This window comes from Photobacterium sp. CCB-ST2H9, from assembly GCF_023151555.2.
GTDB lineage: Bacteria > Pseudomonadota > Gammaproteobacteria > Enterobacterales > Vibrionaceae > Photobacterium.
The window spans coordinates 1,209,735-1,325,077 of the sequence record NZ_CP100426.1 but is presented as its reverse complement, the minus strand read 5'-3'; the positions used below and the strand labels follow the sequence as shown (position 1 = coordinate 1,325,077).

Annotated in this window: 98 protein-coding genes (2 of these 98 cut by a window edge); 56 read left to right on the top strand and 42 right to left on the bottom strand. The window is 48.2% G+C overall.

From position 1 onward, the window contains the following. From L4174_RS22695 to L4174_RS22680, 4 genes are all read right to left on the bottom strand, one after another. Positions 1-933 carry the 5' portion of a LysR family transcriptional regulator gene (locus L4174_RS22695; RefSeq protein ID WP_248142988.1) on the bottom strand. 87 nt of this gene lie to the left of the window's left edge, so only the first 933 of its 1,020 coding nucleotides appear in the window; it begins with the start codon at positions 931-933; the stop codon falls past the left edge of the window. A 207-nt stretch (positions 934-1,140) separates the two neighbouring features. Then, positions 1,141-2,307 (bottom strand): serine hydrolase, encoded by a 1,167-nt coding sequence (locus L4174_RS22690; RefSeq protein ID WP_248142990.1) that lies wholly within the window; start codon positions 2,305-2,307, stop codon positions 1,141-1,143. A 464-nt stretch (positions 2,308-2,771) separates the two neighbouring features. Then, positions 2,772-3,125 carry a RidA family protein gene (locus tag L4174_RS22685; RefSeq protein ID WP_248143358.1) on the bottom strand — a complete coding sequence of 118 codons (354 nt, stop codon included), beginning with the start codon at positions 3,123-3,125 and terminating at the stop codon, positions 2,772-2,774. 33 nt (positions 3,126-3,158) lie between these two features. After that, on the bottom strand, positions 3,159-3,704 hold the full coding sequence (locus tag L4174_RS22680; protein ID WP_248142991.1) for a 3'-5' exonuclease: 546 nt from the start codon (positions 3,702-3,704) through the stop codon (positions 3,159-3,161). A 187-nt stretch (positions 3,705-3,891) separates the two neighbouring features. Between L4174_RS22680 and L4174_RS22675 the strand changes: the two genes are divergently transcribed. After that, the gene (locus tag L4174_RS22675) at positions 3,892-4,677 is read left to right on the top strand and encodes a helix-turn-helix transcriptional regulator (RefSeq protein ID WP_248142993.1); all 786 of its coding nucleotides are present in this window, start codon (positions 3,892-3,894) and stop codon (positions 4,675-4,677) included. 5 nt (positions 4,678-4,682) lie between these two features. Here the strand turns inward: L4174_RS22675 and L4174_RS22670 are convergent, their stop codons facing one another. From L4174_RS22670 to L4174_RS22595, 16 genes are all read right to left on the bottom strand, one after another. Then, positions 4,683-6,281 carry a bifunctional diguanylate cyclase/phosphodiesterase gene (locus L4174_RS22670; protein ID WP_248142995.1) on the bottom strand — a complete coding sequence of 533 codons (1,599 nt, stop codon included), beginning with the start codon at positions 6,279-6,281 and terminating at the stop codon, positions 4,683-4,685. 286 nt (positions 6,282-6,567) lie between these two features. Continuing rightward, positions 6,568-7,338: a PEP-CTERM sorting domain-containing protein gene (locus tag L4174_RS22665; RefSeq protein ID WP_248142997.1), complete on the bottom strand. Its 771-nt coding sequence runs from the start codon at positions 7,336-7,338 to the stop codon at positions 6,568-6,570. Positions 7,339-7,580: 242 nt separating this feature from the next. After that, entirely contained in the window at positions 7,581-8,111 is a 531-nt protein-coding gene (locus tag L4174_RS22660; RefSeq protein WP_248142999.1) for a copper resistance protein NlpE, read from the bottom strand. A gap of 379 nt (positions 8,112-8,490) precedes the next feature. Then, positions 8,491-10,263: a pilus assembly protein TadG-related protein gene (locus L4174_RS22655; protein WP_248143001.1), complete on the bottom strand. Its 1,773-nt coding sequence runs from the start codon at positions 10,261-10,263 to the stop codon at positions 8,491-8,493. Positions 10,264-10,325: 62 nt separating this feature from the next. Beyond that, positions 10,326-10,685 (bottom strand): DUF3613 domain-containing protein, encoded by a 360-nt coding sequence (locus L4174_RS22650; protein WP_248143002.1) that lies wholly within the window; start codon positions 10,683-10,685, stop codon positions 10,326-10,328. Between the two features lie 29 nt (positions 10,686-10,714). After that, complete coding sequence (locus L4174_RS22645) at positions 10,715-11,425, bottom strand: tetratricopeptide repeat protein (RefSeq protein ID WP_248143003.1); 711 nt, start codon at positions 11,423-11,425, stop codon at positions 10,715-10,717. Positions 11,426-11,483: 58 nt separating this feature from the next. Then, the gene (locus L4174_RS22640; RefSeq protein ID WP_248143004.1) at positions 11,484-12,386 is read right to left on the bottom strand and encodes a type II secretion system F family protein; all 903 of its coding nucleotides are present in this window, start codon (positions 12,384-12,386) and stop codon (positions 11,484-11,486) included. 115 nt (positions 12,387-12,501) lie between these two features. Continuing rightward, on the bottom strand, positions 12,502-13,368 hold the full coding sequence (locus tag L4174_RS22635) for a type II secretion system F family protein (RefSeq protein ID WP_248143005.1): 867 nt from the start codon (positions 13,366-13,368) through the stop codon (positions 12,502-12,504). Continuing rightward, positions 13,365-14,624 carry a CpaF family protein gene (locus tag L4174_RS22630; protein ID WP_248143006.1) on the bottom strand — a complete coding sequence of 420 codons (1,260 nt, stop codon included), beginning with the start codon at positions 14,622-14,624 and terminating at the stop codon, positions 13,365-13,367. The genes L4174_RS22635 and L4174_RS22630 overlap by 4 nt, the downstream gene beginning before the upstream one ends. Before the next feature lie 33 nt (positions 14,625-14,657). After that, the gene (locus L4174_RS22625; RefSeq protein WP_248143007.1) at positions 14,658-15,761 is read right to left on the bottom strand and encodes a hypothetical protein; all 1,104 of its coding nucleotides are present in this window, start codon (positions 15,759-15,761) and stop codon (positions 14,658-14,660) included. Position 15,762: 1 nt separating this feature from the next. Then, positions 15,763-16,920, bottom strand: a complete 1,158-nt coding sequence (locus L4174_RS22620; protein ID WP_248143009.1) for a type II and III secretion system protein family protein — start codon at positions 16,918-16,920, stop codon at positions 15,763-15,765. 14 nt (positions 16,921-16,934) lie between these two features. Then, positions 16,935-17,957 carry a Flp pilus assembly protein CpaB gene (cpaB, locus tag L4174_RS22615; RefSeq protein ID WP_248143011.1) on the bottom strand — a complete coding sequence of 341 codons (1,023 nt, stop codon included), beginning with the start codon at positions 17,955-17,957 and terminating at the stop codon, positions 16,935-16,937. 101 nt (positions 17,958-18,058) lie between these two features. Then, positions 18,059-18,568, bottom strand: coding sequence for a TadE/TadG family type IV pilus assembly protein (locus tag L4174_RS22610; RefSeq protein ID WP_248143013.1), 510 nt, complete (start codon positions 18,566-18,568; stop codon positions 18,059-18,061). Continuing rightward, positions 18,556-18,924, bottom strand: coding sequence for a prepilin peptidase (locus L4174_RS22605; protein WP_248143015.1), 369 nt, complete (start codon positions 18,922-18,924; stop codon positions 18,556-18,558). Before L4174_RS22605 ends, L4174_RS22610 begins: the two co-directional genes overlap by 13 nt. A gap of 76 nt (positions 18,925-19,000) precedes the next feature. After that, a complete protein-coding gene (locus tag L4174_RS22600; protein ID WP_248143016.1) occupies positions 19,001-19,201 on the bottom strand; it encodes a Flp family type IVb pilin in 201 nt (66 codons plus the stop codon). Between the two features lie 187 nt (positions 19,202-19,388). Further along, the gene (locus L4174_RS22595) at positions 19,389-20,663 is read right to left on the bottom strand and encodes a sensor domain-containing diguanylate cyclase (RefSeq protein ID WP_248143017.1); all 1,275 of its coding nucleotides are present in this window, start codon (positions 20,661-20,663) and stop codon (positions 19,389-19,391) included. A 395-nt stretch (positions 20,664-21,058) separates the two neighbouring features. Here L4174_RS22595 and ugpB point away from each other — a divergent pair, with 395 nt between their 5' ends. From ugpB to L4174_RS22570, 5 genes are all read left to right on the top strand, one after another. Continuing rightward, the gene (gene ugpB / locus L4174_RS22590) at positions 21,059-22,366 is read left to right on the top strand and encodes a sn-glycerol-3-phosphate ABC transporter substrate-binding protein UgpB (protein ID WP_248143018.1); all 1,308 of its coding nucleotides are present in this window, start codon (positions 21,059-21,061) and stop codon (positions 22,364-22,366) included. A 69-nt stretch (positions 22,367-22,435) separates the two neighbouring features. Beyond that, positions 22,436-23,317, top strand: coding sequence for an ABC transporter permease subunit (locus tag L4174_RS22585; RefSeq protein WP_248143019.1), 882 nt, complete (start codon positions 22,436-22,438; stop codon positions 23,315-23,317). Between the two features lie 116 nt (positions 23,318-23,433). Beyond that, complete coding sequence (gene ugpE / locus L4174_RS22580; RefSeq protein ID WP_371929450.1) at positions 23,434-24,231, top strand: sn-glycerol-3-phosphate ABC transporter permease UgpE; 798 nt, start codon at positions 23,434-23,436, stop codon at positions 24,229-24,231. An 87-nt stretch (positions 24,232-24,318) separates the two neighbouring features. Beyond that, the gene (ugpC, locus tag L4174_RS22575; protein WP_248143020.1) at positions 24,319-25,401 is read left to right on the top strand and encodes a sn-glycerol-3-phosphate ABC transporter ATP-binding protein UgpC; all 1,083 of its coding nucleotides are present in this window, start codon (positions 24,319-24,321) and stop codon (positions 25,399-25,401) included. Positions 25,402-25,443: 42 nt separating this feature from the next. Next, complete coding sequence (locus L4174_RS22570; protein ID WP_248143021.1) at positions 25,444-26,220, top strand: DeoR/GlpR family DNA-binding transcription regulator; 777 nt, start codon at positions 25,444-25,446, stop codon at positions 26,218-26,220. A gap of 36 nt (positions 26,221-26,256) precedes the next feature. Here the strand turns inward: L4174_RS22570 and L4174_RS22565 are convergent, their stop codons facing one another. Continuing rightward, on the bottom strand, positions 26,257-27,015 hold the full coding sequence (locus L4174_RS22565; protein WP_248143022.1) for a hypothetical protein: 759 nt from the start codon (positions 27,013-27,015) through the stop codon (positions 26,257-26,259). Between the two features lie 311 nt (positions 27,016-27,326). Here L4174_RS22565 and L4174_RS22560 point away from each other — a divergent pair, with 311 nt between their 5' ends. Continuing rightward, on the top strand, positions 27,327-28,382 hold the full coding sequence (locus L4174_RS22560) for a hypothetical protein (RefSeq protein WP_248143024.1): 1,056 nt from the start codon (positions 27,327-27,329) through the stop codon (positions 28,380-28,382). 47 nt (positions 28,383-28,429) lie between these two features. Here the strand turns inward: L4174_RS22560 and L4174_RS22555 are convergent, their stop codons facing one another. Further along, a complete protein-coding gene (locus L4174_RS22555) occupies positions 28,430-31,558 on the bottom strand; it encodes an efflux RND transporter permease subunit (protein WP_248143026.1) in 3,129 nt (1,042 codons plus the stop codon). Continuing rightward, positions 31,558-32,634 (bottom strand): efflux RND transporter periplasmic adaptor subunit, encoded by a 1,077-nt coding sequence (locus tag L4174_RS22550; protein ID WP_248143028.1) that lies wholly within the window; start codon positions 32,632-32,634, stop codon positions 31,558-31,560. Before L4174_RS22550 ends, L4174_RS22555 begins: the two co-directional genes overlap by 1 nt. Before the next feature lie 238 nt (positions 32,635-32,872). Here L4174_RS22550 and L4174_RS22545 point away from each other — a divergent pair, with 238 nt between their 5' ends. Further along, the gene (locus L4174_RS22545; RefSeq protein ID WP_248143030.1) at positions 32,873-33,202 is read left to right on the top strand and encodes a hypothetical protein; all 330 of its coding nucleotides are present in this window, start codon (positions 32,873-32,875) and stop codon (positions 33,200-33,202) included. 9 nt (positions 33,203-33,211) lie between these two features. On the opposite strand, the gene L4174_RS22540 is transcribed toward L4174_RS22545, so the two are convergent. Then, the gene (locus L4174_RS22540; protein ID WP_248143032.1) at positions 33,212-35,215 is read right to left on the bottom strand and encodes a replication initiator protein RctB domain-containing protein; all 2,004 of its coding nucleotides are present in this window, start codon (positions 35,213-35,215) and stop codon (positions 33,212-33,214) included. Positions 35,216-36,517: 1,302 nt separating this feature from the next. On the opposite strand from L4174_RS22540, the gene L4174_RS22535 reads away from it, so the two are divergent. The 5 genes from L4174_RS22535 to L4174_RS22515 all read left to right on the top strand — a co-directional run bounded on the left by L4174_RS22535 (position 36,518) and on the right by L4174_RS22515 (position 43,546). Beyond that, positions 36,518-37,735 (top strand): AAA family ATPase, encoded by a 1,218-nt coding sequence (locus L4174_RS22535; protein ID WP_248143034.1) that lies wholly within the window; start codon positions 36,518-36,520, stop codon positions 37,733-37,735. Positions 37,736-37,738: 3 nt separating this feature from the next. Then, positions 37,739-38,716: a ParB/RepB/Spo0J family partition protein gene (locus L4174_RS22530; protein WP_248143036.1), complete on the top strand. Its 978-nt coding sequence runs from the start codon at positions 37,739-37,741 to the stop codon at positions 38,714-38,716. 110 nt (positions 38,717-38,826) lie between these two features. Then, on the top strand, positions 38,827-40,920 hold the full coding sequence (locus L4174_RS22525; protein WP_248143037.1) for a tRNA(Met) cytidine acetyltransferase TmcA: 2,094 nt from the start codon (positions 38,827-38,829) through the stop codon (positions 40,918-40,920). A gap of 308 nt (positions 40,921-41,228) precedes the next feature. Continuing rightward, entirely contained in the window at positions 41,229-41,636 is a 408-nt protein-coding gene (locus L4174_RS22520; RefSeq protein ID WP_248143038.1) for a hypothetical protein, read from the top strand. Positions 41,637-41,869: 233 nt separating this feature from the next. Continuing rightward, entirely contained in the window at positions 41,870-43,546 is a 1,677-nt protein-coding gene (locus L4174_RS22515) for a DUF342 domain-containing protein (protein ID WP_248143039.1), read from the top strand. Positions 43,547-43,639: 93 nt separating this feature from the next. On the opposite strand, the gene L4174_RS22510 is transcribed toward L4174_RS22515, so the two are convergent. Further along, positions 43,640-44,935 (bottom strand): sigma-54 dependent transcriptional regulator, encoded by a 1,296-nt coding sequence (locus L4174_RS22510; protein WP_248143040.1) that lies wholly within the window; start codon positions 44,933-44,935, stop codon positions 43,640-43,642. Beyond that, positions 44,932-46,749 (bottom strand): ATP-binding protein, encoded by a 1,818-nt coding sequence (locus tag L4174_RS22505; protein ID WP_248143041.1) that lies wholly within the window; start codon positions 46,747-46,749, stop codon positions 44,932-44,934. Before L4174_RS22505 ends, L4174_RS22510 begins: the two co-directional genes overlap by 4 nt. A 243-nt stretch (positions 46,750-46,992) precedes the next feature. On the opposite strand from L4174_RS22505, the gene pdxH reads away from it, so the two are divergent. Continuing rightward, positions 46,993-47,628: a pyridoxamine 5'-phosphate oxidase gene (pdxH, locus tag L4174_RS22500; RefSeq protein ID WP_248143042.1), complete on the top strand. Its 636-nt coding sequence runs from the start codon at positions 46,993-46,995 to the stop codon at positions 47,626-47,628. A gap of 36 nt (positions 47,629-47,664) precedes the next feature. Here the strand turns inward: pdxH and L4174_RS22495 are convergent, their stop codons facing one another. From L4174_RS22495 to L4174_RS22485, 3 genes are all read right to left on the bottom strand, one after another. Continuing rightward, complete coding sequence (locus L4174_RS22495) at positions 47,665-48,342, bottom strand: PAS domain-containing protein (protein ID WP_248143362.1); 678 nt, start codon at positions 48,340-48,342, stop codon at positions 47,665-47,667. A 558-nt stretch (positions 48,343-48,900) separates the two neighbouring features. Further along, a complete protein-coding gene (locus L4174_RS22490; RefSeq protein ID WP_248143044.1) occupies positions 48,901-50,091 on the bottom strand; it encodes a putative manganese transporter in 1,191 nt (396 codons plus the stop codon). 85 nt (positions 50,092-50,176) lie between these two features. After that, positions 50,177-51,133, bottom strand: a complete 957-nt coding sequence (locus tag L4174_RS22485) for an AEC family transporter (protein WP_248143045.1) — start codon at positions 51,131-51,133, stop codon at positions 50,177-50,179. Positions 51,134-51,872: 739 nt separating this feature from the next. Here L4174_RS22485 and L4174_RS22480 point away from each other — a divergent pair. The 4 genes from L4174_RS22480 (at position 51,873) to putP (ending at position 58,578) form a co-directional block, all read left to right on the top strand. Continuing rightward, the gene (locus L4174_RS22480; protein WP_248143046.1) at positions 51,873-52,658 is read left to right on the top strand and encodes an AraC family transcriptional regulator; all 786 of its coding nucleotides are present in this window, start codon (positions 51,873-51,875) and stop codon (positions 52,656-52,658) included. A 363-nt stretch (positions 52,659-53,021) separates the two neighbouring features. Next, entirely contained in the window at positions 53,022-56,132 is a 3,111-nt protein-coding gene (putA, locus tag L4174_RS22475; protein WP_248143047.1) for a bifunctional proline dehydrogenase/L-glutamate gamma-semialdehyde dehydrogenase PutA, read from the top strand. A gap of 29 nt (positions 56,133-56,161) precedes the next feature. Continuing rightward, complete coding sequence (locus L4174_RS22470; RefSeq protein WP_248143048.1) at positions 56,162-56,863, top strand: aldehyde dehydrogenase family protein; 702 nt, start codon at positions 56,162-56,164, stop codon at positions 56,861-56,863. Between the two features lie 218 nt (positions 56,864-57,081). Beyond that, a complete protein-coding gene (gene putP, locus L4174_RS22465; protein WP_248143049.1) occupies positions 57,082-58,578 on the top strand; it encodes a sodium/proline symporter PutP in 1,497 nt (498 codons plus the stop codon). A gap of 95 nt (positions 58,579-58,673) precedes the next feature. Here putP and L4174_RS22460 read toward each other — a convergent pair whose 3' ends face one another. After that, positions 58,674-59,126: a MarR family winged helix-turn-helix transcriptional regulator gene (locus L4174_RS22460; RefSeq protein ID WP_248143050.1), complete on the bottom strand. Its 453-nt coding sequence runs from the start codon at positions 59,124-59,126 to the stop codon at positions 58,674-58,676. Positions 59,127-59,254: 128 nt separating this feature from the next. Here L4174_RS22460 and L4174_RS22455 point away from each other — a divergent pair, with 128 nt between their 5' ends. The 11 genes from L4174_RS22455 to L4174_RS22410 all read left to right on the top strand — a co-directional run bounded on the left by L4174_RS22455 (position 59,255) and on the right by L4174_RS22410 (position 77,258). Beyond that, complete coding sequence (locus L4174_RS22455; RefSeq protein WP_248143052.1) at positions 59,255-59,680, top strand: organic hydroperoxide resistance protein; 426 nt, start codon at positions 59,255-59,257, stop codon at positions 59,678-59,680. Positions 59,681-59,852: 172 nt separating this feature from the next. Beyond that, positions 59,853-61,034: a tetratricopeptide repeat protein gene (locus tag L4174_RS22450; RefSeq protein WP_248143053.1), complete on the top strand. Its 1,182-nt coding sequence runs from the start codon at positions 59,853-59,855 to the stop codon at positions 61,032-61,034. Positions 61,035-61,155: 121 nt separating this feature from the next. Next, positions 61,156-61,815, top strand: a complete 660-nt coding sequence (locus tag L4174_RS22445; protein WP_248143054.1) for a CatB-related O-acetyltransferase — start codon at positions 61,156-61,158, stop codon at positions 61,813-61,815. 295 nt (positions 61,816-62,110) lie between these two features. Continuing rightward, positions 62,111-63,304: an acetate/propionate family kinase gene (locus tag L4174_RS22440; protein WP_248143055.1), complete on the top strand. Its 1,194-nt coding sequence runs from the start codon at positions 62,111-62,113 to the stop codon at positions 63,302-63,304. A 334-nt stretch (positions 63,305-63,638) separates the two neighbouring features. Continuing rightward, a complete protein-coding gene (locus L4174_RS22435) occupies positions 63,639-65,339 on the top strand; it encodes a ShlB/FhaC/HecB family hemolysin secretion/activation protein (RefSeq protein WP_248143056.1) in 1,701 nt (566 codons plus the stop codon). A gap of 103 nt (positions 65,340-65,442) precedes the next feature. Continuing rightward, complete coding sequence (locus tag L4174_RS22430; protein WP_248143057.1) at positions 65,443-74,058, top strand: hemagglutinin repeat-containing protein; 8,616 nt, start codon at positions 65,443-65,445, stop codon at positions 74,056-74,058. Further along, positions 74,051-74,689 carry a hypothetical protein gene (locus L4174_RS22425; protein ID WP_248143058.1) on the top strand — a complete coding sequence of 213 codons (639 nt, stop codon included), beginning with the start codon at positions 74,051-74,053 and terminating at the stop codon, positions 74,687-74,689. Before L4174_RS22430 ends, L4174_RS22425 begins: the two co-directional genes overlap by 8 nt. Positions 74,690-74,933: 244 nt before the next feature. Further along, on the top strand, positions 74,934-75,089 hold the full coding sequence (locus L4174_RS24175; protein ID WP_371929449.1) for a polymorphic toxin type 15 domain-containing protein: 156 nt from the start codon (positions 74,934-74,936) through the stop codon (positions 75,087-75,089). Next, on the top strand, positions 75,086-75,718 hold the full coding sequence (locus tag L4174_RS22420; RefSeq protein WP_248143059.1) for a GAD-like domain-containing protein: 633 nt from the start codon (positions 75,086-75,088) through the stop codon (positions 75,716-75,718). Before L4174_RS24175 ends, L4174_RS22420 begins: the two co-directional genes overlap by 4 nt. A 252-nt stretch (positions 75,719-75,970) precedes the next feature. After that, entirely contained in the window at positions 75,971-76,534 is a 564-nt protein-coding gene (locus L4174_RS22415) for a hypothetical protein (RefSeq protein WP_248143061.1), read from the top strand. A 412-nt stretch (positions 76,535-76,946) separates the two neighbouring features. Continuing rightward, on the top strand, positions 76,947-77,258 hold the full coding sequence (locus tag L4174_RS22410; RefSeq protein WP_248143062.1) for a hypothetical protein: 312 nt from the start codon (positions 76,947-76,949) through the stop codon (positions 77,256-77,258). 425 nt (positions 77,259-77,683) lie between these two features. Here L4174_RS22410 and L4174_RS22405 read toward each other — a convergent pair whose 3' ends face one another. Beyond that, entirely contained in the window at positions 77,684-77,965 is a 282-nt protein-coding gene (locus L4174_RS22405; RefSeq protein ID WP_248143063.1) for a hypothetical protein, read from the bottom strand. Between the two features lie 83 nt (positions 77,966-78,048). Here L4174_RS22405 and L4174_RS22400 point away from each other — a divergent pair, with 83 nt between their 5' ends. Both L4174_RS22400 and L4174_RS22395 read left to right on the top strand, forming a co-directional pair. After that, positions 78,049-78,474 (top strand): YwqJ-related putative deaminase, encoded by a 426-nt coding sequence (locus L4174_RS22400; RefSeq protein ID WP_248143064.1) that lies wholly within the window; start codon positions 78,049-78,051, stop codon positions 78,472-78,474. A 1-nt stretch (position 78,475) separates the two neighbouring features. Then, positions 78,476-79,351 (top strand): hypothetical protein, encoded by an 876-nt coding sequence (locus L4174_RS22395; protein ID WP_248143065.1) that lies wholly within the window; start codon positions 78,476-78,478, stop codon positions 79,349-79,351. Here the strand turns inward: L4174_RS22395 and nfi are convergent. Beyond that, positions 79,348-80,028 (bottom strand): deoxyribonuclease V, encoded by a 681-nt coding sequence (gene nfi / locus L4174_RS22390; protein WP_248143066.1) that lies wholly within the window; start codon positions 80,026-80,028, stop codon positions 79,348-79,350. The genes L4174_RS22395 and nfi overlap by 4 nt on opposite strands. Positions 80,029-80,386: 358 nt before the next feature. Between nfi and L4174_RS22385 the strand changes: the two genes are divergently transcribed. The 8 genes from L4174_RS22385 to L4174_RS22350 all read left to right on the top strand — a co-directional run bounded on the left by L4174_RS22385 (position 80,387) and on the right by L4174_RS22350 (position 85,716). After that, the gene (locus L4174_RS22385) at positions 80,387-80,746 is read left to right on the top strand and encodes a hypothetical protein (RefSeq protein WP_248143067.1); all 360 of its coding nucleotides are present in this window, start codon (positions 80,387-80,389) and stop codon (positions 80,744-80,746) included. A 202-nt stretch (positions 80,747-80,948) separates the two neighbouring features. Then, a complete protein-coding gene (locus L4174_RS22380) occupies positions 80,949-81,503 on the top strand; it encodes a hypothetical protein (RefSeq protein WP_248143069.1) in 555 nt (184 codons plus the stop codon). 163 nt (positions 81,504-81,666) lie between these two features. Next, positions 81,667-82,023 (top strand): hypothetical protein, encoded by a 357-nt coding sequence (locus tag L4174_RS22375; RefSeq protein ID WP_248143071.1) that lies wholly within the window; start codon positions 81,667-81,669, stop codon positions 82,021-82,023. A gap of 860 nt (positions 82,024-82,883) precedes the next feature. After that, positions 82,884-83,501 carry a hypothetical protein gene (locus L4174_RS22370; RefSeq protein WP_248143073.1) on the top strand — a complete coding sequence of 206 codons (618 nt, stop codon included), beginning with the start codon at positions 82,884-82,886 and terminating at the stop codon, positions 83,499-83,501. Positions 83,502-83,688: 187 nt separating this feature from the next. Continuing rightward, positions 83,689-84,084 (top strand): hypothetical protein, encoded by a 396-nt coding sequence (locus tag L4174_RS22365; RefSeq protein ID WP_248143074.1) that lies wholly within the window; start codon positions 83,689-83,691, stop codon positions 84,082-84,084. Positions 84,085-84,459: 375 nt separating this feature from the next. Further along, complete coding sequence (locus L4174_RS22360; protein ID WP_248143076.1) at positions 84,460-84,750, top strand: hypothetical protein; 291 nt, start codon at positions 84,460-84,462, stop codon at positions 84,748-84,750. A gap of 269 nt (positions 84,751-85,019) precedes the next feature. Then, positions 85,020-85,370 (top strand): hypothetical protein, encoded by a 351-nt coding sequence (locus L4174_RS22355; protein ID WP_248143078.1) that lies wholly within the window; start codon positions 85,020-85,022, stop codon positions 85,368-85,370. Between the two features lie 103 nt (positions 85,371-85,473). Then, entirely contained in the window at positions 85,474-85,716 is a 243-nt protein-coding gene (locus tag L4174_RS22350; protein ID WP_248143079.1) for a hypothetical protein, read from the top strand. 317 nt (positions 85,717-86,033) lie between these two features. Here the strand turns inward: L4174_RS22350 and L4174_RS22345 are convergent, their stop codons facing one another. Further along, entirely contained in the window at positions 86,034-86,390 is a 357-nt protein-coding gene (locus L4174_RS22345) for a VOC family protein (protein ID WP_248143081.1), read from the bottom strand. A 380-nt stretch (positions 86,391-86,770) separates the two neighbouring features. Between L4174_RS22345 and L4174_RS22340 the strand changes: the two genes are divergently transcribed. From L4174_RS22340 to L4174_RS22325, 4 genes are all read left to right on the top strand, one after another. Then, a complete protein-coding gene (locus tag L4174_RS22340) occupies positions 86,771-87,724 on the top strand; it encodes an AraC family transcriptional regulator (protein ID WP_248143083.1) in 954 nt (317 codons plus the stop codon). 289 nt (positions 87,725-88,013) lie between these two features. Continuing rightward, positions 88,014-88,493: a hypothetical protein gene (locus L4174_RS22335; RefSeq protein WP_248143084.1), complete on the top strand. Its 480-nt coding sequence runs from the start codon at positions 88,014-88,016 to the stop codon at positions 88,491-88,493. Between the two features lie 171 nt (positions 88,494-88,664). Beyond that, a complete protein-coding gene (locus L4174_RS22330) occupies positions 88,665-89,333 on the top strand; it encodes a hypothetical protein (protein ID WP_248143086.1) in 669 nt (222 codons plus the stop codon). Positions 89,334-89,794: 461 nt separating this feature from the next. Further along, positions 89,795-90,217, top strand: coding sequence for a hypothetical protein (locus tag L4174_RS22325; RefSeq protein ID WP_248143088.1), 423 nt, complete (start codon positions 89,795-89,797; stop codon positions 90,215-90,217). A 96-nt stretch (positions 90,218-90,313) separates the two neighbouring features. Here the strand turns inward: L4174_RS22325 and L4174_RS22320 are convergent, their stop codons facing one another. Then, positions 90,314-91,876: a methyl-accepting chemotaxis protein gene (locus L4174_RS22320; protein WP_248143090.1), complete on the bottom strand. Its 1,563-nt coding sequence runs from the start codon at positions 91,874-91,876 to the stop codon at positions 90,314-90,316. 382 nt (positions 91,877-92,258) lie between these two features. Here L4174_RS22320 and L4174_RS22315 point away from each other — a divergent pair, with 382 nt between their 5' ends. After that, positions 92,259-93,413 (top strand): right-handed parallel beta-helix repeat-containing protein, encoded by a 1,155-nt coding sequence (locus tag L4174_RS22315; protein ID WP_248143092.1) that lies wholly within the window; start codon positions 92,259-92,261, stop codon positions 93,411-93,413. A 115-nt stretch (positions 93,414-93,528) separates the two neighbouring features. Here the strand turns inward: L4174_RS22315 and L4174_RS22310 are convergent, their stop codons facing one another. The 3 genes from L4174_RS22310 to L4174_RS22300 all read right to left on the bottom strand — a co-directional run bounded on the left by L4174_RS22310 (position 93,529) and on the right by L4174_RS22300 (position 95,178). Further along, complete coding sequence (locus tag L4174_RS22310) at positions 93,529-94,362, bottom strand: FTR1 family protein (RefSeq protein WP_248143094.1); 834 nt, start codon at positions 94,360-94,362, stop codon at positions 93,529-93,531. A gap of 13 nt (positions 94,363-94,375) precedes the next feature. Further along, complete coding sequence (locus L4174_RS22305; protein WP_248143096.1) at positions 94,376-94,708, bottom strand: cupredoxin domain-containing protein; 333 nt, start codon at positions 94,706-94,708, stop codon at positions 94,376-94,378. Between the two features lie 299 nt (positions 94,709-95,007). Continuing rightward, positions 95,008-95,178 (bottom strand): hypothetical protein, encoded by a 171-nt coding sequence (locus L4174_RS22300; RefSeq protein ID WP_248143098.1) that lies wholly within the window; start codon positions 95,176-95,178, stop codon positions 95,008-95,010. A 454-nt stretch (positions 95,179-95,632) separates the two neighbouring features. Between L4174_RS22300 and L4174_RS22295 the strand changes: the two genes are divergently transcribed. The 8 genes from L4174_RS22295 (at position 95,633) to L4174_RS22260 (ending at position 106,932) form a co-directional block, all read left to right on the top strand. Continuing rightward, complete coding sequence (locus L4174_RS22295; RefSeq protein ID WP_248143100.1) at positions 95,633-99,697, top strand: hypothetical protein; 4,065 nt, start codon at positions 95,633-95,635, stop codon at positions 99,695-99,697. 517 nt (positions 99,698-100,214) lie between these two features. Further along, a complete protein-coding gene (locus L4174_RS22290; protein ID WP_248143102.1) occupies positions 100,215-101,291 on the top strand; it encodes a toxic anion resistance protein in 1,077 nt (358 codons plus the stop codon). Continuing rightward, positions 101,281-102,450 carry a toxic anion resistance protein gene (locus L4174_RS22285; protein ID WP_248143104.1) on the top strand — a complete coding sequence of 390 codons (1,170 nt, stop codon included), beginning with the start codon at positions 101,281-101,283 and terminating at the stop codon, positions 102,448-102,450. Before L4174_RS22290 ends, L4174_RS22285 begins: the two co-directional genes overlap by 11 nt. 23 nt (positions 102,451-102,473) lie before the next feature. Beyond that, complete coding sequence (locus L4174_RS22280; RefSeq protein WP_248143105.1) at positions 102,474-103,049, top strand: TerD family protein; 576 nt, start codon at positions 102,474-102,476, stop codon at positions 103,047-103,049. A gap of 24 nt (positions 103,050-103,073) precedes the next feature. Continuing rightward, positions 103,074-103,652, top strand: a complete 579-nt coding sequence (locus tag L4174_RS22275) for a TerD family protein (protein WP_248143106.1) — start codon at positions 103,074-103,076, stop codon at positions 103,650-103,652. Positions 103,653-103,731: 79 nt separating this feature from the next. Continuing rightward, positions 103,732-104,139 (top strand): hypothetical protein, encoded by a 408-nt coding sequence (locus L4174_RS22270; RefSeq protein ID WP_248143107.1) that lies wholly within the window; start codon positions 103,732-103,734, stop codon positions 104,137-104,139. Between the two features lie 216 nt (positions 104,140-104,355). Next, positions 104,356-105,363 (top strand): HlyD family secretion protein, encoded by a 1,008-nt coding sequence (locus tag L4174_RS22265; RefSeq protein ID WP_248143364.1) that lies wholly within the window; start codon positions 104,356-104,358, stop codon positions 105,361-105,363. Positions 105,364-105,393: 30 nt separating this feature from the next. Then, positions 105,394-106,932, top strand: a complete 1,539-nt coding sequence (locus L4174_RS22260; RefSeq protein ID WP_248143108.1) for an MFS transporter — start codon at positions 105,394-105,396, stop codon at positions 106,930-106,932. Here L4174_RS22260 and L4174_RS22255 read toward each other — a convergent pair. Together L4174_RS22255 and L4174_RS22250 are read right to left on the bottom strand one after the other, a co-directional pair. Next, positions 106,914-107,864, bottom strand: a complete 951-nt coding sequence (locus L4174_RS22255) for a LysR family transcriptional regulator (protein ID WP_248143109.1) — start codon at positions 107,862-107,864, stop codon at positions 106,914-106,916. The two genes, L4174_RS22260 and L4174_RS22255, sit on opposite strands and share 19 nt — an antisense overlap. A 28-nt stretch (positions 107,865-107,892) precedes the next feature. Then, on the bottom strand, positions 107,893-108,507 hold the full coding sequence (locus L4174_RS22250) for a TetR/AcrR family transcriptional regulator (protein ID WP_248143110.1): 615 nt from the start codon (positions 108,505-108,507) through the stop codon (positions 107,893-107,895). A gap of 695 nt (positions 108,508-109,202) precedes the next feature. Here L4174_RS22250 and L4174_RS22245 point away from each other — a divergent pair. Both L4174_RS22245 and L4174_RS22240 read left to right on the top strand, forming a co-directional pair. Then, positions 109,203-110,735, top strand: a complete 1,533-nt coding sequence (locus L4174_RS22245; RefSeq protein ID WP_248143366.1) for a methyl-accepting chemotaxis protein — start codon at positions 109,203-109,205, stop codon at positions 110,733-110,735. 487 nt (positions 110,736-111,222) lie between these two features. Then, positions 111,223-111,885 carry a hypothetical protein gene (locus L4174_RS22240; RefSeq protein ID WP_248143111.1) on the top strand — a complete coding sequence of 221 codons (663 nt, stop codon included), beginning with the start codon at positions 111,223-111,225 and terminating at the stop codon, positions 111,883-111,885. A 537-nt stretch (positions 111,886-112,422) separates the two neighbouring features. On the opposite strand, the gene L4174_RS22235 is transcribed toward L4174_RS22240, so the two are convergent. After that, on the bottom strand, positions 112,423-113,298 hold the full coding sequence (locus L4174_RS22235; RefSeq protein ID WP_248143112.1) for a LysR substrate-binding domain-containing protein: 876 nt from the start codon (positions 113,296-113,298) through the stop codon (positions 112,423-112,425). Between the two features lie 236 nt (positions 113,299-113,534). Between L4174_RS22235 and L4174_RS22230 the strand changes: the two genes are divergently transcribed. Together L4174_RS22230 and L4174_RS22225 are read left to right on the top strand one after the other, a co-directional pair. Continuing rightward, entirely contained in the window at positions 113,535-113,756 is a 222-nt protein-coding gene (locus L4174_RS22230) for a carboxymuconolactone decarboxylase family protein (protein ID WP_248143368.1), read from the top strand. Then, positions 113,737-114,252, top strand: a complete 516-nt coding sequence (locus L4174_RS22225; protein ID WP_248143113.1) for a DUF4865 family protein — start codon at positions 113,737-113,739, stop codon at positions 114,250-114,252. The genes L4174_RS22230 and L4174_RS22225 overlap by 20 nt, the downstream gene beginning before the upstream one ends. 107 nt (positions 114,253-114,359) lie before the next feature. Here the strand turns inward: L4174_RS22225 and L4174_RS22220 are convergent, their stop codons facing one another. Together L4174_RS22220 and L4174_RS22215 are read right to left on the bottom strand one after the other, a co-directional pair. Beyond that, positions 114,360-114,788 carry a hypothetical protein gene (locus L4174_RS22220; RefSeq protein WP_248143115.1) on the bottom strand — a complete coding sequence of 143 codons (429 nt, stop codon included), beginning with the start codon at positions 114,786-114,788 and terminating at the stop codon, positions 114,360-114,362. Positions 114,789-114,888: 100 nt separating this feature from the next. Then, positions 114,889-115,343 carry the 3' portion of a LysR family transcriptional regulator gene (locus L4174_RS22215; protein ID WP_248143117.1) on the bottom strand. 424 nt of this gene lie beyond the right edge of the window, so 455 of the gene's 879 nt are visible here — the last part of the coding sequence; its start codon lies beyond the right edge, outside the window; the stop codon is at positions 114,889-114,891.

The window sequence follows — 115,343 nt, the reverse complement described above, 5'->3', positions numbered from 1 at the left end:
GTTTGCCAGAATCTGCGGCAGATTTCCTAACTCATGATGACGGCTGACCAGCGTCAGATTCCGAAAGAAAGGTTCATCGCCGGGCAACGGCAGACAGGTGAGTTTGTCGCGGATCGGCCCGCACTGAAACAGACAAAGTGGTGTGGTGATGGTCCAGCCCAGACCGGCAGCAACACTGGTGAGCACCGCAAAAGTATTATCCAGCTGCATCCTGACCGGCACATTTAAGTTCTGCCGCCGCAAATAGCGTTCAATCGTGACCCCAATCAGCGAATCGCTGGTGTAGCGGACAAAATCCAGTCGATTCACCACCTGATGCAACTGCTGAAACTGAGCCGTAAACAAGTTCGGGATTACCAGGACAAAGGGTTCACGCAGAATCCGGTGGCGACTGAGGTGTTCATGATTGTCCAGCGCATCATCAGAAATAATGATATCGACGCTGCGGGACAACAGCGACTGGGCATGCATATGGGATCGGCCCGTACTGATGCGCCAGTTCTCGGTATGACGTTTGATCACTTCAACCAGGGGTTGCCCGAGCGAGGTTGCCAGTGAATCAACCATGGCAATTCGCAGCAGATGCAACTTCTGAAAATTGCCCTGAGTCATCACCCCGTGGGTTTTCTCCGCTTCGGCCAGCAAATGGCAGGACTGATCGTAAAAATATCGCCCGGCAACCGTCAGCTCGACAGGCCGGACACTGCGATCCAGCAGAGCCACATTGAGATTCTGCTCTAAGGCTGAGAGTGTTTGCGACACTGAAGACTGGGTCAGCCCGAGCTGAGTCGCAGCCATCGTCATATTGCCGGTCTGGGCCGTGGCGACAAAGACTTCGAGTGAACGAAGATCAAATCCGAATCCTTTCAAATCAGCCATCCTTCTGAACTGCCGGAATGCGTCTAAGGTTCTGGTGGCATGACTTCCTGTCATGCGCCATTCCGTTTGTGGCATCTGTCTTGTGACATGCGCTCTTGTGACATACATGACTTCCTGCAAGGGGAACAGCATCAGCAGAAACATCACGCAAAGGTATAATTTACAAATAAAAATACCTAAATATCAAACTCATCAGTGATATTTGCGTGTTCAATGGCGTGAGTGGTTGTTCAGTCACTTACAAAGCGACCTGAACAGACTTCAGCGATTCGGAATGTACGCCACTTTTTCCATCCCGATTGCCGGTAAGATGTAGTCAGCCAGCAACTGTAATGGAAAATCTTCATCCTGATTGAAATAAGCGCCTGATGTCATGGCAAACACCAGATTCAACTCGGGCACTACAAACATCTCTTGCCCGCCGCTGCCGCGCATGGCTGCAACCGAGACCCGCTTTCCGTTTGACTGAATCAATGGCAGCCACCAGTTGTAGCCATATTCGATGGATTTCCACGACCAGAACTTCCCGCGCGGCATGAAACTTTGTTTCACCCATTGCGGAGACAAAAGCTGCTGCCCGTGCCACTCCCCAAGATTTAAATAAAGCTGTCCGAGCTTGGCTAAATCACGGGTTCTGAGATATAAGCCGGATGAACCTAAATACTGGCCTGTCACTTCATGTTCAAACCAGTCGTAATTTGTAATATGAAGCGGCCCGAACAAGGCTTTGTCGGCGTATTCGCGCAGATTCATGCCGGAAACGCGCTCAATAACACCACCCAGTAATACACTGACACCGCCCTGATAAATAAACTTCTCCCCGGGCCGGTATGCCATTTTTTTCTTCAGAATGTATGCGTAAGGATCCGGTGACTGCCACATGTACATGGCATCACTGTGCTGCTCACCCCATTCGGCCCAGTCCAGCCCGACATTGAACATCAGAGCATTTTCCAGCGTGACATCGGCTTTATGCGGCAAATCCGCAATCGCTTCGTTCTGGTAAAAACTGAACAACGACTGATTCAGGCTGGTGATTTCCCCCGATTGCAGCAGCGTTCCCAACAGAGTCGCGGTCACCGTTTTGGTCACGGAACGCATTTGATGGGCTGTATCCGGCCCGGGCGGGTAATGCGTGGGCATGGGCGTTCCCGTCGGTGTATTCGCCGCCGGATAATACTGTTCAAACACCAGTTGCCCGTCTTTGGCAATCAAAAGCGAATGAACATTTTTACGCTTACTTCTGCTCACGAACTGGTGCAGCTTGACCAGCTTCTCTTCATCAAACCCTGATGCATGCGGTTCATTCGTCGGCCAGTCGCTTTGCTGTGACGACTGAACCCAGCTGAAGTTACTCATATCAACATAGTTCAGCTGATAGAACGAAAACGCAATCAACCCCAGTCCAATCAATATCAATTTCTTCACGATCCCTCCCGATACGGATGATCACCGAGCCATCGCAACAGCCTGATACAAGCCAGCCTCAATATTGATCAGAAAAACGACGCCATCCCTGAAAGCTCATCTACTCTGAAAAGATGAGAAAACATCGCCTTATACAACCCCCTGCCATTCACCACCAGGATCTCAATGATTGAATTCACTATCTCATTCTGTTTTCTTTCATTAATTTAATTGATGTCACGTATTGGCGTTGAAACTGAAACAGACACGAAGACAACCAAATAAGCATTGAAATATCGGGTAACTCATCAAGATACTGATACTGAAAATCAATGAGGTAAATGGCGATTCAGCGAATGGTGAGGCTGAAAATGAATGCTCTGAAAATATGTATTTCGAACATCAGTGAAGTTAAGTGAAGTGAGCAGAAAAGAAAAACACAGAAAAACCTGCCACCGTCTGTCAGGCAATGGCAGGCAAAGAAATTACTGTCCGGCGGCCGCGACGAAGGCAATTTCGACCAGATAATCCGGGTCAGCCAGTTCGACTTTCACACAGGCGCGGCTTGGTGCGGCGCCTTCTGGTAACCAGGCATCCCAGGCGGCGTTGAAAGCGTCAAGATTTGCCCAGTCGGTGATGTAAATGGTCACAGACAGAATGCGGGATTTATCGCTGCCGACCGTCGCCAGCATTGCCTCAGCCTGTGCAAAGACCTGCTGCGCCTGGCCGATGATATCAGCGCTGGTGTCTGACTCCGGCACTTCCACAAAGTGGGCAATCCCGTTAAAAACGGTGACATCAGACCAACGCTGGGTCGGGTTAATACGCTGAATATTCATCATGTTTCCTTTTATCAATCCAAAACCACGCCGTTATTTTTCCGCCGGGCAAAGCATCACACGCGCCAGACGGGCCAGGTTATAAGCATCGACATAACCGGAGTGCTGGCGCCCTTCCCACTCCAGCCCGCTCATGTTCATAGCAGCGCGCAGCCCGATTCGCTTATTCTGCACATGCGGCTGCAGTTTGAATAAGGTTGCCAGGTTGAGGTATTCCCGGAAAGGCACATCCAACCCTTTGGCTTTGCACTCCGCACGCAGGATGGCGTCATCACGGCCCCACGCCGCATAGATTTTATGACGGCCGCCAAACTTCTGCTCCACCGCTTTCAGAATACTCGCCAGCGGCTTACCGTTCTGAGCCACCACTTCTGGCTTGATACCGGTCAGTTCAGTGCAAAAAGGCGAGATTTCATCAGATTCAGGCTGAACATAATATTGCGCCCGGCGGGAAATCGTGCCCTTTTCCAGATTCAGCTCAGCAACGCCGATCTCAATGATTTCGCCCGTACGGCCCATGCCGTCTTCATTCCAGCAACACATTTCAAGATCAAAACAAACGATGCGGTTGTAATTCATGTGGTTCCCAAATCCGTCATACCAAACTCAATCATTCGCACCTTAGGGGTGACTTACCAATACTGACGATGATTCAGTCTCAAACAAGGCGGCGAAGCATAGCATGTCTGGCGACGGTCTTCAGCCCCTTGCCAACAACAGCAGGTCGGATTTACTCTTGCGGATTACGATGACTCCGGAAGCCTGTATGAAAAACGTCTACCGCCCTCTGTTTGATGATCACAATCCGCCCGGCGAGGTGTTTTTCGGTCATCAGGCGTTTTTACCGCATACCACAACGCCCAGACACAAACACCCCTGGGGGCAGTTACAACTGATCAGTGGCGGGATATTAGAGCTGAACGCGGAAGGAAAACGGTTTTTATCGCCCTCGCAGTATGCCATCTGGATACCGCCCGGCATCGAACATGAAAGTTATATGCGCCGCAGTATGAATTACTGCTCGATGAATATCATCATGCCGCTGGCAGAACAGTTGCCGGATTTCCCCTGCCTGCTGGAAGTCACGCCAATCATTGAGGCCATCATCAATGAATTGCGTCACAGGCAGCTGCAGGTCGCGGAAACAGACGAAGATGAACGCCTCATTGCCGTGTTACTGGATCAATTGAAACAGACACGGATTCATGAACAATTTCTGCCCAGCAGTGAAGACAAGCTGCTTCAGCCGATTTTACGGTCACTGGAGAAAAACCCGACGGACAACACCACGCTGGCAGAATGGGCGAAGAAACTGCATACCACGGAGCGAACCCTGGCCCGACACTGCCAGGATAAGCTCGGCATGAGTTTCATTGAATGGCGGCAGCGAAGAAAATTTATCTACTCGCTGCACTTACTGAGGAAAGGTTTATCCGTGAAGGAGATTGCGCTGACACTGGGTTATCACCAGGCATCTCCTTTTATCAGCCTGTTTAAAAAGCACGCGCAATGTACCCCGGAGCAATACCGGCAAAAACAAAGCCGTCAGTGAGGGCTTCAGTGGCCCATCGCATCCGGCAGATTCACGAGCAGACGGCCTGCCGCATGGCGGCTGAGCGGATGGCCCAGCAGGAATCCCTGTCCCTGCTGACATCCCAGTGAAGACACCATCGCCAACTGAATTTCATCTTCAATCCCCACAACCGAAACCTGCATCCCCAGACTTTCACTCATTCCCACCACGGACTGAATCAGGGCTTTGTTGGTCTCAGAGCCCGGCAGCGTACCCACACAGGCGCGGGCAATCTTCACTTTATCGAACGGGAAGTCCCGCATGATCGTCAGACAGGCATTGCCGTTGCCAAAATCATCCAGTACCAGCCCGACACCAATGTGTTTCAGATCCTGCATGATCGCCAGAACCTGATGCGGGTCCTGCTGTACAGTCTGAGCCGTGAGCTCGATTTCCAGCCGGGAAGGTTCCAGTCCGGATTCTTTGAGCGCCTGAGAAACTGAATAGCAAAAGGTGTCGTGTTTAAGCTGCTGAACAGAGACATTCACCGAAACCGTGGTTTCTTCCGGCCAGTCCATGGCTGCAACACAGGCTTGTTTCAGAACCCAGTCACCCAGTACCTGAATCAGACCGGCATCTTCTGCCACAGGAATAAATTCTTTGGATGAAACCATGCCTTCTCGCTGATGGCGCCAGCGAAGCAGGGCTTCAAATCCCTGCAACTGACGGCTCTTCAGAGCAAACACCGGCTGGTAATAAGGTTCGAGCAAATCCTGAGCGATCGCTTTTCGCAAGTCGCGTTCCAGTAACTGGCGCTGTTTGAGTTGATCATCCATCCGGGTATCAAAGAAACAGAAGGTCGAGCCGCCGTCCATTTTGGCCCGGTACATCGCCGTATCTGCTGCCCGTAATAAATCGACCGGTTCAATATCATGGTTCGACATCGCAATCCCGATGCTGACGCCCGCCATGATCTGCTGTCCCCGAATGTGGTACGGCTCAGACATGGCTTTGATGATCCGCGATGCCAGTGCAGAAGCTTCATCCGGTTCCTGTCCGCCCACATGGATGAGCGCGAATTCATCTCCGCCCAGCCGGGCAATGGTATCGTGCATCCGCAGCAGATGTTTCAGGCGGCCCGCAGTCGCCACCAGCAGTTCATCGCCGACAATATGGCCATAGGCATCATTGATCTGTTTGAATTTGTTCAGGTCCATCATCAGGACCGCGACACAGGCGTCGTTGTCACCCGCGTGTTGTAATGCTTTTTGGAGCTGTTCTGAAAAATACAGCCGGTTTGGCAGCTCGGTCAGCGGATCATGCATTGCCAGTTTATACATGGCGGCTTTGTCGCGCTCACCCGCTTTCAGTTGGTGGCGCATTGAACGCAGGCGCTTCCAGCTCAGTGCGACCAATGCCACAGGAAGTACGAAAAGAAGCGAAATAATCGCGCCCAGCCCAAAGTTCTGATACTGCATCACCCATTGCGTGAATCGCTCGAAAAACTCGAACTGGGTAGCCAGTAGCACCCAAACAACGGCAAAAACAGACAGCTTGGCTAATGTTCTTTTCAGAAACAGTGAATGAAATAACGATAAGATACCAGCCTCACGACCAGCCCTACCCTGCGCAGATTGACTCATAAACGGATTACCTCGTCCCAAATATCACTGTCACGTGATCACTCATCGGAAATCTGTGATTGCTGTTCTCTTTTTGTTTTCCATGAAGAGATTTTTAGTTAACACGATCACATTAACGTGAAAATGACACTTTCATTTTAGGCAAATTTCCTCCTGATGTGGCACTTCTTTGTGAACAATTTCGTGATATCGCTGCAACTCCTTACAGCCATTCAATAAAAAAACCGGCGTGCATCTTGCTACGCCGGAATATATGAATCACTGAGGTTCATACGGATAGTTGTGTTCAGGCCATCATTGGCTCATTTTTTATGATGTGTTTACGGCGCTGGCGCCATCCCAGCATCCCAAGACCTGTGGTCAGTAACAGCAGACTGGCAGGTTCAGGAACAGGATTCGGATAGCAGGGACCGTCATGGCCATACGTATCGTTATAGTCGATACCGGCGATATAAAAATCAGACAGCAGTGTCGCAGAAATCACAAGATGGCTGACATTGTCTTCGTCATCTAAGTCCCAGTATGAGCCATCCCAGTTGAATGCGTTTGGCGTCAGCACATTCAGCAGGGAAGGCAGACCCAGCAGATTCACATTCATGCCAAGTTCTAACTCAGGAAAACCGTCATCAAACATAAGGGCTGTGCCGGATTCCAGCAGATTATAGTGATTCAGGTAAAGGCCGTTCAACGTCACAGGCTCAGCAAAACTCAGCACCACAAATTCCCAGGCGTCAATTTTGTCATCATCATCGAGCAGGGCTTCAGCAATCACTTCAATCGGGGTCGGGAGAGTATCCACACCAATCCCCTGTGTTGGCGTATGCGACAACTGGACCCGGTTTGGATTCCCAGTGACCAGAGAACCTTCAGAAAACAGCCCATCAGTATCCAGAAAATATCGCCAGGCAGAAAAAGTAATGTCGCCAACGGTTGCAGACTGATTTCCATCCAGCACAGAGTATGGGTTCCCGGTAAAATCAATCTGTGTCGCCGAGACACTCATTGAGCCCCCCAGCAAACCCAGGGCAAGCAGCCCGGTTTGAATTATCGTTTTCATGGTGTTGCTCCCTACCGTGTTGAAAATTGAAGTTGTGTTCGCAACAGGAAGGTGCATCTTGTATGCCAAGTCATACTTGACTGAAATGCAATGAGTTTTACAGACTGAGTTCACTCATTGTAAAAAAGGCCGACAAAATTCGGGATACTTCAGGCGGGCATGTAAAATTTACTGACGTCAAATCAGACAAACAGGCCGGAATTTTTGATTCACGGCCCGTTGATTCGATAAAACAGGGAGAATTATTGAGTACGCTGCTTACTCAGGACATACATATCGGCCAGTTCCCCGGTAATACGATGCCCCTCACGATCTAACCGGAACAACTGATTTTCACCCACGAAGAACTGAATATCATCACCACTGTCGTTGGTTAACGTGATGGTATTTCCGGCATCGTTCCAGGTGAAACTTCCCTGATGACTGAACTGGCCCTGATCATCGGCTCCCAGATAAGTCTCTGTCAGAGAGAAAGTACCATCCAGATTCAGCACCAGCACGGTTTCAATACCGGCACAGTCTGCACAAGGAATGGTGCCGGCATAAGTCCCGTTCCAGTCCAGCGAATTCCGGGCATTATGCTCTGTGTCTACATAAGCAAACTCGGGCTGCGTTTCATTCTGAGCCGAATCAGAAGCCACTTCTGTCACTGATTCCGGTTCCGATTTCATTTTCTGAGCCTGTTCACTTTCAGATGAGGTTTGTTCACACCCGACAAGAACCGCTGCCAGCCCCATACCCACAGCAAGAGTTAACAGTCGCTTCGTATTCATACTTTCTCCTGATCCTGACTCAAACGGCCTGAGAGCGATCCTGAGACACCCGGCCCTTTAAACCCGTCGAACATACTGAAAAACCAGACCGCTTAACCGGCCTGACTCGTGATGTGTGATTGGACTCGGAATGATTGAAAAAGTGCCCAAGAATTCATACCACAGTTCAACGGCATCATCATGCAACCAAAAGCGGTGAGCAAAAACAGGATTGTGGGTGTGCAATCGGTTTAATTGTTAAAAGGAAATCTTTCAATTCTTTATCAAAGGCAGTGTCTTTGGATCTGATCCACTCCAGCACTATCGCCGCGTTGGTTATTCCAGTCGACCGCTTCCTGCGTCTCCATCTGAGAAGTCATTGCACCATGCATGTACGGGGTTACTGAATTAAACCGCCACCATCAACATCAATTGATGAAACGAAAACATCTGCCGTGCCGACTTGAATCCCTAAAAGATTTAGTAGCGGGTCTAAAACTTGTTGGCTCACTAATAAAATCACAGGTGATAATAAATCAGATATCATCCCACTAATAGTAGTATTAACTAAATAATCTACTGCATCATCCAGACCTAGGCTACCCAAGCCAGATTTAATTTCAGTATCCACATGAATGATATTTTCGTTAGATAATAAACTATCTAAATTGTCTGAAACTTCTTCAGTTAATGAATAGACACTTGGTATATCACCATGAGCTGCATTAACAATCAGGGGGATTCCAGAACCATCTGTTTTTTCAACATTTGCACTGAGCTTAACATCTAAGCCAACCAATCCAGACAAAACTTCTGCAGATAATTTTGCGGGCTGGTCTACATCACTTCGACTTCCCAATTTCACCGAAGCTAACGCAGGCGTCACATCAAACATTAATTGGTAGCCATCTGAAGTACAATTCGTCATATCTAACAACTCGGCATTCGCTTTCGCTGCATCGACGGCTAACCCAAAAGAAAGATCAGTGTCTAAAATTCCGGGAAGGGAAAGAAGATTCAGCGGTAAATCTAATCCAACTTTCAACCGAACCTGAGCTGTTTCTACTTTTGTTCCAGGCTGTTCATCTGTAACCGGTAAAACCCCAACTGTAAATTTAGGTGGCTCTATAATTGTTGCATCAACAGTCACCCCCAGTTGCCCCAGCCCCAACAAACCCGTGTCTACATTTAAATCATCAATTTCTATCGCATGGTTTCCATTCGCCGCATAAATCGCCGCTGAAACCAAATCAAACAAAGTAATTTTACTGGCCAGCGCAGCACGGTGGATCTCATCATTCATGGCATCGTTTGAGCCTGCCGCCAGCTGAATAATGTCTGACAGGGTCAGCGACAGAGCGGAAACCTTCGCCAGACTATCCAACTGGGTGAGTGCAGGCAATACATCCGCATCCAGCACCGCATATTCACTCACCGCCTGAATATTGGCTTCAATGAACTGTGCAACCGTCAGATGTGTGTCTAAAATGCCCTCTACTGTACCGGCAGATACATCCACTGCCAGCAAGCCCATATCATTCATTGCGCTGAGCAGCCCGGCCAAACGTACCTGAGTGTCTGCCAGCCCCTGATAAGATCCCACTGACAGCTCGCCTCCGAGCGCAGCTCCCAGCACTGAATTGGTCAGGCCCACATCGATGGTTCGCGACCCCACACCGAACCCGACGGACATTCGCTTCATGACCGTTGCTGATGCCGAGAGTGTGACGCGCTCATCGGAAGTCATTTGAGTCAGGAGACTTGCCGGTACCGTCTTTGTCAGGGTAACTTTCCCGGCAGATTTCACAGAATTATCCGGATCAAACTCCCATCGGGAATCGGCCTGATTGATACTAGCGGCTCCAAACAACACCTCATACTCGTTAGCATCCGGGTCAAATCCATTATTCTTCAGATTCCCTTTCATCAGTGTAATCATCGCCTGCGCTTTATCTTCTGTACTGCCGTCAAGATAGCAGCCGCTTCTGCTGAGCGAGAGCGCCGCCAGATCGGCCTGTTTCTGTAACTGACGTTTTTCCATGTACAACCGGCCGGTATCAACCGCCAGTGACAAAAACAGCACCATGCTGATCATCAGTAAGATCAGCCCCGGCCCGACGGCACCGCGCTGACGAGCCATGGATGACCATTGATCACCGGATGCACGCAACATGATTTTGCTCCTTTCCCTGCGGGGGAATGACAGCCTGAATGAGTGTTTTTCCTGAATGTCAGTTAACTGCCGCTAAAGTCATCTTTAATGAATTTATCCGGAATCGGATGGCTGAAGCTCTGTTGCATCCGCAATTGCGTCGCCTTGGCTGCTTCCGGGGTCAGACTATCGGTCTCAGATGTCGCCATCTGACCGCGCGTCTGGATATTCAGCCAAAGCTGAGTCATGTTTTTACCTTGATGCCGGACAACAGGTTTCAACTGAGCCGTTGCTTTTTCCGGATATTCACTGATCTGACTTTGTGTCTTTTCTGTAAGGTCTTCATTCACCTTTTTCGGCGGGAAAGTTGCTGCATGCCCTGCGGCACTGCTCAGCAAGATGACACTCAGAAAAGCAATCGCAGCTGTGTTTGTCCCTTTCATCCCAGTACTCCTGTCTGTTGACTGTCCGGTTAAGATGGATCCAACTGTAACGGGTGGAAAACGGCGATGGCATCCATCATTTCTTTTTGCTCTGCTTCCCCCCATGCGAAACGGGAAGCCAGTGAGGCGGCAGCCTGTTTCTGGTTATTTTTCAGTAAAATAAACCATAAGTTTTTAGCCGCATTCGGATGATTCGGATTCAGCTCAAGGGCTGTCATCAGCTCATCTCTGGCTTTCTGATCCTGGCCGGTGACCAGCAGCAGAAATCCCAGATCATTGCGCACATCCGCCTCCACAGGGGCGGCCTTAGCTGCTTTTTCCATCCAGTCCATTGCTGCATTCATCTGCCCCTGATAGGAAGCAATCAAGCCCAGACCGTGATAAGCCTCTCCGGCAAGACAAGTGTCCGCCAAATTCCGGTATAGCCGGGCAGCTTCATCCCATTTGCCGAGTTTCCGGTAACTGTTGGCCCGCATAATCCGGACACTCAAGCCATCTTCCTTCAGCTCATCAAGCGCAGCCAGCGCCAGGTAATACTGCCCCTGCGCCATCTGCTGCTTCACCATCGCCAGCTTCATACCGTCTTTCGCAACCAGAGTTTCACCACAGGCACCGGACTGCACATCTTTGTTGGCCGTTTCATGTGCGCTCTCATCCTGCGGCGATACACTGCAACCAGTAAGCACCACCGCCAGCAAACCACTCACCCAAAAAGATCGTTCCTGTTTTCCGTTTTTCATGCATCCATCCCTGTTCATTTCCTGCTATCCACTTCCAGATCTGTTGTCCTGGCTGCTGTTAACTGCTGAGTGAGTTGAGCAGCGCCATAAACCCGGGACCGGCCAGCACAACAAACAAGGCCGGAAACAGAAATATCATCATCACCACAGACATCTTGCCCGACAGTTTGGTGACTTTTTCCTGTAACTGAGTTCGCCGTCTGTCTTGCAACAGCACCGACAACTGATTGAGTGATGCAGACATATTGCCACCGGTTTCAGAGACCTGAGCCAGCATCGTGAGTAAATCCTGCATCCCGGCAGACTCGTTCACTCTGGCGATCTGACTGAAAACGGAAGCCCGCTCCTGACCCGCTTCAATTTTGCTCAACGCCAGCCTGAGCTCTTTGTTCAGTTCCGGAGTCAGATCGGACAGTTCACGGGTTAACGTGCGTAACAGACTTTCCAGCGACAGACCCACATCCCACAGAATTTTCATTACCTGCAGGCCAATGATGAGTTCTTCATCAATGATACGGGTCCGTCTGGCTGCCTTTTTCTTCAGCCACTGAATCGCGAAATAAGCAGTCCCCATCGCGCTGACCAGCATCAGACTGATTTTATGATTCAGCGTTGCTTCCGCCTGAATCAGCTGACTGGCAAAGACCAGCTGGATGGCACACCACACCGCCGCCAGACGAAACACACAGAGCGTTTGCTCACGGTTCGTGATGTAACCGGCTTTACGCATCATCTCCAGAATTTCATTGAAGTAAGAAGAGGCATTGCTGCGTTTTGTTTTTCCCCACAACCACTGCCCGCGCCGGATGACCCGCTCCCCGGCTCGCGGCCTGCCCAGCGATTTCGCCAGATTCTCTTCCACATGACGCGCTTTTTGCAGTTTCAGAGACCAGTAAATCAGCCCTGCCCCGCTCACAGTGCACAACAGGCTCGCAATAATCAGATAAGCTGTGATTGTCATGGTGTTTCTCCTGCATATTCCTTCAACACCCATTCCTCATCTCGCGCAGGAATTACGCCAGAAGAAGATCATCTCCAAACAGACGGCGGCCACCGGACAAAAGATGCCCCCATATCTACAGTGACCGGATCATCCGCCAAAGTACCAGGCCGCCGAATAACTGCGCCCCAAGCCCTGCAATCAACGCCTGACGGCCCGTTTCATCGGCCCACATCGACAACAGCTGCTGCGGATTCGTCACCAGCATATAAATCGCCATCGCCGTGGGTGCCAGCCCCATAATCCAGGCCGTAATCCGGGTTTCCCCCGTCATTGATTTCAGCTCCCGCTGACTACGTTCCTGCTGATGCAGTAACTCGACAAGATTTGTGAGTGCTGCGGTCACACTGCCGCCGAACTGATGATTGACCTTGAACACAGAAGCGAGCAGCGCGAACTCTTTCACGCCGGTAATCCTTGCCTCTTTGTGAAAAGAATCGTACAGCTCCGTTCCCAGAGACATCCGCTGAACCGCGCGCTCCGCCACAGCGTGTAACGGGTCATTCATGGCCTGCAATACATGTTCAACCGCTTTATTGAGCGACATCCCCACATGAACCCGCCGGTTGATATGGTCGATAAAGCCTGGCAGCTGCTGGAGAATCTTCCGCCGTGTATTACTTTTTTTGATTTGTCCCAGCAACAGAATCAGACCCACCGAGCTGGCCAGTCCCATGCCCAGCCCGCTCACGCCTGTCATCCGCGCCAGTAAAAAAGGGCCAAATAAAATACAAGCGGCGTAAAACATCAGGCTGACCGGAGACGTACTCAGGCCCAGTCGCTGCCAGCCTTCCAGCATACGATCCCGGCTCCGTGCCTTTGGCTCACGCGGATCAACCAGATTCACTGGCTTCACGCCAGGGTTACTTTGGCGGGTAGCAATGATCATGAGCCCACAGCTGATCAGCAACAGCAGCATCGCAATCACGATCAGGCTGTTCATCTGTCTTCTCCCAGTTTCTTGCGCAGATGCACCGACATGGCATCAACTGTCATGAAATCATCCGTCTGCGGGTGATATCGATACAGCTCCTGAATCCGGATTTTTTCATCGGCAACATCCTGGACTTCAACAATGTGAGTGATGACCCGCTTCCCGTTTGGCAACCGGGAAACCTGAACAATCATGTCGATTGCCGTTGCAATAATCTGTTTGATTAAAGACTCCGTCGACGTAAAACCAGCCAGGGTCACCATCATTTCCAGCCGCACCAGAGCGTCGCGGGGGGAGTTGGCATGCAGAGTACTCATTGACCCCTGATGGCCGGTGTTCATGGCCTGAAGCACATCCAGCACTTCAGCCCCGCGGCTTTCCCCCAGAATGATCCGGTCCGGCCGCATCCTCAGCGCATTTTTGAGCAAGTCCCGCGCCGTTACTTCGCCTTTGCCCTCAGAATTTGGCGGGCGGGTTTCCAGCCGGACCACGTGTCCGTTGCGCAGCTGCAGTTCTGCCGCATCTTCAATCGTGACCACACGCTCGCCGCTGTTGATGTAATGGCTGAGAATATTCAGTAAGGTGGTTTTCCCCGAACCGGTTGAACCACTGATCAGGATATTAAAACGGGACTGGGCACATTTTTTCAGCAGCTGATGCATGGCAAGGCTCATCGCGCCGTTCTGGATCAAAGCGTCTGCGGTGAGGCCTTCTTTCTTGAATTTCCGGACCGACAGACATGGCCCGTCAATGGATAAAGGCGGGATCACCGCGTTGATCCGGCTGCCGTCCGGCAAGCGGGCGTCGACCATGGGATTCGACTCATCGATCCGGCGGCCAATAGGGGCGATCATGCGGCGAATCACCCGTAACACATGTTGATCATTCATAAACCGCAGAGGCACGCGGCTTAACTGACCACTGCGTTCAACATAAATCTGTTTCGGACCGTTGATGAGGATATCGTCGATTTGCGGGTCATCCAGCAAATTCTGCAACGGGCCAAATCCGACAATTTCATCCAGAAGCTCTGCCACCAGCGCCTGCATATTCTGACGCTGATTGAGTTCTTTATGCAGCTGAAAGTACTGGCGTACATAGTCATGAACATGGGGCTGCATTTCCTGCCGCTCCATTTCAAACATCAGCCCGTCTTCTTCCAGTTGCTCAATGATGTAGCGGTGTAATTCCGCTTTCAGCGCCAGTGATGATTCCTCATGCTGAATCATCACTTCCCGGCTTGGCCACAACATGTCATTTCCCATACTCACTCCTTCATTCGAGGGGATACAAACGGGCTACCAGCCAAATGAAAACTGCCAGCGGGATTTCTCCGTCGACAGCCAGAGCAACTTTTCCACGGCCTTGACGTACAGCTTGAACTCCCCGCTGGGGGGAAGCAGGGTGTTGGCATTAATATCCGTGATGATCGTCCGGGAACAAGGCAGTTCCCCCCGAACCGGGAACGGCAACTGCTTCTCGATCATCTCCCGATCCGGCATCACTTCCGTGGAAAACGGCGACAACACCAGATTCACACTCCCCGGCCGGATCCCCTGCTGGTAAAGCGCTTCTGCCAGTTCGCAGCTGCTTTTCAGGCTGACATTTTTCTGATCAGCAAGCAGCCAGTGCTGGTTGCAGCGGCTGAGCATGAAAAACAGCAAAGGACTGGGCGGCATACCGGTCAGATTGATCACGATATTGCAGTAGTGGTCTTCAAGCATCTCCATGACTTCAACCAAAGCTTCCATGGTCACGGCGCCGTAGTGATCGGAAGAAGGCATACCGATGACATGAATGCCGGGGGCAATATCCAGCGCCTGTTCTGCCAGCCATTCCGGGTTGAGATAGTCTCTCTTTTCCAGCAGCGCCAAAAAATCCAGCTCACAACTGCTTCCCAGATACTCGGGCACATCGCTGTAAGGCCGTCCCAAATCCAGCAGCAGAACATCCTGCTTATTCCGGTGCTGTAGCTGCCAGGCGGCGGCTATTGACAATAATGCGCCATCGCAATCATTTCGCGGCGACAGCAGCGCCAGACGAGATTCCGCATTCACGGATTCCATCTGTATCAGACGGTTAATCGCGTCGGTCAGCCCTTCGAGTTCACACCAGTGCAAATGCTCACGAATGGTCTGACTTTGCTGAATGCCGTGCCAGTGCGCTTCCGGTGTCAGATCCACCAGAATGACATGCCGGGGTGCAAAATGGTCCATCAAACTGTCAATGTCCGGCATCGGCCAGTCAGAAGCCACCAGAATCAGAATACGGGTCTGCTGCCACGCCAGATTGGAATTCAGATGCTCAGGGGTTTCGATCCAGGTGAGTGTACTTCCCTCCGGGATTGCTTCAGTCACATCCAGCTTCGCCTGATGATCTGCTGTATAAGCCATTAACTGCATCTTAACCCTCCCCGGCAAAGCCCATCTTCACAGGAAGATCTTTGGGTTCTGCATCCAGAAAAATCAGTTCAAAAAAGTTAGGGCGGAACTGGCGGTACATCTCGCCAGGCAGCGGCGGCAGGGGTGCGTTACTGGCGAAAGGCTTCACCAGATGCGGCGTGACCACCATCATGAGTTCTTTATCATTTTCATCGAGCCGGGTTGAACGGAAGAATGCCCCCAGAATCGGAATATCCCCCAATCCCGGAAACCGATTGGCATTCTTGACCGTATTTCTGCTGACTAATCCACTGATGACAAAACTTTCACCGTTCCCCAGCTGCACCGTGGTATCCGTTCGTCTCACCGTCAGACCCGGCACCACCACACCGGCGGCCTGCACACCTTGTGAGTAATTCAGTTCACTGACTTCAGGCGCCACTTTCAGCATAATGCGGTCACCCGACATGACCGTTGGCGTGAGATTCAGCCTGACCCCGAATTCCTTAAACTCAATGGTGACATCATCATCTTTGGTGCTTTTCGGATAAGGAAACTCACCTCCCGCCAGAAAAGTTGCGGTGTGCCCGGACATGGTCACCAGACTGGGTTCAGCCAGCGTATAAGCGAATCCGTTGCTGTCCAGCGCACTCACGGTTCCCAGAAAATGATCCGCAACATTACCGATTACCAGATTGAACGAATCCCCGCTGGACAGAAAACTGCCGCGAAACCCGTTGAAATTGGCGCTGGAGATTGCACTGGCATTCCCGATGCCCCAAAACGTACCGCCGGATCCCTGCTTACCGAAGAAGAACCCCGCTTCTTTGAGCGCACTTTTACTGACTTCGACCACTTTAATGTCAGTCTGAACCTGAACATTCGAGGTCGCGACTCCGCCCGGATTCACCGCAATCCGATGGCGGACCGGCTGATCCGACCCGCGTTCCCAGATCAGCAGTGACGTGGTGCCCGTTTTTTTTCCGGTGACCAGCAGCTCGGTCGTACTGAGCACCTTCACACCCGCAACAGCAGGCTCACCAATGGCCGCCCGCTGAATACGCTTACCCGCCTGCACGGTAACCTGCTGACCGACATCCATCTGAAAATCCCGGGCCTGGCCCGCTGAAACCACACACAAAGCAGCCAAAAAACAAATTCCTTTTGTAAAGCGCAGCATTCACTTTCTCCCTGTCAGTGACTGGTGCGAACCAGCGTTCGGTTTTCTCCCTGATAGATTTCTACCCGGGGAGCTGCATAACGGTATTTCACAGGCGCCGGTTTCTTGACTTCCACTTCAGCTTCCCGGTATCCGCCCAATGTTTTCAGCGAAATAACATAGCTGTCATCCGGTTTCCCGGTTTCAACTTCCCGGACTGTCGAATGGCTGGGCGCGGTGAATAGCGCAGTGGGAATCACGGGTGTGATACTGGCTGTTTTCTGAGAAGAGACACTGACTTTGGGTCCCAGCACAGGAACCGGGGAGTGTGCAATCTGGCTTTCAGAAGTTTCTGATGCCACGACAGGGATGGCCTGATCCTGGGTACCGACCACAGCAAGACGCAGCTGACCTGTATTTTCTGCCAGCAGTAACTGCGGTGTATCGCTAGCAGGGACGGCTAGAACGACAGTTCTGGCCTTATCATTCACGGAAGTTTTTTTGTCGGGCTTTTTCCCGTCAAAACTCAGCTCATCTCCGACTGCCAGCACTTCAACGTTGCTGAGGATCCGGCGTGCGGTACTGTTGATTCCGGACTCTTTATTCGCGCGCAGCAAAAAAATCACATCCACCCGGTAACCCGGATGAAGATGGCCGCCAACAGCAGTCAGCTCACTTGCCTGAATGGCAATCGCGCGATACCCCTGCGGCAGAGACTGGGCAACCGGCAGGTGCCCCTGCAATAAAGCTGACTGGAGACGGGCGCCTTGAACAACAGGCAGTTTCAGCTGCCGGCCGAGAAACGGGGTGATCTCACGAATGTCCAGTGCCGTTGCATCCGTCACCGCCGTTGCAACCAGCATGTCCTCGTGCAGGACTGCGTTCTGCGGAACATCCCGGGCAAAAGTCCACACCGTGACCGCAGGTTTGTCGACCTTCGTTACCGAAGCAGCGGTCTGGGTCGAAGAACGACCGCTCAGACTGACGCCATACCATCCAATGAGTAATGCCAGCACTAACAACACGGCGGCAGCAATTTTTAATGTGCGTCCTTGCATGTTTCCCTCACTGTAACTGACTGACATAACTGAATCCGAACTAAAACAACTGATTCCGAACTGAAACAACATTGGCGCCGAAATACAGCTTCCTTTCAGAATTACAGGCTCAGTGTTGCCGTTGATTTCAGCTCATCCGGAACTGGCAGGCCAAAAGACGGTAAGAAAGGATATTTTTTATAGTTATAGGTGATGGTGACTTTACAGCAAACATTTCCCGGCTCGGTTACATCCACATTGAATAATGAAACAGTCGTATCATTTTCAGCCCAGGTCGTATCCAGACTTTGACCAAATAATTGACCTAATCCAGAATCCGCATCGGTATAGCGTTGAACCACTTCTTTCGCAGACTGTTCTATTTGTGACTTCAGGGTTGCAGTATCACAGGACCCGCCGTAGTAGCAGTTTGAGTCGACATAAGAAATACTGCTTCTCAGTGATTCTTCCGCTGCGTAATTAAACATCTGAACCGAAACAAATATCAGGCTGTATTGTGCAATGGCATAAAGAATCATGAGGATTAAAGGTGTCAGCAGAATCGCTTCTAATGCTGCGGCACCTTGTTGATGTTGCTTTGTTTTTCTGGCTCTGTTCTTTACACAATCCATAGCGACACCACCACTCCAACCAATAAACTTGGTACAAAGGGGGCTTCTTTCTGGTCCCGTGCAAACAGCCACCAGAATACAGCGAAGCAGAGAAAACTATAAAGCAGGATGTTCAGCATAACATCAAACGAGCTGATCACGGATAAAGCCAGTAATATTTTCACATCTGCGGCACCGAACAGTCCTTTATAAAAGAAAGGAAAAGTCAGGAAGCACACGAAAAAAAATGAAACTAAGTTCGTTATTCTCCAATCTGCGAGTTGAATATCAACCTTGCTCAGTAAAAAAAACAAAACGCCAAAAATGAATAAAACAACCAAGAAATTATGAACACGATGCTCCTTTAAATCTTGCACTGAGCACAATATAAGTAAAATAACTAATATGCTTTGTAATATCAAACCACATACTCTAACGATAAATTAACCAGAACTACTGACTAGCACTACTCACAGTTGTAGATAATTTAGTACCGGCTTGAGATATTACCCCTGGTAAATCTAGTGCTATTATGGCCCCAGCAACCACCGCAGCAATTAATACATATTCGATTGCAGATGCCCCTTTTTCTTCATGAATCAGCCGATGAATAAAGTTACTGACATGAATCCAACCCAAAGTCATATATTTCATGTGAATTCCCTCTCTTCAATTCACCATTGCGTGGCCGCAATTTTTACGTCTCTCTGTCTCAAATTTTAGAATCTAAAAAAAAATCTGTGAAAAAAATATCTGTTTTGGTAGGACTTTTTTTTCATAAGTCGTGCTTTTTTATCATCCGGGGCACTTAAAACCATCAGATCGTCATCTTTTTGACGATTCATTTGAGTCCAACGGCCCGTTTCGCCTGCAGATCGACCACCAAGTTCAGTCTGTCTGCACTCTGACTGATCTCGTCCAACTGGGGATCATAATGGGCAAACTGGCGCTTTCCTTTACGTTTCGCCTGATACATCGCCGAATCGGCCAGCTTCAGTAAAGTCTGTGCATCTTTCGCGTTAAACGGATAACGGGCAATCCCGATACTGGCCGACACCCGACACTGGTTTTCTCCGAAGTTGAAGGGTTCTGTCAGCGTATGCAGCAGTTTCTCTGCAATGGCCTCCATCCGGTAAGTCAGCTCTTCATCGTGATCTCCCCAGGGGAGAATCAGGGGCGCCCGTCTGTCCGGCTCATCCTCAAAAATCTTCTCTTTGCTGATCTGATTGATTTTGACTGCGTACTCGCCCAGCGGCACCCAAACCACAAACTCATCACCGCCCAGCCGGAAGACTTCGTCTTCAACCCGCAAACAACCCCGCATTCGTTTTGACGCATGAAGCAGCAAGGCATCGCCCACATCGTGCCCCAGCGTGTCGTTGACCTGTTTGAAGCCATCGAGATCGATAAACATCAGGCCAAAAACTTTGTTGCTCATGTCCGGGGCAGAAAAAGCCGCTTTCAGCACCCGGTTCAGAGCACGAGTATTTGGTAAACCCGTCAGTTTATCCTGCAGCGCAGCCTGTTCCATTTTGCGCTGTCGTTCGATCACATCAGAAATATCGCGCTGCGTTCCGATTAAGCGGGATGCATCATTGATGAGTCCCTGTACCACCAGCTCCAGTACTCGGGGCTGACCGTCTATCGGATCGATCATATCAATGAGTAAAGTCTGCTGTTTATTTTTGCCGGCCAGCTGCTTGAGCCGGAAGACTTTCTCATCGTCGCCGTCTTTCAGCCGGATAATCCAGTCTTTCAGCGACAACCGGCTGCCGACACGAATGCCGTAAAGATCATAAAGATAGGGACTCCACTGAAGCGTGTCATTGCTGACATCCCACTCCCAGACGCCAATCCCGGCCACAGACGTCGCCAGACTCATTCTCTGGTTGGCACGCGCAAGCTCACGATGAATACGGGAACGACGGTATCTTTGTTTCCAGACGAGACTGATCACAGACAAGCCCAAAGACGCCAGAACCAGCACGGCCAGGACCAGCCAGATGACAGGGAATGATACGTGAAGTGAGAACACCTCCAGCCATGAATCCTTGAGGCCAGCAAGGCTGCCAACCTGATCAAAGAAGGATTCCAGATTCAACTTCAACAACTTCATGATCGTCGTACACTTCCATTTGTATCTGATGCTATTTCGCAGGGATCCAGACACATCACGCTTAATCGGCTCTTTCCGGCCGCTTTCACTCGATGGGCAATCAGATTTTCCTGCTGGCGGTAAATCTAACCTAGTTCAAGCTGTTGATGATTTCCAAAATAGCGTGATTAGAATTTCATTTATGCCAGATAGGTATCACTTTTCCGGAGGACAGGCAGACCGAGAAAACTTCGTCAATTCAAAAGCTTTTCACGCGTCATCAAACTGACATCTGCCATCAACATCTCTGCAATAAAGCTCACTCACTATACAGTCAACGAAAGCAACTGACTTTCGAACGAAACCCAGAGATACCCGAGTAAGCTTCCATTCACACTGATTAACAGGGAAACAGCATGAATAAGTTAAAGACTGTGCGCGCACTGGTCATGGCCGTTGCAGGTGCCAGTTTTGCCGGCTCAGCATGGGCAACGACCGAAATTACCTGGTGGCATGCCATGGGCGGAGAACTTGGCGAGACCGTGAACCATCTGGCGAAGGAGTACAATGCCTCACAGGATGAATACAAAATCGTACCGGTTTACAAAGGTACTTACGTTGAAACCCTGACTGCAGGGATCGCCGCCTTCCGCGCCGGAGAAGCGCCGAATATCCTGCAGGTCGCAGATGTGGGTGCCGCCACCATCATGAACGCGCCGGGCGTCGCCAAACCCGTCCAGGATATTCTTGTCAGTGCCGGATACGACTTTAACAGCAAGGATTACATCGCCGGGGTACGCAACTTTTACGCCGATAATCAGGGCAAGATGATTGGCATGCCTTTCAACAGCTCGACCCCGGTGCTGTACTACAACAAAGACATTCTGAATAAAGTCGGCGTTCAGCCGCCCAAGACCTATGAAGATCTGGAAAAGGTTGCTGCCAGGCTGAAAGACAAAGGCTATGCCGGTTTCTCTCAGTCGCTGACCCCCTGGATTATGTTTGAAAACTTCAAGTCCCGTCATAACCTGCCGCTGGCCGACAGAAACAACGGCTATGAAGGTCCGGCGACCAAGCTGATGTTCAACACGCCGGACATGCGCATGCATTTCCACAAACTCAAAGAGTGGGAAGACAAAGGCTATTACAAATATTACGGTTCAGACTGGGATGCTAACCAGACCCCGTTTGAGCGCCAGGAAGTGGCCATGTGGATGGGTTCTTCCGGTTCTTTCGGCGGCCTGCGTAACCGCGTGAAGTTCAACCTGGGAACTACCTATCTGCCCTACTGGGATTCCCTCAATCACAATGCCGGCCGTACTTTCATTGGCGGTGCCGCCCTGTTCGCCCTGAACGGACACAGCAAAGCGGAAGAAAAAGGCGTCGCCAGCTTCTTCCATTATCTGACCAAAGCCGACACTCAGGTGTTCTGGCACGAAGCGACAGGCTATGTACCGGTCACTGAAGCCGCTTACGAGCAGGCCAAAGCATCGGGCTATTACAAGAAGCAGCCGGATGCCGAAATCGGCGTGAAACAGCTCAGCCTGCCTGGTGGCGACTGGACCAGAGGCTACCGTTTAGGTTTCTACCCGCAGATTCAGCAAATCATGCACCGCGAGTTCGACAACATTTTCGCGGGCACCAGCACCGTCGAAGACAGTTTCGACAAAGTTGAAAAAGAAAGTCAGGTGCTGCTGAAACGTTTTGCCCGCACCGTGAAATAACGTGCCCTCCCCGCAGCGCGGTGACTGACCGCGCTGTGTACTGATTTCTTCACCTTCATCGAGACGACCGTGGAACGCCGACAACAATTCCATCACTCGGGTGTGCCGTATCTGATGCTGGCTCCCCAGATCATGATCATTACCATCTTCTTTTTCTATCCGGCTGCGCAGGCGGTATATCTGTCGTTCATGCTGGAAGATCCCTGGGGACTGTCCAGTACCTTCATCGGGTTCGAAAACTACCAGATGCTGTTCAGCTCATCGGAATACCTGAAATCCATCGGATTTACGCTGCTGTTTTCATTCACCGTTGCCCTGCTGTCACTGGCCCTGGCACTCTTGCTGGCCGTGAAAGCCAACAACATCCGACGCGGGCAGAGCGGTTACAAAGTGACACTGACCTGGGTTTACGCAGTCGCTCCCGCAGTCGCCGGTATCATGGGTAGTTTTCTGTTTAACCCGCACTTCGGCACCTTTACCGACATGTTCGCAATTTTTGGCTGGGATTTCAGTTACCAGACCAGTGCATTTGATGCCACCTTCGCCTTGATCATTGTTTCGGTCTGGAAGCAGGTATCCGTGAATTTCGTCTACTTTCTGGCGGGCCTGCAGTCAATCTCGCATTCCGTCCGCGAGGCTGCGGAGCTGGACTGCCCGTCCGACCGGCGCCGGTTCTGGACCATTACGTTCCCATTGCTGGCACCCACCGGTTTCTTCCTGCTGGTGATCAATCTGACTTATGCCTTCTTCGACACCTTCGGCATCATCGACACCATGACCTCAGGCGGCCCAGGTGGCAGTACCACCACCATGGTCTACAAAGTCTTTCAGGATGGTTTCATCGGCGCCGACTTAGGCGGCAGCTCAGCCCAGTCCGTCGTCCTGTTGCTGCTGGTGTTAGCACTGACTTACTTCCAGTTCCGTGTCATAGAACGAAAGGTACATTACTGATGCACACGACTCAGACAAGCCGGATTCCGGCAATTCCGACAAAGAAACAACACGAGAATCGTTCGGTTTCCCTGCACCGCAGTCAATGGCTGGATCACCTGATCCTGCTGGCCGGCATGGCGTTCATGCTGGTGCCGGTCTGGCTAATCTTCGCCAGTTCAACCCACGATCCGAACACCATCATCAGTGATGGTCTGCAATGGCTGCCGGGAGACCGCTTTCTCTCTGTCTATCAGGAAGCCTGGCAAAGCAGTATCGGATTCAGCCAGGACGTCAATGCCAGCACCATGATTATGAACTCCATGATCATGGGACTGGGGTTTGCCATCGGTAAAATTATCATCTCCATGCTGGCAGCCTACGCACTGGTTTTTTTCCGGCTGCCTTATGCCAGCCTCTGGTTCGGGCTGATCTTCATCACCCTGTTACTGCCGCTGGAAGTCCGGATTATTCCGTCTTATGAAGTGGTGGCGAACCTTGGCATACTGAACTCCTATACCGGACTGATTCTGCCGCTGATTGCTTCTGCAACCGCAACATTTTTCTTCCGTCAGTTTTTCAAAACAATCCCGGATGAACTGCTGGAAGCCGCCCAGCTCGACAATGCCGGTCCCTGGCGTTTTCTGGTAGACATTCTGCTGCCCCTGTCTAAAACCATGATGGCAGCCATTTTCATCATCATGTTTGTGGTGGGCTGGAACCAGTATCTGTGGCCGATCATGATCACCACGGATGAGGCCTACAACACCATCGTCATGGGGATCAAACAGATCCTGAGCAACATTACCGAGTCCCGCCAGCCGCGTTACGACTACGCCTTCGCCATGGCCATCCTTGCCATGCTGCCCCCGGTACTGGTGGTTGTCATTTTCCAGCGCTGGTTCGTCAAAGGGCTGGTGGAATCCGAGAAATAACCGGCGGGAGACAGTGTCTCCTGCCCTGCCAAATCACGAAAAACATGATCACAAGACATGTTCACAAGATATGAGCACGAGAAAAGCATGCTGAAACTGAATCAATTAATCAAAACTTACGAGAACGGCCATCAGGCAGTCAAAGGGATCAACCTGGATGTGAAGGCCGGTGAGTTTATCGTGCTGGTCGGGCCGTCCGGCTGCGGAAAATCCTCCATTCTGCGTTCCATTGCCGGGCTGGAAGCCATCACCAGCGGCAGTATTGAACTCGACGGTCGCCGGGTCGATCCGATCAAACCGGCCGCACGGGATATCGCGATGGTATTCCAGAACTATGCGCTCTATCCGCACATGACGGTTTACGACAATCTGGCCTACGGCCTGAAAAACCGGGGGGTCGAGAAAAGCCTGATTGACAGCAAAATCCGCCGCGTGGCAAACACGCTGAAAATTGAAGATTACCTCGACCGGAAACCCGCCAAACTGTCCGGCGGCCAGCGCCAGCGGGTGGCGATGGGACGTGCGATAGTTCGTGACCCCAAGCTGTTTCTGTTCGACGAACCGCTGTCGAATCTGGATGCCGCCCTGCGCGCCCATATGCGGCTGGAAATCAAGAAACTGCAGCGCGAACTCGGGGTCACCAGTGTATATGTCACCCATGATCAAGTCGAAGCCATGACCCTGGCGGATCGCATTGTGGTCTTAAATCAAGGCAACATCGAACAGGTGGGTACCCCTTCCGAAATCTACCACCAGCCACAAAGCGAATTTGTCGCCGGTTTTATCGGCAGCCCGGCCATCAACCTGTTACCGGCAACCCTTTCTGGCGGTCAGCTGGTTCTGACCAGCGGTCAGATTTACAGCCTGCCGGCGTATGCCCACCTGCCGGACCAAAGCATCAAAGTCGGGATCCGTCCGGAGCAGCTCAGTCTGGCAACCGATACACACCCGCTTCGGTTAGAGCTGGACGTTCAGGTTGTCGAACCGCTGGGTCCGAATCAGCTGGTCCACGGTCAGTTACTTGGCCAGATGTTCACGGCAGTGACACCGGAACAGCCGCTGGCCTTACATCAGTCGCTGGCAATTTATGTCGATCCGGACAAACTGCATCTGTTCGACAGTCAGGGGCAACGCCTGTTACCTGCAACACCACAAGCAATCGCCAGTTAAGTCAGCGTGTTGGCCAGCCATCAGGCTGGCCCTGGAGTTCAAGTGAAACTATCTTCCCGCCAGCAGGCAATTCTCGACCATCTGCAACAGCATCCGGGGGTGCTTTCCAGCAACACCCTGGTGGATCAATTTCAGGTCTCAGTTCAGACCCTGCGTAAAGATTTCAATGAACTTGATGCGTTAGGGCTGGTTCGTCGGGTCCACGGTGGCATTCTGCTGCCCGGCAGCCAGGATAATCTGTCATTTGCCAATCGTGACACCTTGCATTCCGGTGCCAAACAAGCCATTGCACGGCTGGTGGCCAGCTGCTTACCCGAAGGATGCAGCCTGTTTCTCGGCATTGGTACCACCCCCAAATATGTCGCGCAGGCCCTGCTCGACCATCCGGGCCTCACGCTGGTCACCAACAATATTCAGGCAGCCCTGACACTCAGCCTCAACCCTAACGCCACCATTCACCTGGCCGGAGGCATGCTCAGAGCGAAAGACAAAGATACGGTTGGTGAAGTGACCACTGACTTTTACCGCAGCTTTCAGATTCAGTACGGAATCTTTGGCGTTGGCGGGCTAGGACAACAAGGGGAACTGCTGGACTTCAGTCCGGAGGAAGCCGCGCTCTCCCGCGCCATCATCAGCCAGAGCGAGCAATGCTGGCTGGTTGCCGATACCAGCAAACTGGGTCGCTATGCGCCGGTGATCAGCGGCCAGCTTCATGAAATGGACGCCATGTTCATTGATCAGCCCGATGCGGCCATTGAAGCGCTCTGCAAACAGTATGAGGTTCATCTGTGGACGGCGGCAAACGGATTTACAGTGTAAAAGCAGCCCCTTTTACCGAAAGATACCAGATTCGTTTTATTGGACAGATCCCCCTGAAGGGCGCTTGAACTGCGCATATTCCCGTACGATTCGAGTTTGGATCGGTGCATCCGCCTGAATGTCTTGTAAGCTCATTTTGTATTCCATGCCATCACCACAAAATGCCGTAATGTTCCACCCTTCATATCTGGCCGCAGAGCGGACACTCGGGCATATTTTTCGGGCGACCAGACGCTCTGCGAATGTCTCAATCAGTTGCTGTTCAGCATCATCCATGGCCCTGATATTCTGAGACCTGATTCTTGCTTTCATATCCGGGAAGTCAGAGACAAGCTTCACATCAGATGCGGGGAGCGTATACACCTTGCTGTGGCCAGTACTTTTATCCACATAGATGTAGTCTCCGGCAAACGCGCTGTCTTCTCCGGCCAGATAAACTGCCGAATAAAAAGAAGGGGTGGTTGGCCAGGATACCGTCATCACATGATTGCCTACCTGTTTTGAACTTTGCTTCACTGATTTCTCTTCCCCAATGTACAAATAGGGGCGCTCACGAATCAAATCATAGTTTTTGAATACACGATCGATTTTTTCCAACCGGGCAGAATACTCTGCATCACTTTCCGGTTGGTGCACAATCTGAAAATCATTCTGATCAAGTGGCGTTGCGCTGATCAAGGGCGATTGATTCATCATAAAACGAGATAATTCCAGCTTGTCCCCCAAAAGGCTATCTATCCCATATAAGATGCAAAGACTCCCAATCAAGACCAACAAATTTTGATTGATTTTCACACATACTCTCCCAGACACAGTAAAACTGACATGCGCTCTATTACCCAATGGCATGGCGGCTTTCATGCGAAAAGATTAAATCTGATTCATATCCCCGCAACCATGCATCACTGCCTGCGGAATAAATGTGTCCGACATTACATCTCGCCCGTCCTCAGAAGCATTCATTCGACAAATTTATCTCGGAATAATCAGAAGCTCTGTTGAATGAAGCAAAAAAGCATTCCCAATCATGCTGACAAAGCATATGAATACAGATCCATACTTCTGTTTTTGAATACGAGCCACCCACATCTTTGAAAGGAATCCCGATGACTCATTTTAACCAACCGAAGCATCCGCGTATTCTCCGCTCAATCGTGAGTACCGCCTTCATCATTCTGATATCAACTGCTCAGGCGAACCCTGTTTTTGAGGATACCGTCTTCAGCTCTGAACAGAACCTGACCCAAACCGGAAAAGCCCTGAAGGAAAAAAAAGCCAAGAAACTGACCCTTGATTGCTCCAAAAGGCCCGAAGCCTTGAAACACATCATCGAAAACAAATTCTGGCCGATCGATCAGCTCAATCTCACCATCTCCGGCCAATGTCGTGGGCCATTGAAGATTGCTCAAACTCATCTCAGCATCTCCGGCGATGCCGTTCACGGAGCGTCGATTGTGGTGGATCAGCCGCAAGACACCAGTGCCATCGTGATTCAGTCGGCTGTTGTCACACTACGAAATGTCCATATCAACGTCCCGATTGACGTCCCGGCCTTACTGGTAAAAGCCAATAGTAATGTCGCTTTGGATCAGATCACCACCAATGCCATCAGCTCGACAGACACACCTTTGGAGCAGTTTACCGTCAGTGAAAACAGCACTCTCTATCTGACCAGAATGTCAGGCAGTCATATCCGGGTGTCGAAAAATTCATTTGCTGATTTTCAGCAAGAGAATCAGGATTTAACTTTGAATGTGACGGACACTTCTTCCGCCCAGTCCAGCACGCCAAACCAATTTACAGCGGTACAAGTCTCGGGCAACGGCTATTTTCTGGCGGATCAGGGCACACACATCCAAACCCTGATGATCTGGAGTAAGGCAGCCGTGGATATCAATCAACAAAGTTCAGTCGGACATTTAATGATGGGGGGACAGACGTATTTTGCAGCATTCAAAAATTCCTCAATCACAGGCCCGTATGATCTCTGGGGGAATGTGGTATTTGAATTAGAACACACCACGGCAGAGAACTGGAAAGCAGTGAATCAACCTCACTCAATTATTTCAGGCAACAATGCCACCGTGAATGGCATCCTTTATCCGGGGTGGTCCTGGACCGGGCAGGATGGCAACGAATCAGGTTCCCAGCCGGCTCAATAAGAAGACGTCAACCTGCAACAGTTCCTACTGTTGCAGGTTCACACCACTCACCCCCGTCGCTTTTTCCTGAGCAGTACCGTATTGTCCTCGGCCAGTTCTTTCTCCAGCTGGCGGGTCACAAATTCCGGACTATTGGTGTGACGCGCCAACAGGTGGTACACCACAGGGATGACCAGCAGGGTAAAACAGGTGGCCACCAGAATCCCGCACAAGACCACAATCCCGATCACCAGCCGGGTTTCTGCACCAGCACCAGTTGCGAGAATCAGCGGCACCGAACCGGCCGCTGTCGTGATCGCCGTCATCAGAATCGGGCGAAAACGGATACAGGCGGCGTCTATCACAGCCGCTTCATAAGCGATGCCCTGATCGCGCAGCTGATTGGCAAATTCCACAATCAAAATCCCGTTTTTTGCCGCCAGCCCGACCAGCATGATGATGCCGATTTCGGAGTAAATATTGAGGGTCTGCCCGGTAAAATACAGCCCCAGCAAGGCCCCAAAAGTCGCCAGCGGCACCGTCAGCATAATCACGAAGGGATGGATATAACTTTCAAACTGCGCGGCCAGCACCAGAAAGACCACAGCCAGCGCCAGCGCAAACACAAACAGAATCGAATGGCTGGCAGTCTGAAAATCCTGCGACGGACCTTTGTAGTTCACAACGGCATCCACGGGCAGATACTGTTTCACCAGCCCGTTCAGATAGGTCAACGCTTCGCCCAGTGTGTAATTGTCGGCAAGATTCGCCTCAATCGTGACCGCCCGGATCCGGTTAAACCGGTTCAGGGTCGGGGCATCGGCATATTCAGTCACCGTGACCAGATTGGACAGCGGGATCAATTCGCCATGGTGACGGGAGCGTACATAAAGGTTGCTCAGATCCTGTGGCGTATTCTGCCGCTCAGGCTGACCTTCAATCAGGACATCATATTCCTCACCCCGCCATTCGTACCGGGTCACCACACGGGAGCCGAGCATAGATTCCAGCGTCTGGCCGATTTCTGTCACTGAAACCCCCAGATCCCCGGCCCGCTCGATATTGATGTTTACTCCCAGCAACGGCTTGGTTTCCTTGTAATCATGATCCAGTCCTTCCAGGCCCGGATTCTGCGCCGCTTTTTCCATGATGATGTCCCGCCATTCGGCCAGCTGCGCATACGTACCGCCGCCAATCACAAATTGGACCGGCTTATTGACCCCGCGGCCGAACGGCTGTCGCATCACCGCAAAAGCAGTAACGCCAGCCAGATCATGAAGCCGCTGCTGAATATCCCGAATAATTACAAATGCATTGCGACGTTCCGCCCAGTCTTCCAGCACCACAATCGCGAATCCGTTGGAAAAATCTTCCAAAAGTCCCCAGCCCCGGGGGGCCCTGACCAGCAGCCGCATAATTTCACCGCTGTCCACCAGAGGCATCAGCCGGTGCTCAATTTCATTCATGTAGGGCTGCATGTATTCATAGCTGGCACCCTGCGGTCCGTTGATCAGAATAAACATCGCTCCCCGATCCTCTCGCGGCGCAAATTCACTCGGAATCCGGGTTGCCAGCCACACGCTGCCGGCCAGCATCAGTCCCAGCATGATGAGAGTCAGCGCAGGCCGTTTCAGACCCTGAATCAGGGTGGTGCGGTAAAATACGGTCACGGCCGCCAGCACGGCACTGACCTTTCGGACCAGCCAGGGTTCCCGGTCAACCGGCTGCATGATTTTCGACCCCATCATGGGCGTCAGGGTCAGTGCAACCAGCGAAGACAGCAAAACCGCGGTACTCATGGCTACTGAGAACTCCCGGAACAATTTGCCCAGATCGCCTTCGAGAAAACCGATCGGCAGAAAGACGGAAATCAGTACAACCGTCGTCGCAACGATAGCAAACCCGACCTGCCGGGCCCCGAGAAAGGCGGCCTTCAGCGGTGATTCTCCCAGCTCGATCCGGCGGTGAATGTTCTCCAGCATGACGATGGCATCATCGACCACAATCCCGATTGCCAGAATCAGTGCCAGCAGCGTCAGCAGGTTGATGGTGTAGCCCAGCGCATAGAGGATAATAAAGGTCCCGATCAGCGACACCGGCACGGTCAGCGCCGGAATCAGCATCGCCCGGACGCTGCCCAGAAACAGATAAATCGTGATGATCACCAGCAGCAGCGCAATAAAAAGGGTTTTGTAGACTTCATCAATTGAGGCCTGGATAAACACCGAGGAATCATAAGACTCCTTGATTTCCATCCCTTCCGGTAAGGTCGGATTCAGCTGAGCCACCAGCGCATTCACCGATCGCGCCACAGCCAGGGTATTGGCCGTCGACTGCCGGTTAATCCCCAGTCCAATCATGTCCTGCGTGTTACCGCGGAACATGATTTTCTCTTCCTCTGCAGCCAGTTCAACCCGGGCAACATCCCCCAGCCGGATCAGATAGCCGTCATCCCCGACGCCAATAACCAGCCGGGAAAAATCGTCCGGCGCCAGAAAACTGCGCTGCGTCCGAATCGAAAACTGTCGCTGCGCCGATTCAATCGAACCGGCCGGGAGCTCAACGTTATCGGCTCGGAGCGCATTCTCAACATCCGTCACGGTGAGCTGACGTGATGCCAGTTTCTGCCGGTCGATCCAGATCCGCATGGCATACTCTTTCCCGCCACCGATCCGGACAGCCGCTACGCCATCCAGCACCGAAAAGCGATCGACCAGATACCGGTTCGCGTAATCGGTCAGCTCAAGTGTATCCATCCGGTCGGAAACCAGATTGAGCCACATGATCACTTCCGAATTGCCTTCCGCTTTCTGGACTTCCGGCGGGTCGGCTTCATCAGGCAGGTTATTGAGAATCCCGGAAATCCGGTCGCGGACATCATTGGCCGCAGCATCAATGTCCCGGCCAATACTGAATTCCAGTGTGACATCAGAACGGCCGTCACTGCTGGTGGAACTGATGTTGCGGATCCCTTCAATGCCGGAAACCCGATCTTCCACAATCCGGGTGATCCGGCTTTCGACAATCGCTGCCGAAGCGCCCCGGTAATTGGTCGAGATCGTCACTATCGGCGGATCAATATCCGGATATTCACGCAGCGGCAACCGGTCGTACGCAACCAGACCAAAGGTGATCAGCAGTAAACTGATCACCGAACCAAAAACAGGACGCCGGACAGCCAGATCAGTCAGGAACATCAGCCCGCTCCCCGGTAAGTAAAATGCTCCTCAGACTGGGGGGTCACCTTCTGTCCCGGACGCACTTTCTCCATCCCCCGGGTAATCACCCGTTCACCTTCAGAGACTCCACTGAGGATCTCCACCGCACCACGACTGCGGATGCCCAGCTGAACCAGCCGCTGTTCCACCACGTTTTCGCCGTTCACAACCATCAGGAAATGATCGGCCTGACGCGGCACAATCGCTTCTTCCGGGACGACCAGCCCGTCGCGGGCTTCCACGGTCAGTGCCAGCGTCATCAGCATCCCGGGACGGAGCAATAATTGCGGATTATCCACTCTCGCCCGGATTTCAACAGCGCGGGTCTGCGGATCGACCCGGCTGTTAATCCCCGTCACCTTGCCGGAAAAGACCTGATCAGGAAACGCAGCGACCTGACCGTTAACCTGTGCACCGGGGCGGATCTGCCCCAGAAAACGTTCCGGGACCGAAAAGTCCAGTTTGACCGTATCCAGGGCATCCAGCGTCGTCACCACCATACCAGGTGTCACCAGCGCTCCCTGGCTGATCTGACGAAATCCCAATACGCCGGTAAAAGGCGCCACAATCGTGCGGGCATCCAGCTCGGCCTGATTCTGTGCCAGAATGGCTCTTGCGACCTCAATGCCGGTTCTGAGCTTATCCAGCTCCGAGCGGGCCATGGTATTTTGCCTTACCAGTCCCTCGATCCGGTGATACTCCCGTTGCTGCTCATTCAGATTGGCCTGCGCAGCCCGGACTTTGGCCTGCTGCTCACCGGAAGTCAGCGTCACCAGCAGAGCCCCGGCTTTCACCTGCTCACCATCTTCAAAATGGACCTGCTCAACTTTTTCAGTGACTTTCGCCGTGATTTGAACAGACTCCCGGGATTTCACAGTTCCCAGCGCTTCGACCTGGCGGGCGACATTTTGTCGCACAACCGGCTTTACCACGACATTGGGCGCGGGCCGCGACGACCTGATCTGGGTCTGTGCATTGCGTTGGTATTCGGTGTACCCGATTCCCAACACCAGCGCCAGCAAGAAAAGCATGCCAACGGCCAGGGTGACTTTCATCCATGTGCTCCTGTAAACCGAGCCAGAAGTGAAGAAAATAGGAACTTACGCCAATCTCAGTAAGTATAGCCAGCCGCTATTTATTGACGTCACGTCAATTGAGAACGGCCCACGGCTGTGCGATGGACAAGAAAATGAAAAACGCCAATCCGACGAGTTTACAGTGTAAACCGCACCGGCATCTTGAATTCGTCGGGCGACAGAGCGAAGAAAAACGGTGTTTCAGAAACAGGCTTCAATGAACAGCAACGGAAAGATGATCAAGGGGAAAAAGAGTGAATGGCTGATACAGGCTGGCGAAGAACTGGCAGTATCCAAAAGAGCGCAGGATGACACCTTCAGGGCACAGCAAAAAACAGGCAAAAAAAAGCGAGCCGGGACGGGCTCGCAACAAACTCACATATTGCATTTTCGAGAGACTCACAAGATAACTGACCCGCCATCCTTGCCAGGTGTTACCTTTCTCATCGAAAGGGACAAAGGTTATATCGAGGTTTATTTTGGCTTTTTTTCTGTTCCGAATGTCATCGCAATGTCAAAACTCTTTGATTTGACGGAAAATCTTTGATGTTTCTTCCTATCTGCCGTTCGCAATATCATCCAGTGCCGTCAGGACCTGATCATTGATGTGCCCCTCATGCACCAACTTGCACACTTTGCGCCGCACAGCCAACCCTGAAATCAGTCGTTCAATCGACAGATGGCGCTCATCATGTTGATTGTTAAACAACTCGACCATTTTACTCAGCGTCTCATAAGCCACGACTTCGCTGCCCACACGCAACCAGTCCAGCTTATCCAGATAGCCCTGACATTCTTCCGTGATCACGCTGGCCGCATGTCCAGACATGGCAGAAAGCGCCGTGATACTGCGTTGCAGGGCCTCCTGAGAGGTATATTTTGACAGGACAATGGTCAGCTCATCGGCATTAATCTCAACCAGATGCTTTCTGAGCTTCACACGACGCCCCAAACGGCCCTTCGGGCGCCCTTCCTTGCGTTGTATCGGCTCGAACTCACCGTCAATGATAGAAGACAGCTGTTCGAGCTCCTGACGCGGCAGGATTTCGTTTCGCAGCGGGTTGGGCATCGTGGGTGCCAGCGAGCGTTTGCCTTCGTTGTGCATCTTCGCACGAGAGAAACGAATGACCTCTTCGGCATCACACTTGATCTCAATCTGATAGTCCTGATAACGGGATGCTTTCCCTTCTGCCGGACTGATGGTCAGGTGATAGCCCCACAGGTTCACCGCAAACAACGACTCAGTCACCTTCCCTTCCGCGAGCTTTTTCAGTTCACGGATCAAATCAGTCGAAAAACGACGCCATTCGATGTTACGGGCCAGCTTCTGATTCAGTTCACTCAGGAGCATGCTGTCGTGCCCGCGCCGGGTCATCCGGCTCCGGAAGAAGGTATACAGCTGGAAGATCAACGTATGCTGACGGAGGATCTCCGGCGGGAACAGGAAGAAATAATCGCGTGTCAGCAGTTCTTCAAAAAACGAGGGTTCCCACACCAGAATATACAGATTCGGCTTGATCCGGATTTCACCGTCTTCGCCTTCCTGCGGTGCTTCTTCAGACGCGGTGATGGTACGGGCCAGAAAACGGAAGCGATCACTTTTGAAACCTTCCGGCATATTTTCACTCAGCCAGCGCCCTGTCAGCTCATGCAGCTGAAAGTCCGTAAACTCGATCCGGTCGATACTTTCACGGATTGAATCCCGGGCCGGACCGCTGTCCTTCTTCCCGCGCAGCGCGAGAATATCGGTGATATAGATGGGCGTTTTATTGCTCATGTGCCGCGATTGCAGCTCATATTCCGGCAAATGATGATCATGGTACTGCACGGTCAGAGTGAACAGGGCAAACAGGGTCATCATGTCGTCTACCGTCATGATCGCCTTCGAGGATCGTGTCTCAATGATCGCCCGGGTGCCGGAAATCGCAACCATCGATTTCTGATAGCTTTTCTTGGTTCGCGGCGGCGCCAGTGCCTGATCAATGATCCCGGCCCAGCTGGTCGGAGATACAACAATTTGATCGGCTTCATCCGGCATCATGGGTGGGGTTCCCAGTCCATGCTCATTCAGCAGTCGTTTATTCACGACATTCTGTGCCAGGGCCTTTGAGCGCTTCTGCTTTTCTTTTTCCTTGCTCTGATCTGACTGTAAACCGGCAGTGCCCAGCTGAGAGATCAGCAACGCCGGATTGATGAAGTGGTGCAGCATGGTTTTTCCGGCCAGCCCTTCCTCAAACCGCACAGGCTGCTGAATAAACAGTCCAATACTGACGGCAGCCCGCAGACGTTGCTGTATCGCGGCACGGGTTAACTGACCTTCTGTCGCTTCAACCAGTTCCGTTGTCGACACCATGCCGTCCTGGCTTGAAAGGCCTCGCAGGGAAATCAGATTCAGCAATTCAATGATGCTTTTAGTCACACCTTTAAAATGCTGATATTGGGGCAGCCAGTCGATCAAAGCCTGAGGAATTGAAAATAAATGCCCGTCCTTGTGGGATCGAGGTGCGGAGATCAGGATCTTTTCGTCGTATTTCTCATCACGTGTCGCGGAGGACTTCATCTGTCAAAGGCCGTAAATTGATCATCTTTCCGGAAAGAATAATAAAAAAATACTAAGAATGAAAGCTTTTTTTACTGTGGCTTTTTAATCATGATCTTTTTGATTTGAATGATCTATCTGATGAACTGATCTTATGATCCGGGCAAAAAAGTCAAGCTAAGCTCATGATAATTAAAAGCTAAATTTATCAGCGCACTGGAAGTATGATCAATGATGTTTCGGATCGGTGATCAACATCGTTCGGCAAGCATGATCATATTGTCTCCGGATTCATGATCAACAATGATTTGAAAGCATGATCATTATTGTGACAGAAACATGATCAATGAATTTTTACAGGTTATCCACAGAGTTGTTCATGGCGTTTTGATTTTCCCTGTACGGTTCAGGCTGAAAAAGCATCAGGATGGGGAAATGGATGTGTTTTTACAGTCAGAACGATGATCAAGTGAGTGCTATTTTGACTCTCTGGCGACCGTTTCATTGTATCCGCCGCTCCCGCTGATGTTTTTTTCGTCATTTTCAAAATGACACTTCCCGTAATTGCAGCGAGGTTTTATATGTGTCCGGTAAAGGAAAGATGATCAAGACAGGAACCGTGTCATTTCAATTGCCACCTATAGAGCCAAGGAGCCTGGATTTCTTCTCTTTCAGTCTGTTTTCTTTACTCTGGATTCAAGTACATCAAGCACTGACCGTAATTTAGTGGCTGATAAGGATGCTTCCGGTGGGATCCGAAACCAGATGAATGACAGGATCAAACCTTGATCATTGATCCGATCTTGTCTTTGTCATTTCAGCTGTTTTTTCGTTGAAGTCCTGTACAAATATTCCCTTGATCATCGTTTCGTTTTCCCTCGATCTGTTCCGAAGCATGATCAAGGTAAATACCGAATGGATGTTGGAGGGGACCGGATTGGGGTCTGCAGACGATTGCTAGGGCAGCTTCCGTACGGACGTTGCTGTCTTTCAGGTTGAAATCGGCAGCGAATTTAAGTTGAAACGACAATGCTCGTACTTTAGCCGTGATTGATCAGGCTTCCAGAGAATCAGACTTAAAATTGCTTTACATTGTAAATTTGTGACACTGTGACATTTTAAATCTCAGGCTGTTGAGTCATCTGGCTTCACATAAAGTTTAGGCTTATTTTGTATCGTTTTTGTCGAAAAATACGCCTTTTATCAAGTTTGACATAAATTTGACTTGAGGTGTTTGTCACAGTTATACGTTCAGCTTTTTGTTGTTTTTGTATATTTATGTTGTACAATTTTGCCAAACACACTGTAGGGTGAAAGAACAACATGAATCGGTTAGAAACAATTGAAAACTTGCTCAATATTGCAGAGCAGACCAAACAGGTCCAGGCGGACCGAATTGAGATTGTGTTGGAAGAACGCAGGGATGATCATTTCCCATCGATGTCGAAAGCTTTGATGGAAACCCGTTCCGGTCTGACCCGTCGTAAACTGGATGAAGCGATTGCCCGGATGGAAGAAGCCGGTCATCAGTTCACGAAAAATAATGCCAATCATTACTCGATCACCCTGAGTGAAGCGCACATGCTGATGGATGCCGCTGAGCGTCCGGCTTTCCATGAACGGCAAAATGGCAAACGTAAGCCCTGGGTTGTGAACGTGCAAAACCAGAAAGGCGGAACCGGTAAATCGATGACCGCAGTTCACCTGGCGGCCTGTTTGGCGCTAGATCTGGAAAAGCGTTACCGTATCTGCCTGATTGACCTGGATCCCCAAGGTTCTCTCCGTTTATTTCTGAACCCGCAAATCAGCATCGGTGATCAGGAAAATATTTACTCGGCAGTGGATGTGATGCTGGGGAATATTCCGGAAGAGCTGGCAACGGATAAAACCTTTCTGATGAATAACGTGGTGATGCCGACTCAGTATCCGAATCTGAAAACGATTGCCGCTTTTCCTGAAGATGCAATGTTCAATGCTGATGCGTGGCAGGATCTGGCGGTAAATCAGAATCTGGATATTGTCCGCCTGCTGAAAGAGCGTGTGATTGATCAGATCGAGGATGAATTCGACATCATTATGATTGATACCGGCCCGCACATCGATCCTTTGGTCTGGAACGCGATGTATGCATCCAATGCTTTGCTGATCCCTTGTGCGGCGAAGCGTCTGGACTGGGCATCTACGGTGAATTTCTTCCAGCATCTGCCTACGGTGTACGAAATGTTCCCGGAAGACTGGCACGGACTGGAGTTTATTCGCCTGGTCCCGACCATGTTTGAAGATGACAATAAAAAACAGGTTTCTGTTCTGACTGAAATGAACTATCTGCTTCAGGAGCAGGTGATGATGGCCACTGTGCCTCGCAGCCGTGCTTTTGAGACTTGCGCGGATACTTACAGTACCGTCTTCGATCTGACAACGTCAGATTTTGAAGGGGGTAAGAAAACCTTATCAACTGCCCAGGACGCGGTTCAGCGGGTTGGCCTTGAGCTGGAACGTGTCATGCACAGTCACTGGGCGAATTTGAACCAGGAGAAATAACAGGTGGCAATAAAAACGAATGATCTGAATGCCCGTCTGTTCGGTAAAGCCGATAAACGGCGCGCGACGACTGTTGCCGAAGTACAAAGTGCGGTCAAAGATAAAGCGGCTGTGATTGAGCTTGCCGTTGCGGGTGAAACGACGGTTGCTTTTGAGCTGGTCAAAGTCATTGCGGATGAAATTGGCACAAAAACTCAGGTATTTGCTCAGAATGCCCGTGAGCAGGCATTTCTCAATGAACATGCGTTGGCCGATATTCTGACGACCCTGAAAGATCGTGGCCAGCAGTATCCGGCGGTCGGACGCTGGATGGATGACGGCCGGATCGAAGTTCTGGATGGCAGCCGTCGCCGCATGGCGTGTTTGCTGGCGAAACAGGATTTTCTGATTTACGTTGCCAAGGGAATCAATAGCCACCACGCGAAATTCCTGTCTGATGTTGCAAACGCGCACAAGCCTTTGTCTCTGTATGAGCGGGGAAAAGAAATGCAGGCGCTGCTGGCTGGCGGTAAAGTGGCTGATCAGAAAGCCTTGGCCCGGTACTGTCAGTGCAGTGAAGCGCTGGTGAGTGGTGCGCTGAAAGCAGCCAGTCTGCCGATGGAACTCTTGATGGCTTATCCTAGTGTCGGGGAGCTTGGCCGCCCGACGATTGTCAAGCTGCACAAGCTCTATTCCTCGATGGATGATGAACAGCAGAAATCCTTTGTTGCCGCACTGTCTCAGCAGGAGCAGCCGGTATGGCAAAGCGTCGATGCCCAGGGAATTACCCGGATCACTCGCGAAGTGACCAGCCATATCGAGCAGTTGAGTGAGCAGGTACGTCCGAAAGCGCCGGTCGACAGTAAGCCTCAGGCAGTTGAGCTGGTTCGGGGCCAGGCGACTTATGTCCGTGATGGCGACAAACTTCAGCTGAAATTGAGTCAGCTTTCCGACCAGCAGGCAGATGAGATTCTTGCCTATCTGGCCGATTATCTGAAATAACATTTCAGGTGAATCATCTCAGCCACGTCAGACGACGTGGCTTTTTTTATTCCTCTTGATAGTATACAGGCCTGTTTCCCCATCTGTTTTCTGTGACTTCAGAGGCCTGTATGTCTGAACTGTCCCATTTTTTTTCTGCGCTTGCCCATCGTGCGCAAGCGAGCCGGCACCGAGATTTCGTATGTATTGAGAGTGATCAATCATGGGGAATTGAGGCCGCTCAATCGGCATTGCCTCTGTATTCCTCTTGCTTATGGCTCGGCGAACATGCGCCCGATGGCGTCCATGCACTTTTGCCCGGTCAGGCAAAATCCTGGCTGGGTCAGGATTGTGACTGCCTGGTCGTCGATTCGCATTGCGGATTCGATGTTGAAGCCCTCGCGGCGCTTGCGGGAACCATTCGCGGAGGCGGTCTGATGATTCTGCTGTTGCCGCGAGTACGCGCTGAGATCTGGCAAACGCCTTTTATGCAGCGCTTCCTGACCCGGTTACAAGCCCCTGAGGTGATGTTCCTGACCCGGCAAAGTGACGGACAAATCATGATTCCTGCATTGCCAAATGATGCGATTGTCCCGGTGACGCAACCTGTGCGTCCTTACGGATGTCTCAGTGAGGAGCAGGTTACGGCTGTTGAGGCTGTGCGTCGAGTGGTGACCGGTCATCGCAGACGCCCTTTGGTGATCACTGCAGACCGGGGACGGGGAAAGTCTTCTGCCCTTGGTATTGCCGCTGCCACACTGATGCAGGAGAAAGCAAGGCAGATTGTGGTGACCGCGCCGCGCCAGCGACATTGCCAGACCTTGTTTCATCATGCCGCACGAGTTTTAGGAGCTTCCGGTTTTCCCGGCTATCAGCTGGCCAGCGAACACAGCACACTCAGTTTCTGGGCGCCAGATCGTTTACTGGAAGCGCTGCCGGAGATGGATTTGCTGATTGTTGATGAAGCGGCAGCAATACCGGCGCCTTTGCTTCAGAAGATGTTGGCGTCTTACTCCCGAGTGGTGTTTGCCTCCACCGTCCATGGCTATGAAGGCACCGGACGTGGTTTCGCCATTAAGTTCAAAGCCGCTTTGGATGTGATGACGCCGAACTGGCGTGCACTGTCGATGAATCACCCCATTCGCTGGGCTGAGAATGATCCCTTAGAACAATGGCTTTTTCAGACCCTGTTGCTGGATGCCGAACCATCCGCCGTTGCTCTGCCTTTGCAAAGCGAGACACTTGAATATCGTCAGGTCTCACCGCAGTGGTTACTGGCACGGCCGGACAGGTTATCCAGTTTATTCGGGCTGTTGATTCACGCGCATTATCAGACGTCTCCGGCGGATCTCAGACAACTGTTAGATGATGAAGCGGTGTTTGTTTTTGTGGCCTTACAGCAGGACACGATTTGTGGTTGTGCCCTGGTTTCCCGGGAAGGCGGTTTTTCAGCGGAGCTGGCTGAAGCCGTTTGTCAGGGAAAGCGGCGTCCCAAAGGACATTTACTCGCTCAGTCAGTTGCGGCCCATCTTGGGCTGGCCGAGGCTGCCAGTCAGCATTGCGGGCGAGTCTTAAGAATTGCGGTTCATGACGATGCCCGTCAACTTGGTGTCGGTTCGGCTTTACTGGCATGTATTTACGATTGGGCGCGGCAACAAAAGCTGGACTATTTAGGGACCAGTTTTGCGGCCAGTGGAGAGCTGTTGCCATTTTGGCAAAAAGCCGGTTATCTGCCTGTTCGTTTGGGCGTTGCGAAAGATGCAGCGAGCGGCTGTCATTCGTTATTGAGTGTTCGCCCGCTTTCTGTGCAAACGACACATTGGTTTGAAACGGCACAAGTTTCGTTTTCCCTGAATTTTATGGCGCAGGCTTGTGAACAGTTTCAGTCGCTTGAAAGTGACGTGTTCATCCCCTTGTATCTCCATGCATTACGATTGTCATCAATCCCTGAACTCCTTGAAACAACAGAGCAGCAGTTACGAAATTTTTCTCAGGGTGGGCTCGGTTACGATTTGATCATTGGCCAACTGTCTCTATGGCTGCAACATCAGATGAAATCGGGTCGGTCGGAGAATAAGCACGGCCTCGAAGTGATGGTGGCGAAAATCATTCAGCGTCAATCCTGGTCATCGGTTCAGCAACAATTTAGCCTCAGTGGTCGTAAACAGGCTGAGCAGTTTCTGCGTGATTTTGTCGCCAAGACCCTCACATTACCCGCCGTTTAAGTGTTATTTACACTGTAAATTGCTCATCGGTCAGATTTACAGTGTAAATTTTCATATTTGATTCTTACCTTCATTCAACGCGTTGAGATTGGACGATTCGTTCCCTTTCTTTTCAGATGCTGCAAGGTAAGCGAATACTTACCCAAGTCAGTGGTCATGCTAAAAAAAGTACAAGGTACTACCACAAGAACAGCAAAACTAGACTAGAGTTATTTTACCTGATCGTAAGATTTGTACTGAAACTGAGCGGAACAGGCAAAACGTCTGGAAGCACAAAATAATAATCAGGAAGCGTTAAGGGGTGGGATATGAGTTTTGTAAAGGTAGAGAGCAAGGCAATGCGAACCTTGATTGAGCCGGGAGTGCGTTCAATTAAACCCAATATGACGTTCAGCCTTGTGTCCGGCGGCTTTGCCGCGCGCTTACTGAAGAAAGCTAACAGCAGTGTGGGCTCATTGTCTTCAAATGAATGTAATAATTTGGGATTGAAAGTCCGGCTGAACAAATTAAGCAAGAATTGCATCTATTTTATCGCGATGGTGCCACTGGATTTATCGGCCTCTTACCAGCTTCAGGTTCAGGGACTGAGACTCTTGGAAGGGTACCTGACTGCAGAATCCTCTGGGGATAATGACGTTCATTTGCCTTGCATTTACCAGTTCCATCCGGATGAATGGCTGACGGATGATGATTTGAACTGGCTGATTGCCGACTAATTGACTCACTGAGACACAAACAGGCGAGCGAGCATGGTTTTTCCTGCTCGCTTCTTTGTTATTCTTTTGAACCTGCTCCACGAAGTGTGACTGTCTTCTATGTCTACTCTGTTGAAACTTCTGTAAGATTTTAAAGCGTATTGAGATTAAGCACAGGTTTGTTTTCTTTGAAACTCATGGAGAGCCTATCACCCGATCTTATATCTCAATTGGGAAGGGTACAGGAGGAATCGATGAGGGAAGAGGAGACCGCCATGCTGGAAACACTGCTTACGTTAGAACCGCAAGGCGTCCATCTGAGCTTAATCATGAGCAAACCAGAAGACGGTGATTCGCAGGAAATTGATGTCGATGCGATTGATGCATTTTTGGCTGCGTCACCATTTCATGATTATTTGCGTCTGGATTCAGCAATTCAAGATGCCATTCAATACTGGAATAGCAAGGTCACCTTCGGCGAATCCGTCTTTGTTGTGGCAGAGCGCAAGGATGTTCAGATTGATATATCTCTTTCTGACGATCACATGTGTGCCTTTGTCGCTCTGACAGGTGCATTTGGCGGCGAAAAATTAACGGCTCAGATTCTGATCGAGGCATTGAAAGCTCAGGCCATTGTCCGTGGCGTGAGTAAAAAGCGGCTTCAGTATTTGTTGCAAAAAAGCTGGGAATTAGCGCCTGGTGAAACTTTCTCTTTGAAGGTTGCAGCTGGACGCCCTGCCGTACAGGGTCAGGATACGCAGTTCGAAGCCTTGGTTCCTGATGCGTCTGAACGCATTCTCGCACCTCAGGACAGTGATCACGGGAAAGTGGATATGCGTGACCTGGGGCAACTGATCACGGTCCAGGCTGGTCAGGCGCTGATGCGCCGCTTGCAGCCTACGAATGGTGAATCCGGATATGATGTGCATGGCCGGGTCGTTCATCCGACGCCAGGAAAAGAGATACCTTTCCAGGTTGGCGTTGGTACCCGTCTTTCCGATGATGACAGCAACGTGCTTGTAGCCGATAAAGACGGTATGCCACGTCACGGGAAGACCGGGATGGCCGTTGATGACATTCTCACCGTCGATAAAGTTGATGTGACAACCGGCCATGTTGATTTCAACGGGGCTGTGCTGGTTTACGGCGATGTCAGTTCTGGTATGAAAATTAAGGCTGCGGGTAATATTACCGTCACAGGTGTTGTGGAACTGGCTGAGCTGGAAGCCGGTGGCGATATTATTGTCGCAGGGGGGGTAATCGGAAGAATGCACGAAGGCAAGCTGGTTTACTGCGGTTTGAAATCGCAGGGAAAAGTGGCGGCCAAATTTGCGCAGTATGCTCAGATTGAATCCGGGGCTGATACAGAATTATACCTTCATCTGGCGCACAGCCTGGTTCATGCGAAGGGAGCTGTCCGGGTCTCGGATGCAGCGCAGCGTCATGGCAGCGTGACTGGTGGTGTGACCATTGCTGATGGCGGTGTTTATGCCCGGGTACTGGGCGCTGAGGCGGGTGTCGAGACTCAAATTCAGTTGATGGGACAGTTCCGGGAGCTGAAAGCTGAAATGGACTCCCTGAAATCGGAAATGAAAGAAGCGGAGGAGCGGATACACCAGTTGGTGGTGCTTCAGATAAAACTTTCAAAACAACCCAGAGACAAACGTTCGCCTGAACTGGTTGAGAAAGTGAATACTGGGAAAGCACATTTTATGTCTAGTCTTGCAGACATGAAAACCCGCCACCAGCTGCTTCGCGAACAGTATGACCTTCAGCTGGCGTCTGCGAGAGTTGAAATAAGTCATATGATTCATGCCGGCGTCCATGTTCGAATCGAAGAGAAAGAATTCATTGTCGAAGAAGACATGACGGCTTGTTTCATCTGTTGGAAAGATCAGATGATTGTTTGTCAGCCACTGAAGTCTCACTGAGTTGGTTTCTGGGGGATTATTTACAGTGTAAATCTGGTGACCGTCAATGGGGGCTGAAGTATTTACACTGTAAATTTTGTCAGAGGATTGCTCTCAGAAAGAGTCTTTAAAATCTTCCTTATCTAATCCGTGCTTTTTCATTTTGTCGTACAGCGTTTTTCTTGCTAATCCCAACTCGGCCTGCACATCCTTCAAGCGGCCGTGATGGCGGCGAAGCGCATCACTCAATAATGTGAATTCAAACTGATGTACTTTCTCAGCCAGAGTGGGCTGAGGACTGTCCATATTCAGAGGCTGTTGTTGATCAAATTGATCCCCTAGCAGCACTAAACGTTCGGCCAGATTTCTTAACTCACGGACGTTGCCGGGCCAGTGATGAGCGAGTAGCTTTTCCTTTTGTGCTGTACTCAGAACCGGGGCTTCAATGTTGTAGCGTGAAGCAACCGTGCGAATAAAGTTTTGAAAGAGCAATTCGATATCTTCTTGACGTGCCCGAAGGGGCGGTAAAACAAGAATGCAGTCCCGAATGATTTGATACAGTTCTTCGGTAAATTGGTTTTGCCCGGTCAGTTGCTTCAGGTCTGACTCACTGCTGGCAATCAGTCTGATCCGGTGAGCTGGTTCGGTTTGCATCGATTGTGTCTGCAAAGCCGTGACCAACAGTTGCTGCGCCGGGAGCGGCAACTGGTCAATGTTTTCCAGATACAAACTACTGCCTGAAGCGGATTGCCATTTCCCGCCCTGACAAGTGAGTTCGTCTTCAAATTGTTGCGCTGTGAGATCCTGACACTTCAAGGTGATCATAGGCCGATGCTGACGCGGGCTGTGATCGTGCAGAAACTGAGCCATCATCCGTTTTCCTGTCCCGGATTCTCCCTGCAGTAATACACTTTGAGTGTGATCTTTCAGCTGGTATAACCGTCGTCTGAGTTGCTTCATCGCGAGGTTGTTGCCCAAGATACGAGGGCCCGGACTGCTTTGAGATTCCAGCTCCCGCTTCAATTCCCTGTTCTCAAGGATCAGTTCCCGCTTGTCGCATGCACGTTTCACGACATCAAGCAGATGCTCGGTGGAAAAGGGTTTTTCCAGAAAATCGTACGCGCCTATTCTCATGGCATCCACAGCCGTAGAGATATCACCATGGCCGGTCAGCATAATTACGGGAAGCTCGTCATCAATACTGAGTGCCTGTTTGAGAAAAGTCATGCCATCCATACCCGGCATATTGATATCGGAGATGATGACGCCCGGAAATTGGTTGTCAAAGGCGCTGAGCGCTTGTCGGGCACTGGCAAACAACTGAACCTGATAATCTTCAAGTTCCAGGGTTTGTCCCAGTGAATCACGGACTGACTTTTCATCATCAATGAAGATGACTGGTGGTTTCATTCTTGTTCCTCTTTGCCCAATGGCAGACTGATTCGGAATTCAGCGCCCCCGCCTTCATGATCATGCACCGTCAGGCTCCCTGAAAATAAATCAAGAATACGCCGGCAGATGGTCAGGCCAAGTCCCAGACCGTCCTGCTTGGTGCTGAAAAACGGGGTAAAAATTCTTTGCTTTTGGGTGTTATCTAATCCGGGGCCATTATCCCAGATTGAAATGATCACACGCTGACGACCGGCCTGAACACTGATACCAATTATCCTGTCATGGACGGCATCTTGCGCCTGAATGGCATTCTGGATCAGGTTAATGATGATCTGTTCAAACTGGACCGCATCAATCTTTACCCGAACCTCTTCGTGAAGACTGAGCATCAGTTTGACCTGATGATTGGTCAGGGAAGCTTGCATCAGCTGAATGGCATTTCGGATTGAACCTGTGACATCCACAAAGCTTTCCTGCGGTGTCCCTTTGCGGGCAAAAACTTTGAATCGGGCAATGATATCTGCGATTCGCTGATTCAGATCATTCAGTTGTTCCAGGTTACTGGCGACGGCTTCATAGCGTTCTTTGTGCAGCAACTTGAGGCTGTTTTCGCAATAGGCGCGCATCGCAGCCAAAGGCTGATTGATTTCGTGATTAATACTGGCAGACAGTTCGCCCAGCATAGCCAGTTTCGCGGTCTGGATCAGCTCTGTCCGGGTTTCTTTTAATTCAGCCTGGGTCAGTTCATATTGCTCAATGGCATGCCAGAGTTGTTTGTTCGCCTGATGCAGGTGTTCCGTGCGGTCGGCAACCTGCTCTTCAAGGGTGTCATTTAATTTAGCCAGTGCTTCTTTGGCACTGAACGTCTGCCACCAGTAGATCAGCACCAGAACCAGCAGGATATAAAAAGCGACAAAGAGCAAAACACTTTCAAACACCTCACTGAGGATCTGATAGGTTGGCATGAAGCCGTAGATGACCCATCCTGCTGTATTCATCTCATGATGGGCGTACAGAAACGACTGACGTTTTTTCTGTTGCGGCAACAGAATCATGGCCTGACGACTGGCGTTGAGCTCGTTCAGGCTTGAAACTGCCGTCAGAGCAGTCAGCGGGGGATCGCCATATTGACGGCTCTCCAGCACACTTTGCTGCTGGGCATCAGTCAAGGGAACCAGGCTGTGATAAATCCAGCTGTCGATGGAGCTGTAAAACACCACACCGAAGGGATCGCTGATCACATACTCCAGCTCCTGGTACTGCCAGATTTCATCAACCAGATCCAAATCGATTTTTATCACGATCACACCTTGAACATGCTGGTCGAGACCGTAAACCGGAGCGGAGAAGAAGTAGCCGCGTTTCCCGGAACTGATACCTAAAGCAAAGAACTGCCCCGGGTGGCCTTTCATGGCGTCTTTGAAATAAGGGCGATAGGCATAGTTGGAGCCGACAAAACTGTCGCCGGCCTGCCAGTTACTTGCAGCCAGTGTATCTCCGGTTGCATTCAACAGGTAAATCGTGTCGGCAAGCAGGGTCTTGCTCCAGTAGGTCAGCAGCAGGTTGGTCTGCAACAATTTAGCCTGACGCTCTGTCTTCGGGGCTGCCTCGGCCATCAAAGAGTCCAGGAGCCTTGGATCATGGGCGAGCAGTTGTGGCAGCTGCTGGTAACGTTTCAGACGTTGATCGAGCTTTTCCCCCAGAGAGGAGATGTCATATTTGATCTGCCTGGATTTTTCATCAATAAAGTGCTGCTGCGTGATCAGGCCAATCATGATGGACAGGATTATTCCCAGCCCGGTCAGCAGTACGAGTGTTGTTTTTTTTGGCAAAGCGGCAGACCTGTCTCAGTGCATAGTGAAGAGGACAAATTATCACTTTTTTTCAGATGCCTCTAAAGCTTGTGTCCTTCAGATTGATCCCGATCTTTGTCTGTGTAGTTTATGGCAGGAAAAGACAGCGACTTTGCAGGAGATGCTTGTTTTTCAAGAGGCGACATTGGACAATTCAGGACAAGACTTATCCCTGCTCAGTGGCGCATTTCAGCACCCGGCAGAAAGAAAACGGAGAATACAATGGAGCTGTCTGATATTCGTCGCGAGTACACCAAAGGTGGTTTGCGCCGCCGAGATTTACCTGAGCAGCCGCTGGATTTGTTTAAGCACTGGTTGCAGCAGGCGATTGATGCCGGATTGACGGATCCGACTGCTATGACTGTCGCAACTGTTGATGCCACAGGTCAGCCATATCAGCGGATTGTCTTGCTGAAGCATTTTGATTCGCAGGGCTTTGTGTTCTACACCAATCTGGGCAGCCGCAAAGCCGCTCAACTTGCGGATAACAGTAAAATCAGTCTGCATTTTCCATGGCACCCGATTGAACGTCAGGTACATATCACAGGTGAAGCGGAAAAGCTGTCAACGATGGAAGTGATGAGATATTTTGCTTCCCGTCCGAAAGAAAGTCAGATCGCAGCCTGGGCCAGTAAACAAAGTGCCAGACTGACGGCTCGTCAGGCTCTGGAAGGGAAGTTCATGGAACTGAAAAAGAAATTTTCCGCAGGCGAAGTTCCGTTTCCGACGTTCTGGGGTGGGTACCGGGTGAAAGTTAAATCAATGGAATTCTGGCAAGGCGGTGAACATCGCTTACATGACCGCTTTCTGTATGAAAGAGAAGGTGAAGCGTGGCACATTGACCGCCTGGCACCCTGAACATCAAAAAGGCCACCTGAGCGGTGGCCTTTTATTTTACTCTTTCAGGATAATCGAGAGCTGACTGGTCAGCATGCTTTCGGGGATATGAGAACCAAATCCAAGATCGAGCGCTACATCCAGCAATTCGTTTTTAGAGTTGGCATTAAACTTTTCGCGAAGTTTGATCACATAGTTTTCAACTGTTTTCACTGAAACGTTGAGCACTTTAGCGATGTATTGTGGTTTTTTACCATATAACAACAGGAACAGTACTTCAGATTCGCGTGTATTCAGTTGCACCTTTTGACGATGAAGATCCAGGTTGAAGGAGGTTTGCTGATTGTTGTTCAGTCCGGCGGCCCGGCAGATCCAATGCCCGACTTCCAGAATGGCCGTATCTTTCAGTTCAATACCGGAAAAAATAGTGCCAACCACTTCGTTTTCTTCATTTCGCCACGGCATTTTCGTGAACATATGCGCACGCCAGTTTCCATCTGAATAGGGATGGATATCCAGTACGCGCATACGTTGTTCACTCACAATAACCTGATGGTCTTGGTCCCTGAATGTTTCGGCGCATTCGATTGTCGGACTGGGCATGTCAAAGTCCGTCCGACCGACACAGTCCAGGTGATGGTTGACCCCAATGATTTTTCCATATTCCTCATTGGCATAAACAAAAACCGAATCTTTATCTTTACAACCCCAACATCCAGGAAGCTGATTAAACATATGCAATAAATTGGGATCGAGTGTGTCTTTCACGCTTTAGCCAGATTTTATTATTTTGATGGGCGGGTTAGCTCTGAGTTTAATAGATGTGCGGAATGTTACAATACACGCTTGCTGAAAACTTAGACATTATTGAAATAAATTAGAAAAAAAAGCCGGCCAAACTGGCCGGCAAAGACAAGAGTTTGACTCCTAAGAGTACAATCCTGTACGACGTGTAGAAGAGGTATCCAATCAAGTTCATGACTTTGATATGAGGGTAAATATCAAAGCAACCTCATTGGCATGTATCCAGATTCGGATACTGCAGTCAGTGAAAGAGAGGGTTTCTATCACTGCCTACAGATGCAACTATAGTGAATGACGCTCATTAGGTTAAGGGGGGAAATCACCTATTGACAATGCTTTGAAAGTATGATTTTTAATTGATAGTAATTCTCAATATGCGATTAAGTGCTATTAAACTCTGAGAGTTGGCGTCTAAGATATTAAAAAATCGACCTCAGGTCGATTTTTTTTGCATATTTATTTTGACGATAATCCAGAACGGCGAGTTCATCATTCAAAAAGCCAGTAAAAACCATAAGAAATCAGAATTGCGGGGATACCGGAGTAGACTGTCGCCAGTAAGGCCGCTTTCGGCGCCAGCGCAATAGCCGGAAAGAGTGCGTCACCATCGTTGCTGATCGCGTTACCCAGCTGCGCAGACAGGGGGATCGCGCCCTGAATATACAGTGAGGTCACCAGAATTTGCGGTCCACAACCTGGAATGAGACCGATCATGACACCCAGCAGGGGCATGACGGGTGACCAGGTCGTGAAAAAGGTGGCTAAATCCCATCCCGTTATTCGCATCACGATTTCAAAACACAAAAATGCCCCGATGACCCAAGTTGTGACGAAATTGGTATCTTGCGCAACCCTCTGGAAGAGTTTGGCTGTGGCCGGTTTTGGATCTTCGGAGACGGCGTCCTGATAATTTTTGATGTCCCTGCTCAGTGACCAGAGCACCATAGCGGTCAAGGCAAAAATGGCCCCTAGCGTTGACGTGGATCCCTGAGGAAAATGGAAAACCGTATCAAGATCGATCTGGAATGAGCCGGAGACGGCAACGAAAGCGCTTGGAAGCAGCAGCCATTGCCAGAAATAGCCTTGCCAGCGAAGGGAAGTACTTTGAGTATCTGACTGGGGATGGTGATGCTCAGGAGCCAAAATTTCACTTTGAACCGGTTGCATAAATGTACCGCCGTGCAGGGTGTCTACCAGCCAGCCTGAAATCATTCCGACGGTTAGTCCGACGCCAACGGTGAATAATCCGGTGAGCGGCTTGGCTGCCAATAACAGAAAAGCAGCATCACCCATGGTCGCGGTCAGTACCGCCACGACAGAACCAAAGCTGAGTCGGCCCCGGACAAACTGGGTCATGACGATAATTGCTCCGCCGCAGCCGGGTAAGGCGCCCATGACGGCCGCAAAGATGACCTGAAATCGCTGGCTTCTCTGAAGATACGCGCTGATCTTGGTGTTGTAGCTCATTCTGGCTGAGACTGCATGATAAACGGTCAATGTTGCGGCGACATACGCAGCTACTTGCCAGAAAGCATCCGCAAGAACGGTGACGGTCATTTCTCTGGTTGCTGGGCTGACCAGCATCGCAAACAGAAAAACCGGAAAAAGAAACCGCTTGTTGGTCAATCGCCAGCGTTGTCTTGTTTCCCGGAGCTGCAAAGATTTTATCTGGGATACCATGGGCACTCTCTACTTATAAATAAGAACTATCCTCATTTAATATTAATTGAGAGTGATTATCAATTGTATTTGTGGCGCTGGATGCTCAGATGATATTCAGTGTCTTTAAAAGAGTCAGCCCCAGACTGCAGGTGAACATCGAGCCTACTGTCGTCATGGCAATGATATTTGCGGCTAGATTGGCATTTGCGCCCATTGCTCTTGCCATGACATAGCTTGCAGCCGCTGTTGGCGCGGCACTCATCAGAAAAATGATCCCTAATTCGTTGCCGCGAAAACCGTATATATAGCCGGCAAGCGTGATCAATCCCGGAGCGATGATCAAGCGTGCGATCGATGAAAGATTGGCATGGGATGATTCCTGTTTCAGCTGACGCAGATCCAGGCTGGCTCCGGTACAGAGCAATGCCAGTGGTAAGGTCATGTCGGCAAAGTATCGGCCCGATTGCATCAGAACTTCAGGGAGCCGGATTTCAAGGACAGTAAATGGCAGGGCACTGCAAATGCCGATGATCAAGGGGTTCTTCAGAATCGCTTTGAGGACGTAACGATGATCAAGGGAAGCGGAGGCTGCGCTGGAGCGACTGAGCGTGATCACGGCCATAATATTGTACAGCACAGTGATCACAGCAACATAGAGTGCTCCCACAGCGATACCGGCATCACCGTAAGCATTGGCAACATAAGCCAGCCCAATAATGCCGGTGTTCGCCCGAAATGCGCCCTGGACAACAACACCACGTTCATTCGGCTCCTTGATCATTTTTCCGGCCAGCGTTTCAAACAACAGAAAAATAATAACATTTGCGAGTGCGGCAAACAGATAAAGGGATCCATTGCCCAGCCGGTGAATGTCGGTATTGATCAGATTCAGAAAGAGAAGCGTGGGTAAAGTGACCGTGAATACCAGTTTTGATCCGCTTTGTATAAAGGCTTCATTGATAATTCCCCAGTGTTTCAGGGCGATACCAAGCGCCAGCATCAAAAAAATCGGGCCGGTGACCGTAAAAGAGAAAGAAAACTGTGTCAGAAACTCACCCATTGTATTTCCTTATCTCAATAGGTCTGGGGGGAGGCTGAAGTTCAGTGAATATTACTGATCCTGTTTTACCACAACGCCTGTAAAGTGGCAGTAACCAACCGATTTATTTGTCAATTTCGATGTTTTACCCGTGGCGGGTAGTCGCTGGTCTCTCTCAACCGGAAGATATCCGGCCAAATGCCATGCAACACATGATTTTTACTCTGGAAAAATGATCAAGCTGGGATAATTAACGGGCTGTGTCATTTGGACTGGAAAGATGATCAAGCTGGATCTTTATTGCAGGATCTGGTGTGAGCCAGACGGCGTCTCAGTAAGTGACAGAACAATGATCAAGGGAAGATCAAACGGCTTTTGGATCTTCCGGGAGCGTTGACAGGGATAACGTTCAACATGAACGGAACAATGATCAAGACAAATTGATTTAAGTTATTGATTTATCATTTGTTGCATCCGGGGTGATTCCCGGATGGATCTTTTCAGTCGATTGCCAATGCGGCTGACTGAAAATTCATCGGGATAAAATTGAAATGACACTGCCCGTAAAAAGTTGAGTCTTGATCACGCTTCCGAAGCCTCGTGATCGCTTTTTCCGGGGGATACAGGAAAGATGATCAAGGTTGAACTGATGCGAGCGAATAATTGAGACGTCTCTTTTCTTTGCTGATGCTTATCTATTATCATTCTGCATCCATTTCGCCTGATACAGGGCGACGTTTGAATAACGCAGGAAGAACAGATGAAGGATATGTCCCCTCTGTCAGGGTTCAAACCTGCGGAGATCATGAAACTGCCGGAGCATATGGATCACCACAATCATGGTTACAACCAGGTGGTGATTGCACTGGCAGGACAGACTGAATTTGATATTGAAGGATGCGGCAGTCTGGTGTGTCCCGGTCAGGGTTGTCTGGTGACGGCGGATTCAGAGCACGGTTTTTCCGGCATTGGTCATAATGAGATTTTGGTACTGAACGTGCCGGTTACGGAAACTGCACCTGACTATCCGGTCGAGCGGATGCACAGGCTGTTTGATCAGTCTTCGTATTTTCATCTGGATAATCAGGCGCAAACCCTGATTCGTGCACTGACGGCCGAAATGCAGGCCAATCCGGATGACTGGCTGCTCAGTAAAGCCTGCACAGATACATTAATGTGCGTCTTACAGCGACACTTTAAACCCCTGGCGTCTGAGCGGTATCTGCCAAGGTTAAATATGGATGCCATCGATCACTACATTCAGCAGCATCTGTCCCGTAAGATCACGGTGGCGCAGATGGCCGGACTGGTGTTTCTTGGAGAGAGCCAGTTCCACTTGGTGTTTAAAGAGCAAACCGGGATGACGCCGCACCAGTATGTGCTGCTGAAGCGTCTGGAGTTTGCACGCCAGCTGATGGAAGAGCCGAGGCTGAGTCTGGCGCAAATCGCACAGTCATCCGGTTTTGCCAGCCAGAGTAACTTTACACAGGCGTTCTCCCGTCACTTTGGGGTCTCACCAGCCAAATTTCGCCGTCAATGGATCTGACGGCCGCCAGCCCTGACTTTCTTTATTCTCCCAAAGCATAAACCGATTCGCTTTTATATTTCTCTGCCGCTATTTCTGCTGCTTTTCTCACAGGTCACTTTTCACTGAATTATCTTTTCAGGCACCCGGGTTGCTGTTTCTTACAGCAATTAAAAGTGAAAACAGCATTTTTTGCTAATTACTTGGGTCTAATTTTGTTATAAAGCGGACTTTTTCGACAAATGATCGGAGTTTTTGGTAAGACTCTGCGACAGGTACAAAATAAAATCCCCCGTTAAAGTAACACTGGTGTAACATTTATCCTGAATCACATGTCAAACTGTGTTGATGGTTATTCAGGTCCACTATATTGAGGGAATGACTATGTTCAATGCGGCAGATGCCCTTCAGCCATCTTTTATTGAGCAACCTTTAGATGCACTATGGCAGCAGATCTCACCGCTTTATTCGGTTGATGAATCTGCCTGGCTGGAACAACTGTTGCCTCTGGCTGAGCCTTCTGAACAAGAGCGTCAGTACACCACGGATAAGGCCACCAGCCTGATCGAACAGGTGCGTGCTGATCGCAGTGCAATCCAGATGATTGATGCCCTGTTGCTGGAATACAGCCTGGACACAAAAGAAGGCATTTTGCTGATGTGTCTGGCCGAAGCCCTGTTGCGGATTCCTGATGCAGCGACAGCAGATGCGCTGATCCGCGATAAGCTGAGCGTTGCGGACTGGAAGACTCACCTGAAAAACTCCGATTCCCTGTTTGTGAATGCATCCACCTGGGGTCTGATGCTGACCGGTAAAGTGATCAGCATGGACGCCAAGCAAGATGGCAGCCCTGCACGTGTGATCAACCGCCTGACGAATAAAATGTCTGAGCCGGTGATCCGTAAAGCGATGCATCAGGCCATGAAAATCATGGGCCACCAGTTCGTGCTGGGCCGTACCATTGGCGAAGCCATGAAAAATGGTCAGTCGAAGCGCGATAAAGGGTTCACCTATTCGTTCGATATGCTGGGTGAAGCGGCACTGACGCAGGACGATGCCAAGAAATACTTCAACGATTATATTGAAGCGATTGAAGCCGTTGGCCTGAACAACAAAAAGCATTCCAATTCACCTTGCCCGACCGTTTCGATCAAACTGTCTGCATTGCACCCGCGTTACGATGTTTCTAACGAAGACCGTGTCCTGACAGAAATGTTTGACACCGTGCTGGAACTGCTCAAACGCGCCCGCGAACTGAACGTTGGCATCACGATCGATGCGGAAGAAGCCGATCGTCTGGAACTGTCTCTGAAACTGTTTGAAAAACTGTACCGTTCAGAAGAAGTGAAAGGCTGGGGCCGTTTTGGTCTGGTCGTTCAGGCGTACTCGAAGCGTGCGCTACCTGTTCTGGCCTGGCTGGCAGCACTGAGTAAAGAACAGGGGGATGTGATCCCGCTGCGTCTGGTAAAAGGTGCGTACTGGGACAGCGAACTGAAACTGTGTCAGCAAAGCGGTTACCAGGGTTATCCGGTATATACCCGCAAGGAAGCGACAGATACGTCTTATCTGGCTTGTGCGCGCTTCCTGTTGTCGCCACACATTCGTGGCCTGATCTTCCCGCAGTTTGCAAGCCACAACGCTCACACGGTGACTGCAATTCTGGCAATGGCCAAGCACCGTGACTTTGAATTCCAGCGCCTGCACGGCATGGGTGATGCGCTGTATAACCACGTGATGGCGCTCTATGGCGTGAACGTCCGTATTTATGCGCCGGTCGGCAGCCATAAAGATCTGTTGCCGTATCTGGTTCGCCGTCTGCTGGAAAATGGTGCGAACAGCTCTTTCGTCCACCGTCTGGTTGATGCCCGTTGTCCGATTTCGGATCTGGTTCAGCATCCGGTCGATATGCTGCGTTCGCGTCCGACGCTGCATAACCATCTGATCCCGTTGCCAAACGATATCTTTGGTGCTGATCGCAAGAACTCTGCCGGTATCAATATTGATATCGCTTCTGAGTGGCAGCCATTCCGTGAATCCGTTGAAGCTTATGCGGAGCACCACTGGACTGCTGGCGCGATTGTGAACGGCGAAATGCAGAGCGGTGACATTTACAAAGTGACTGCACCTTATGACCGTCGTGAATCGGTCGGTGAGGTTGCCTTTGCCAGCAGCGAGCTGGTGGCGAAAGCAATTGATGTTGCCGCTGAAGCTTTCCCGGCATGGTCGGCGACTCCGGCTGCGGAGCGCGGTGCCTGCCTTCAGCGTCTGGCAGATCTGCTGGAAGCCAATACCGGTGAGCTGGTTGCGCTGTGTCATCGTGAAGCCGGTAAAACAATTCAGGACAGTATTGACGAGATCCGTGAAGCGGTGGACTTCCTGCGCTTCTATTCGCATCAGGCTGCCACTGAATTTGCGGCAGGGAAACCTGTGGTGGGCTTTGACGGACAGGAACGCACACTGACCTATCAGGGACGTGGCGTGTTCGCCTGTATCAGTCCATGGAACTTCCCGTTGGCCATTTTCCTCGGTCAGGTGTCTGCGGCACTGGCGGCAGGGAACACTGTGGTCTGTAAACCGGCAGAGCAAACATCTCTGATTGCATTCCGTGCCATCCAGATGATGCTGGAAGCCGGTGTTCCGGCGGGTGCGATTCAGTTTGTTCCGGGTCGCGGTGCAGAAGTGGGTTCAGTGCTGACTTCAGATGCCCGAATCGCCGGTGTTGCCTTTACCGGTTCTACAGAGACTGCACAGCGCATCAACCGCACACTGGCGGCGCGTGATTGCGATCCGGTGCCGTTTATCGCAGAAACCGGCGGCCAGAACGCCATGATCGTCGACAGTACCGCGTTGCCGGAGCAGGTCGTCCGTGATGTTGTTCGCTCTGCCTTTGCATCTGCCGGACAGCGTTGTTCAGCGCTGCGCGTTCTGTTTGTGCAGGAAGATGTTGCAGACCGCGTGGTCGGCCTGATCAAAGGAGCGATGGCGGAACTGAAGGTTGGCCGTCCTGAGCTGCACAGTACAGATGTTGGTCCGGTCATTGACGCAACTGCGAAACAGAAGCTGCTGACGCACATTGGCGCCCTGAAGAACCAGGCCAAAATGGTTGCGCAGGCATCGGCCAGCGCGGATTGCGCCCATGGTGACTTCGTACTGCCGACAGCGTTTGAAATTCGCGGTATCAATGTGCTGCAAAATGAGAACTTTGGTCCGATTCTGCATATCGTGCGCTTCAAGGCCAGTGAGCTGGATCAGGTGATTGATCAGATCAACCAGACCGGCTTTGGCCTGACGATGGGTGTTCACAGCCGTAACGAACGTACTTACAGCCATATTGAGCGTCGTGCCCGTGTCGGTAACTGCTATATCAACCGTGATCAGGTGGGTGCTGTGGTCGGTGTTCAGCCGTTCGGTGGACAGGGACTGTCTGGTACAGGCCCGAAAGCAGGTGGTCCGCACTACCTGTATCGTTTCACGAAAGATGTGTTCACTGCGTAATGGCTGCCGGAATTGGAAAGGAATTAAAGATGACAACAAGTATTCAAGCACTCGTCGATCAGAGCAATGCAGCCTGGGAAAACTGGAATAACCTGGGTTTTGAAAAACGGATCACTCAGCTGACTCAGTGGAGCAGCAAGCTGGAATCTGACGTGGCGGCGATGGTGGCATTTCAGTGCCGGAACGCCAATGCACATGTTGCTGAAACGGAACTGATGCCAGGACCCACGGGTGAAACCAATGAACTGTACTGTGCAGGCCGCGGCATTTTTGTGGTCACGGCAGATGCAGATACACCTTTGGTTGCGGTTGCCGGTCAGCTGACGGCAGCGCTGGTGACCGGGAATACGGTGTTGCTGTGCCTGCCGGAAGGCTTTGCGAAATCAGCGCAGCAAATGGTGTCTGAACTGGAGCAGGCTGAACTGCCGAAGGGCGTTGTGCTGCCGGTCAGTGCCGACAAACTTGATGACATTGTACGCCATACCGCTGTTGCCGGTGTGGTTTATGCAGGAAAACGCGAGACAGCGCTGTCGCTGTCCCGTGATTTGGCAGCCCGAGACGGGCTGCTGGGTCAGCTGATTGCTGAGTCTGACTTCGAGTCTTACCCGGTGATTGGCAGCCCGACTTATTCGCTGCGTTTTGTGACAGAAAGAACGCGAACCATCAATATCACGGCAGTTGGCGGTAACGCGACACTGCTGGAGTTGGGGAGCGGCGAAGAAGTACATTAAGTCGCTGAATACTGTTACCTGTAACTCGTGACCTAGACCGCGGGTCGGTTGACCGGCGGTTTTTTTAAACAGGATAAGGGTTTGCCGGCACACGGCAAATCTGAAGGTACGTTGTACGTGGTGGAGCAGTGGGCAGACGACCAAAAGGCTGAAAAGGATCAGCACCATTCAATAAGCTCCTGCTGTGACGGGAGCAACCAAAATGAGGGAACTCAATCATGATAGAAAATAGCTTTGCTATCACAGGTACGTTTATTGTGTATCTGATTGTAATGCTGGCAATCGGGTATTACGCCTATAAACGCACAGCAGATTCATCAGACTACTTCCTGGGCGGTCGTTCACTGGGCCCGTGGCCTGCGGCATTGTCTGCCGGTGCATCTGATATGAGTGGCTGGCTGCTGCTGGGTCTGCCCGGCTATGCTTTTGCTGCCGGTATGGAGTCGCTGTGGCTGGCTGGTGGCCTGCTGCTGGGTACATGGCTGAACTGGCTGATTTGTGCCAAGCGTCTGCGTACCTACACAATTACTGCCGATAATTCGATCACGATTCCTGAATATCTGTCGAATCGATTCAAGGATAACTCTAAGTTAATCCAGACAATTTCAGCCTTCTTCATTTTGATGTTCTTCCTTTTCTATACCAGTTCCGGCTTGGTCGCAGGCGGTAAACTGTTCGAAACCGTATTTGGTCTGGACTACAAAATTGCTGTGGTTGTCGGTACGCTTTGCGTCGTTTCCTATACGCTGTTTGGTGGCTTCCTGGCGGTATCCTGGACTGACCTTGTTCAGGGCCTGCTGATGAGTGCTGCACTGTTGATTGTACCTATCGCTGCAATGCAGGGCGGTTTCGGGGATCTGGCTGCTTCTCTGGAAGCGAAGAACCCGGATCTGATGACTATATTCAACGACGTGAAAGGTCAGCCGCTGACGGCAATCAGCATTATTTCTCTGGCGGCCTGGGGCCTGGGCTATTTTGGTCAGCCGCACATCCTGGCGCGTTTCAATGCGACCCGTTCCAACAAAGACATTGGTACGGCTCGCCGTATCGCCGTGACCTGGACTGCACTGTCCATGGCGGGGGCGATTCTGGTTGGTCTGGTCGGCATTTTGTATGTGGATAACCAGCTGGCCGGCGATCTGGCTGATGGCGAAAAAATCTTCATGCTGCTGGTGAACTCCATCTTCCACCCAGTGATGGCTGGTATTCTGCTGGCGGCTATTCTGGCGGCAATTATGAGTACGGCGGATTCTCAGCTGCTGGTTTCTTCGTCTGCACTGGCAGAAGATTTTTATAAGCAAGTGATCCGCAAAGATGCTTCAACTGAAGAGATCGTGATGGTCGGCCGTGTGGCTGTGATTGTACTGTCAGTGATTGCCCTGATTCTGGCGATGAATCCGGACAGCACGGTTCTGGGTCTGGTTTCTTATGCCTGGGCCGGATTCGGTGCGGCATTTGGTCCTGCGCTGCTGCTGAGCCTGTTCTGGAAAGATATGAACCGGAATGGTGCACTGGCAGGTATCATTGTGGGTGCACTGACTGTGGTGATCTGGAAACAGCTGACCGGCGGTATCTTTGATATGTACGAAATCGTTCCCGGATTTGTTTTCGCTCTGATTGCTATTGTGGCTGTCAGCAAGGCCACCGGCGGTGCGTCTTCAGACCTGCACGAACAGCATGCTACGTTCGAGAAAAACCTGAAAGCGTTCGATTAATTACTGCTTTTATTTGTCTGAACGAAATGCGCAGCCCAGGCTGCGCATTTTTTATTGTCATCCCTCAACCACCGCCTGTGGTAGTGATTATTGGGTTACTCCAGCCCGGACAGCGCCGCATACAGTGCATCGCAGGTGTCTTTCAGCGTTTTGAGTGATGTCAGCGGCATGTCGACTTTACACAGCAGCGACGCCGGGACTTGTGCGGCTTGCTGCTGCATTGCCTTTCCTTCGTCCGTCAGGCTGATTTCACGAACCCTTTCGTCCGTTTCGCTTCTCCGGCGAATGACCAGTCCTTTACTCTCCAGTCGTTTCAGTAAAGGCGTTAATGTGCCTGAATCCAGGTGGAGTTTTTCTCCCAGCGCTTTCACGCTGAGACATTTTCTTTCCCACATGACCAGCATGACCAGGTATTGCGGATAGGTCAGGTTCAGTGCATCCAGCATCGGCCGGTAGGCTCGGATCATGGCGTTTGAAGCACTGTAAAGGGAGAAACAGATCATGTCATCCAGCGTGATATTGGCTGGAATTTGCGGGGCATCAGACATGGTGGGTCACCTTGAATCGATCGCTTTCAATTAAATTGTGCACAATATACTTGCATTCAACATTTGGATCGATCTAATATTGCTCACAACTTAATTGTGTGCAATTTAATTAATCCGGGAGAAATACGATGAAAACAGTTTATACCACTTCAGCAAAAGCACTGGCGGGTCGCAATGGTCAGGTAGCAACCGATGACGGATTACTGAGTGTATCGCTGAGTTACCCGAAAGCACTGGGCGGAACCGGTGAAGCGACCAATCCTGAGCAGCTGTTCGCTGCAGGTTATTCGGCCTGTTTTTCGAATGCTGTGCTCCACATTGCCCGTCTGCAAAAGCTGGCTCTGAAAGAAGCACCCACGACGGCGCAGGTGCAGTTGCTGGCCAAAGAGGACGGTGGATTTGCTCTGGCCGTCGATCTTGAGGTGGAACTGGCGATGGAAAACGAGGCCGCGATTGCACTGGTGAAAGCCGCGCATCAGGTTTGTCCGTATTCCAATGCTGTCAGCGGCAACGTTGCCGTGGGCCTGAAAGTGAATGGTATTTCACTGAACTAAATACGGCTGGTGACCTTGCCATCTGTTCATATCCCGGTACGTTGAAACCGGGATATTCCCTCCTGTTTTCAATCGCTGATCTGACCAGATTCAAAATCAGAGAAAATTTAACTTTAGATTTCTCTCAAGATGCCGTTATTAAGAAGAAGAAAGAATTGTCTCAAGAGGGGTTATGTCACAACTCGGTTTAGGCGTCTGCCTTGGTATTGTATTGCTGATTGTGGCGGTTTCCCGGTATTTTGCTCTGATGAAAGAAGTCCGCGAGGCAGCCAGAGAGCAGGCTCGCAGGGACGAAAAATACCGCCAGGTATTAGAACAGGCAAAGGCTGTTGAACACGAAGAAAAAGTCAGAAAGGCTCAGTCAGGTCATATTCCAAGCATTCTGTCATTAGCGAAGGAAAATGAAATTGGCAATCTCCGTGAAGCAGTCAGTTGGTACCAGAAAGCCGCTGAGCTTGGTAACGAAATTGGACAGAATGCGCTGGCAAGATTATGCCGCCAGGATGTTGATGATCCGCATGGTGAGGCCAGGTCTCGCTATTGGACTTGTATTGTCAAAGCAAATCATAATGACCCGGAAGCCTTGTTTGAGCTGGGCCGTTATGAAATTCGGGGATACGGCACTGCCATCAATACCGCTTCGGGTGTCGGACATCTGATCCAGGCGGCAGAAATGGATTATGTGCCGGCGCAGCTGTTTCTCGGCGACTGGTATGTGGTGGAATCGAATCCGTCCCCATCACCCCGCAGTGCCTTCTTCTGGCGGCTGAAATCAGCCGTGAACAGAGATCCGAAGGGCTGTATTAAGGTGGCCTATTGTTATCAGACGGGAATTGGCGTAGCCAAAGATCGTCGCCGTGCAATTTACTGGCTGGAAAAAGCCACAGAGCTGGGCAGTGTGGAAGCACAATACCTGGCGGGTAAAATGCATCTGAACTATGACCAGCCTGTCACCAATGTGACGGATGCGGCTGTTGCTTATATCTGGTTCTCCGTTGCTTTTGCATCTGGCTATCAGGATGCCAAGAAAGAACGGGACATGGCGGTACAGCATGTCGGGATTGAATCCATTCTGAATGTGCAGAAAGTGGCGAAGCAGATTTATAAGCTGGTTCATAATCCGCCAGTTCCTGAACATGCCATTATGGACTTGCTGGATAAAGTGTATGACCGCTCTAAATATCGTCCGACCGACGCAGAGCTGGACGGCGCACTGGGCCGCATCAATGAAGATATAGATCAAGTGGATTATCAGACCGCTGCACCCGCTGCGCCTGCGCAGTCTGGGGGAACCGGTTCTGCTCCGACAAACTGGAGCGGAGACATGGTGACGACAGAATCCTTCACATCCTGACCCCGTTTTTTCCAGCCGCGCCAGAGGTCTGTCTTAGTTGATGGACAGTAAAGCGCGGCTGGCTCATTCCGCTACGTTATACTTATGCAGTACTTTGGCGCAAGATAGTCTAGAGGTAGCCATGGCAACTATCTTTCCCTCCTGGCTCGGCGGATACGAGCTCAATAAGAAAATTACAAACCCGAACATCATTGTCGGCGACTTTACTTATTATTCCGGTTATTACCACGATAAACATTTCGAGGATTATTGTGTCCGTTATCTGATGGGGGATCACTGCACCAAGGCCGTGTGGGATTCAGGTATCTTTGGGGATGTGGATAAGCTGATTATCGGCAAATTCTGCTCCATTGCATCTGGCGCTGTGTTTATGCTGGCGGGGAATCAGGGACACAGACATGACTGGATATCTTCTTACCCGTTTGATGTCAGCGAATTTGGCGATAAGGTGAAAACGGGCTTTGCCCGGGTCGGAGATACGGTCATTGGCAATGATGTCTGGATCGGCTCTGAGTGTGTGATCATGCCCGGCGTTCACATTGCCGATGGTGCCGTCATCGGGGCCAGAGCCGTCGTAACGAAAGATGTGCCGCCATACAGTGTTGTGGTCGGTAACCCGGGGCGCGTCGTCAAAACTCGCTTTAATGCGGAAGATGTGGCCAAGCTGCTTGAAATGAAATGGTGGGACTGGCCGTTATCGACACTGAAAGCCAATATGGACGTCATGTGCAGCCATGATGTGGATACCTTGTATCAGCGATTCCTTTCTTTTTCGGAGTAGCCGGAAAGCGGCTCTCCCGATTCCTGTTTGCCATTTCAGATACTGTTTCTCATCTCAACATTTTGTTGATGCTTTGCTCAATATTTTTTGATGCATTGCAAATAAGTTTGAATTTTTTACACTTTAATTGAATGTTGAGTTGAATGTATCAAAAAAAATTGAGTAATATGGGGGCAGCACAAGATGCTCTGAACCTGTTGCTCCACATCAATTTCTGAGCATCTGTGCTCGACAACCTTTGTTGTCAGGCGGCACTCTGTGCCAAATCAGCCGATAATCTTCTGGTGGGAACCCCATGAGCCATTCTTTAGTACTAGTGATTAATTCCGGAAGCTCCTCGCTTAAATTTGCCCTGATCGATGCCGTGAGCGGCGATGCCCGTCTGACCGGACTGGGGGAGTGTTTTGGTCTCAGCAACGCTTCTGTCAGCTGGAAATATGACGGTGAGAAAGCAAGCTGTGCGCTGGAAGCCACAGGAAACCATCACCAGCAGGCCATTGAACGCTTGGTGACCCTCCTGGAGGAACTGGGTCTGAAACAAGACATCATTGCGATTGGCCATCGGGTGGTACACGGCGGTGAGCGATTCAGTGAAACAGTGAAAATTGATGAGAACGTACTCAGTCAAATTGATGCACTGAGTGAACTGGCCCCGCTGCATAATCCGGCACATGTGATCGGCATTCGTGCAGCGATGAGCGCCTTCCCGTTTCTGCCTCAATATGCAGTGTTTGATACCGCTTTCCACCAGAGCATGCCAGCCAAAGCTTATCATTATGCTTTGCCGCAAAAACTGTATCAGGACTATGGGATCCGCCGTTACGGTTTCCACGGCACCAGCCATTATTTCGTCAGTCAGGAAGCGGCAAAACAGCTGAGTAAACCGGCTGAAAAAACCAATGTAATCACAGTTCACCTGGGCAACGGCGCGTCGATTTGTGCTGTGCGCAATGGCAAAAGTGTCGACACCAGCATGGGATTCACGCCGACAGCAGGTCTGATGATGGGTACACGCTGTGGCGATTTGGATCCGGGTATCATTGATTTTCTGATGAGCAAAGGCTGGAGTCAGGGGGATTTGCAGCAGGCACTGAACAAAGAAGCGGGCTTTTTGGGAGTCTCGGGCCTGACCAGCGACTGCCGAGGTATTGTTGAAGCCATGGAACAGGGCCATGAAGGCGCAACGCTGGCCTTTGAAATCTTCACCTACCGCGTTGCGAAATATATTGCTTCTTACATGGTGGCACTGGACGAGCTGGATGCGATCGTCTTTACCGGCGGTATTGGTGAGAATTCATTGCCGGTGCGCAGTGCAGTGCTGAAACACCTGAAGATTTTTGGTTACCGTGAAGATACCGCGGGGAATGAACAAGCCCGCTTTGGCGAGAAAGGCATCATTACCAAGCCGAATACCCCGGTTGCCATGGTGATCCCAACTAACGAAGAGTGGGTGATTGCCAAAGAATCAATGGCGCTGCTGCACGCCTGAGTCCATCAAATCAAAAAGATTTTCTGAATTGACCAACGGCCCTGAGTTTGACTCGGGGCCGTTTTTTTACAAGCATTTTTAAACTTTAAATTTCATACCCAAGTGATGCTGGTCGCAAGAATTTATCGGCTATGTAAATAAATTTAATTTTATGTAATGAATCATCATTACCAAATAAATAAGTAAACCTTAATTTTTATTTAGATAAATTATTATTTTCTAATTCATTTTTTATTCAAACTCATCCGGGAACTATTTATTGCATATTGAGAAAGGATCTCAATGTGCTTCTGCTTTTTCTGTTATTTCGCGACATGATTGAATCTGTCCGTAAATGAAGCCGTCTCTCCCGGACATTGCTGTCGAATTAGGTGTTATGCATTATCGCTTCGCATTTTTATTGTGGATGTCTGCCAGTGTGCCAGCACAGGCGGCGGTACTTTCGCCTGCCGTTAAAAGCGGGATTGAATCGGAACAGGCAGAACGGCTGCAATCTATTCAGGCATCTCAACAAGCGCTGGAACAATTACAGCCGCTGCCATCTGCCTTGCCTGTGTCTGAGGGGGATGAGGCGCAGTGCTTTGTGGTCGACACCGTGATCCTGAAAGGAAACCGGGTGATCACAACGGAAGCTTTATTGCAGGCGTTACCATTTCGCCCGGGCGATTGTATTGGCATTCACGCGATCAACAATATGCTCAAGGTGATCACCAATACGTATGTTGAACATGCCTATGTGACTTCCCGGGCCGTATTGCTCCCGCAGGATTTGTCGGATGGTGATCTGGAGATTGAAATTCTGGAAGGCCGGATGCAAGCGCTTAAGAATAACGGCCAGCCCTCAGCCCGTATCCAGCGACTGTATCCTGCGGAAGCAGATGAAATCCTGAATTTAAGGGATATTGAGCAGACACTGGATCAGATTAACCGGTTGTCGCGGTATAACGCAACGGTTCAGCTATTACCGGGCAGCGAGCCGGGCGACAGCATTGTGAACATTCAATCTCAGTCCGGTCCGTGGTGGCAGGGAGAGCTGGGGCTGAATAATGCCGGTCAGGAAAGTACGGGCGAGCAGCAGTTGTCCCTCACGCTGGTGGCTGAAGATATCTTTGGAGTTTATGACAACTGGAGTTTGTCGGGCTCGAAAAGTGCAGCCTTTGTCAATGGCCGGGACAGTCAAAGCCTTCAATTCAGTGTTGGGATCCCTGCCGGTTACTGGACCTTCGGTTACCGGTATGCCTACAGCGATTATCTGACAACGGTCGAAAGCCAGAGTTTTTCTTTTGCGTCCAGTGGTGAGACCCAGAGTCACGGACTGGATAGTCAGTGGCTGTTTTTCCGGGACAGTATGAGTAAGTCATCACTTCGATTCGTACTGAACTACGACGGCGTGAAAAACTACATCGACGATACCCAACTCAAAGGCAGCAGCCACAAACGCATGTCCGCCAGTGTTTCGGTGGAATACAGCACGCGTCTGGCGGGTGGGTTTCTGACATTCTCTCCTTTATACGAACGTGGACTGGCTGTGCCGGGAAAATCATCTGCAACGACCGGGCAGCCTGATGATGAATTCAATAAAAGCACGTTGACGCTTAATTTTTCTTATCCGCTGTCGCCTGAATGGTCTCTGTCCACTACCGCATTTGCTCAAATTGCAACCAATTCGCTTCCGGGGAGTGCGCGACTGAGTGTGGGTGGCGAATATTCGGTGCGCGGATTTAAAGGCCAGTCACTGTCGGGCGATGCGGGTTATTACTGGCGCAATGATCTGAATTATGCCCTGGGGACGTTCCCCTGGCTCGGTCAGATCAATCTGGGCCTGTCACTGGATACGGGAGCGATTCATCCGGACAGCACTCCGGATAATCCTGATTCATTTGAGCGCGGCCATCTTACCGGTGGTGCACTGGCGGTTCGCAGCCAGTCGGTGTTTCACCAGAGTTCCGTTTCCGTTGGTTGGCCGATTGAGCATCCATCCTGGTTGCAGGCGGACGATTATAGCCTGAATTACCGTTTGTCACTGAAGTTTTGAAACTGTGTCTGAGGTCTGCATGCATCATCAAAGATTTAAGCGAGTTTTCACTTACGTTTTATGCTGGTTACTGGCAACGCAGCCGGTGTGGGCCGGTATTAAGGTGGATCAAAATCGCCCAAATAATGCCACCCTGACTTCAGCGGCGAACGGTGTACCGGTGCTGAATATTGCAGCCCCAAATGCCAAAGGTCTGTCACATAACCAGTTTGATCAGTACGACGTGGGTAAAGCCGGGCTGATCCTGAATAACTCAACAGAAAAACTCGCTCAGTCTCAGCTGGCCGGTTATTTGTCGGGTAATACCCAGCTGAACGGTCAGGCCGCTTCAGTGATTCTTAATGAAGTGACGGGCGCAAACCGAAGCCAGCTGAATGGCTATACGGAAGTTTTGGGCAAGCAGGCGAATGTGATTGTTGCCAACCCATACGGCATTACCTGTGATGGCTGCGGTTTTATCAATACATCACGTGCAACTTTAACCACTGGCGTACCGCAATTTCAGAATGGTTTGCTGAGTGGTTTTGATATCCGGCAGGGGGATGTGACAATTAGTGGACTGGGGCTGGACGGTACCGGTCAGGACTATTTCGATATTCTTTCCCGCACAGCAAAAATCAACGCGGATATTCATGCAAACAATTTGTCTGTCGTCACCGGACCAAATCAGATCGATTACCAAACCAACACAGTCACAGCTACGCATACCAGTGCGGATCAGCCCGCACTGGCGATTGATTCTTCGGCGCTCGGCGGCATGTATGCCGGACGAATTTCGTTGGTGGCCACGGAACAGGGGGTTGGCGTCAATACCGGGAAGCTGTTCAGCTCGGTCGGGGATATTCAGCTTTCTGCGGACGGACAGATCACCTTGGGTGATGTCCGCAGCCAGCAATCGCTCAAGGTGATTTCGAACCAGTCGGTTTCGACGACAGGAACACAACAGGCCGGGCAGCAGATTGCATACGCCGCTGCAGACAGCCTGCATCTTAACGGTGAAAATTCCGCAACCCGTTTTCAGGCATCCGCTGGTGAGCAGATCAACCTGAACGGTCTGGTAAATGCCGGGAAAAGTGCATCGTTTCAAGCGAAATCGGTGTCGCTGGCACAGGCTGAAACAGCTGCGCAGCACATTGAGATTCAGGCCGATACGCTGGCATTGAATCAAAGCACCCTGACCGCGGGCGTGACGTCTGACGGCAGCGAGACCAATACTGGTACGGTCAGCATTCAGGCGGCAGAGGCAACCCTGTCGGACAGTGCTGTTCAGGTCTCCGGTCAGTTTCATAGCGGTGTCAGCCAGCTGGCGCTGAATGCAGGCAGCACGATTGCGGCTGAACAGGTGGAATTTACAGACGCTGACAACCTGATCAACAACGGCCAGATTGCCGCGAAGCAAAGCTTGCAAATCGCCTCAGATCAGTCGCTGAAGCTTTCAGGATCGGGCAAAGTGAGTGCAGACTCACTGTCAATTCAGGCAAGCCAGATCAGCAATCAAAGTCAGCTCACAGCCCAGTCGGAGATGACGGTACAGGCGGATGCACTGACAAACGATGGCAAGCTGATGTCTGCCGGCAGCCAGCAGATCATTTCAGATACGCTTGAAAACGCAGGGACGCTGGCATCTGTCGGAACGCAGCAGATTAAAGTCTCGGGACAGCTGCTAAATACCGGTCATGTTCAGGCGGCAGGGGATCAATCTCTTACGGCGCAAGTTTTTGCTCAGCAGGGCGATGTCTCTGGCGATGGTCAGATCCAGATCAATGCCGGAAGCATGATCAACGACGGTACTCTGACGTCACTCAAGGATATCCGGATCACTGCAGGTGATCAGCTCACCAACAAAGGCAGCTTGGTGGCACAGGGTCATACCGAGTTGTCTGCGGGTGGGACTTTGACCAACCAGGCAACAGGACTGGTTTCAGGCAACTCCACCACACTCAATGCCAATGGACTGAATAATCAGGGGACCTTGCAGGCCCTGACGAATCTGATGGCGACCCTGACGCAGTTCACCAATCAGGGCGCGACACTCGGTATGCAGGACACAACCCTGAATGTCGCTGGCAATCTCTCGAACACAGGTCTGTTGTATGCCGGTAATACCGGTTCTTTCTATGTGAAAGGCGATCTGGTGAACACCGAAGGGGATGTTCTGACGGGCGGCAACATGATGATCGCCGGCGATACCAGCGGCGCCCTGTCGAAGTCGGTTCAGAATCTGTCCGGTGTGATTCAGTCCGGTGATGATCTGGAGATGAAGGCCGAGAATATCGTCAACAAACGGAAGGTGCTGGAGATCCAACAATCGTCCGGAGAAGGCATCCAGCTCGACCCTCATTATAACCGGAATGAATTTACGGTTGGAAAGAACTCTAAATATGCGCCTTCTTATAAATATGAAACGGAATGTCGTGAAGGACGGAATGGTGATCGTGAGTCTTGTTCTACGAGTTTATATGTTACTTACGACTCGCACAGTTTCGTTGTTGAAAATGAGAAGCTTGTTATTGGTAATCAATCCGCAGCATCACAGATTATTGCCGGCGGTAATGCTTCACTGACATCCAATACGTTAAAGAATGATGCCAGTTTGATTCAGGTGAATCAAAACCTGAACCTCACGACCAATACGCTAGATAATAAAGGTTATAAAACAGGCGTTTATACCACTACAGCGACTTACAGATTAAAATCTCATGATGGCATTAAAAGTTTTACCTATGGTTTAACCGGTAAAAATACGACGGAGTCGGGCGTGAGCACGATTTCGTCCACCATCTCATCCGGTGGTAAAACCGTTCTTAATGTCAAAAACAAGCTGAACAACTCAGACATTCAGTCTGATACCGGCTCGTCCAATGCTGGCCGTCCGTCAAAGCAGCTGACAGACACAACGGCTTCAGGCAGCCAGTTAGATATTTTGAACACTGAAGGCAGTGGGATTGCTTTCCCCGATTTCCGTTTGCCAACCACGCCAAATGGGCTGTTCATTTATAACAATGGTCCAGACAGCCACTATTTAATCGAGACCAATCCGATGCTGACGAATCTGGATCAGTTTCTGGGTTCAGATTATTTCTTTGACAGTATCGGCTTCAGTCCGGAAAAAGATCTCAAGGTGCTGGGTGATGCGTACTATGACACCCAGACCATCACCACGGCCATTTTCGAACAAACGGGCAAGCGTTATCTCCATGACGATGTCGGGACAGATCTCGCTCAGATGCAGCAACTGCTGGATAACGCAGGTCAGCAGAAACACAGTCTGAACCTGCAAGCCGGTATTGCGCTCACACCTGAGCAGGTTGCAGGGCTGACGCAGGATATTGTCTGGTGGGAACCGGTTGAGGTAAAAGGCCAGCAGGTGCTGGCACCCAAGCTGTATCTGTCGAAAGTGACACAGGATAACCTGGATGGCGGTGCACTGATCAGCGGTGCTGAGGTGTATGCCAAGGCGGGTAATATCGTCAACAGCGGCCAGATGGACAGTCAGGGCAAACTGCATCTGGTGAGTGACGACAGCATCAGCAACCTGGGCGGCAGCATGACGGCTGGCGATGATATTGCGTTGGTTGCGGTGAATGATATTCAGAATATCAGCGGAGCGATTTCCGGGGAAAATATCGCCCTGACCACGGAGAACGGCGACATCATCAACCGGACTGAGGTTGAGCGCATCAGTATCACGCAGGACGGCACCGTCACCACGGCAGAGAATGCCAGCGGTGTGGTGTACACCGGAACCCGAGTTGGCGATACCGCTACGATCAGTGGTCGTGGCAAGGTGACGATGAACGCTGGTGGCTCGATTATCAATACGGCCGCGAACGTCTCTGCCGGAAGTGACCTTAGCTTCACCGCAGAAAAAGACATCATTCTGGCCGCTGAAACCGATCGCGAATATATGAAAATGCGCGATCAGGAACAACTGAACGTGGCCGTGCTGGGATCCAGCGTGTTTTCAGGTGGTGACCTGAGTGTTGATGCCGGTGAGAATATTTCGGTTACCGCATCTGATATGGAAATCAGGGGCAAACTGGCGATGGTTGCGGGCTGGGATGTTGCCCTGGATACCCTGGTGAATGAAAGCTTCAGTAGTGAGACCTCCGGCAACAGCAAATCTGTGAGCCATCTTCGGCAGCATCAGCGGACGCAGATGGCGGCCAACGACGGTGTTTTCATTCAGTCGGGCAACAATCTCACAGCCACTGGCAGCCAGATCATCACGAAAGGCGATGTGGTCGCGCTGGCAAAAGGTGATGTGACCTTCCAAGCGGTGAATGACAGCGAATATCACCATGACGAGACGACCCGAAAGAAATCTTTTGGCCGCAAAGAGACCCACATTCAGGAGTCGCTGACCGAAACGGTTGTCGGTGCCGATGTCACTGCTGGCGGTAAAATCATCGTGAAGGCTCAGAAGTTCGATGATGTGCAGATGGCTGGCGGCGACAGCGATATCACGCTGATTGGTGCCAATTTCAAAGCCGGTGAAGGCATTGAAGCTTCAGCTGACGGCAGCGTTGGCGTTTACGCTCAGCAATACCGCACCTTCAGCCGTAATGAGAAAATTAAAAAAGGCTTCGGCGGTTTCTCGGGCTCTCACAAATCCGACCTGGACTCTGCAACGCTGCTCAATGCCAGCGGCATGATGAGCAGCGACAATATTGACATCACGTCGGGTAAAACAATCGAACTGATCGCCAGTGAGGTTGAGGCGGGCGGCGATATTAATGCCAGTGCGGTGGATGAAGTGATCATCGCCGCCGGGCAGGAAAGCCGTCAGCGTGAGACTTTTGAGCAGGAATACGGCGCCTTCAGAGGTGGTGACCTGTTCGCGATGGATTCAGCGCGTCAGGGCGAAATCCACAACACCGCCAAAGGCAGTGCACTGACGTCGGGCGGAGCGGTGAATGTCAAAGGCGGCATTGTGACCGTGATTGGGGCTGATGTCAGCGCCGAGACCGACGCCAGTTTCACGGCCGATACCGGCAGCGTTGCCGTGCTGGCGGCGGAAGAAACGCATACCACCTGGTCGTCTTCGGAGTCTCTGTCGGTTGACGTGAAAGATGCCCTGAAGTCGGTCGTGAATCCGTATGAGTCGGTGAATTTTGACGACGGTCAGGCCAAGCTGACGCTGGCGAAAGCCGACTACGAAAAATCGGACAGTAAAACCGATGCCACCACCCATCGCGGCGCGTCCATCATGGGCAAAGGCACGGTGCTGATGAATGCTGCCGAGGACATTCTGATTGAAGGTTCTGAGGTACTGGCCGATGCCGATGAAGACGGCCACGGCAACATCGAACTGACGGCTGCGAACGATGTTCTGATCCGCGAAGTCACCGATACACAAACCACACAGTCATCGAATACAAAAGGCAATGGTGAACTGAGTCTGGTGGTGCAGCATCAGTCTGTTGAAACCGGCAAAGCCGCGATTGCGCTGAAAGAGTCTGCCGACAAACTCAAGCAGGCCAATCGGGATTACCGTCAATACAAGAAGCAGCTGGACAGCCTTGAAGACACTCTGTCATCGCTGGCGCAGGCACTGGCAAACCATGAGCCGGGCGTGGATGCTGCCGATGTTGATGAGCTGAAAGGCATCATCAAAGAGGTGAAAAACGATGAAGCATTCTATCTCGCCAGCATCACGCTCGCGACGGCAGATCTTGCTTCGAAAACCACCTTACTGATCAAGCAAGGGGCCGCAGCTGCACAAAGTACCAGCACGCTGGGCTTTGATGCCGGGCTTCATCTGGATATGTCGGTTGCGCAGACCGATAGCCAAAGTACCAGTACGACTGCAAGAGGCTCGTCGCTCGCGGGCCAGAACATCGTCGTGAAATCCGGCACGCAGACCGATCAGCAGGTTCTGGTGCAGGGTAGTGTGCTCAAGGCCAAAGAAGAAGTGGTCCTGGATGGCGACACCGTGAATGTGGTTGCTGCGCAGCAAACCCAATCCGGTCAGTCTTCCACTGAAAGCGGCACCATCGGTGCGTCGATGACGGTCCACGGCAGCAGCACGGGCGGCAGTCTCAATGCCAGCCTGAACCTGTCGGAGCAGCGCAGTCAGTCGACCAGCTATGTTAACAGTGGTGTGTCGGGCAGCACTATCACAATTAACTCCCGTGGTGACGCCAACATCGAAGGCGCCAATGTTGATGCAGTAAATGCCCTGAATCTGGATATCGGTGGCGACCTCAACGTGGCCTCGGTGCAGAACCGCCACAGCGCCAGTCATCAGGGCGCAGGGATCAGCGGCGGTGCCAGCGTTGATGAAAGCGCAAGCTTTTCCGGTATGAATGGCGGCCTGAATGCCAGCAAGGGCCGTTCAGTCACCTCAGACACGTTGCTGACGACCTTAACCTCTGGCGGTACGGCGGACATCAACGTCGCCGGGAACACCGATATCACCGGTGCCTTGGTCGCCACCGTCGATGAAGATGGCAATGACCTCGGTAATCTGGCTCTGACCACTGGCAGCCTGACATTCCGCGACCTGAACAACACCGACTACCGTCAGGACATGTCCGGGGGACTCACGTCCAGCGTGGGTCTGTCAGGTAGTATCGATTGGACTAAAAACACCACCACTCTGCAGTACAAAAACACCTCGTCTTACAGCAAAGACAAGACGCTCGCGACGCTGGGACAAGGTGAGATCAGTATCGCGGACGACAGCGACCTCACCGCCCTGAACCGCGACTCCAGCACCATCAGCCGGGATCTGTTCGACGTCGATCGCCAGCAAGGTAACGTAGATGTCACCCTTGACCACCGGCTGCTGACGGAAGATGGGTGGAAGGAGATTAAAGAGGATGTGAAGCGGAATGGCATCTTTGTCGATGCTGTCGTGGATACAGCACAGAACGAAAGTATTGGCCTGCTGGGTGATGCAGCCAAGGGTGTCGAGAATTTCTTTGCACATCAGGACAACAAACAGAAATTCTTCACAGCGACCAAGAATTTTGTGACGGAGCCGCAGAATGAAGCCTTGGTGGCGGTTCTGAATGACAGTCATGCGACACCGGAACAAAAGCAGGCCGCTTATGCTGCGCTGTCGGGTTACGTTTCGGCAGAGCTGGGCATTCCTCCGGCACAAGCCCTGCTGGCTGTGGTTGACACCTTTGATGGTGACAGACGAAAAGGCGCCTATGCCAACGGGACGTTTTATGTCGACGACCGTGAACATACCCGCCTTGAAGATGTGGTGACCACTGTGGGTCATGAAACCCAGCATCACATTGATGCCCAGCGCGGCCATCAGGGAGAAGGTGAAACCTACGATGACAACCGCGAACAATATGCCGAGGTGATGGGAGAGGCGACCCAAGATTACCTGAGCTTCAACTACGGCAATGCAGACAAGGGCGAGTTTGGCGGCTGGAATACGCAAACCGGCACGAAAGGCAGTGAGCTGATTGCACAAAACCAGAGCCACTTTGAGTCTGACAGGCAAAGTGGCGAGATGGATTTTCGTTTGCCGAATGAGACAGAGCAATCCGTTCTGAAGAAGCTGGCTGGGGATGATCCGGACAAGCAACTTGAACTGCTGAGTGCGGCGTGCTCTCTTCTTAACTGTGCGAAAGAGTTTGCTCTTGATTCTCCAGAGCGGACTTATTACGAGCAACTTGAACGGGAAGGTCAAGACAATCGTGAATTAAAACAATTATTACAAAATCAATTTGTTAAGGAATGGATTGTCTCATTTTCGCCAAATATGGCTTATGAGACAGAAACACCACAGTTCAGGTATTCTAAGAAAGATAATTCCGAAGATCTTGAGAAATTCGGTTTTGCCCAGTCAGCTAGCCTAATTGCAAAAGGGTACGATTTATCTGAAGACAAGACAGAGCAAGCTTTAAGAATTGGCTTTAATATTGCCATGTTTTTTGGAGCTGTGAAGGCAAGTGGCAGTGGAGTGACAAACTCGAAAGCTGGCGGTGGTGTTCGTCAGCGATTTCCTAGTGTCCAAGGAAGCAAACTCAAGTCAAATACTTCAGACGTAGGTGGTCAGCAGCAAAATTCAACTCTGAAGGTAAGTGAAGTAGATAGTCAGCCACTGCAGTTGCCAAGCGCAGAGGCTGACAGCTTGATGGCAAAGAAGGATGTCAATGGCCGTCAGGGTAGCGATAATGGTAGGATGCCGGGAGAGAGTGTTGTTGGAAATAACTCTCTACAAGGCCCAACACGTGGATCTATACGAGCTGAATTGGATAAGTTGCCAGACGGGCAGGGAGATAACTATACTGTTCGACAAAATGCTAATGGTTCATTTAGTGCTGTTCGCAAAGATGTTAATCAAGGCCATCCAGTTCGTGTTTCACAGGAAGGAAATCTATATTCCCCTACAGCTTCAGGTGAACCAATACCAAATGCTGTTGAGGGGAATAGAAGAAACTTTGAAACAGAAGCAGAGCTCAATGCTCGATATCCAGAAGCATCGGTACAGCCTGAACAATATTTGCGTGATAGTGATGGAAGAATTGTAAAGGATCCTTTAACTGGTGAGGGTCGACGAATAGATCATGTGGTTATTCAAAATGGTAAAGTTATAGATAGTGCTGAAACAACGAGTTTGTCTGCAAGAAAAGAGAAACAAAGTGAAAAGGAAAAACGAATTCGCGACTCTGGAGGAAAGTATGTTAGAGATCGTGAAACTGGGTGTCTTGTTGAAATTTATTGTGAAACGAGGATAATTAGGCGTGAATAGCATTGAAAAAAAAATATTGAACCGTGTTTCATCTGGTAATTTAGAAGTAGAGGATATACTCGATCTTTCTATAAATGGAAATAAAGAAACATCAACATTTTTACATGAATTAAAGGAGTCTTCAGGATGGAGTCCAATTCAGTCTCTTTCTGAAGGTGAAGTGCCATTCGAAGCTTGGGCAACAGTTGTAGAAGTATATTTGAAAGACGGGTTTTCTGGGTTAACTATTTTCAAAAATGGACCATATGCAAGGTTTGTTGTAGCCTTATTAGAACATTTACATTCAACAAATAGTGTGGAAGCATTAGTTGATATATTTTCATATGTAATGCTTCAGCCAGAAGAATACACCGTTTTATCTGATACCATAGTGTCAAGTTTAAATGTTATATTGTCATTTCCTCCAGATGTTATTCTGTTAGAGGATACTACATCATTTATTAGAGATTTTATTCATCGTTATATAAGTGTTGTTGAGACAGAAAACCAATATGCTGTAGCCATTTGTGCTCTAAGAAAAATAGGGAATGAAAAATCTATTAATTTAATCAAAAGTAAAAATAAGTTAACAGGTCAGTGGCTAGGAACAGAAAAAATAGTGATAAAAGAAATACGAAAAATATCACGGTGATAATCAACGGATTGATACTTTCTTGTTCTCCAATTGGCGAAGGGATACACAGCGTTTAGATGTGGCACTTTTTAATTATTTCAGTGACAAAGAGCTGGGGTCAGTTAGATCTGTAATGAAGTCGCATACCGGTGGGGAATGGTATGTGTTTATTATGGTAATTCATAAAGATGCTAGTGTAACTACATAGTTTGAATATCATTGAAATAAGTAAGGCGGAAGGGCTTCAGCTGCTCCTACAGGAATAGGTGATTCTGGGGTCAATTCTGCCATTGGTGTGAGTTGGTCTAGTAGACTTCCTGCAATAGATGAGATGGTGTCAGATGCGATTGCAAATGGTAACGGTGGCGCAAAATTGAACATCCGGTTGGAATTATTACGAGGACCTAATCAATTATGAGGGATGAAGATTTTGAAATCTTTATTGAAGAGATGGGGGAGGCAACTGATCATGAAGTTGCTGATCCATCCGTCATAGAAAAATATAGAAGTATTTTGCCTCTATCTTTGATAAAAATATGGCAGGAAGAAGGCTGGAATGGATATGCAAACGGTCTTTTTTGGATCGTAAACCCTGATGAATACTCCCATTTAGTTGAAATGTGGTTAGAAGGAACCTCTGTCAATGAGATAGATACTTACCATGTTATCGCACGTAGTGCTTTTGGGGATCTTTTTGCCTGGGGAGAAAAGTATAACAGGAAAATTACAATTTCTTGCCTTACTGGATCTGTAATTGCAGTGGCGAGTGAATTGGATGTGCCATCTGATAACCCTGATTTAACTATCGGTTCTTTTCTAGCTATGTCAGACCTTGAGCGGTATGACGTTGAAGATATTGAAGAAGAACCATTTTTTGAGCGATCTGTTGAAAAACTAGGGGCGTTGAAAAAAGATGAGTTATATGGATTTGAACCAGCATTAGTGCTTGGAGGTTCATTGTCATTCGAGAACCTAACCAAGTTAAAATTAGATGTTCATTTAACAATTCTGCGCCAACTAGGTGGGGTGCCTCGAATACCATATTAAAATATTCAAAGTACTGTTCGATTACTAGGAACGATCTAAACTGTTATTGTTCACTGAAAGACCTACAGAATCTCAATTAAATTCATCATGGCACTATACTACGCTGAAAAATTTTACAGGTTGACTTATTCTATTAGCCTTTCATATATCGATCTCCCTTATATATAGGGCCTGCTAGACTTGAAATAAGAGATGAACATCAAGATTATCATGTGACTATGTAGGATAATATTAATGAAAGAACTATTTTAAATGATCTTTAGTGATAATATAAAAGAAGAGTTATGGAATGGAGAAAGTGCAATTTGTTTTTTTGTTCACAACCGTAGATACTATTGGTTGATAGATAAGAAATATAATATTTGTTTGGATGGAGAAAAAGAATATAAGGCATATTTAAATAAAGGATATATAACAAAAGAAGAGTTTAACAAAGCATGCAAAGAGTTTAGACAGGGCATTTTAAGGTTGACCTCTGAAAATTTCATAAATTATGTTGATTTAGATTCTGTTGAGAATTTTTCAGTGGATATATTTAAATGTGAAGTAGTGCTAGACCGCACTCTAAGTACAAAGGTTGAAAATTATCTCACATATAGGGATGAACTATCTGAAGAGGACTTTTATCTTACTCAAAAAATAGGCTATTTCCTTCCACTTTTTTATATTAATTTTGATAAGAAGCTATTTATGCACATGGATTGGGGAAGATGTCATGAGGATACGATATATGAAAGTTGGTCAGGGAGTTGTGGTGATTTCTTATCATTAATCCCGGATGAACAAAAGTATTGGATTCATCAAACGCATGATTGATTGAATTTGAAAAACAAGTAATTTTTCATATCTGATTAATTTTCAATGTGGAAATTGACACGGATTATAGAAGTGATAAGTATTTTTATAAATAAAATAAGTTTCATGCTAATTTACATTAATATGCTTTCGGATAGTCGTCAAATATTTTTATAAAGCTAGGCTTAGATACATAAGTCAGTGAGCATATCCAGTGTGTTGATACTGGGAATCGACTGAAATGTGGAACGATTTATCAAAAAATAGTGAAATATCGGATATAAAAAAGTGAAATCGAATTGTGGATAACCTGATAATCCAAGGTCAGATAGCCCTGACATTGAATATCAAATTAATGGTCGAACTATACTAAGTAATCTAAAAGTCAGGCTGGAGGATAAATATGGATAATCCGATTTAAGAACAACATAAATTGATTGAACAGCTGTTTCTAGTAGTGAAGGGGAGCTGTCCTGTTGATGCCACGTCAGCTAAGTGTCGTTTTGAATATGACCATGGCTATGAAGATGGTAGTTTGAGTGTAGGATCCGCTTTTAGTTATATAACCAGAAATGAAGAGTTTTTCCCAGCGCTTGAAAGAGAACTTCGGCGTTTAGTTAAGGATTTAGTGCTCCAGCTTCATGCCAAGATGAAGGCGCATACAGGGGGGGATTGGAATGCATTCATACTGTTTATCAATGCAGATGGAACTGTAACGACCAAATTTGAGTATCCTGACCAATAACCATCTATAAATTAAACGTTGAAAGGCATGGTGGGTCTGTCACAGATGAGTAGTGTATGTTCGAGCACGGACAGGTGTTGCTCCAGATAGCTCTAAAACAAGACGAGCTTACACTCCTAGATCGACGGCATTTAATAGTGATGAACTATTGGTGCGAGCTGATGACTTCCTTAGAAATAATTACCTGGATAATGCAATTAAAAATGCAGAGCAGGTACATTAAGGATCAAATTTTCAGCTGATAGGGGGCTGAATTAGGCCGAGGCTATGTTCCAGTTGGCAAAAAACGGGGCTATCAGGGCCATTAAAAAAGTCGATGGTCTGATAAATGTTGAGGCATGGTATGTGTACGATCCAGCTAAAAATGTCTGGCAGACGAATACAATATACCCAATTCCAGATAAGTAATTATGGAATCATATAAGTTAATGAAAGCGTTTTGGCTGGGATTTATGGAGCCCAGGCAGGCTTGGATGATGAAGAAGCCATTGCTGCATTTCTAAAATATTTGCAGCATGAACCTTTTCGAGAAGGTATGAGGCTGAACTCAAAAAGGCTTTTCGTGATGAATCTCTGTCTTGGGCAAAACTAATGGATGATTGCGAAGTTTCCTTTTTTGAAACTGAAGAAGAAGCAAAATCAGTTGCCAAAGAGTTTTTGTGGGACGTTGTTTTTCCTGCTGAATAGTTATTGATTTGTTGTTCCAAACAGATTAACTAGTGGTTTAACTGATGATGCTGCATCGATCATTTCAAGTTCTACCAAAAAGCAGCTGCGAAAACAGGCTGCTTTGTCTCGAGCTGGTGTTGATGAATCAGGTATCGTTAGTAAAAACTATACATTTCCGGGAGTTCGTAGATTAGATGATCAAGTCTTCGGTATTGACGATCATGCTGCGTACATAAAACAGGTTGAAAAGTTGGATTTAGATTCTGGAAATACTTTAAACTCTGTTACTCGAGCCAGAATATTAGAGCATGTTGGAGATGGTACTAGACAGTATCCAACGCAAGCAGGTATCCCTGGTTTGCAAGCAGAAGTTCAATCAGTAAACAGTGTAATAAATCAAGTGCCAGTAGACTTTGATTTATCGAAAATAAATGTATCGACGATCAAATTAGCTCCTGGCCCTGGGCAAGGTTTGCCATTTCCAGCATGTAGTAATTGTGGAGGCATTTTGTCGAATTCTGTAAATATTTTGACTGGGGTTAAGTAACATGCTGAGGTTAAAAAAAAATGCATTAACAGAAGAGGAAGGAAAATTTTTTTATAAAGGTGATCTTTTCTCTGGAGTTGCATTTACTATGAGTGATGGTGAAATGGTAAATGCGATTAACATTTCGGAAGGGGTGGAAATAGGGAAGTATTTTCCTAGCTATTTACCTGTATCTGAAAGTAAAATTATCGATATTGAGCTTTTAGAACCCGAAAATGAAGACGATTATGAACCATTTCTATGTTTAAATGGGGAGCGTTTTAGTGGAATTGCGCTAGAGTTTGATGGTGCATTTTGTACAGGAGAGGTATTGTATGTAAGAGGATGGTCTGACTCACAAGTTGCCTACTATGAGACGGGATGCTTAGAGTCAATAGAGCTTGTTGAGGATGGTTTCTCTCAAATTTATCAGTGGTATGAAAATGATCAGTTAAAGAAATATGAAGTTACATCAAGAAACTCATTTTCTTTTGATTTAGCGTTTAATGAAAATGGATACTTGTCTGTTCTTGGAATGGAAGGTGATTACTTTAATCAAGTAAAAATGATATCAGATAAGTTAGTAATTCCAGCTTTTAAAGATGATTCTTTTTTAAGAAATTTAAAATCAGCTGAGTTTTTATCTCTTTCTGGACATTCAGTTACAGATAAGTTGTTTAGACGATTAATTTATTCGGGAGTGCTAGAGCTGATGGAGAGTATTAGCCTATTCCAAACAGCAGTGACAAAAGAAAGCTTATTTTTACTGCAAGAGGATAGTAATCTTAAAAATCTGCTTATAAACTCTAATATTATAAACTTAGATGACTTAAAGTTATTTAAGTTAAATAATCCGGATTGTTATGTCGAGTTCAATCGAGTGGAAGTATTAGTTTAATTGTTTAATTTCTTAATTGTAGCGTTTACTAATTGATCTGCTTTCCTTGTTGTTTCTGGTAAGCGGTATTTAGGTGAGAGTTTTAAAATCCATTCACAAGCTGTTGCTAACGAAACACGATGACCAATGGAAACATAAATTGGGTTTATGAAATCTTGTGTTCGTAATACACTACCGATTGTTTCACCATTATCAATGAGAGGGGCTGTTGCTCCTCTATTTTTATCTGGTTCTGTATGCTCTCCTAATAAACGAGTTTTACCGCAGCCAACCGTCGGTACATCAAAAATCACCCCTAAATGGCAAGCTAATCCAAAGCGGCGAGGATGTGCATAACCTTGGCCATCGCATACGATTAAATCGGGTAGGTGCTTTACCTTCTCAAATGCCTTTATCAGTGGTGGCAATTCCCGAAAAGAAAATAGGCCAGGAATATAAGGAAATTGCTCTTTATCAATAGCGGTAGCTGTTTCAATAACTTCTAGAGTCTCAGCATCAAGAACAACAACTGAGGCAACCAATCTATCGCTGTCCTTCTGGTAGGCGACATCAACTCCAGCAACAAGCTTTACTTTATTGACTTGATCTGTCTTTACAACTTTAGCAGCCAGCTCTTGTTGTAGGTTTAAAGCTTCTTCCTGGGATAAAGCCCAAGGGTGATTGAAAATAGGTTCCACTGATAGTTTTTTGAGTTTTCTGAAAGTCGGATATTCTTATGCTCCAAGAGAATGCCATCAATAGTTGTGACTTACAAGAAAAATAGTATAAAAATAAAAAACTCTAAATTTCAATGCCTTATGTTGTTGCCTTCTCTGGTTTATACTGATTGGTCCAAGTGACTTGTTGGAGTTGCAAGGACTGACACGTTTGTGTATGACTTTCTGAGCTTTCCCTAACATCCCTAACATCCCTAACATCCCTAACATCCCTAACATCCCTAACATCCCTAAAAGCACCTAAAGTCAGCCCATAACCTTAACCTCAGGCGGCACAGCAGATATCAAAGTCGCCGGGAATACCGACGCCACCGGCGCGGTGATCGCCATCGTCGATGAAGACGGCAATGACCTCGGTAATCTGGCTCTGACGACCGGCAGTCTGACATTCCGCGATCTGAACAATACCGACTACCGTCAGGACATGTCCGGGGGGCTGACGTCCAGCGTGGGTCTGTCAGGTAGTATCGATTGGACTAAAAACACCACCACTCTGCAGTACAAAAACACCTCGTCTTACCGCAAAGACAAGACGCTCGCGACGCTGGGACAAGGTGAGATCAGTATCGCGGACGACAGCGACCTCACCGCCCTGAACCGCGATTCCAGCAGCACCAGCCAGGAACTGTTCGACGTCGATCGTCAGCAAGGCAATGTGGATGTCACCCTTGACAGCTGACGGAATATATTTGAGACAACATTTTTAGAGCCGTAAATTACTGTAGATGATGAAGTAGAAAGATATCATTACAAGCGTGATGTCGCTTCGTTTTGGTGAATTTTTATGGCAGTTTGATTAATTTTTCCATCAAACTGTCCTCATTGATTAAATGGTTTTCGAATGAAAATGTTTGAATAGATATACATAAGTGAGAATAATCATGTTTAAAAAATCTCTAGCTGTCGGTATTGTGGCAATACTAGCTGGGTGTTCCAGTTCACCATATCAGTACTATGAAGAGTCGACATCAATTGAAAAGGGGATAACGAAATACCAGCTGAACGATGTAAACCTAAAATTAACTTTAGGTCATGGAGCGATTCCTGGAGACACAACTTTTGCTTCTGAGTCTAAGTTGAAAGAAGAGTTTTATGCTGCATTACTAGAAGAAATGAATAAGCAAGGTGTGTTGTCAAATAATAACGATAAAGATGCAATTCAAGCAAGTATCAGTATTCAGTACCAAAGAAACTTTAACTATGGTGGCAAGGCGTTGAACAAACCTGCTGTATCCCACGAAGTGGTTGTACAACGGAATGGCAAACGATTGGCTAGCTTCCAGGAGTCTGGATACACAACAAAATATGCTTATTTTGAAGATGCCGCAGTATCGTTAGAAATAGCTTCCTTCCAATGGGGAGCAGAAGATGAGCCGAGAGATATTCAGATGATTTCCAAACTAATCATTGAAGAATTGAGTGAGCTTGGGAAGTAATTTTTTTTGGAAGAGGGGCTGATAAATCCAACTACTTTATAAAAGTTCAGTAAATGTTTCTGATCGATTTTTGAGGTTCTACAAGAGGTGATAGTGAAATTTATACATGATTTGGATATTGGTATGATCTAAACCATTCATCTAACTTGGAACTATTCGGAGGTTGACAATTGACTCAACGGAGATAGAACTGGATAAGCTGTGGAGTGATGAGAGATTCGATGAAGACAATTTATCTGAGATAGAAGGGATTTTAACTAAGAAATCTTCGTATGTTGATTTTTTTGTTCGTAAAATCGACATTAATTCATCACAAATGGATGCTTTATATCTAATCATATTGACTGTCATTCCTTTGGAAATTTGTGTTCTCTATACAATAGAACAAGATGCTTGGGATATTGGGGATTTTTCTGAATATGGTTGGTTTCAAGGTGTTGATACATTTAATTTAATATCTCTGTCTGATTATGAATATTGCCTCTCTAATCAGATTTTCAGAGATGGAAGAAATAAATGAGACTGGTTAATAAAAAGTCTTAGCATATTTAAAGAATATTTAGCGTACGTTCTTGCTGTTAAGGTAATAGAAACTGGTTGAGATGTTTCGGGAGAATGGGAAAATCATGAAATAGTTTATAGGATCAATCATGAATAATTGGAATACGTAGAGATGATTTTGGGAAGGCAGGATCAAAACAGATTGATAGGTTTTTATAATCAACCTAATTATGATTTAGTTAGTATTGGAGGGGTTCATGTGTCCGATTAGATGTTCAAGTGAAGAATAAAGTCATTATTGATCTTTCAGAATCTGAGTTGCGCTATCTTTTGGCTTCAGGTTATGGATTGTTTTTGAATATCCCGAAGGAATCATTATCTAATTATATAAACTTTAATGCTGATGAAATTAATGAGGTTCCCTTAAATGCAAAAAATTTTGGATTAAAATGATAGTTCAGTTTAGTTGGGATTTTTGTTTTGTAAATGTGTAGATTTTACTTATTACATATTTTTGATTAAATGATTTGTTAGTTTTAATTATGATTTTCTTTGTTGGGAAGATATTAAATATAGGAAAGTCATACAGGTAGCATTAAAATTTAGATGTAAATATGACTATAATTTTTGGTATAAATAATTAATTTAAAAATATTTCAGATTCAGACGAAAGAGATTAAATTTGGTACATCTCTACATGGGAAAATCTGGTAGCCATGGTGGAAAAGGTTCAGAGCAATTTCAAAAAAGAACTCAGAGACATGATTGATATTAGTAATTCATTAAATGAATTTAATTCCATAGTTCAACCTCTTAGAGATCCTTGGAGTATCGCTCTTTTGCTTCTGCCGGATTTTTCAAGCTCTGGAGGGTAATGGTATGGAATATGAAACTTTCAATAAGTGGTGTAATTTCTGTGAAGGGAAAGTGATTTTAGAACCTTCGTATTTTTTAACGATGTTTCATGGTGTCATCAGTGATAGAGATCTTGAAGAGATTTTTAAGTATTTTCCTTGTGCTTCTGAGTTGATTGATCGAGTCAGGAACGTTCAGTCTGTGATGCATAATCTTAGAAGTTTAGGTAATAGTGATCCAGCTCAGTGTCTGGAACTAGCAGCACGAGATTTATCGGAAAGATTAAAAGCATCTAGGTTGCTAGGTGATGAGGAACTAGTAGATGTTGCAAGGAGTGTATCTAAAAGATTTGTTTCGGATTTTTCAATGGTAAGAACTGCACAAAGTGATGATTGGAACGTTGGCCTTATTGAAAATACTAATGATTATGTGAATTCGGTTATGATTTCCAGAGAACAGCATTATTATGCGATTTTTGAGGCATTTTATGGGATGACAACTTTATTTCCCATGAAATGGTATCTATGTGCTCCTTTGACGGAAACATCAATAGATTTTTCTAATTTTTTCAAGCTCTGGGAATTACGTGGAGACTATGCTCTTACTGGAACGGAACTTTTAGTATCACAGGACTTCAACTAAGCAGATTCTCAAGTGATAATGAAGAAATTATACTCATATTTACTTGTGGCACACTTTTCGATAATCTAAAAAAATTAACAGTTATATAAAGAACAAATCACTATTTCAGAATTTTTATGATTAGCTTCTACCCACATTTATTACTAGGTATAAGGATGAGTTCATTTCATTCCGTATGATTCATAAGATGTCGTTAAATACACTAGAGATGTGGCAGTATTGGTTATCAAAGCTTACAATGAATGGTGAAGTGATGATTGAAATTATTGATGCTCTCTTACCTGAAGATTATTTTGTTTTTTTATCTTGTAGTGGAGGAAGATATCCTCTACAAGATTGTTTTCGCTTTATGAATCACGCTGAAGGTTCTTCTACATTGGATATTGAATCTGGTGGTCGAAAAGAGTATTTGGGGGCTGCAAGAATATGGGTTTCATCAAGAAATGGATGTGTTTTTTTGCAGCGCCATCGATGGTTTACCACTATGTCGAAAAACATAGTTATTTGCCTCCTCAAGAGTTTGTGGAGGTTGTTATGGCATTTGATTGCACTAAGAAATTCACAGCTCAAAAAGTATGTTTAAATTAAAATAACGGATTGTTTTAAATAAATAATATCAAGTTTTTAATGGTGTATTAATGTTATTTTTGTTTTTTTTTGGTTTATATGAGTGGGGTGCTCTAAAATATTTTTTAAAATACACATCATGGCGATCTTAAGGTGTCTTTTTAATAAATTTTGTGAATCATATTAATTGATTGTTTAATATGATTATGGATGAGTTATTTGAAATATTTTGATGGTGATTCATGAATCATAATAAAGGACAATATTAAATTTTCATCCAATGGATTATTCTGTTATTTATTTTGGCGTATAAGTGACAGTGTTGTGTTCATAAAGATATAAAATTTTTGAAAAAATATCACAAAAAATAAAGTAAAAATATGAGGTTTTAATGAAATCATGTACGTTACTAATTCCTATTGATGAGTCGTCTATTATTTTGCGAAGTTGTGATGGCTTGGTTTTATTTCAAGGAGATGAATTTCAAGCGAACAAATTTTGTAATATTATACCACCAGTTGCTGGAGGGGATACTTACCGCCATGTCTTATCTGGTGTATATGAATGTAAAAATGGTTCGATTATTGTTAGGATTCAAGATGGATTTGATTTAGATAGTATGGTTGAAGTAGTATTTGATACTTCTATTATAAAAAGGATTTCAGTTTATTGGTCAATATAAAATGAAAATATGCGAGAATTCATGCAAAAATACTGTGTTGATAGTTTTTTAACGGATTTGATTTTAAATGTATGTTGAATAAGATAGTATAAAAATTTTTTTGAACGTAGAAAGTGAGTTTTTTATTACGATTGTAGCTGATGTTAGTCAATAAATAAGGAGTACGCTTTGTCTTGAATTTAAATGTTATATCGTTTTTATAATGTGTTTGTTGATTGTTTTGGTGATGAATAACTGGTTATTCCATATTGAATGGAATGGACATATTGATGATAATAAAAAATGAAAATGAAATTTTTACAGATTCTTTCGGATTGTGGGTGTCTGGACTGTTTAGTGCTATTTCTGGACATATTCCAGAAGTGTCGTTTGATGAACAGAAAGATATATTTTTTACTTTATTAACGAATTGGATGAATGAGGGCAAGGTGTTTTTTTGCAGTCCTGAAGGCCCTCTAGAGACATTTTGGGATGCTGAGAATGATGAAATCATTTCTTATCTCAAAAGGTTATGGCCAGAATCTGTAACATCAGAATTAGATTCAGATTTAAATTTATACTTTTATGAAATTCCTGCGATTGTTTGGGTCGGTCCGGGTGGTACGTTCATTGGTTCATGATAATAGAAAATAATTATACTTATATTCTAAAATGAATGTTTTTTATTTATGATCTTATATTGAAAAATATTATTTTAAATTGTATGACACAAAGAGGTTGAAAATGCTGGATGATTGGAGTGAAATAAATTGGCATGGTGTGAAATCAATTCAAAGAACATATTCCGATGGTACGGATGTAATCATTTCAATAAGGATGAGTAACGATTGTTATGAGATCTGGACGATTGTTGAACATAGAGTTTCCGGTCCGGTTGAAAGTATGAATTGCTTTGTGGGAACTTATCATGATGCAATTGAGAACATGCTTGTTGAAGCAAAAGGTTGGGATTTGGATTTCTTATAGTTCATGGTTTATTTTTAATGTGCTTACTGAGGTTTTTCAATTGGGATTAAATTTTTTGCTGTCTTGATGATCGAAAAATTCAGAAGGAATAGTCCTGATATTAAGTATGAGGCACACAGTTTCTATCACCAGAATGGCATGTTGAAGCAATGCTCTAAACATGAAACTTGGTAAATAAACCATGGATAAATGGGGTTGATGATTGAAGTATTAACGAAATTAATTTGTGCCAATTTGGATTTTAATAACGGATTATCAATATTAAATTGATGATTTTAAATTAAAATATCGCATGCAATAGTCTCAGCTTGAGTGATTTATTGAGCAAATGCTCTGCTTGAGATACAGACATTATTTTTGTCCGGGTCTTTCACGTTCGCAAATAAGTATCCATTCCCCTGATGTGTTGCACCAAACTTCAAACCATTTTCTAGTGCCTTCTGTTTAAATGCTTCAACATCGGAGACAGAAAAAACAAGTTTGATACATGCCTGCCCTAATTTAACGGCAGAACCCGCCTGATGGATTAAAATGACTTCTTTACCCTCCGATGTTTTCAGTGAGATCAATCGATCTTCCCGAGAAGCGATCAGGTCAAAGTGTTTTGTATAGAAATCAGCAGTCTTTTCGACATCTTTTGCATAGATAATGACGCTTGATAGGGAAACTTTCATCGATCACCTTTCTTTGCCAAACTTTTTAGTCAACAACAGTACATTCACATTGAAAACGGGACGTGTCCAGTGCGACCGGTTGGTTCAGCCAGCATGGCTCAGTTTGCACGTTGCACGGCACAAGCATGCTACCGCCCTAAACATTGTCTTACTAAAGGATAGATACCTTGTGTAACAGCCATGATATTCACAGAAGGCACCTGTTTCACGTCTTGGTATGTTTTGGATTTCATATCTGTGTTTTGGAACAAGTTCTGACAGGTTTCACGAGTATTGGTTGTCCCAGCGTTGCAGTGTTTTGGAAGGCCGCTAACTTTCTTTCAACAGACTGAGTGTTTATGATTTAGCTACTTGAACTGATTCAGCGAGCACAGGATGTGATGCAATATTCCGATTCACTCAGCCAATTTATTCACAAACTGGCACCGCGTGTAGACGTTTTTACTCAGATACAACTAAATGAACCCTGGGGAATTGCGGATTCACAACGCGAGCGGGGCAGTTTCTGTTATCTGCTCGCCGGGCGTTGCAGGGTTGAAATTGAAGAAGAACCTGCCCTCACTTTGCAAGAAGGTCAGATGGTGCTGCTTCCCTATGGGGATGCTTACCGGGTGATGAGTGAAGCGGGTGTCGAGTGCCAGTCAGTGTCTGAAGTGTTCGATGGCAATAGAGCTGATAATGTCAGCTTTGGAGTGATCGGTGGTACTGGTGCCTCCTGTGAGTTGATGTGTGGTGCGATTACGTTTTCCATGATTCAGCATTGGGGGATGGATGCGACGGCGGTCCGTCTGCCCAGGGTTATGGTTATTGATATTCATCACAGCGAGCGCATGAGCCGCTATATGGCGTGGATCTATCAGGAAAACCTGCAACGTCAGTCAGGTCACCAGCTTGCCATGAAGCATCTGCTCGAGCTGATGATGCTGGAGATGATCCGTGGTCTGCCGCATCTGGATATTCATCCGGGCTGGCTCCGGGCAATCAATGACAGGTACCTCTCTCCGGCAGTACTGGCAATTCAGCAAGACTACCGCCGGGACTGGCGGCTGGAAGAGCTGGCGGCAATATCGGCCTTATCCCGATCGGCCTTTGCCGAACGGTTTAAACGCCTGACAGGGAGCACCCCCCTTCAGTATATCCGTCAGTGGCGTTGCTTTATTGCAGCCCAAAAGCTGGCAGAAACCACTCAGTCTGTTCAGGAAATTGCGTTTGAATGTGGCTTTCAATCCAGTGATGTTCTGATCCGGAACTTCAAAGAATTTCACCGCACCACGCCAAAACAATATCGAATGAACGCCCAGAACCGTCAGCGTGATTTCAGCGTTTCTCCCTGAAGTCAGGAAAAATCGATAGATCGTCCAGATGCATCGATACTCAGTCCGTATACAGCCCGCCTGTCTTTCTCCTCTTTTTCGGTTGCCTTAAAGTGGCTGGAAAGGAGGAAACACATGATTGATTGGAACCATAAACCAGTGATCAGCATGAATCTGTTAGCGGGTTCGTTGTCTGTCCGTGTTGGCGCTTTGAGGCATGGATAAACGTTGTTTCCTTCTTCCTGAATTGTGGTGGCACGGATGCCCGTTCCCCCAATTTTTTCCATTGAATTTCGGAGGAAATCTTACTATGACGACACCATTGGTGATTTTAATCCTGCTTTGCAGTCCGTTACTTTTGTCTTACTTCGCCGGAAAGCGGGGGGCTGAAGCGCGTGACCGTTTTGCGAGTTATGGTCTGGGCCTGGCTTTTTTGTTCTTTGCGCTCGGACATTTTGTCGCGACTGAAGGCATGGTTGAGATGTTACCGCCCTGGCTGCCTTTGCGGTATGACATTATTTATCTCACCGGGATGTTTGAAGTGGTCATTGCCATCGGGATCTTCCTGTCTGCTTATCGGCAGGTTGCGGGTCAGGTCGCTATTGCCACCCTGATTTGCTTTTTCTCTGCCAATATTTATGCCGCCTGGCATAGCGTTGGACTCGGCGGACATCAGTGGGGTCCCGGGTACTTGCTGATTCGTGCGCCGCTTCAACTGATCCTGATTGGCTGGGCGTACTATTTCTGTGTGAAACGCCCGTCGTATCAATCAATGACTGATTCAATTTAAAAACCAGAGTTTTTCTTTCCTTGTGTCTTCAGATCGAATCTTTGCTGAAGCGAAAATTCTTGCTGGCTTGTGCGTTGCACGCAAAAGAGTTTTTAATTTGTGGCTGATTCAAGTGCGTTAGATTTGGTATTAAACTGTGTTTTCAATCAGTTGGTGATAAAGGAGTTATCAATGACGAAACGTTTGTATATGACGACATCAGAGCTGACAGGAACAGCACAAATAATTCGGTGTGACGCAGATGAAACAGGATACATTGCAGAGCTGGATGCCACTTTGTTTCACCCACAGGGGGGCGGGCAGCCCAGTGACTTGGGGGAGCTGGAAAATGAGCCGGGTGCGAAGGCGACTGTGCTGCAAGTGAAAGAGGTCGATGGGGTGATTTTGCATTGGCTGGATGTGCCGCTGCCGCCCGGGACTGTCATGATGCGTGTGAATCAGGCCGTCCGTCAGCATCATGCGGCGCTTCATAGTGTGGGTCATGTCATCGGGAATATCGGTCAGCAGTACGGATGGAAACCCGTGAAGGCCCACCATTGGCCGGATGAATGCCGGATTGAATTTATGCCGGAATCAAATTGCTCTGAATTGGAAGCGGCTGAAATTGAAAAGACACTGTCTGACCTGATTGCTCAGGGCCTGACTTCCAAGATCTATACCGATGAAAAAGGATTCCGTTGGGTCGGTTTCGGTGAGTTATCTCCCTGGCCATGTGGCGGAACACATCTGAAATCACTCAGTGAAGTGAATGGCAAGGTGTTGGCTACGGCCAAAGTGAAAAAGAGTAAACTGATCGTGAAGTACAGCATTGAAGCATCGAATATCGGAGAAAAGGAATGAAACATGGTACTCGATCTTCATCGCTGTCTGGGCACGAACAAAGCATAAAATGAGCACTTCAGAGAATGTCTGATGGTATGAAGCCAGTCGCCCGGCAGGTATAGCTGGCTTTTGACTTACTGATGCCGGGGCGAAAAAGCATTTAAAATTTGAGTACTTTAATCACATCAAGGACTCTTCATTTTTAAAAAACCAGGCGATTTCAATCAAATAAATTTATTTTTTATATCAGTGGTTTGATTTGTTTTATTCTCGGATTGATATTAGTGAATGCCATTTTAATTTGTTATTATCATGTTTTTAATTTATGTTTTTTAATAATTATCGCTTGATCTTTTCTCGGATGCTCTTATAAGATGTAAAAAGAATTCAATTCTGAATTCATAATTTAACCTTAAGTGATTCATCAGATGGATATATCTGATTTTGACTTAATATTATAATAATAAGGAAAGTTCCCCATGAAAAAAATATTAAATTTCTTAAACAGGGACTTGTTCCCGATAAAGCTGCATACTGCATCTGTGATTGTATGTTCTGTTTTAGCCTTGTTCTTTGATCTATGGCAGCTTGTGACCAGCTCAAATGAGTTCCTGGTGTGGGTTTCATTGATATGTCTTACCGTGACTGCATTTGGATGGATTCAGGCAACGAGCAGTGGTTTCAATCTCTATTTGTTGGCATATATTGTTCCGGCGGCATTATTGGCCATCGCGCATGTGCCGGGTGGTGAACACTTGGGGATCAATTCAGGTGACTTCATTACAAGTGCTTATGCGTCGCTGATATCAGCGCTGTTTCCCTTGATTGTTCCTTTGATCACTGTGCCTTGTGTTCTCGTGATCAGCTCATTTACCCGGTGGCTTGAGCAGCAATCGGGCTAAGCTGGGAATCGGCAGGACGTTTATTTAAAGCCAGGATAAACTTTGCTCATCCTGGCTTTATCTGACTATGGTTGTATTCAGGTTATTGTTTTTAATTTAAGTTTGTTCAACGATTTTAAAAAATGACATTTCCTTCCTGAGATTTTGTGTCAGCGCTAAAATGTCGTCGTTTGCCAGCATGGTTTGATTTGCATTGCTGGTATTCTGCTGCACGATTTGGCTAATCGCTTCCAGCCGTTGTGAAATATCTTTCGTGACCGATGATTGCTCTTCTGATGCCGTTGCAACCAGCGTGTTGATATCTGAAATTTGAGAGACTTGCTCTGAAATCGCCTGAAAAGCATGCGACAGCGCCTGGGTATTCGTCTGAGATTCAGCCACCAGTTCTGTATTTAACTTCATATGATCGTCGGCTCGTTTCGATTGCTCCTGAAGCTGACTGATAATCTGTTGAATATGAATGGTCGATTGCTGGGTTTTTGCTGCCAGAGCCCGGACTTCTTCGGCAACCACTGCAAAACCGCGACCCTGTTCGCCGGCACGGGCAGCCTCAATCGCTGCATTCAGTGCCAGCAGGTTGGTTTGATCCGAAATGCTGTTGATGACCTCGACGACCGAACTGATGTTATCCGAATGGAGTTTGAGGTCATTGATGATCGTGGCAGATTCCGTGATGGTGCTGCCCACGCGCTCGGCAATATGATCCGAACGCTGAAGCGTGCTGGTGCTGTCCGTGATGATGCTGATAGCAGTTCCTGTGGCACTGTCGGCCAGTTGCGCATTTTGCGCGACATCAGAGGCTGTTGATGAAAGCTCTGTGGCCGCAGCTGCAACCTGCTCGACTTCAGAGAGTTCTCGCTGCGCGTTTACGGAGTTACCGTGGATCACTTCTGATATTTGTGACTGATTGGCTCCAAGCTGCCCCAGAATATTTTCCGAGGACTGGATAATGGTGACAATGCTGCGCTGCAGCGTGTGCAGAGACTCCGTAATCAAATCCAGCTCGTTATTGGCAGCGGCAATCTGATTGGGCGTAAAATCGCCGTCAGACATCTTCTGAATGGCTCTGGTAATCTCGGGCAGTACTCTGAGTTCTTTGCGGATAATCCAGAACGAAATCATAAAACCCAGGATACAGGCAACAATAAGCAGGGAAATCGCGAGCTGAATATCTGAATCATATTGTTTCTGGCTGGCCTGATAAATTTTCTGAGAGGTGGACAGCTGGATCTGTATGAGTCCATCAATATGCATCGAGATGGGGTCAATCAAGTCATAAACTTTCTGAACGATTTGATCGGCAGTCTCAGGGTTGTTCCGGGCTTCCTGTAATAATGTAACCAGGTCCTTTTTGATGACCTGAATTTCCATGGACAGTTGATTTGCGATCACTGTTTCTTCAGCAGTTAACGTTGTCGAAGAATATTGTGTCCAGGTGTCTGCCACTTTATCTTTTGCATTCAGTACGGAAGCTTCCAGTCTGCTCTGATTTAAACCACCAATATTCCATTTGTTGAATGCATCCACGACCTCTATCGCGAATGCATCTGAAATTGTTTTTAATTGTTGTAATGGGATGACGCGATCCAGATAGATCGAATTCATTGCCTGCAGCGTGCTTTGATTACCAGACATTTGATTCCAGAAAATCAGAAACATAAACACACACAGTGTCGAAGGGACCACAAGAAGTTTTGTGAAAATTTTTCGTTTCATATGAAATCAGAATAATACCGCGAAAGTATAAAGTATCGAGTGTGTATGGATATCGGCATCATTAATATTTTTTATACTGCATTTCGTCATATTTACGAGTGAATATCACACTCGTGCTGGTTATTTCAGCAGTTGTCATGGAAGTGAAATTTTCGAATTCATCGGGTTGCTTATACGTGGCAGCACTTTGCGCGGGTATGACTGAACGGCACCAATCCTCATTAAAATGTAAACCTTGATGAACCTTCTTAAGATGCGGATAAAGGCTGTCGTTTTATCCATCCATGATCTGCGATCCTGAAATACCAAAGGAATCATGATTTCCATGAAAACAAGCCAGCGAATCAGTATTCCGGTACTGCTACTGACAGTGATTGCCTGTTCCGGTGAATCCGAAACGGGTTCAGATGCCACAACATCGTCCGCCAGTTCAGGGCAAGAGCGTTCGGATTTCAAGTGTGGAACACTGGGCTTGAATGTGAGTCCGGAGCTCCCGACAGACAGAAGCCGCATGATTGAAGTGTCAGATTATGCGGCCCTGGTGACGGCAATTCACAGCGGGTATGCCTACATCAAGGTGCCGAATGGCGTGACGATTGAGATTCCTAACCAGTCAGCTGCGGTTGTGCTGGGGGAGCATCAAACCCTGTTTGGAGAGCGGGGCATTTCAGACAATCCGGGCAGGTTACGGGTTGCGGCAAATCCGAATCCGACGGAAGACAGTTACCCGGTGATCCGATTATCCAGTTATGCGCGGATAACCGGTTTGATGATTGAAGGGCCAGTTCAGGTCAGCAATACCACTAAATCGACGATTGGATTGCAGAGTCAAAATGATTCGGAAGGGATTGTCTTTGACAATAATGAGATTTTTGGCTGGCCATGGGCCGGAATATCTCTCAAGCGTTCGAAATCGGCCAAAGTCAGTCACAACTATATTCACCACAATATAAAAACAGAGCTCGGTTACGGGGTGGTGGTGCAAAACGGGGAGACGACTGCGGATATTGAATGCAATATCTTTGATCATAACCGGCATGCAATTGCGGGCTCCGGGGCACTCGGAGAGGGATACACCGCTTCGTATAATCTGGTCATGCAAGGCGGCGGAAAAGCGGCATATCATCAGTTCGATATGCATGCGAAAGATGGTTATGGCGGAAGTTATGTGAAGGTATACAACAATTGGTTTAATTACGGTGATTTTGGGACCGCCAACCGTTCTTCGGTCATGATTCGTGCGATTCCGAGTGAGGGGCCGATTGAGGTGAAGGGGAATGTTTTCAAATCTGACGTGATGATTACCAGTACACAGCCCGCAGTCGATGGTGTCGACGGGTCCATTCCGGATGAAGCGGCTCTCAGAGCGAATAATCAGTTTCTGCAGGCTTTTGAGTTTACGCGAGAGGAAAATGGTCAGTGCATGATGCGTGTGGGCAATCAAACGGTGCCGGTCTTTTGCCGGGCTGTTTCTTTGTAGCGCTGCGATTGACACAGATTGAATGTTTCTGTGCCGCCTTTCTGTTTACGGAAATCATCCGTCTGTCGCGACAGCAAAAAAAAAAGAGTGCAGGACTGCACTCTTTTTGTATGGTTCAGGAGGCTTTTGCCTCGCGTTGTATCTGGGAATTTCCGGCCACCACTTTTCGGGTCAGCGTAATCAGTACAATACTTGAGCCGTAACACAGCAGTTGCATCAGGCTTGGTGCGGCTTTGTACCCGATCAGCGTTTGCAGCGCCTGTCCCAGCATGCTGCTCTGGCTGAGAATATCACTGGTATCCCACACCACCGGAATGATTGAAGGGATCAGATCAACCTGCTCTAAAATACCGGCTGCAGAGCTGACTAAGCCTGCTGCCAGGAGCGTAATCAGCCAGGTCGTCGAGCTGAAAAAGTATTTCGCGGGAATATGCACAATACCTTTGTACATGATCACGCTGATCACTAAACCTGCCGCGAAACCCGCGAATGAACCCAGAATAATGCCGGGCACATCTTTTGAGGATGCGAGCATGCCATTCAGGAACAGAACGACTTCGGCACCTTCCCTCAGCACTGCAAGGCCAACAATCAGGGAGAGTGCGTACAGTGGCTGTTCACCGGAAATGATCCTGTGCTTCACGGAGGAAATGTGATTCGCCAATGCTTTGCCGTGAGTCGACATCCAGATGATGTGCCAGGAAAGCATCAGGGCAGCTAACAGCAAAATGGCCGTATTGAGCAGGTCCTGTCCCAGACCATCAAATAAACCAATCAGGTAATTCATGGATGCTGCAACCCAAACAGAACCAATAATTCCTGCAATGATTCCTGAAGTGACCCACCGGGTTCGGTTTGGAATTTGTTTCGTTACCCCAAGAACAATAGAAACAATCAAACTTGCTTCAAACAGTTCTCTGAAAACAATAATTGCTGCACCTGAGTTCACAATATGATCCTGATTATTTAACGATGATATGGCCAATCATTGTGTCTTCGTGGAATTCACCCACGAATTTATAGGTCCCTTCTTCCATCGGGCGAAGGATTACAAAACCCTGATTGTTACCCGGAATGATTTTTTCAACATGCAATGCGTGGCTTTCAAATTCTTCAGCATTTTCATCCTGGTTTTTAATCACGAGCTTCACTTTTTGTGCTGCCGGAATGGTTAATTCAGCCGGGTGAAACTGGTGATCTTTCATGATCAGTTCATAGGTTGGCATCTCGGCAAGAGAGGCAAAAGAGGTCAGTAAAAGGGATGCCAGAGCCGTGTTTTTCAGTAACTTCATCATGTGTTTGTTAGCCTTATGTAAAATGAACCGTCTGAGATTATATGGGGAGAACATAAATGTAAATGGGAATGATTGGCGATAGTCTTTTGTTTTTCGCAGGCTGACAGCTAACTTATTGAAATTCATTTATGATGTTTTAATTTTGCAATCAAAGTTATCTTTTTTGTTACTCATTTTATTTCACATGAGGTTTTTAAGCGTTATTTCACTGCTGAGTTTTGCATATATATGGCCACAGGTTTATAAAAATATCATCCGGCAAGGCCGGATTAAAAATACTGGCACAGTTGTATATCAAATTAAGATGCGGGCGCCACAACAATGGCTGACGCACCGGATTGTGTGGTGTCACCCAGCAGGATGCCGCCGTATTCGCTTCCCTTGGTCCTGTCGACACTTGTGTGCTTTGCCGCTGACACCATCACCATTGTGAAAATACGCTGCAAACAGGGGGGAGGGGTGACCAGCATCTTTGGCTGCCCAGAGGAAAAGCGTGAAAAAGATGACGGTAGATGACGGTACAGAAGTGGGCCTGCCATGCGGTTGTTTCATCAAGGTGATTTAGGATAGTTTATTCTGAATCTGCTGTAGTTGTGTCTGACGGGTTTGGTTCTGAAACAATGATGACCTTCCAACTCACATATTTCATAAAAGAAAAAATTCATCATCATTGCTTATTTTTACTGGTCAATGCACGAGGCTGTAAATATTACAGGCTGAAATTTCAGAATGACTGCAATCGCTGTTAAATTGACTGCTTGTTTATTTTCAGTGTGCTTCACTGCGTTTTGTTTTTAAATGGACTGTCGGAGGTGGTCGCAAATAAATGAAATAAAATCATTACCTTAGAAGTCAGTCATGCACGCAGAAAAACAATCTGAGACCCCAAATTTTATTTGTTACCATCCACATCAAACAGCTTCCATGCAACAGGCGCTCAGCCAGTTTTGTGAATGGCTCAATAGTGATCAGGCTTTTGATGATTCTTATACTTCAGTTTGTTTTCAACCTGAAGCCGAGATTAATGAAGCGCTCAAAGATATTCTCCATCAGCCGTTGATGAAAGCTACACTGGCATTGAAATCGATTGATGCCTGGCAGCACAGAGATAATTTGTCTGCGTTACTGAACCCGGAAGAAGTCTTTTTTCTTTTTGCCTGTCTGAACACCGATTTGAAAGAGGCGGTCGTGAAGGCGGGTGATGCAATTCGACAGACTTCGCGAAAGCTGAATCATCCTGAATCGATGCGTTTGAATGACACCGAAGTGTGTGGTGTTGTGCCTTTATATCAGATTGGTTTTGCCTATCCTGAATACGCTTACTTACTGGCAGGCTGTCTGGTGACGGACTGGAATGAGTCTTTTGCCGGTTACGCGCTGAATTTGCCGGCTTTGCTGGTGGCGCATCATGGTTACAGCGAGCATCTGATGAAGGCGTTCTGCTACTGTGATAACGATATCGCCCGTGGGCGTATGTTCTCCTCATGCGACCTGAAAGGACCGGACAATCATCTGATTCAGGTGGATTTCAGAAGGCATACCCGTCTGGTGGAGATTTTCCGGAAAGACTCAAAAGAGATAGGCAGGTTCCTGAGCCAATTGGCACAGCGTTTTGAGGACCAGACTTATGTCTTTCCGGTCGCGAGTGACCGGCAAACATTTGATGTGGCCCACCAGTTCGCATTGACCGTTTGTCATCCTGATGATCAGGCGGCGTTGAATTACGCAACTGATGATTTGTCGTTTGATTTGCCGTTCGTTGAGGATATGTCTGCCGAGCAGTTTGCTGCTGAGATCAAAGCGGTGATTCCAGCAGAGTTCGGGTCTGATGATTTATACCAGGAAACCGAAGTCGACGACGCTGATGACGAGGAAGAAGATGATGAGAAAGATGATTTCGAAATAGGTCAGTGTGTTGCTGCGTGGGAGGATTTCATTACGGGTGCGTTGCCTCAGGGGAAAGCATTGTGGCGTTACGTTGAATCAGGAGAGAACGCGTCCGTTCTTGAGCAAGTCGAACCCTGCGATATCCTCAGTCTGGCGCTTGCAGGACAGTATCATCTGCATCGGCAATTAGTCCGGTTTTCAATACGGCAGGAAGACTTAGACTGTTGCTTGCCTATGCATTTCTTACTTGGGCTAAGCAGTGACTGGTTTATGAGAGGTGTCGTGACCGCTGATGAAGTTGAGTTGAATCGGCACAAGTGCATTCGTTTGCTTGATCTGATTTACAGGCTGAAAAATCAGGCCCCTTTTTCCGATGAAATGGTGTTTATCGTACTTGGAAAAATTGGTCTGATGCCTGCTGAAGACTTCTATACACGATACGGTTGTGATTGGAAATCTTTCTTTTTGGGGGGATTTAAAGAATTTAAATCCGACAGTGGCATGCTGGGTTACTCGTTTCATTTTTGTAATCAGTTACTCGATGAACATCGGGAGTATGCAAAGTCCTTTTTGACGCAAATCATTCAAGATCCGAAACATAAGTCAGCAGGTATGGCGTTGCTCGCCGGGCTTTACTTTATTCGTTACTATCTCGACAAACACCATCCACTTTTTTCTCACAGTAAAGCGCTTCTGGAGCAAGAACTTGGGAAGGGGATGGTGGCTCACCTGCGTGCCTGGTGTGCAAACGAAGTGGCGTTGGATCATATTGAATGCACGCTTTACGGACGTGATGACGATGAAGATCTGGGTCATTATGAACAACCGATTACAGAGGCCCAGGAACAGGCGTTTATTTTGGTTGAAGACTATCTTCATGCCCGAAACGATGTCAGCAGGGAGGAGTCTGTCAAAGCGCTGCAGACCATTTTGGAACAGAACCAAGATGCGAGTGAAGATACGTTTTGTCACGGTTATTTAGAAAGTAGCAATGGGGCAAAATATTGGTTGAGTGCGGCACATCAATTGGCGAAATATAAAGCCAATATCGGGGAGATCAGTCGCAGGTTTTTATCCCTCTGGATCGAAATTGCACCGGCGCAGGTGGCGAATGTGATTTCAGAACAGTTCCCTGTCGAAACGGATGTGGCTGCAATTGTTCATCATGTGCGGGAGATCGTCGGAGAAGAGATTGGAGAACTTCAGGAAACTGTGGTTCTGATGACGACCCTGATTCAGTCGGAAGACGAGGACGTGAAACCCATTCTGGAAAAGTATGGCGTGCGCTACACCTCTGAAAAACAGTCACCGGATAATTCTCAGAAGATCCATTCAGTCGTCAGTTATCTGAGAAAAGAGGATAAGCAGAAGTTCTTTAAGATGCTTGTCGAACAATACCCATCACTTCGGTGGTATGAATATTTTGATACCGCATTATTGGATGAGATTCGCGAGCAGATCAGGGATGAGATTATTTCATATTTGATTGCACAAGAGGTGGAATTACCGGACGACGACGCGATTCTGAAACCATTAGAGGATGAAATTCTGACTTTCTTTACCGGGCAAACAAGTCTGGAAGAAGCATTGGACAAACTGCGCTTGTATCAGGTTGAGTCATTCCAAGAAAAGTTCACGAGAGTCAATCTGAGTTCTTTATTGTGGCATACGAGCCCGGAACTTCGTCGACGCGTTCTCAAGTTGAGTGCAGCACTGTCTGATCAAGCGTTGCATGATTGTTATGACAGCAGCCAGCTCAGTGAAACCGATTATACGCAGCAGTTGTGTGAGGCCGGAATTACACTGGAAAGACTGCTGGCGTATTTTATCGAACATGATTTATATACGGCGATTCGTTATCTGGCGGAGCAGCATGACTTATTCAGCACGATTCGCAGACTCAGCGAGCACCATAAGCTGAAATTACTGAAATCGCTGTCGGTTTTGGATGGTCAGATGCAATTGGTGGAGCAATTTTCGGATGATGACTCAGCGCAGGTTCGTGATTTGGTCAGTCGGATTCGTGAGGGCCAGTATCATCACCGGATATATGGCACGTTAATCGATCGGGTCGATGAAGGTATTTACACCACGAACGATGATGCACTTGAAATGGTACTTCAGGAAAAACCAAATGCACCAATCAATCTGACTGATTATTTGGTGCTGGAAAGTAATTCCAGAATGGTTGAAGCGGTCATGGGACAGATATTCGGAATGAAACTTGCCTACCGGCCGGAAAAGGACGGACTGACTTATCCGAAAGAAGTTGCGGTGAAATTAAAAGTATATCACCCGGAAGATCACGGTGTGCCTGTGACGGGAATGCATGCTATCAAAGCGAATACAGAATATTTCTTTGGGTGGTCTCTGGCGACGAAACAGTTATGCCGACCTGGTCGTTATGATATTGAGATTTTGGCAGAGAATCAGCAGGTTTTGTTGCGTAAAACCTTTCATGTGGTGATGGTTGCTGAAGCAAAAGGCTCCCGACTACCGGAACTTAAAGCATTACTGAACAGCGATACAGTGCAGCAGGAGATGCTCCCGCCACTGTCATTTGGCAAGGGGGAGATCACGGTTGTTGATCCGGCCCGAGAGAATGAGGCTGTAGTTTTACCGTATTTGCTGGGTGAAGCGCCTGTTTCTGCAACAATTTACCGGGAACAGGATCAGGTGTTTGGTCTGGCTGTCGGGCAACTGGATTCGGTCAAACAATGGCGACATGGTTGTAATGCCTCTTATTTGTGGCTTGAACGTCATCTGAAATCACAGACGGTGCTTGTTGGCGATAAAACCACAATGGATAAGGTTTTGGCTGAGCCAGACCAACGTTGGCAACAGGTGCCGGGTGAAGTGCCATTTCGTGTGTACCGGCCTGAAGGTCATGATGAATCTGCACTGATTGCACTCCGTGATAAATACCAGGGACATCATATTTTCTTCGGTTTTGATCAGCAGGAAGACGTGTGTTGTTATTTCATCATGAGTCGTCGGCTGAGCTGGTGGGATCGGCTGGTGAGCTGGTTCTTTCGTCAGGAAGGACACCGTCGCTTTGCCCGTCGGAAACAAAACGAGACTGCATCAGCATCAGGGGCTTAATACGACCGGTTGATACAAATCATCTTTTGTTCGGCCACTGCAGCAGCAGTGGCCATCAGCGATGGATTATTTGAATTTCCTGTTTGCATGAAACTGTGAAAGTCACAATAAAAATGAGTCCTCAGTTAATTTTCACTGAGGATGGTTTTTTATTGATTCAGACCGAAATTGAAATTGGATCAAAATCTCTTATTGAGTTGGTTTGGGCGTGATGAATTTCATTTTAATAGAATGAATACGGATTCGATTCATTTTCTGATACGTATAATTCAAATATTAAATTGGATTTTTAAATGTTGAATCAAGCTCTGAATTTGAATGATTCATTCAATACCTGTTATTTTAACAGGTGAAATAGTGAAAATGACAGGTTGGACTTTCATAATCAAAGTTGTCTTAAAAAACAATGAGTAATACGATCGTTTTCACCAGATTTCTTCAGGGATTCTGGGTGTCAATAATCTGAGTGCTTTATCGCCACAGGCTTTTTCAGGCCATGTTAGAGCAGAGTGATCGAATGGTTAAAACGTTTCATAGTACTGCACAAACCAGTAAAGAAAATAAATCTAAGATAAAAGATTTCTCTTCCGTAGAAAGAGCGAAGCCTGAGGCCACATCAACTCAGAACGCTGCTCATCAGGAGAAAAAACTGAATCGTTCACCGGGTGTTCTTTTTTCTCATCAGGTGAAGTCTGTGAACGGCGATATTGACATTCCCTCTGTATGGAAACAAACGGTTGATGCTGAGCGAAGTGCAGAAACCGAGATTTCAAATCATGACTACCTGAAAGTCCGGACTTACTCAGGTGAGATCACGATTGAAAGTACGACCGATCAGATCGAATTTTGTAATCATCTTTCCAAGCGTTTTCAGACGGTTCAGGGTGAACTGTCAGACTACGCCAAACTTGGGAAAGTGGATCAATTAACCGATCTGGGTTCATCCGTGATTGATATTGCGAAAAGTATCGATATTTCTATCTTCAATCCCAAAAAGATGACCAGTCGAATCGCAACACTGATGCGAACGAAAAAAGGAAAAATTGAGTTTGTAAAACACGAATTTGATTTTGCCTGCGATCAGATAGACGCAAAAATTGACTCAGTTTTTCAGGATTTAACGTCAATGAAGTCGACGTTGTCTGAATTTGAAGCGCGGATGTCGGAAGTGCAGTCCATTTATCAGGAGCTGGAGCTGAGAATTCTGGCAGCCCGGGTGAAACTGACCGCATTTACCGCCGAAATCAATTCAGATACATCCGTGAGCCGGTCGTCTGATCCGTTTGCCGCCGATAAGCTTTCGACTCAAAAAGAGGCGATCTCCCGCTGGGAAAGGAAAATTTCAAACCTGCAGGTGCTGCGTCAGTCTTTGCTGATGACCTTGCCCCAGCTCAAGCTTTATTCCTCGAATCTGGTGAATGGTTTCAGCCGGATAGAAGAAATTCGCACCAACATTATTCAGGTGTGGAAACAGCAGTTTTTAACTGCCATTGCGCTTCATGAGAAAAGTGAAGTCTCTCTGTATTACGAACTCAACGATGTTCAGGAAAAGTTATTCGCCAGTATCATGGAGCTGAATAAAAATGACCTTTAAACCTGTTTTTGTAAACACTGCAACGCCTGCGACGGCGGTCCAAACCGCTGAAGTACAACAAGCCCCGGTTGCTCTTGAGCAGGCAGTCATCCAGGCTGCTGTTGATCAGGCGATGGGGCAGTATCAGTCTGAGCTTGAACAATGTCAGATTGATACCCGTGTGTTAAGCACAACCTTAGTCAGCCAGTTGTCTCAAGTGGATGTCTACAGTCCGAATGGTGTTGCGACGCTGGGTGATGCTTCTGCTCAGAAGATCAGCAGCTATTCCGATGACATGCTTAAGCATGTGAAGTGTAAAGATCTGGAGCATATGGCCGGGAACCTGAATGAGGTGATTGGTCTGGCGAAGGGCGTGAATATTGAAGCCCTGATGGGCGAAAACAGTTTCTTCTCGAAGCTGGTTGCGAAGGTGAAGAACACCAAAGAAAAAATTCTGGCGCAGTTCAATTCTGTGAATACACAGCTTGAGCGGCTGGTGAAAGAAATTGATAAACAGCAGTCCAACCTGCGTGAGCGGGCGCATCAGCTGGACAATGTCTTTATCCATAATATGAATGAGTATAAAGAACTGTCCGCCAGCATTGTGTTCGGCGAAGCCAAGCTGTACCTGATTCAGCAGAAAATTGAAGGGTTGGCTGAAGAGGCGGCGACCTCTCCGTTTCTGGCTCAGCAGGTGAGTGATCTGAAAGATATTGCGGCCCGTGTAGAAAAACGCGTGTACGATCTGAAATCGCTGCAAATGCTCGCGCTGCAAACGGCGCCGATGATCCGCATGGTGCAGACCAACAACCTGACTCTGGTCGAGAAATTCGACAACATCAAAACCCTCACCATTCCGGCATGGAAGAAGCAATTCACCCTGGCGATCACCATGCTGGAGCAGAAGAAAGCGGTCCAGCTCAGTAACAAGATCGATGACACCACCAATGATCTGATTCGGAAGAATGCCGATATGCTCCGCCAGAACACCCTGGATGTCGCACGCAGCAATCAGCGCTCTGTAGTGGATATCGAGACCCTTGAACATGTTCAGACCACACTGATCAGCACCTTGCAGGATGTGGTCACGATTGAGCAGGAAGGCGCAAGACAGCGTCAGGCTGCCAGCCAGAAAATGGAATCCATGAAAACAGAATTACTGTCTGTTCTGTCCCAATAATCATCAATAGAGAATAAAAAACTATGGCTATTAATTTAGAGAAAGGGAACACCATTAACCTGCAGAAAGCGGAACCGGGACTGGTCAATCTTCGTCTGGGTTTAGGCTGGGATCCGGTCTCAAGCGCGGCTCAGTTCGATATCGATTCTTCTGCTTTCATCTGCCGTCATAACGCACAGGGCGAGCCAAAACTGATTTCTGACGGTCACTTCGTGTTTTATAACAACCTGAAGTGTCCGCAGGGTGCTGTGGTCCACACTGGTGATAACCGTACCGGTAACGGCGACGGTGATGATGAAGTCATCAAAATCAACCTGACCAGCATGTCTCCTGAAGCGGATGAGATTTCTCTGATTGTGACCATTCACGATGCACCGGCACGGAATCACAACTTCGGTATGGTCCGTAACAGCTACATCAAGCTGTATAACGAAGACTCAGGTCAGCTGATTGCACAGTTTAATCTGGGCAATGAATTCAGCAATGAAACGTCTGTTCAGTTCGGCTCTCTGTTTAAAGAAAATGGTCAGTGGAACTTTAAAGCGGTAGGTGCAGGTTACCAGCTGGGTCTGGTGGACTTTGTCAACGGTTACCAGTAATTCACCGATCAGGACGAGAGTTTTATGGCTATTAACCTAGAGAAAAACAGCACGATTTCCCTGACGAAGACAGCGACAGTCGAGTTGAAAAAACTGACCCTGGGACTGGGCTGGAGTCCGGTAAAACCAACCGGATTTTTCAGCGCAATTTTCAGCGATGGTGATATCGATCTGGATGCATCCTGCGTGCTGCTGGATGAAACCGGCGAAGTGCTGGATATCGTCAGTTATCAGAAACTGAAATCAAAATGTAAAAGCGTGCTTCATCAGGGCGATAACCGCACCGGTGAAGGGGACGGCGATGATGAGCAGATTAAAATTAATCTGGAAAAACTGCCGAACAACGTCGCGTATATGGCACTGACAGTGAACAGTTTCCGTGGTCAGCCTTTCAGCAAGGTGGACAACGCTTACTGCCGCGTGATGGACCAGACTCAAACTGAAGTCTGTCGTTTCACGCTGTCGGAGCAGGGGAAGCACACCGGCATTTATATTGCGCTGCTGTCCCGTCAGGGCGGGGAATGGCATTTCTCTGCGAAAGGTGTGCCGGTTCAGGGCACTCACGTCAATGACATGCTCCCGACGATTTGCGGTTCTCTGTAAGCGGTCGACGCTTCTGATTCAAAAGCCATGAATGTTTTCATGGCTTTTTTTATTCCTGTCTGATGATTTGAGGATGAAGATGCAACGCTTGTATTCCCCCGGACAAGTCGCCGCCGCAACATTTCTTGGCGGACCACTCGCAGCCAGTTACATGTTGAACCGAAATTTTATTGCGCTCGGAAATCCGCTTAAAGCAAAGGATGTTGCTCAGTCAGGCTGTTGGTTGACAGTAATCTTGACATTTTTTCTCGGGTTGTTACCCGAGGAATTTTCAGGATTTCTCTTACCCTTTGTATTTGCTTTTGCAACTTACCAATACGCGAGAAATAACCAGGTATCAAAAGAGGAGATTGAACAATCTCAGGAATATCAATTTTTCTCTGATTGGAATGTTCTGGTTGTTTCTGTTGCTACACTTTTGATTCACATTGCCTTTCTCTGCTTTGTTCTGTCTTTTTATGCTTCAGTCGGTATTTTGAAAGCATAATCATTTCCGGCAGAACGAGCGCGCTGGAAGGCAATGGACGCCTTCCAACTATTCCCCTGAAGCTTCGCTTTGCGATTCCTGCCCTGTTCAAACAGATCTGATCAACGCCGGTTGTTCCATTTTCCGGCCAGTAAGATTCCAGTTAAATTGCTCGCTCATAATCGTACTACTCAGTACATTTTCTGCATCTGTCAGTCAGAAGAAGTTGCTACGATGATGAAAAAAATCTTAATTGCCCTGAGCGCGGTCACAACGCTGTTGCTGGGCGGATGGAAATACTGGGAAGACCAGGATTATGTCACCACAGATAATGCGTATGTGAAGGCTGATATTACTGTCGTCTCCCCTGAAGTGAGCGGGAGTGTGGTTGAGCTGTTCATTCAAGATAACCAATGGGTGCAGGCTGGTGACCCCTTGTTTGCCATCGACAGCCGGGATTATCAGGCCAATGTGAATATCGCGAAAGCTGCCATCGAGGTAGCCAAATCCGCACTGAACAATAATGCGTCACGGATCAGGTTACAACAGGTCAGTATTGAGCAGGCAACGGCTGCAATTAAAGGGGCGAAAGCCAATGCCGCGTTGCAGCACTCTGAAAGGGAGCGGTTCAGTAAACTGCTGCGTTCTTCATCAGTGAGCCAGACCGCTTTTGATAATCAGAACACCAAAGCCATTGAAGCTGAGGTGAAACTGAAAAATGCCTACCTCGTCCTGGAAGCCTCTAAAAAACAATTGGATACCCTGTCGGCGGAGCGTGAGCAACTGAAGGCGCAGCGTCAGCAGGCAGAGTCCAAGCTGGCGCTGAATACCATTGCTCTGAATCGCACCATTGTGAAAGCCCCCGTAGACGGATATATCGCCAATCGCCAGGTTCAAACCGGAAAATTTGTTCAGCCGGGCATGGGTGTCGTGACGCTGGTACCGAGTGAGGTATGGCTGGAGGCTAATTTCAAAGAAACGCAGTTAGCGCATGTTGTTGTTGGTCAGACCGTCAATGTTGTGCTGGATATGTTCCCGGACAAGCCGCTTCAGGGGGTTGTCGATTCCGTGACACCGGCGACAGGGGCGCAGTTCAGTCTGCTGCCGCCACAGAATGCCACCGGAAACTTTGTGAAGGTTGTTCAGCGGGTGCCGGTGAAAATCAGACTGAATTTGCCAGATCACCTGCAGGGCCGGATATACCCGGGTCTTTCAGCCATTGCCAGTGTCCGGATCATCCGGTAATCCGGACAGATTTACGGAAGGAGCTCGAGTATGAATCGTTCGTTTTCCCTAGCCTTACTGGCGGTCATTGCCATGTTACCGGTGGGTCTGACTTCAGCGATGTTCAGGGCGATGTCAACGCATATGGCCGTCACCAATGGCCTTTCACCGGATGAGATGAGCCACCTCGATATCGGGTTCATGATGACGCAACTGGTGATGCTGTTGCTGGCGCCTCTGATCTTGCGCAGGTGCAGAATCAATGTGGCGCTGCGCAGGGCACTGATGATGGCTGCCGTTTCCCATCTGGTGATTGCGGTGACTGATCATGCCCCCCTTTTACAGGCAGGTGCCTGGCTGGCGCTTGGTGCCTGTGCCAGCCTGATTCTGGTCAGTCTGAACCTGTTGATCCTGGCCAGATGTCGCTACCGGACAATAACAGTGATAACGGCTTTGATCCTGCTGTGTTCGACGTTGCTGCCGATGGGGGTCTATCCCTGGCTGCTGTCCTGGCTGGCGGAGGAAACAGCCTGGCAGTTTCTGTCTTATCTTCTTGCGGGCATGCTGCTGACCGCGCAGTTGATGGCCGAGTGGGTGACGGATATCAGACAGCCGCAGCGTGAGCGGAAGTCGAATGTGCTGCCTTACCTGCTGATGACCGGCTGTCTGGTACTGATTGCCTATTTACTGATGCGGGGTAGTTATTACAACTGGTTTGATCATCCGCGTTTCCGGTGGATGACCGGAGTGACAGCCATGCTGGCTTTGGGGGCACTGGTTCTGATGCAGGCCGGGCAGCGGTCTGGTCATACCCTGAACCGGAAGTTACTGACGAATCTGCACAATAACGTCTTTATGTATAACGGATTTCTGGCCGGATTTGGCGTGATGGCCAGCGGGGCTCTGGTGGCAAACTTTCTTTCTCATGTGATGCATTACAGTCATGAGAATGCGGGACTGATCCAGTTGCCGTCGTTCCTGGCCATGCTGGCCGGGATGTTGCTCAGTGTTGTGGCCGCAAACCAGCATCGCTTCCCGCGCGATATGATCACGCCGATTGGCGTCCTGATGATTATCGGCTCGGTCGTCATGTTCAGTCATTTACCAAGCTATGCTGGCCCGGATGAACTGCTGTTTCCACTTTGTTTACGGGGGCTGGGCGTCGGTTTGCTTAATGTGTCGGTGACCATTGCGATGCTGGCTCATTTTAAGCCTGAGCATCGCCCGGAAGGGATCAGTGTGTTTTATATCTTCCGGACACTGGGTGGACTGGCGGGGTCTGCAATTTTTGCCCGCATCATGCAGATCACCCGTTACGAGTCGATGAGTGAACTTGCCCGGACTCTGGATAACGGCGGACAGGCGGTTGAGCAATACACTCAGGCAATGAAGCGTCTGGCACTGACTCAGGGATATCTGCCTTCCAGAACGCTGAGTGCGGGTCAGCTTAGCCAGACGCTGAAACTGGAAGCATCAACGCTGGCACTCAGTAACACATTTCTGGCTTTCGTGATCGCGATTCTGTTGCTGGCCCCGGTGATGATCATCGGTAAAAAACTGGTTGCGAGGCATCAATCGACGTCTTGTTGATCAGCCAATGACTCTGGCTGAAGCTGGTATTTTGCAGCGGCTTCAGCGAAATGCTCAGCCAGGAAGTCGATCAGTAACCGGACCCGTCTCGGAATTTGTTCACGGTCATGATAAATCAGATTCACCGGCAAACAGCGGCGGTGTTGCCGGCCGAATAACGGCATCAGCGCCTGAGAATTCAGAGCGGAGAGGGCCTGAATATCCGGCAGCATCGCCACACCGAAGCCTTGCCGGGCCAGGGTCAGTGCCATGTCTGGCGAGTCGACGAGCGTGATGCTGGCGCTTCCCAGATCTAAGGCGCGTAAGGGGGACTGAAACCACCACTGCTTGGGCTGATCCTGCGACAGTTCCCGGAAAATGATCCGGTGGCTGAGCAGATCTTCCGGCTCAGCCGGAGTCCCGAATTCAGCAAGATAATCCGGGCTGGCATAGTAATCGGCGTACATCTGACCAATTGTCTTGCCAATCAGGTTGCTGGTGACAGGTTTATCCAATTGGATCAGCAGGTCAAACCGGCGTTTGGGAATATTGCGCTGCACGACATCCTGCGCATGGAATGCCAGTTCAACCCCGGGATACTGGCGGCAGAAATTTTTCAGGAGCTCACCCAGACACTTCAGGAGCGGGGAAACACAGAGAATGCTGATTTTCCCGGCAACCCCCTGACGATGGTCCGCCATTTCCTGCTCCAGCACCTTGAGCTGTGCGAGGATCTCCCGGCTGCGTTCATAAAATATTTCTCCCGCTTCCGTCAGTGTAAAGTACCGGGCGCTCCGGCTGATGAGCTGAACGTTGAATTCTTCTTCCAGTGCTTTCACTTTCCGGCTGACACTGGATTTTGGCATCGCCAGAAAATCCGCGGTCTGAGTGATCCCGCCTTGTTCGACCACATGCTGAAACAGCTGTAATGAGTCCAGTTTTACGGATGACATGATTTTCTCCCGGTATGCCAGTACAGCGTCATCGCCCGATGTGTGTTGGATGGTAGATGCGGATAAAAGCATCTACGGCTTGACGGATTTGCAGGGTCAGCTGCTCGTCATCCGGCAGTGATTTCCCGAGTAATGCCAGATAGAAAAAATTCTGCTTCAGCATGGCCAGCAGATGCGTGCAGGCTTGATTCGCGGAGGGGATCGTCAGCTGTTGTGTGACGCCTTCTGACTTCAGGTACGAGGCCAGGTGATGATGTTGATTCTCTGGCCCGTTGGCCAGAAAGAAATCTGTGATGTCGGCATCTTGGTGAAAACCTGCCGAAACTATCCGGAATAATCCCAAGACCGGATTTGAGCACAGACGTTTGACGTACCCCAGCCCGAAATGCACCAGACACGCATCAACTGGATGATCCGGGTGTTCCGGAAAACTGAATACACCCTCAAGCGATTCAAGGTTGTGCGCCAGTACTGCTTTGAACAGTCCCTCTTTGGAGCTGAAATAGCGATACAGCGTTTGTTTGGAGCCTCCGCAATGCTGAACAATCTGATCCAGGCTGGTGTCTCTGTAGCCCTGTTCCAGAAAAAGAACGGTGGCAATCTCGATGATTTTTTTCTGTTTCTCAATAGTCGATGGACGCATCACAACTCTGACTTCAAAATCGTACTAATTAGTACACTTGTTAATTATAAGTTTCTTTGTCGCTCAAAGATACCGCACCGTGATTGTGTTTATGCTTCTGGGGATTCCAGGCATGCCGTGAAAGTGCGGATTGTTTTGGAAATGTACAGGTCCTCAGGTTGTCTGAGATTTTGATAGCAACGTTTTATTGCTCATATTCCATGGATTGCGTCTGATGCAGCACGAAAACGGCAGCAGAAATGACTGCGGCCAGAGTGAGTTCGTACGCCCTGTCTGATGCTTCCTGCCTGTCACCGGCGCGTTTTCAGCAGAACGCGACCGATTGAGGGGGAGTTCAACGCTGATTGTTCATTTTCGTGCTGAAAACGTTTTGAAATCGCTTTGCAGTTAGCCCGCACCGGTTGATGACTTTTTGATAATGGTGGATTCCTTTAAGGCATAAAATGTTGTGAAAATGTGCAATCACTTCAAATATTGCAAGCTGACAATTAAATAAGTGGATCGATGCATAAGCTTTTTGCTCAAATTGAGTAACTTATTGGTTTATCGTTACTGTCCGGACCGCCGCTTTTCTGATGTATAGGCACGCAGGCAGTAGTGATGATGCAGGCCACTTTTATGAAATTCTAATTTGAGTCTTTTTGGCGTCAGGGTTTATCAAAATGAAAAAAATCATCGTCATGGTTGTCTGTGCGATGTTCGCTATCGCTGCGATAGCAAGCATCTCGTCAACCTCCTATATTTCCCATCAGGAAATAGACAGTATCATTCTGAAGCGGTCGCAGGCTCAGGCCGAATTGCTGGCGAAGAATGTGGAATACGTGCTTGAAACGTCCACAAAGCCGATGGCGGATTTGCAGGCCTTTGTGACGTCACTGAAGCAACGAAATGACATCAGTTACGCGGTTGTCATTGATACGAACATCAAGGCTGTGGCGCACAGTGACGCGCAAAAACTGAACAAAGTCTATGACGATAACTACACCGTTGAAGGTGCGGGTCATGGCAAACCGAAGCATTCCAAATGGTATGCCGACGTTCAGAAAGTCTGGGTGTATGACATCATGACGCCGGTTTACTTGAACGGTAAATTATACGGTTCCTTTGACGTGGGGATTCCGATTACTGAAGTGGATAATGCCGCCAAAGAAATTATGTTTGCTCAGCTGACCGCGATTGTACTGATTTTCGTGGTTTGTGCCGTCATTCTGATGTGGCTGCTGGGCAGACTGTTCCAGCCGCTGACCGGTCTGCAGCAGGCGCTGGAAGATATTTCTCAAGGGGACGGTAACCTGACGGTTCGCCTGCCAGTCAAAGGGAACGATGAAATCGCCAATATCTCTGCTGCCTTTAACACCTTTGTCGGCAAAATTAACGACATTATTGTGCAGGTTGTTAACACTGGCGTGGGTCTCGGAAGCACGGCTTCGTCACTGCGCGAGCAATCGGTGCATGCTTTGTCCCGCGGTCAGGAGCAGAGTGAACAAACCCTGCTGGTGGTCACCTCGATGAACGAAATGATCGCGACTATCAATGAGATCTCCAATAACGCAGCGGGTGCAGCTGAATCGGCGGGTTCTGCAAACAGCCAGACTCAGGCGGGTCGTCAGACGCTACAAACGGCAACGAACACCATTAATCATCTGGCCGAAGAAATGAATAATATGTCGGTGGTGATTGCGACGCTGGCCGATAAAACGCAGTCGATCGGTTCCATTCTGGAAGTGATTCGCGGCATTTCAGAGCAGACCAACCTGCTGGCACTGAACGCGGCCATTGAAGCGGCCCGTGCCGGTGAAGCCGGTCGTGGTTTTGCAGTGGTTGCTGATGAAGTCCGGAACCTGGCGACGAAAACATCGCAGTCCACGGATGAAATTCAGAACATGATTGACCAGCTTCAGCATGAAGCCAAAAATGCCGTGGATGCGATGGAAAGCAGCAAATCGCTGACTGAAGACGGCACCAAGGCGACAGAAAACGCCCTGACAGCTCTGGAAGAGATTTCCCGTCAGGTGGTCGCGATTCTGGACATGAATACGCAGGTCGCCACCGCGACCGAACAGCAGTCCAGCGTGGCGAATGAAATCAACGTCAACATGGATACAGTCAATCAGGCCGTTCAGGCCGGACTGGACGCCAGCACCGAACTGGAAAAAACCAGCCAGGAACTGGCAGCACTGGCTCAGACACTCGATCGTCTTGTCGGCGCCTTCAAACTCACCCGATAACCTGACTCCAGCCGCGGATGCATCTTGCTCCGTGGCATTTCCTCTCTCATTTCCTTGCTGCTTTGATCCTCGCTCAGGTGCGTTGAGATTTTTATCTCATTCACAACTCGTTCGTTTTCCATATTTCGGCGCTGGATATTCGCTTGCCTATTTGAGCATTTTGCAAGTTTCGGTTTATGCCTGGGGTAGACGCGGCACTTCGGAGTTCTCTGAGGTTATTTGGGGTGTCGGTGAATGTAGTAAAGACTAAAAATAATTTTTCCTTAGTCTCATTTAGCATGATTAATTTTTTGTGAAACAGATCATAGTTCGTGACTTTTTATACAGCAATGCTCAGCTAACCTATATTCATACGTGGATTTTTGGTATGAGATGAAGGCTATATGGTGGAAATATTACGCACTCTATATTAAATGCCTTCTAAGATCGCTCTGGATTGAATTTTTCTAATGAAATTATAAACTACTTACTAAATAGAGGTTAAAGGATGAGATTTAATACAGGATTAATATTTCTTCTATCTTTTTCAGCGAACGCTAATCAGTGCGTCCTTTCTCCTGATGTTCATGAGTATGATTATATTGCAACTCAAAATCCAAATGATTGGATAAATAAAGATATTCCTACTGATTCGTTTGTATTGGCTCTGAGTTGGTCTCCTGCGTTTTGTGATGAGCAAAGTGCTTCTGGACACCAATGTGGTCCTGAGAATTCTGGTAAATTTGGTCTGGTAGTACATGGTTTATGGGGGCAATCTGATAGCGCATATGGAAATCACAAAAAACATCCTCGAAATTGTGATAATCCTGGTGCTATAAAAGTAGAAACTTTAAAAAAATATCTATGTATGATGCCTGGTGTTAAACTTATTCAGAAAGAGTGGGAAAAACACGGAACCTGCGATTTTGATACACCGGAATTTTATTTGGAAAAGACGCAAGAATTGTATTCTAAGTTGACCATACCAACAATAGAACAAGTTACCCAAGTTGAATATATGTCTTGGAGAGGTATTACCGATTGGTTTGTTTCCTACAATAAACATCTTGGTATGAATCGAGAACATGTATATGTTGATATGAAAAATCATCGACTTAATGAGATTCGAATTTGTTATGACTTAAAATACAATTTCACAAAGTGTTTATAGTCATTAACATGGTTTTTTCAAGTAGGTCTGATTGACTGTGCTTGTGGGGGGGATGGTTTTTTCATACAGATTTTATGATGTTTTTCTTTAACAGATGCATTACTGGAATTTTTTTTTTGCAGAGCAGATATGTTTTTACGTTTGGTCATTTTAAGTGGTTGTATTGTCATGTATGCGTGAAATAAATCTGAATTAAATTTCTGCCATTTTATGTATATGACCATACATTACCTAATCATCTCCCTTATATTAAATAGAGCAAGCGAATTGATACGCAAATATCTAAATCTCTTAAATAATCTATTCTTTCCCAACCCCCGAGGAAAAATTCACGGATGATTTTTTAGGTTGTAGGCGCATGGTTCGCCTACAATCGACCCGGTCAACATCAAATAATCTTAGGCAATTCTGGGCACTCTTTGTGCCAGCAATGCGTGTCTGGCGCGCAGAAACGATCATTGAGATCGATTCTGAACTTAAAGCGCGACAAAAAGACGAACAACATTCAAATGTGTCTATCCATTCCGTGTTTTCAAATCAGACATAATTCCTCTGAATCGTCTTGGTCATTAAATCAGCCAGCCTTTCCTGAACCTTGTTGCCTGCGTCTTGAGCACGATGAACCTGAATACCAATCTCGTCCATCTTGGGTAATCCTGCTTGAATAATTTTTAGTGAGTCAGGACGACCGATAGTGGTTCTGGCTGTAACGCCGAGACCTGCCTGCACCGCAGGCCAAATTCCGCTGAGACTTTGGCTTTGGTAGACAATTTTCCATTTGATGCCTGCTGAATCCAAGGCGTCTGTGGCTTTCTTTTTAAACAGGCAATTGGGTTCAACCATCACTAATGGCAAGGGTAGATTTTGTTCTAAAAAATTCTCGAGTGGAAAACTGGGTGAGCTAATCCATTGGATTGGTGTGTGAGCGATGATATCGGAATAGGGCGTTGTCTCATTCCCCTGCCAAGTGACTGATAAATCGAGCGCACCTTCTTGAATTGCAGAGATTAATTTAGTGTATCTTTCAATCATTGTATTCAGCTGGACATGTTCATTGACCCGGGTAAACCGGCCTAAGCATTCCGTAAGAATTGCTTCGGCAAAATCTTCCTGAAGCCCCACACTGACTGAGCCTTGCAAATCAATACATCGGATCGTTTCCAGTGCTTCATCGTTCATCGCCAGCATTTTCTTTGCAAATCTAAGTAACTGTTCTCCTTGCTCGGTCGGGAGCAGGTATCGTCCTTCTTTCTTGACCAAAGTAGAGTTCGTTTGCATTTCCAGTTTTTTCAGATGCGCGCTGACCGCTGATGTTGACTTGTGCTGATGCTTAGCCGCCAGAGCAAAGCTTTTGAACTCAATGCCAAGTACGAATGTTTTCAGCGCCTGTAAATCCAGTACGGTGTCTTTCATGTTGTCAATCATCCTAAATTAGTGAACTGACTGTCCTGAATGTTTTGATTTTTCGGATCATGAAGGGGTGCCATTATAGACACCGGTTTAGAAATCGGAAGCGATAAAATGAATCAAGACAGAGAGATATTAGCGGCGGCCCCCAAGCTCAATGAGCTCACGCAAGATGTTCTGTTTGGTGATATCTGGCAGCGTCAACAGCTGGCAGCAAGAGAGCGAAGTATCATTCATTGTCTGTGCTGGCCTCGATGGGCAGACTTGAACAATTGCCTTACCACATCGATCTCGCCAGAAATAACGGGATTACCAATGAGGAGTTAATCGAAATATTTACGCATCTGGCTTTTTATGCGGGCTGGCCAGCAGCCGTCAGCGCAATTACACGGGTGCATGATTTCAGAAAATCACACAGTGGCATCGGCAAAACAGGAGAGCAAGATGATCGCGATGCAATATAAAATTGTTCTCCCATCTGATTACCCGATGGAACGGATTGAAAACAGAATCAGAGAGAAAGGTCATTTGCTGGACGGATTCCCCGGGTTAATGTTTAAGGCTTATCTTTACTCGCGGAAAGATGCGACAAGCTATCAAAATTCCGTAAACAGCTATGCTCCGTTTTATGTCTGGAGAGATCATGAATCGATGGTCGTTTTTCTTGAGAGTGAGGGTTTCAAAGCGCTATGTGAACAGTTTGGTCGCCCGAAAGTTGAAGTTTGGTTTGTTGATGGTGAGCCTGTCGCGCTGGCAGAGTATCAGTCGTTTGCATGCATTGATCATCAAGGGAATCAACATTCAGATGTTCGTGGCATCAATTTTTCCTCATGGGAAGAGGTGAGTGTTGTATGGCGGAGCCACTCAGAAATCATGAATGATCTGGCGGGTGAAGTTTACGCAGTGGTTTATGTTGCCCGTGGTACCTTATTATTTAGATCTGGGACGCATCAAAGTTGATACTTTCAGCTCAATAGCGACTAATAATCACGATCAAAAATGGCAGGCGCAATGGATGTTTCAGCCCCATTGTTCCTGCCATTTTTCCGCTTCAGAGTGAAGGCAATTCAGTTCACCCCATCTGTTTTGAGTGTCCCTTTGAACCATTTTTCCTGCCGGGCATCCTTCCACCACCAGCGTTCTTTGGTCCAGATGTAGCTGGCTTCGATGGCATCACCTTTCACCTTACCGCGCCAGACGATTTTACCGTTGTCCGGGCTCAGTGTGGTGGCCGTAAAGTACAGTGTCTCACCTTGCTGCTCGAGGGTATAGGCGCCGCTTTTGAAGCCCCAGGGGGCGCAACTTTCGGAGTAAAGTTCGCCGTGATTAAACGTGAGCACTTCCTGTTCTTCAGCCGACTGACCCACAATGCCGGTTGGCCCTGTGAAGGTTTTTCCGTCGAGTAACTGAGCCGTTGCACCCAGGCTGAATGCAGAAAAGGCGACGACGAAAATTAGCACAAGGTAATGATATGATTTTCCGATGAATTTCAGCATAACTGCACCTCATCGCTCTGCTTCTGAACAGTGAGAAGTATAGATGGCTCAGCTGTTTATCGCCTTGTCTGTTGCGCCGTTTGGTTGCTCGGTTTGGTTGTTATGTTTGCGCCAGACATTCCCGGACGTATTCAATGAAACAGCGGGTTTTTGCAGGCAGCAACCGGGTTTCAGTCATCGCGTAAATCGGGGTGGGGGCGCCCTGCCAGCCGGGCAATAACCGGCGCAGTCGGCCAGCTTTCAGATCTTCGGCCACAATTTCTTCCGGCATCAGAATGATCCCCAGATCCAGGGTGGCAAGTCTTCGGATCATTCCGATGTTATTGAGAATGAACTTGCTGCTGACCGGCACGTCAATCGTTTCTGAGCCGTCACTCATTTGCCATGTGTCAGTCTTCAGAATATGAAGACATTCATGCTGCGTGAGCTCTGCAGGTGTTGCTGGTTCTCCAAAGCGATCCAGATAGCCGGGCGAGGCATACAGCTGACCCTTCAGGCTTGCCAGTTTCCGCGCAATCAGATTGGAGCTTTCCTGCTCACCAATCCGGATCGCCA

What these genes read in the sequence shown, in the direction of transcription:
- ugpB (WP_248143018.1), top strand. Translation starts at nt 21,059, where the DNA reads ATGAATAAGTTAAAGACTGTGCGCGCACTGGTCATGGCCGTTGCAGGT.
- L4174_RS22240 (WP_248143111.1), top strand. Translation starts at nt 111,223, where the DNA reads ATGAGATTTAATACAGGATTAATATTTCTTCTATCTTTTTCAGCGAAC.
- L4174_RS22470 (WP_248143048.1), top strand. Translation starts at nt 56,162, where the DNA reads ATGACAACAAGTATTCAAGCACTCGTCGATCAGAGCAATGCAGCCTGG.
- L4174_RS22520 (WP_248143038.1), top strand. Translation starts at nt 41,229, where the DNA reads ATGAGTTTTGTAAAGGTAGAGAGCAAGGCAATGCGAACCTTGATTGAG.
- L4174_RS22260 (WP_248143108.1), top strand. Translation starts at nt 105,394, where the DNA reads ATGAATCGTTCGTTTTCCCTAGCCTTACTGGCGGTCATTGCCATGTTA.
- L4174_RS22265 (WP_248143364.1), top strand. Translation starts at nt 104,356, where the DNA reads ATGAAAAAAATCTTAATTGCCCTGAGCGCGGTCACAACGCTGTTGCTG.
- L4174_RS22360 (WP_248143076.1), top strand. Translation starts at nt 84,460, where the DNA reads ATGAAATCATGTACGTTACTAATTCCTATTGATGAGTCGTCTATTATT.
- L4174_RS22345 (WP_248143081.1), bottom strand. Translation starts at nt 86,390, where the DNA reads ATGAAAGTTTCCCTATCAAGCGTCATTATCTATGCAAAAGATGTCGAA.
- L4174_RS22305 (WP_248143096.1), bottom strand. Translation starts at nt 94,708, where the DNA reads ATGATGAAGTTACTGAAAAACACGGCTCTGGCATCCCTTTTACTGACC.
- L4174_RS22420 (WP_248143059.1), top strand. Translation starts at nt 75,086, where the DNA reads ATGAGGGATGAAGATTTTGAAATCTTTATTGAAGAGATGGGGGAGGCA.
- L4174_RS22340 (WP_248143083.1), top strand. Translation starts at nt 86,771, where the DNA reads ATGCAATATTCCGATTCACTCAGCCAATTTATTCACAAACTGGCACCG.
- putA (WP_248143047.1), top strand. Translation starts at nt 53,022, where the DNA reads ATGTTCAATGCGGCAGATGCCCTTCAGCCATCTTTTATTGAGCAACCT.
- L4174_RS22635 (WP_248143005.1), bottom strand. Translation starts at nt 13,368, where the DNA reads ATGAACAGCCTGATCGTGATTGCGATGCTGCTGTTGCTGATCAGCTGT.
- L4174_RS22620 (WP_248143009.1), bottom strand. Translation starts at nt 16,920, where the DNA reads ATGCTGCGCTTTACAAAAGGAATTTGTTTTTTGGCTGCTTTGTGTGTG.
- L4174_RS22280 (WP_248143105.1), top strand. Translation starts at nt 102,474, where the DNA reads ATGGCTATTAATTTAGAGAAAGGGAACACCATTAACCTGCAGAAAGCG.
- ugpC (WP_248143020.1), top strand. Translation starts at nt 24,319, where the DNA reads ATGCTGAAACTGAATCAATTAATCAAAACTTACGAGAACGGCCATCAG.
- L4174_RS22270 (WP_248143107.1), top strand. Translation starts at nt 103,732, where the DNA reads ATGCAACGCTTGTATTCCCCCGGACAAGTCGCCGCCGCAACATTTCTT.
- L4174_RS22550 (WP_248143028.1), bottom strand. Translation starts at nt 32,634, where the DNA reads ATGAAAGTCACCCTGGCCGTTGGCATGCTTTTCTTGCTGGCGCTGGTG.
- L4174_RS22650 (WP_248143002.1), bottom strand. Translation starts at nt 10,685, where the DNA reads ATGAAAGGGACAAACACAGCTGCGATTGCTTTTCTGAGTGTCATCTTG.
- L4174_RS22600 (WP_248143016.1), bottom strand. Translation starts at nt 19,201, where the DNA reads ATGAAATATATGACTTTGGGTTGGATTCATGTCAGTAACTTTATTCAT.
- L4174_RS22485 (WP_248143045.1), bottom strand. Translation starts at nt 51,133, where the DNA reads ATGGGTGAGTTTCTGACACAGTTTTCTTTCTCTTTTACGGTCACCGGC.
- L4174_RS22525 (WP_248143037.1), top strand. Translation starts at nt 38,827, where the DNA reads ATGTCTGAACTGTCCCATTTTTTTTCTGCGCTTGCCCATCGTGCGCAA.
- L4174_RS22645 (WP_248143003.1), bottom strand. Translation starts at nt 11,425, where the DNA reads ATGAAAAACGGAAAACAGGAACGATCTTTTTGGGTGAGTGGTTTGCTG.
- L4174_RS22640 (WP_248143004.1), bottom strand. Translation starts at nt 12,386, where the DNA reads ATGACAATCACAGCTTATCTGATTATTGCGAGCCTGTTGTGCACTGTG.
- L4174_RS22665 (WP_248142997.1), bottom strand. Translation starts at nt 7,338, where the DNA reads ATGAAAACGATAATTCAAACCGGGCTGCTTGCCCTGGGTTTGCTGGGG.
- L4174_RS22685 (WP_248143358.1), bottom strand. Translation starts at nt 3,125, where the DNA reads ATGAATATTCAGCGTATTAACCCGACCCAGCGTTGGTCTGATGTCACC.
- L4174_RS22560 (WP_248143024.1), top strand. Translation starts at nt 27,327, where the DNA reads ATGACTCATTTTAACCAACCGAAGCATCCGCGTATTCTCCGCTCAATC.
- L4174_RS22415 (WP_248143061.1), top strand. Translation starts at nt 75,971, where the DNA reads ATGATCTTTAGTGATAATATAAAAGAAGAGTTATGGAATGGAGAAAGT.
- L4174_RS22335 (WP_248143084.1), top strand. Translation starts at nt 88,014, where the DNA reads ATGACGACACCATTGGTGATTTTAATCCTGCTTTGCAGTCCGTTACTT.
- L4174_RS22220 (WP_248143115.1), bottom strand. Translation starts at nt 114,788, where the DNA reads ATGCTGAAATTCATCGGAAAATCATATCATTACCTTGTGCTAATTTTC.
- L4174_RS22380 (WP_248143069.1), top strand. Translation starts at nt 80,949, where the DNA reads ATGTTTAAAAAATCTCTAGCTGTCGGTATTGTGGCAATACTAGCTGGG.
- L4174_RS22675 (WP_248142993.1), top strand. Translation starts at nt 3,892, where the DNA reads ATGAAAAACGTCTACCGCCCTCTGTTTGATGATCACAATCCGCCCGGC.
- ugpE (WP_371929450.1), top strand. Translation starts at nt 23,434, where the DNA reads ATGGCGTTCATGCTGGTGCCGGTCTGGCTAATCTTCGCCAGTTCAACC.
- L4174_RS22235 (WP_248143112.1), bottom strand. Translation starts at nt 113,298, where the DNA reads ATGAAAGACACCGTACTGGATTTACAGGCGCTGAAAACATTCGTACTT.
- L4174_RS22540 (WP_248143032.1), bottom strand. Translation starts at nt 35,215, where the DNA reads ATGAAGTCCTCCGCGACACGTGATGAGAAATACGACGAAAAGATCCTG.
- L4174_RS22535 (WP_248143034.1), top strand. Translation starts at nt 36,518, where the DNA reads ATGAATCGGTTAGAAACAATTGAAAACTTGCTCAATATTGCAGAGCAG.
- L4174_RS22315 (WP_248143092.1), top strand. Translation starts at nt 92,259, where the DNA reads ATGAAAACAAGCCAGCGAATCAGTATTCCGGTACTGCTACTGACAGTG.
- L4174_RS22480 (WP_248143046.1), top strand. Translation starts at nt 51,873, where the DNA reads ATGAAGGATATGTCCCCTCTGTCAGGGTTCAAACCTGCGGAGATCATG.
- L4174_RS22245 (WP_248143366.1), top strand. Translation starts at nt 109,203, where the DNA reads ATGTTCGCTATCGCTGCGATAGCAAGCATCTCGTCAACCTCCTATATT.
- L4174_RS22610 (WP_248143013.1), bottom strand. Translation starts at nt 18,568, where the DNA reads ATGGATTGTGTAAAGAACAGAGCCAGAAAAACAAAGCAACATCAACAA.
- L4174_RS22275 (WP_248143106.1), top strand. Translation starts at nt 103,074, where the DNA reads ATGGCTATTAACCTAGAGAAAAACAGCACGATTTCCCTGACGAAGACA.
- L4174_RS22250 (WP_248143110.1), bottom strand. Translation starts at nt 108,507, where the DNA reads ATGCGTCCATCGACTATTGAGAAACAGAAAAAAATCATCGAGATTGCC.
- cpaB (WP_248143011.1), bottom strand. Translation starts at nt 17,957, where the DNA reads ATGCAAGGACGCACATTAAAAATTGCTGCCGCCGTGTTGTTAGTGCTG.
- L4174_RS22460 (WP_248143050.1), bottom strand. Translation starts at nt 59,126, where the DNA reads ATGTCTGATGCCCCGCAAATTCCAGCCAATATCACGCTGGATGACATG.
- L4174_RS22255 (WP_248143109.1), bottom strand. Translation starts at nt 107,864, where the DNA reads ATGTCATCCGTAAAACTGGACTCATTACAGCTGTTTCAGCATGTGGTC.
- L4174_RS22350 (WP_248143079.1), top strand. Translation starts at nt 85,474, where the DNA reads ATGCTGGATGATTGGAGTGAAATAAATTGGCATGGTGTGAAATCAATT.
- L4174_RS22395 (WP_248143065.1), top strand. Translation starts at nt 78,476, where the DNA reads ATGCTGAGGTTAAAAAAAAATGCATTAACAGAAGAGGAAGGAAAATTT.
- L4174_RS22455 (WP_248143052.1), top strand. Translation starts at nt 59,255, where the DNA reads ATGAAAACAGTTTATACCACTTCAGCAAAAGCACTGGCGGGTCGCAAT.
- L4174_RS22670 (WP_248142995.1), bottom strand. Translation starts at nt 6,281, where the DNA reads ATGAGTCAATCTGCGCAGGGTAGGGCTGGTCGTGAGGCTGGTATCTTA.
- L4174_RS22320 (WP_248143090.1), bottom strand. Translation starts at nt 91,876, where the DNA reads ATGTTTCTGATTTTCTGGAATCAAATGTCTGGTAATCAAAGCACGCTG.
- L4174_RS22510 (WP_248143040.1), bottom strand. Translation starts at nt 44,935, where the DNA reads ATGAAACCACCAGTCATCTTCATTGATGATGAAAAGTCAGTCCGTGAT.
- L4174_RS22435 (WP_248143056.1), top strand. Translation starts at nt 63,639, where the DNA reads ATGAAGCCGTCTCTCCCGGACATTGCTGTCGAATTAGGTGTTATGCAT.
- L4174_RS22660 (WP_248142999.1), bottom strand. Translation starts at nt 8,111, where the DNA reads ATGAATACGAAGCGACTGTTAACTCTTGCTGTGGGTATGGGGCTGGCA.
- L4174_RS22225 (WP_248143113.1), top strand. Translation starts at nt 113,737, where the DNA reads ATGATCGCGATGCAATATAAAATTGTTCTCCCATCTGATTACCCGATG.
- L4174_RS22290 (WP_248143102.1), top strand. Translation starts at nt 100,215, where the DNA reads ATGGTTAAAACGTTTCATAGTACTGCACAAACCAGTAAAGAAAATAAA.
- L4174_RS22355 (WP_248143078.1), top strand. Translation starts at nt 85,020, where the DNA reads ATGATAATAAAAAATGAAAATGAAATTTTTACAGATTCTTTCGGATTG.
- L4174_RS22450 (WP_248143053.1), top strand. Translation starts at nt 59,853, where the DNA reads ATGTCACAACTCGGTTTAGGCGTCTGCCTTGGTATTGTATTGCTGATT.
- L4174_RS22325 (WP_248143088.1), top strand. Translation starts at nt 89,795, where the DNA reads ATGAAAAAAATATTAAATTTCTTAAACAGGGACTTGTTCCCGATAAAG.
- L4174_RS22300 (WP_248143098.1), bottom strand. Translation starts at nt 95,178, where the DNA reads ATGCTGGTCACCCCTCCCCCCTGTTTGCAGCGTATTTTCACAATGGTG.
- L4174_RS22625 (WP_248143007.1), bottom strand. Translation starts at nt 15,761, where the DNA reads ATGCAGTTAATGGCTTATACAGCAGATCATCAGGCGAAGCTGGATGTG.
- L4174_RS22555 (WP_248143026.1), bottom strand. Translation starts at nt 31,558, where the DNA reads ATGTTCCTGACTGATCTGGCTGTCCGGCGTCCTGTTTTTGGTTCGGTG.
- L4174_RS22295 (WP_248143100.1), top strand. Translation starts at nt 95,633, where the DNA reads ATGCAACAGGCGCTCAGCCAGTTTTGTGAATGGCTCAATAGTGATCAG.
- L4174_RS22440 (WP_248143055.1), top strand. Translation starts at nt 62,111, where the DNA reads ATGAGCCATTCTTTAGTACTAGTGATTAATTCCGGAAGCTCCTCGCTT.
- L4174_RS22495 (WP_248143362.1), bottom strand. Translation starts at nt 48,342, where the DNA reads ATGTTTAATCAGCTTCCTGGATGTTGGGGTTGTAAAGATAAAGATTCG.
- L4174_RS22655 (WP_248143001.1), bottom strand. Translation starts at nt 10,263, where the DNA reads ATGTTGCGTGCATCCGGTGATCAATGGTCATCCATGGCTCGTCAGCGC.
- L4174_RS22545 (WP_248143030.1), top strand. Translation starts at nt 32,873, where the DNA reads ATGAACAGCAACGGAAAGATGATCAAGGGGAAAAAGAGTGAATGGCTG.
- L4174_RS22515 (WP_248143039.1), top strand. Translation starts at nt 41,870, where the DNA reads ATGAGGGAAGAGGAGACCGCCATGCTGGAAACACTGCTTACGTTAGAA.
- L4174_RS22595 (WP_248143017.1), bottom strand. Translation starts at nt 20,663, where the DNA reads ATGAAGTTGTTGAAGTTGAATCTGGAATCCTTCTTTGATCAGGTTGGC.
- L4174_RS22630 (WP_248143006.1), bottom strand. Translation starts at nt 14,624, where the DNA reads ATGGGAAATGACATGTTGTGGCCAAGCCGGGAAGTGATGATTCAGCAT.
- L4174_RS22370 (WP_248143073.1), top strand. Translation starts at nt 82,884, where the DNA reads ATGGAATATGAAACTTTCAATAAGTGGTGTAATTTCTGTGAAGGGAAA.
- L4174_RS22365 (WP_248143074.1), top strand. Translation starts at nt 83,689, where the DNA reads ATGTCGTTAAATACACTAGAGATGTGGCAGTATTGGTTATCAAAGCTT.
- L4174_RS22490 (WP_248143044.1), bottom strand. Translation starts at nt 50,091, where the DNA reads ATGGTATCCCAGATAAAATCTTTGCAGCTCCGGGAAACAAGACAACGC.
- L4174_RS22445 (WP_248143054.1), top strand. Translation starts at nt 61,156, where the DNA reads ATGGCAACTATCTTTCCCTCCTGGCTCGGCGGATACGAGCTCAATAAG.
- L4174_RS22330 (WP_248143086.1), top strand. Translation starts at nt 88,665, where the DNA reads ATGACGAAACGTTTGTATATGACGACATCAGAGCTGACAGGAACAGCA.
- L4174_RS22680 (WP_248142991.1), bottom strand. Translation starts at nt 3,704, where the DNA reads ATGAATTACAACCGCATCGTTTGTTTTGATCTTGAAATGTGTTGCTGG.
- pdxH (WP_248143042.1), top strand. Translation starts at nt 46,993, where the DNA reads ATGGAGCTGTCTGATATTCGTCGCGAGTACACCAAAGGTGGTTTGCGC.
- putP (WP_248143049.1), top strand. Translation starts at nt 57,082, where the DNA reads ATGATAGAAAATAGCTTTGCTATCACAGGTACGTTTATTGTGTATCTG.
- L4174_RS22285 (WP_248143104.1), top strand. Translation starts at nt 101,281, where the DNA reads ATGACCTTTAAACCTGTTTTTGTAAACACTGCAACGCCTGCGACGGCG.